A 115,343-nucleotide genomic window follows, 5' to 3' on the forward strand; every position below is an offset into this window, starting at 1 on the left:
GAATGCAGTGCATCTACAGGCAGAAGAAGCGCGTCAGACACTGGCTTCGCTGGGGATAGATGAAGTGCACTATACAGTGGGTAAAGACCTGAGTATGTGCTTCAAGCAACCGACGCTTCAGGCATGTGATTACGATCCCTCCATCTTAACAAAGAGTGTGCCGCTGCCAAAGAATGAATCCTATCTGCTGCTGCTGCGGATGGCCATGGAGCCTGGAGATAAAGGCGGGTGGGCGAAAGGCCAGTTGCAGGCTATACATGCAGGAGGTATCATGCCAGATTTGGCAGATTGGGAGAGTCAGCCGGCCAAAAAGGATTTTATCGATAAATACATGGTGGACCCGCTCATTGAACTATTTACAGGAGAGAAACCGCAGCCCAAGACGCAACTGGAGCAAGTGCTCTCCGCCCAATTCTATGGGATGCAAATCGAGCAGCAATTCGTACTCAGTGATCTCTCCAGCGAGTTCGAGTCCGTCTTGCGTGGAGCAGCGAGTGCAGACCGGATTAGCGAAGTCTTCGGAACGGGAACCGTTAATGTAAAGACCGGAACGCAAAAGAACAGACAAATAGAGCCTGACGCTGGAATAACTGGAAGCTCTTTTGGTAAGATGAAAGCGTTGGATGAGGTAGAGGGCATGGGGCCCGCGAAACCTTTGCTGGAGGATTTCGATCCTGGGGTTAGAGGGGTTGGGGGAACAATTCAAAGCAAGAGATTTACTGGTTCTGGAATAAAGGATTATGATAGTGCAGCAGAAGCTGAGTATGCAGCAATAAGAAATATGAAAATGAAGGACATTGAGAATTTGGCACAAAATACAGGACTAAGTATTGCGGAAATAAAAACTATGAAGAAGCATTTGTTTTTTTGCAAACATCAAATTCCTCAACCAGGTGGAATAGAGTTTAGACTTGAACGATTCGCTGCCGATGATGAGATTGCCTTTGCTTGGAGAATAGCTCAACAAGGGGATTTATCTGCTAAACAAAAAGAATGGTTCCAGCAATTAGCAGCGCACGAGCTTACAGAACGAAATTATATGGCAGCAGGTCAAAAGTATCGAACGCTTGAATCATGGAACGAACTAAAGGGGAGATTTGACGGGTATCCACCCGGTGCGCATGAGAATGCCCCCTCTCAACCAAACTGGACTTTTCCTGGATATGAAGAATACTATTTTAAAAATTTGTTTAAATGAGCGAGGTGACGTTAGGTGGGGGAACTACTCAATAATGCTGTAAACCGTATATCCTTAATCGATTTTGAAAAGGCAGGGAATAAATTTTGTGAATCGCATCACGTATTAATTAGTGAATATTTTAGGAGGATTAATGTAGTGCTGGATACATTATCTATTAGTACTGATAACTACCCATTAATTCGTATTGCTAGCATTCTTCAAAAAAGCATTCATATCGATATAATGAAAGCTTGTCCAATTCTCGAAGACATTAATAATTTGTACATAAAAGCAATATGTTATTACCATTTAGAAATTTGTTCATTAGTAGATGAGGGTGTTGATGAAGCGAACGAATATAGGGATTTGTACGAGCCGATGTTAAATTTTATAGAACGAGGTGGAAGTTTCTACATCCGACAAGGCGAAATGCTGGTTGGTACCTCGGCTTATCCTCTAAATTATTGGCGTGAGTTACAAGTTACGAAGCAAGATATTAGTGAAGCTAATTTGGACAGAGCGGATGGGAAGACAAGGAGGATATAATTAACGTAGGTACAAAAGGTGCTTATGAAACTAACACCACCACACCTGGGCGGGTTTGAATAAAGCTGTAAAAATAAGGTTTGTTACAGAGTTGTTTTATCGTTTTAGGGTATCTTAGATCGAAATAACTATCTTAATAATCTGGAGTTGCAAGAAGGAGTAGCACTTTATGGACGATTGGGAATATGAAGAGCTATTTGAAGCAGTGAATAGAAATTACAATAATTATCTTGAACAAAATTTAAGTGATCAACTTGCCCTTGCAAGAACATCCTATGATTTTGAGACAGTTCGAAAAGAAGGGATATTAGAGGATATTATAGTTTCTACAGCGATGGGTGAAATAATTTTGTCGCACCAAAAAGTTTTTATCGGCAATTTAAATTCTATTGAGGAATTATTAATCAATTATAATCCCAATGAGTTATCAGGACTTATATCAATTGAAGATCTTACTGATTTGACTACAAGAATTAATAATGTGTTAATTTCACTTAAAGAATTACCTGTTGATTATAATTCCTTCATAAGAGATAAGTGATGAAGCTTTAGATAAAATTGACCAAGATAATAGTGGGAATTAGTAAAGTAAGTTGTTATTGTATTGTGAATTTTCTGAGAAACAATTTTGCTATTTCTTTACGCAAAGCAGGTCCTCTATCGATATACAATATCATAATGGACTTGCTTTTTATTTTGTTTATTGAAAAAACCATCCTTAACTTTTAATTGAAAATTTCTGTCTCTAGGTGAATGAAGTAGAGGTGAAGTAAAGTGCTATGGAATTATAAAGAACTTGAACAGTTTATTGCGGAAGATTTTGAAGAATTTTTGAAGGAAGGCTTATCATTATCGCAAGTCACAGAAAAATTGCTTGTTGAATATCATCGTGGAATCTTAAGGAGTAACGTTGAAAAACTAGTTGTTTATTTGACAGTTGCTCTTCTTTCTCTTGAAAAAAATTATATTAGAGAAGATATACAATTTGAATTAAATAGTATTATTGATATTTCCTCCACAACCTTAAAGCAAGAATTAGCAGCCGAGGATGCTAAGAAGGTTTTGCAGGATATTGAAAAATATAATCAAAAGTTGATGAATGGGGAGAAGAGGGGGAACATATGAAAGATTGGAGTTATACAGAATTTAGTAAATACATACGTGAAGTTTTTAATAATTCAATAAGTGATGGACTAAATACTCTCCAAGCAGGAGGAAGATGTTTGTACGAGTTATCCAATGTTATAGAGGAGGGGGAAGTTGAGAATATTATATTTTATGTTTGCCTAGCAGATTTACAAATTGATAAAGGTGTAGTCTCACAACGAATCCTCGATGAAGTGAAAAATATTATTAAGGATTTTAATATTGATAAATTAGCCAATGAGTTAGAGATGGAAGATATTGAGGATTTGAGCAGACTTACTCAAAAAGTGAAGGTTAAGCTATGTATTTAATTGATGCAAAAGAAAGAATCAATAGTATTAACTGGGATTTGGCTGGTGGAAATTCACCAGAAGTACAGGCTGATTTGGCTTGTGAATTTTTACGGAGATTAGCTTGTTTTTTTAAAGAGGAGGGGATTAGGCCGATAAAACCTCTGGCTGCAAATATAGCAAAGCTATTAGGCGACAAAGACGAAATAGATATTTCGGAGTATTGTAGCTTGGAAGTTTTGGATTTTTTAGGAGAGAATACATATGTAAAAAATATTGTTCAGTATTATTTACATCTTGCTATGTATGCTGATAAAAATCCAGATAAATATGAGTATTTAAGAATATATGATCCATTATTTAGAATACTCGAAAGAGGAGGCATGTTCGTGCTTAAAATAAATAGTTTAGATATAGTAAATGGGGCGCATATCCCCTTAAATGGATGGTATGACAATTTTATAACCATGAATCCTATCGAGATAGACGGGTTTGAATGAGTTTGAGGTGTAAATTATGTGAGAATCGAAATATAATAGTAGTATATTTTGAATTTCCCAAAAATAGGAGGACTACCAAATGACTAAGACTGATTTCGCAGCGTACCAATGGATGAATGAGGGGAACATCAGGTTTGAGGATGACAGTATTATAATAGAGGCCACTGCTAACAGTGATTTTTTCTGCAATAACGGGGCGGTTGCGGAAGAAGGGCTGACGCCTGAGAGTCTGACCAACGCGCCTTTCTTCTATACTGAAGTATCCGGGGATTTCGTGCTGCGGGTGAAGGTGAGTCATGACTTCCGGGACACGTACGATTCTTCTTCCATTATGATTATGCAGGATCTGTCGGTCTGGGCGAAGGCTTGCTTCGAGCTGACAGATTTTGATACCCACGCAGTGGTCAGCGTAGTTACGAACCAGACCTCGGATGATGCGAACGGCTGCAATATTGAGGGCAATGAGGTATGGCTGCAGGCCGCCAGATCCGGGAATGCCTTTGCTTTTCATTATTCGACCGACGGCGTACGGTTTGACATGATGCGTTTCTTTAACCTTCCGGTGGGAGACACAGTCAAGGTTGGGTTATTGGCGCAGGCCCCTACTGGCGATGGCGGGGATAGAATCTACAAGCATTTCTCACTGGAACAGCGGACGGTGAAAAATATAAGAGCCGGCATATAAGCCGGCTTTTTTTCGATGAACCAGCTGCTCCTGCCGGAGCTTAGCTCGAACCTTTGGCCTGTCTGGGCCAGATGAAATAGGTAACAGTGATAATCAGGTCAATGCCGACCACCACGGACCATACAGTCAGGATACTTAACAGCGTCTCCGTGCGGGCGGCATCGTCGATCCACAATATCAATCCATACAGAATACCGGCAGCGAGCACAAAAGAGAGCAAGTGCTTCACCCAGCCCTTGAAATAATGCTTGGCATGGTCCATGCCGTAACGCTTGGCCGGCTTCGTCCCTTGCTTGGTAACATAGTAGCGGAAGCGTTCGTCGGCCCAAGCGATCATGCTTTTACCGAATACAAGAGACACAGAAATATACACAGCCGCAAGCGCATGGGCTGTCGTAGCGGTAGCGCCCCGTGCCAAATCCACGCCGGAAATCAGTAACAGTAGGATATCGAGGACCGGAGTCATCGCCAGGAAAATTAGCCCCAGTGTAGGCCGCTTGAAGATATAACGTGCTGTAAAGCCTGCAAGAATGACCACCCAGAACAAGACCTCACAGGTCACAATCGCCCATGCCACCAGATTCATATAGCACCCCTTGTTATTGTTGATAGTAGTTATAGCCTAGTCGAAGTATAACAGCGGTCTTTAAATAGTACAACCGTATTATTTAAATTGTGCTTATTATTTCGGGTATGCTACAATATGGTCATGCCAAAAATTGTAGATCATTCCGAACGAAAATCGAATATTGCTGAAGCCACCTGGCGGGTCATTATCCGGCAGGGAATCAAAGGGGCTACGGTGCGTAATATTGCTGCCGAGGCGGGTGTATCCTTGGGTGCGCTGCGCCATTATTTCTCTACCCAGCAAGAATTGCTGGAGTTCGCTATGAATCTGGTGAAGGAGCGCGTAACAGCGAGGATTGTGGACATTATGCAGTCGGAGCTTCCTCCGCGGGAGCAGATTATGAAGGTGCTGCTGGAGCTGCTCCCTACAGACGACAGCAGCATGGCTGAGATGGAGGTATGGTTCGCATTTACCTTCCATCTCAAGACTGGCGGGGAGAAGCCTGTTGAGCTTAATGATGCGATCTATCCGCTGATTGTGCAGATTATTGACTACCTGGATCAGCACGCACTCTTTAAGCAGGGGCTGGATAAGGGGGATGAAGCTGAACGGCTGTATGCTCTGATTGACGGCCTGGCCCTTCATGCCATGCTGGAGCCTGACAGGATGAATAAACAACGTGTGATCCGGGTGCTGAATGTTCATCTGGAGTCTATCTGCACTCCAAGTACGACATAACAGTCTGGTTCTGTATAATGTTCTATCCCTGTCTCAGAATCACTAATTTCCCCCGAACCTTCCGGGTCTCATAATGATTATGCGCACCTACTATCCCCTGCATTGTAAACGGGAAAATCTCCTCCACATGCACCTTAAGCTTATGCTCGCGGACTTGCTGGATAATGGAAGCCAGATCCTTTGGGTTCGGCTCGATATAGGCAAACTGGGCCTCGATTCCGCGAACCTTGGGGTGGGTGGTGATCATCGGGTCTACCAGGGAGATTAGCCTGCCGTTGTCCCGCAGAATCTGAAGGTTCTTCTGTTCGGTTGCTCCTAATCCAGTGTCCGCATTAATGGAAGTTTCTCTCACCATATCCAATACAATATCTACTGTGCCGGTTGCTTCTGCGAAATCAGTGGTCGTGTAGTCAATAACCTCATCGGCTCCAAGCTGCCGCACAAATTCATGATTATACTCCCGGGCGGTGGCCAGGACATAGGCGCCGTGCTGCTTGGCCATTTGCACCGCAAGATGTCCTACACCTCCAGCGCCAGCGTGAATAAGAATCCGTTGGCCCGGGTGCAGCTTGCCGTACTGGAATAAGGACTGCCAGGCAGACAAGGCAGAGGCGGGCAGGGCGGCAGCTTCCTGAAAGGAAAGCTCAGGCGGAATAACAACCGCTGAGTTCTCTTCCAGAGCTAAGAAGTCTGCGTAACCGCCGCCGGACCTGGAGAGCCCCATGACGCGGTCGCCCACCTTCAGCCGTGACACATTTTTCCCAATCGCCCTCACTATTCCGGCTACTTCTACTCCCAGCACATGGGGGAACTGCAGCTGCATCAACTCCTCGAATGCGCCTGAGCGCACCAGTTGGTCAGCGGAACTGACAGTTGTGGCGTACATTTCAATGCGCATCTGAGTCTCGGTGATAGCGGGAGTAGGGAGTACCTCTTCTGTGAATACTTCGGGATTACCATAATGCTGAATAGCAATTGCATGCATAGCTAAATCCTCCGATCCGTGTATTTTGAGCCTCTGTTGATTTACGGGTAGACGTTCACTATAATGATCCTACCAGTGTGGTATAGCTGCATCAATTGCTAGAATTTCGGAATGTGTTCAGTATTGTACAGAATCTGTAGAAGTGTTCAAATCAATTCGAACGGGGCGAAGAAGGGGTTATTTATGGATAGAAGGATACGTAAATCGCAGGAGGCTATTATTGAAGCCTTTATCCAGCTGATTGCAGAGAAGAACTTCGAACAAATTACGATAAACGAAATAGCCGAGCGGGCCAATGTAAGCCGGGGCACCGTTTATTCGCATTATACCGACAAATACGATCTGCTGGACCAGTGCATCAGGACACATTTTGTCAAGCTGATTGACAGCTGTCTGCCGTGCGGCGAACAGGCGCTGTTTCCTACTGAGGCGGCTCTGCACTATACGTTCCGTTACCTCGATGAGCATGCTTCGTTCTATGCAGCGGCGCTGGCTAACCAAGGGGTTCCCGCGTTCCGAAATCGTCTGCAGGCGGTACTGATACGGGGATTCGACAAACAGATGGATATGGGCGGCATTAACAAGATGATGGACAAGGGAATCCTGGTGCAATTTCTGGCTGTGGCAATGACCGGCATGATCGAACAGCTGGTTACGCGTGCAACGCCGTATTCAGCAACAGAGCTATCCGGGCAATTGTGGGCACTCATGGAGCGTAACCAGATGGTCCCGCCGTCCGCTCCGCTTTCTATTTCTACCAAATTGTTCTAGAATGAATAGGTGCATATAGCAACCGGTTGGTGGGAACTGCCGGATTCAGAGAGGAGCAGAGGATTAATGAAATACCGCAGATTAGGTGGGACCGGACTTAAGGTCAGTGAGATTAGCCTGGGAAGCTGGTTGACCTACGGAGGATATGTGGAGCAGGACAATGCCGTTAAGGCCATTGAAACCGCTTACTCCCTGGGCATTAATTTTTTTGATACCGCGAATGTCTATGAGAAGGGGGCGGCGGAAAAGGTGCTGGGAGCTACCCTGAGCAGCTATCCGCGCGAATCCTACGTGCTGGCGACCAAGGTGTTCGGGGTTATGGGCGACGGTCCCAATGACCGCGGCCTGTCCCGGAAGCATATTACCGAGCAATGCCATGCCAGCCTGAAGCGGCTGGGCGCTGAATACGTGGATCTGCTCTATTGTCACCGGTATGATCCGGAGACCCCGATCGAGGAGACGCTGCGGGCGCTGGATGATCTGGTCCGTCAGGGCAAGGTGCTCTATGTTGGAGTCAGCGAATGGACAGCGGCGCAGATGACCGAAGCCCTTGCGGTTGCCGACCGGTATCTGCTGGATCATATCGTGGTCAATCAGCCGGTCTATAATATGTTCGAACGTTATATCGAGAAGGAGATTATCCCGCTTGGGCAGCGCAAGGGAATCGGACAAGTTGTGTTCTCTCCGCTCGCTCAAGGCCTGCTGACCGGCAAATACAGCTCAGTCTCCGAGATTCCGGCAGACAGCCGGGCTGCCCGGCTCGACTGGATGCGCAAAGGAATTACGGAGGAGAAGCTTACGAAGGTTCAGGAGCTGGGCAAGGTGGCCGCTGAACTGGATATCTCAGTAGGCAATCTGGCACTGGCCTGGATTCTGCGTCAGCCGAATGTATCCAGTGCCCTGGTCGGCGCGAGCCGCCCGGAGCAGGTGGAGGAGAATGTAAAGGCTTCCGGCATTGAGCTGAATGAGGATATACTGGCCCGAATTGAAGAAATTATCGGTTAAGAGAGAGGGAGGATACAGATGAAGGTTCTATTTATCGGAGGTACGGGACTTATCAGTCAGGCGGTTTCCCGGCTGGCAGTGGAACGGGGAATAGAACTGTATCTGTTCAACCGTGGAGAGCGCAGCGGCTTCGTGCCTCAGGGCGCTCAGGTGATTCAGGGCGATATCCGTGACAAAGAGAAGGCAGCCGAGGCGCTGAAGGGGCATGACTTCGATGTTGTTGTGGACTGGATTGCCTTTACGCCGGAGCATGTGCAGACAGATATTGATCTGTTCACAGGCAAGACGCAGCAGTATATCTATATCAGCTCGGCTTCCGCATATCAGAAGCCCCAGCGTAATTATCTGATTACCGAAGAGACTCCGCTGGTGAACCCTTATTGGCAGTATTCCCGGGATAAGATTGCCTCCGAGCAGCTGCTTCTGGAAGCGTATCAGAGCAGCGGCTTCCCGGTGACCATTGTCCGTCCATCCCATACGTACGGAGATACAGCTATTCCGGCGGCGCTGACCAGCTGGAGCCATCCATGGTCTCTGGTGGAACGCATCCGCAAGGGCCAGCCGCTCGTTATCCATGGCGATGGTACCTCTCTATGGACATTGACGCATAATACGGATTTTGCCAAAGGCTTCGTTGGATTGCTGGGACTTCAGGAGGCGATTGGAGAAGCGGTTCATATTACCTCGGATGAGGTACTGAACTGGAATCAGATCTATGCGGCCATCGGGGAGGCAGCCGGCCGTGAGCCGAAGGTTGTACACATGTCTACGGATTTCATCGCTGCGAATACCCCGCCGGGAACAGCGGACGGGCTGATCGGGGATCAGGCGGTCAGCAGTGTGTTCGACAACAGCAAGATCAAGCGTCTCGTTCCTGACTTCGCCGCTACTGTGCCGTTCGCTGAAGGGGTGAAACGGTCGGTTGCCTGGTTCGAAGCCCATTCTGAATTATGCACAGTTGACCAGGATTGGTCCAAGATGCTGGACGGATTGATCGCCAGGCACGGCGTCGATGCAAAGCTGCTTAGCTATTACGTGTAGAGAGAACTAATAGTATCTATCAGAATATTTCTTCATACCGGAACAGGTGCTGTCCATAGAGGATGGTGCCTGTTTGTGTATAAGCAGTGTCAGGTTATAACCCAGGTATAGCATGAAACCCGGATTCGTGAATATACTCTGACTACCGAAATCCCCACGAGTAAAGGAGTCCTGGTCATGCCGACACATCCTTACGTCTCCCGTTTTTTTGTGAATACCGATGCACGCCGTGACAAGCTGATTTATGATTTGCCGAAAGCCTGGTGGAGCCGCCCATATGAATATGAATGGTGTACCCATTTCATCTCACCGCATGATGTCGTGCTGGATGCCGCCTGCGGGATCTCTCATCCGCTCAAATTCTATCTTGCCGAGCATAGCGCTGAGGTCTATGCCTGTGATAAGGATGCCCGGATTCTGTCGCATGAAGCGATTATGCAGAATATCACCGAGGATGTCGGAGCAGCTGCAGCCCGTCAGGTGGAGGCCGGACCTGTGAACAGGCTGCACTTGGCCCAGGCTGATTTGACCTCACTGCCTTATGAGGATGAGAGCTTTGATACGGTTTTTTGTATCTCGGTGCTGGAGCATCTGTCTGTGCAGGAAGCGGTCCTGGCCGTCCGTGAGTTTCATAGAACGCTTAATGGAGAAGGACTGCTGGTGCTGACCTTTGATCATCCGACCGTCAACCTGCCGCGGATGAATGAGATTCTGCTCCAGGCCGGATTTCAGTATTGGGGCGAGACGGATTTCAATCTTCCGGCAGATGCCGTGCGTACAGACCAGTGGGGCGGCCTGAGCTGCTTCCGGGCAGTGCTTAAAAAAGCGCAAATCTAGCAAAATTCACCCATCATTTGGTTGTTTCCTTCCATTGTAGTAGAATAGCTTCAAGGGCAGAAGAAAGAAGGAGACAATCTCATGGGGATGATCGGCAATTACCTGACTGTACATGCTGAATTGCTTCAGCTCTGGAGGGAATAGAAGAAGCCTGGCTGAGGGAACACTACCCTTTCCGGCAGATGATGGAGGAAGGAATCTACCCCCTTATGGAGGATGATGAGGCGAAAGAATTCTTTGATTATATCTATACGTATTTCAAGGCCATCCGGGAGTTCTATCAGCAGGCAAGCGCGAGTGCATCCTGCGTTGTGTTCTATATTTCCTAGTCATAGTCATTATTATATTACATTAGAAAAAGGAGCTAGAGAACGTTGCGCAGATATGCTGTTATATTCATGATTCTGCTTCTGCTGGTCCCCGCTGCGGGGATAAGTGCCCAAGGGACTGCTCCGCAGGAGGAAATCCGTCTTACGTTTGCCGGGGATATTCTGCTGGACGGCTTTGTCGGCGACCAGATTGCCAAGTATGGCGTAGATTTCCCGTTCGCCAAGGTGGCGCCTGTGCTGAAGAAGGCCGATCTTGCTTTTGCCAATCTGGAGACTCCAGTCTCTGTGCGCGGGGCTGCGGCCAGCAAGACGTTCGCCTTCCGTTCCAAGCCGGCGGCACTTGCGGGATTAAGTAAAGCGGGGATCGACGGCGTGAGCGTAGCCAATAATCATATTCTGGATTACGGCCGGACCGCGATGCTGGACACGCTGATTCATCTGGATAAGAACAATATTGGACACACCGGTGCGGGTGCCAATATGGATGAAGCCTTCAAACCGTATGTCAAGACCGTCAAGGGCAAGCGGATCGCCGTTCTGGGTACAAGCCGTGTGCTGTCTGACCCTTCCTGGTATGCAGGCAAGAACAGCCCGGGAGCAGCCTCAGCTTATACGGCAGAGCCGCTGCTAAGTGCGATTAAGAAGTCTGCCAAGGATAATGACTATACGGTTGTCTATATTCACTGGAATCAGGAATTCAAGGATTACCCGGAAGCGTATGCGCGGAAGCTGGCCAAGCAGATGATCGACAGTGGGGCAGATATCATCCTGGGCGCGCACAGTCATTGTCTGATGGGTATTGAATATTACAAGCATAAGCCGATCTATTATTCACTGGGCAACTTTGTGTTCAACCGTTCTACACGGGGCGGAGACAAGACCCTGCATTCCATGCTGGTTAACTTCACCATTAACCCGTCAGGGGTAAACAGCAGCATTACACCGGTCAAAATTATTGGCGGCCAGCCGAATTTCATGGGGGATGCCTACAATAAAGAAACCATCAAGAAGCTGAACCAGCTCTCCTTCAATGCGAAGATTGCAGCGAACGGGGCAGTCAGTGAGAAGCTGTGAAATAAGCCGGCGTAACAGTTCTTATCCATGAATCTGTATGATCCATCTCTTATAGCCCGGGGAGCCGCTTCCTAATCCTCCCCGGGCTGTTTTGCGTTTTCCCGGTATTCTTCATTTTGTGCTATTCATTCTTAGCATTGTGCTAACAGCGCGGAGTGAATCTGCTCTACAATATGAATATTAGTTCTATAGAATAGCTGTAACGAATTCCATGCAGAGGATGTCCAGTGAATGATGCCCAAGCTTAAGAAGTACATGCCTTTCACCTATAAAATGATGATTCCTTATCTGCTGCTGGTTCTCCTCACGGATGTGTTCATCGGCTATATCTCCTATTCCATGCTGACGGATTCCAGGACAGAGATGGCCGAGTCCAACATCCGCACAGGTATGGAGCAGTCGAGGAACAATATCCGCTATCAGATGGATGAAATACAGCGGATGTCGGACAACCTGTTCGGCAGCCAGCCGTTCCAGCGTGCGCTTGAGCTGAAGGGGACGCCGTTTGAGATCTATCTGACGATGCTTGACGAGATTATCCCCCAGATTACCGCGCCGCTGCAGCTGTTCGGGAACAAGATCCGCTTCATGCTCTACACCCCGAACCCAGATCTGAACATTGTGTCCGGGGATAATCTGGATGAGCCGATCATTACCAGCGATTACTACATTCTGCCGCTGGACGATATTACAGGCAGTCCATGGTATCGCTCGCTGAAGGATTCCAAGCGTGATAATTTGTGGCTGCAGATTGATACGGACCAGAAGCTGGGCAACCTCTCGCATGTACGCAGACTCGTCAACTTCAGTGATTACAAATCTCTGATCGGTTATGTGCGGATTACGGTATCGCTGGAGGACCTGTTCGGCGGCTTCGACACCTTCCCGCTGGAGGAAGGGATTACGCTGCGGCTGGTGGAGGAGACCACCGGGGACGTTCTGTTCCAGCGGGGTCCCGCCAATAATAGCAGCCGGGAGGGGAGCTTCCTCAGGCTGCAGGAGCAGATTCCGGGCAGTAACTTCATAATTGAAGCGATGGTTCCGCATAAATATCTCACTCAGGATGCCGGACGCCTGCGCCGTGTGATTATCGCAGTCTGCAGTCTGAGCTTCCTGGTTATGACCTTGATCGGGTATGTGGTAGCACGGATATCGGGACGCAAAATGAGCCGGATCGTAGGCCTGGTACGCTCCTTCCAGGACGGGAACTTCCAGAAGCGCATCCGCTTCTCCGGTAATGATGAATTCGTGCAGATCGCGGATTCCTTCAATGATATGGCCTCCAACATCCAGGGGCTGATCAACAGCGTGTATGTGCAGGGAATCCAGAAGAAGCAGGCGGAGCTGGAAGCCCTGCAGGCACAGATTAATCCGCATTTTCTCTATAATACGCTCTCTACGATCAGTAGCCTTGCTAATCTCGGGGAGATCGGCAAGGTCACGGAGATGGTCCAGGGGCTGTCCCGGTTCTACCGGCTGACGCTCAATCAAGGCAATGTCTATATTGAACTGGAGAAGGAGCTGGACCAGGTGGCTACTTACTTGGAGATCCAGCGGGTCAAATATGCGGATGCCTTCACGCTGCACGTGGATGTGGACGAGGAGATTCTGCACATGCAGGTGATTAAGCTGCTGCTTCAGCCTTTTGTCGAGAATATATTCAAGCACGCCTGGTTCGGTGAGACCATCGCCATCCGGCTGACCGGCAAGCGGGTGGGGGACAATATTGAGCTCAAGGTAATTGATAACGGGATTGGCATGCGTCCTGAAGTGGTTAAGCGTATGATGCAGGGGCCGAGCCAGTCAGGCGGTTACGGTGTGAAAAATGTGGATGAGCGGATCAAGCTCAGATACGGCGATGCTTACGGGGTGAGCATTGCCAGCTTCTACGGAGGCGGGACAACCGTGCGGCTGCTGCTCCCTGCCGGGCTTCAGGGTGATGAGGAGCTGTAAGACTTAGGGTCAGTTACACATACAGGAGGACAAGATTGCGATGAGTATCAATGTATTGCTGGTTGACGATGAAGCGATTGATCTGGAATGGCTGCGGCGCAGAGTACTGGCCAGCCCGCTGGATCTTGCAGTGGTAGGAACGGCGAACAGCGGCTTCAATGCGCTTAAGATTATGGAGCAGGAGCGGGTGGATATCATCCTGTCCGATATACGGATGCCCATTATGACGGGGACAGAATTCGCGCGCCGGGCGAAGGTGATCCATCCAAAGGTCAAAATTGTCTTCATCAGCGGCCATGAGGATTTCAGCTATGCCAAGGAAGCGATTGAGATCAATGCCTCCGGTTATTTATTGAAGCCTGTGGAAGACAAGGATCTCTACGACATGCTCGAATCCCTGTCTGCCGCTCTGGAGCAGGAACGGGAGAAGAACCGTTCATTTACCGAGGCGCTGTCCCTGGTGAACAAGGAGCTGATTCTGCGCTGGTTCGAGGATGCATCGCCTGAGCCGGCGGAGCAGCATCTGCGCAGTGCCCTGAATCCGCTGCTCATGAAGGGGGCGGCTACAGCAATTATTGAGATTGATGATCTGGAATGGAAAATGCGCGACCTGTCCGAGGAGGATGCGCGGGTCAAGACGCGGCAGATGGCCGGACTGATCAGAGCGTTCGTAGAGAGCGCCCAGCTGGGAACACTGATCCCCGTCCATCATCACCGGTTCGTCATTCTGTGCAGCCTTCCGCAGGACAGCTTCCTCAGTCTGCTGGATGAGCTGATTAAGCAGATGGCCGGGAGCTCACCCTGCACCTTAACCATCGGGGTCGGGCGTTACGCCCAGGATGAGGCGGGGCTGCATGAATCCTATCAGCAGGCAACGGCTGCACTCAGTGCGAAGTGGCTGCTGGGCAAGAACCGGCTGATCCGCGACAATCTGGAGTCCTCCCCGCGCGGGACGCCGGGGGCAAGGATTGAACAGACCGTTGTGCAGCTGCTGGAGGCTATCATCCAGTACGATCTGGTGGCGATTGACGATCATCTGCTGGAGCTGTTCACGAATGCGGGCAAGAAGGATGTCTATGAGCTGATTATCCGGATCACCTCCAAGCTGCATGCGGACCTGCAGCAGCAGAATGAGAATCTGTATGAGCTGCTCCAGTGGGAGTCTCATCAGCCGGACATCCTGTTCCAGTTCGAGACGATTCACGATATCCTGTCGTGGATGAGACGGAGATTCTTCGAGCTGTCGGAGCTGCTGTATGTGAAGCGGCAGCGGCAGAAGCGCAAGCTGATTGACGAGATTATGAATTATGTGGAGGAGAATCTGGAGAAGAAAATCACGCTGAAGGAGGTAGCCGCCCACTTCGACTTCACCCCGAATTATCTGGGCTTCCTGTTCAAGGAAGAGTATGGGGTGCCCTTCAGCGAGTATGTTAACGAACGCAAAACAGGCAGAGTGTTCGAGCTGCTCAGTGATCCGACGCTTAAGATCTATGAGATAGCCGAACGGATGGGCTATAAGAATATTATCTATTTCAACCGGCAGTTCAAGCAGATCACCGGCATGACGCCGGGGGAATACCGCAAGAAGCAGAAAATCTAAGCTGATGATTACCAAACGTTGCCAGTCCTGATTTCCAAATCAGAGGCAACGTTTTTTGTTTTTTTGGAAAGTATATATTTAAACGGATCGTTGAAAAAGTATTACTTTTAGTTGATAGCCCTAATCCACACCGGAAGGACGCTTATTTATAATAAGGCTATAGAGAAATGGGAATGGGAAAGGGGATTCAAGATGAAACAGAAACAACACGGATTCTGGGATGACGTCAAGAAATACAGATCCTTGCTTCTTATGCTGACACCGGCAGTATTGTTCTTTCTGCTATTTGCTTATCTGCCCATGTCGGGCATAGTGCTGGCATTCAAGCAATTTGATTATACTGGCGGGGTATTCGGCAGTCCGTGGAACGGACTGGATAACTTCAAATTCTTCATTGATTCCGGTGACGCCTGGCGCGTAACCCGAAATACAGCGTTATATAACATCGCATTCATCGTTGTGAACAACGGGCTTCAGATCTTCGCAGCGATCCTGCTGTTCGAGGTAGCGGGCAAATGGTTCCGCAAGCTGACCCAAACGGTATTGTTCCTGCCTTATTTCATCTCCTGGGTTGTAGTTGGAGCCATTGCGTACAACCTGTTCAACTTCGATGTAGGTACCGTTAACGTATTGCTGAAGGGACTCGGTATGCAGCCGGTGGATATCTATAATACGGCAGCCTACTGGCCGTTTATCCTGGTCATTGTCTCCGCCTGGAAGACACTGGGCTACGGAACGATCATGTATCTGGCCGCCATCACCAGCATAGACACCGAGATGTACGAAGCCGCCGAAATTGACGGGGCGAATATTTTCCAGCGGATTATGAAAATTACGATTCCTAACCTGATGCCGACTGTCATCATTCTGGTGCTGCTGGCGATCGGTAATATCTTCCGCGGAGACTTCGGGATGTTCTACAATATGGTCGGCAACAACGGCCTGCTGTTCTCATCCACAGACGTAATCGACACCTTCGTCTTCCGCTCGCTGACCACATCCAATGAAATCGGGATGTCTGCGGCAGCCGGATTCTACCAATCCCTGCTCGGCTTCGCAACCATCATGCTGGCCAACTATGCAGTACGCCGATACGACAAGGATCGCGCTCTATTCTAGGACAAGGAGGTAATGCCCAATGAGTTCAACCACTGCAAATATTAAATCACCGGAAGTACGCAGAAAGCCTGCTAACCGGGACAAGATGGTGCTATCCATCATCGGATACGTAACCTTAACGGTACTGGCCATATTCTGTATCTTCCCGTTCATTCTGGTCATCTCTTCCTCTCTGAGTGAAGAGAGCGCGATTATCGAGAAAGGGTTCCAGATATTCCCAACCGCCTTCTCGACAGAGGCGTACAGCTTGCTGTTCAAGTATCCGGCTGAGATGCTCAGAGCGTATGGCGTGACGATCTCCGTTACGGCCATCGGTACTATCGTCGGATTATTCCTGACGTCAATGACAGCCTACGTGCTGTCCCGGAGAGATTTCAAATGGCGCAGCCGCTTCTCCTTCTTCTTCTTCTTCACTACATTGTTCAGCGGCGGTCTGGTTCCATGGTATCTGATGATCATCAACTATCTGCATCTGAAGGATACGCTTCTGGTACTGATTCTGCCGATGATGATGAACGTCTTCTATATTATTGTCATGAAGTCCTTCATGAGCAGCATCCCGGATGCGATTACAGAATCCGCCAAAATTGACGGAGCCGGAGATTTCCGGATCTTCATGCAGCTGATCGTGCCGTTGTCCAAGCCGGCGCTGGCGACCATTGGCCTCTTCATTGCCTTGGCCTACTGGAATGACTGGTATAACGCATTGCTCTTCATCTCCAAGTCGGAGCTGATGCCGCTGCAGTATTATCTCTACAAAATGTTAGGCAACATGGATGGAATGCGTAAGGCGATGATGGCTTCCGGTGCGGTGGTCAACACAGACCTGCCAACCGAAAGTCTGAAGATGGCCATGACGATTGTGGCTACAGGACCGATCCTGCTGGCGTATCCGTTCATCCAGAAGTATTTTGTAACAGGACTTACGATTGGCGCAGTCAAAGGATGATTACAGGGCAACCTGGTTATCAATATAAGACTTAAAGCAACTATTATTTAAGGGGGAAATACAGGTCATGATGAACAAGAAAAAGAAACTGACAGTTACGCTTGCAACGATTCTGGCGCTTGGAACGGTCCTCAGTGCCTGCGGCGGCAATAATAATGGTAATACAGGAGCGGAGGCTACGAAGGCTCCGGCGACATCGGAAGGAGCAACAAATTCCGGTGCTCCGGACACTTCCAAGGAAGTGAAGCTCAAGATGATTCTGCTCGGGCCACAGCCCGGGGATTATGACAAGGTCTTCGGAGAGCTGAACACTAAGCTCAAGGAAAAAATCAATGCTACCGTAGAAACCGAATTCCTCGACTGGTCTGACTGGACCCAGAAATACCCGCTGAAATTCGCAGCAAATGAAGACTTCGATCTCGTATATACAGCGAACTGGGCCTTCTATAACGACCAGGCGCTGAAAGGCGGATTCCTGGAGCTAACGGATGATATGCTGACCAAATACATGCCACAGACCTGGGAAGCGATGCCGAAAGTGAACTGGCAGCAAGCCAAGGTGGACGGCAAGCTCTATATGGTTCCTAACAACAATGTTGAAGTAACGGACAAAGTGGTGCTGTACCGTGAGGATCTGCGCAAAAAACACAATCTGCCTGAAATCAACAGTGCTGAATCATATGCTACTTATCTGAAGGCCATTGCCAAAGATGAGAAAGGCATCACCGCATTCGGTGCCAAGCCTGCAGACGGCTGGAAATTCCATGAGCTGGATCAGACGCTGCTGGAGCAGAACAACAACTTCAACCTGGTAGATGCAAGCCTGCTGCCGCTGGCGTACAAGCTGGATGATGCAACCGGTAAAGTCTTCAACATCTATGACACACCGGAATTCACTTCCCTGCTTAAATATTACAAAGACCTGGCCGATAACGGCGCGTGGTCCAAGAACGTAGTCAGCAACAAAAACGATGTATGGCAGGATGTGAAAGCAGGCAAAGTATCCTCTTATGCGCACAATCTGGGTACTGTAGCTGCTAACCTGGCTGAAATGCGCCGTGACAAACCGGATGTAGAGCTGGGCATTGCTGACCTTACCCCGGACAAAAAGAAAATTGCTGCGATCTCAACGCAGAACGGGATGTCGGTGCATGCAACCTCCAAGAATCCTGAGCGCGCACTGATGCTGCTGGATTTACTGCAGAATGACAAGGAAATTCACGACTTGACTATGTACGGTATCGCCGGAAGCAACTACAATCCGGAAGGCGACAAGAAGTTCACCGCCGGTCCTGCTGCCGCTAACTACACAGGCTTCTCGAACTGGGGCTGGAACTCCCCGCTGAACCGTCAGGATGCAGCGTATCCTAAGGAAGCGGACGATATGTTCAACACTTGGCAGTCCAGCATCTATCACTTCCCGCTGGAAACCTTCGTCTTCGACACTACGCCAGTGAAGAACGAAGTGGCTAATATCGGCAACGTGATGCTGCGTTATGCGATTCCGCTTGAATATGGCTTGATCGAAGATCTGGCGAAAGGCCAGGCAGACCTGATCAAGCAGCTGAAATCAGCAGGTCTGGATAAGGTGCAGACTGAAATGCAGACACAGATCGATGCGTTCCTCGCAGCGCAGAAATAACAGAATAAGCTTACGGGCTGCTCCAAAGCAATAGCTTTGGGGCAGTTTTTATGAAAATATAAGAAGGTATAGATTGTACACGGATCATACAATATGGCAAAGGAGCAATTCTCATGAGATATACGATACAGGCTGGGGTGTCTCCCAAAAAAATCTACCCGTCCACACTGAAGCTGGGCGGGAGCAATCCCCAAGGGGATGAGATCCGCTTCACGAATTATTATATGGAGCGCAGCGGCAAGCCTTATTTCGCCATCTGCGGGGAATTCCATTATTCACGGTATCCCGAAGCGGATTGGGGGAGTGAAATCGCCAAGATGAAGCTGTCCGGCATCAATGTGGTGGCGACCTATATCTTCTGGAATCATCATGAAGAGGTGGAAGGAGCATTCGAATGGGCAGGCAACCGCAATCTCCGGAGATTCGTGGAGCTGTGCCGGGATAATGGCCTATACGTCATTCTGCGTGTGGGTCCGTTCTGTCATGGCGAGGTCCGTAACGGCGGACTGCCGGACTGGCTGTTCGGCCGGGAATTCGATGTGCGCTCCAATGACGAGGGCTACCTGAAGTATGTGAACCGCCTGTTCAAGGAGATCGGCAATCAGGCCGATGGACAGATGTTCAAGGATGGCGGCCCGGTGATCGGGATTCAGCTGGAGAATGAGCTGAATGCTGCGGCCGCTCTCTGGGAAGAGACCGCCAAGCAGGGTGACGAATATCTCAGCGGCGGAGCGAGCGGTGAAGCGGGATCTGAGCATATGCGTCTGCTTAAGCAGTATGCGGTGGATTCCGGTCTGATCGCTCCGATCTATACCAGCACCGGCTGGGGCGAGGCGCCGTTCCTGGAGGATGAGGTGCTTCCGCTCTACGGAGGGTATGCCTATACTCCGTGGAGCATCAGTGACCCGAATCAGGTTCAGAAGCCGACGCCGGAATACGTATTCGTGAATTTCCATGATGACAAGGCGCCGGGCGGCGAATTCAATCCGCCGTATGCGCGGACGAAATACCCGTTCGCTTGCTGTGAGATGGGCGGCGGGATGCAGACCTGGTATCTGTCCCGGTTCCAGGTTGAGCCGGAAAGTGTCATCGCCATGACCTTAATGAAGCTTGCCGGAGGCTGCAACTTCATCGGGTATTATATGTTCCATGGCGGAACCAATCCGGTGGGAAGAACGGGATACCTGAATGAGAGCACTACGCCGAAGCTGACCTATGACTTCCAGGCGCCAATCGGGGAATTCGGCCAGATCCGTGAGTCGAATCACCTGCTTCGTCCGCTTCATTATTTCCTGCGCCGGTTCGCAGACCGGCTTGCACCGATGGCAACTGTGCTTCCTGAAGGGGCAGAAGCAGTTACGCCAGAGGATGCGTACACGTTGCGTTATGCAGTCCGCACGGACGGCAAGTCCGGCTTCCTGTTCGTCAATAACTATCAGGACCATGTGGAGATGGATACGCACGAGGAGGTTGTGTTTGCGGTAGAACTGGGAGAGGAGACGCTAAGCTTCCCGCAGCGGAGCAAGCTGACGGTTCAGCCCAAGGCTTCCTTCCTGCTGCCGTTCAACTTCGCGCTGGATGGTCTTAATCTCAAGGCTGCCACGGCCCAGCCTGTTACGGCTATTGAAACGGAGGAAGCAGCCACCTACTTCTTCTCTATGCCGGAGGGCGTCGACGCTGAGTTCCAGATTGACGCGGATGCCGGTATTCTGGAGGTGAGCGCGGAGACCGGAGACGTAGCAGAGAATGGCGGCTATAATGTGCTGATTCCGCATCACCAATCTTCTATGATTGTGATCCGGCGGGACGGAGCCAGAGAAGTCCGTATCTATGCCATGAGCGCTCGTGAAGCTGCGGCTCTGTGGGAGCTTGAGGAGGACGGCCGCAGCCGCATCATCTTCTCACCGGTTCCTCCGGTTCAGACCCCGGGCGGAATTGAATTCATCAGCCAGGGGCATCATGCATTCACATTCCGTGAATACACGGGCGGAACTGAGGCGGCAACGCAGTGGAATACCGCACAAGCGGATGCAACGGTCAGCGGACGACAGGATGGCTGGTTCCAGGCTTACGAGGTACAGGTACCGCAGAAGGAAATCACGATTCCGATGCGCCGGATTCAGGATCACAAGGTTGTCCTCCAGTTGCCCGAAGAAGTCCTGGAGGGTTCGGAAGAAGTCCTGCTGAGCATTGATTATACAGGCAATGTGGGCTATGCCTTCGCTGCCGGGCAGCTGTTCCACGACCATTTCTATAACGGCCTGCCGTGGGAGATCGGCCTATCCCGGTTCCGGGAGGTACTGCGCCGGGGCGAGATCGTTCTGGAAACGACACCTCGCCGGACAGGTGCTGTTAAGCTGGCCGACGATGCAGCCATGGCTGTGGAGAAGGTATTCGAGGGCGAAGCCGTTGCCGTGTTCCATAGTGTGACCGCAACAAAGGTGTACCGGATCGGACTAACAAGATAATGCAAGAAGGAAGCACTGTCCAGGAAGCTCCGCTGGATGGTGCTTTTTTCTGTTTAAGTATTTTGTGAGATTTTTATAAGTGCATTAAGTTAGAATGAGAACATCGATGATTTAAACTGGAGGCTGTTTGTGAGAAAGGTAAATATCCGCAGACTTGCGGGAATCGGCATATTCTTCTGTATTATCTTTTCTTTGATCTTCATGATCTTCTCACTGACCCGGCCTCCTCAAAATGAGGTAAGCGTGGAGAAGGGAGTACTGGATCTGTCCTCATGGAATCTTGAGCAGCAGGGAGTCGTGAATTTGGATGGTGAGTGGGAGTTTTACCAGGATAAGCTGCTGAGCCCTGAGGATTTCCGGCAAGGCCGGTATGATTCTCCGCCTGCCTATTTGAAGGTTCCCGGTACCTGGCGCGGCAAGAATCCCGCTGGCGGGATGAGCAGCAGGGGTTCAGGCACCTACCGTTTACAGGTATTATTGAAGGATACCGATGAAATACTCGGCTTGAAAATAAGAAGCATCCGCATGGCCCACCGTCTGTTTATTGGTGGACAGGAGGAGGGGGCCAGCGGGCTTCCTTCCACGGACAAAGGCGCGTTTCAACCCGGAAACACACCGTATTCGATATTTTTTCATCCGGATGCCCGCAGGCTCGAGATTGTGATCCAAGTCTCTAACTATAATTTTGTCACCGGAGGAATTGTGAACTCCCTCACGCTTGGAGCACAAGAGGACATCACCCGGCGCAACATGATACAGATCGGTGCGGATATCGGAATCATTTTGATCTTGGCCATGTTCGGTGCCTATCACCTCAGCTTCTATTTTATTGGCCGCCATGAGAAGGAGTATTTGCTTAGCGGATTTTTCTTATTGTTTCTGGCCTTGCAGAACTCCTTGTACGGGGAAAAGATGTTTCAGCGTCTCCTGCCGTCGGTCCCCTTTGATTTTTCGTATAAGCTGCTGGATGTCAGCCACTTTCTTAGCGCGATACTGATTATTGTGTTCTTTTGTACCGTAGAGTCGCACCTGATGTCGCTGCGCAGGCTGAAGCTGATTCTTACCCCGTTTATGGCCTATCTTGTTATGGTTGTGCTTTTGCCATATGCGGTGCATATTCGAGTGAAATATTTCTTTATATTCTATCTCTGGATCGTTATGCTCGGCATTGTAGCGAGAATGGTCTATTTGTATATCCGCAGGCAGAGTCAGGTGGCAGACCGTGCGGAGCTGATGCTGTTCATTGGCGGTGCCATCTCGCTGATAATCTATCTGATGAATGACGGCCTTTATTCCGAGAATATTGTCCAGAGCAATTTTACAGGAAGATGCGGAGTTATTGCATTTATTGTGCTCATTAATATCCTGCTGGCCGTAAGGTTCTCGAATGCGTATGCCAAAACAGAGATTCTATCCCGTAAGCTATGGACAGCGAACCAGCTTAAGGATGAATTCCTGATGAACACCTCTCATGAGATTAAGACACCGCTTCATGGAATAATGAATATGACCTCTTTTTTACTGGAGAATCAGGAAGAGAATTTGCATGCAGGCCAGAAGCAGAATCTGTGGCTGATTAAGGATACATCCACGAAGCTGTCGATGCTGATCCAGGATCTGATCGATGTCAGCCGGTTGAGGCACGGAGAGCTGCGATTGCACCAGACCGCTGTTGATCTAAGAGTGGCTGTCCAAATTGTATATGATATTCTCCGGTTCGAGCTGGCGGGCAAAGAGGTGCAGCTGCTAAACCAGGTGGAGGCCGATACATGGGTACTCGCGGATGAGAGCAGACTGCGGCAGGTGATGTATAACCTGGTTCATAACGCGATTAAGCATACCCTTCAGGGATCGATTCAGATTACAGCAAGAGTAGCCGGGAGTGAGGTCTTCATTGAAGTGGAGGACACCGGAACAGGGATATCCGAAGAGAACCATGCGGCGATCTTTGAATATTTTGAGCAGGTGGACAGGCTGCTGCCGCAGGACGGATATACCGGAATGGGGGTAGGGCTGTATATCAGCAGGAAGCTGGTGGAGCGTATGGGCGGTGTGATTCGGGTGGATTGGTCCGAGAAGGGCAAGGGAACCCGCATGGTATTTACGCTGCCCCTAGTAGACCCTATTCCCGAATATCAGCAGGCTGCCGTATCCGAACCTTACGCGCTGCATGCCGAAGTTGATTATACGGTGCTTGATGTACTGGACCGGGAAGGGCAGACCATTCTGATTGTAGACGATGAGGCCTCCAACATCCATACCCTGCTGAATATTCTCCGTCGTCATGATTATAATGTGCTGATAGCCTTCTCCGCCAAGGAAGCATTGACCAAACTGCAGGAATATCAGCAAGTGGATCTTGTCATTCTGGATATCATGATGCCGGGTACATCGGGGATAGAATTATGCCAGTCACTGCGCAGCCGTCATTCTATACTTGATCTGCCGATTCTGTTCGCCACAGTCAAGGATGCACCTTCCGATATCGCGCTGGGCTTCCGGGCCGGGGCGAATGATTTCGTGACCAAGCCCTTTGAGAGCGAGACGCTGATGGCCCGGATTCATAACCTGCTGGCCATGAAATTGTCGATCCAGGAAGCGATCCGGCATGAGCATGCGTTCCATCAAGCCCAGATCAAACCGCATTTCCTGTATAATGCGATGAGCAGTATTATCTCATTCTGTTATACCGATGGCGTCAAGGCAGCTTATCTGTTAACCATGCTCAGCCAATATATGCGCTTTATTCTGGATATGGACCGCTCCACACTTGTCATTCCGTTGTACCGGGAGCTGGAGCTGATTCAAGCCTATGTGGAAATTGAACAAGCCCGCTTCGGGGAGAGGTTCGACTATAACAGCCAGGTGGATAATTCCCTGAAGGCAGTGAATATCCCGTCCCTCTGCATCCAGCCATTTATTGAGAATGCCATCCGTCATGGACTGTTCGAGAAGGAGGGGCAAGGCAAGGTTGCCTTAAGGATTCAGGCTGGTGACGGATACATGAGGATTATAGTCGAAGATGACGGTGTAGGCATTCCCGCTGATCTGTTATATACATTGAACAGTCAGGGAGAGCTGCAAGGAAGCATTGGTATTCAGAATATCCGCAAGCGTCTGGATATGATTCCGGGAGCCAGCTTAAGCATTCATTCTGAAGCAGACAGCGGTACGAAGGTAACGATCTATCTGCCGCTCAGCGGCGGCGGCTCCGGGCAAGGGGCTTCTGAGGAGTAGGAGTAAATATGATTCTGCGTGAAGGAGGGGTCTTCCATGTTTCGGGCGATGATTGTTGAGGATGAACGGCCAATCCTGGATTTAATGAAGGTGCTGGTTGGCCAAAATAGCAATTACAGCATTGTAGGAGCTTTTACGAATCCGGTAGAGGCCTTGGCGAATCTGCAGGAGCTGCAGCCGGATATCGTGTTCATTGATGTGGAGATGCCGAGGATGAACGGGCTGCAGCTTGCAGTGCACATCCATGAACAGCTGGGTCAGGCAGAGATAGTGTTCACTACGGCTTATAAGGATTATGCACTTGAAGCATTCGAAGTAAGTGCACTTGATTATATTCTCAAGCCTGTCACGCCGCAAGCGATTCAGCGGGTCACCGGGCGGCTGTTCAAGCACCGGACAACCCACATTTCCGCAGAGACCGTCAAGTCTAGCTTCTCCATCCGCTGCTTCGGTGAATTTGAAGTCCTTAATCCGGAGGGACTCCCGGTCCACTTCCGAACCCGCCGGACCGAGGAATTATTCGCTTATCTTCTTTGCCACCCTGGACGGTATATCAGCAAGTGGAAGCTCATTGATTTGTTGTGGCAGGATGCGAAGGGAGAGCGGGGATTATCCAATCTGCATAATACCCTGTACCTGTTAAAAAAGGTCCTGAAAGAGAACAAAATTCCGATGAGCATACAGAAGCTTAATGACGGTTACAGGCTGGATACGGCAAATAAACAATATGATCTCCTGCAGTATCATCAACTGCAGCAGGTTCACAGTGAGGGCAGACTGACCACAGAGCAAGCCGAAGAGCTCTGTTCGCTGTATCAGGGGCCGCTGCTGGAGGGCAAGAATTACTTATGGAAGATCCCGTTAGAGGAAGCCTTCTTCAAGCAATATACAGCAATGGTCCGGGAATTGGCGGCGGCTGAGCTTACGGCTGGAAATGGAGCAGCAGCGGAATTACGTCTTGAGCAATACTTGTCGCTGTATCCGTTGGAGGAGGAAATGAACCGCCTCCTGATTAGCATGTATAGAGGACGCGGCGCATTAGAGAATATCAACAGACGGTATGAGCAGTTTGAAGCGGCTTGTAAAAATGAGCTGGGGCTTGAGCTGCCTCCGGAAATCAAGAATGAATGGCTGCAGGCTCATTAGTATATCCCGTGACAAAAAGAAAAGGCGTCCCCTGTAGCCGTTACACGGCTTGTGGGGACGCCTCTTTGCATAGTGAGAACAGGATCAGCCCTTAACCGCCCCCGCGACAACGCCCTTCACAATGTATTTCTGCAGGAAGATGAAGACCACGATCGATGGAAGCACCGCCATTACCATAGCGGTCATGGCATACTGCCAGTCCGAGGTATACTGGCCCACGAAGGTGTAAGCGGCCAGCGTTAACGTCTTCGTCTCCGGTGAACCGTTGACCATCAGCAGCGGGAGCAGGAAGTCATTCCAGATCCACATGACATCGATGATGACGATGGTCGTGGTGACCGATTTCAACAGCGGGAAGATCACGCTGAAGAACAGGCGGAAGCCGGAAGCGCCGTCAATCGTCGCACTCTCGTCAATCTCTGTCGGGATACCCTTCACGAAGCCGTGATAGATGAACACCGCCAGTGGAGCGCCGAAGCCCCAATACAGGAGACCCAGTCCCCAGGTGCTCTCCGACAGGTTGAGGTTCTTGGCGGTCTGGAGGACCGTCAGCATGATCGACTGGAACGGGATCAGCATCGGCATAATGCACAGGAAGTACAGGACACCGCTCCATCTGGTCTTGGTCCGGGCCAGCTTATAGGCGGCGATGGAGGAGATGAATACGATACCGAGCAGGCCGACACCCGTAATGATGAAGTTGTTCAGGAACAGCCGCGGATAGTTGATGAACTCCCAGACATAGGCGTAGTTGCTGAAGGTCAGCTTCTGCGGGAGGGCGATGACATCGGTCATGACCTCGCCGAAGCTTTTTAACGAGTTAATGATTGTCAGCAGCAGTGGATACAGGAACAGCAGAGACAAGAGGACCAGGACAATTTCCAGTATGATCTTGCCCGCCTTGTTGTGGTTTGTTTTCATTAGGCCTCTACCTCTCTCCGTTTGAAGACTGTCAGCTGGATGATCGTCACGACAAGCACAGCCAGGAACAGGATAAGCGCTTTCGCCGTGCCGTAGCCGTACAGATTGTTCTGGAACGTATCCCTGTAGATATCATAAGCAATACTGTAGGTAGTTCCGCCGGGACCGCCGCCGGTCAGCGACAGGATGACATCGAATACCTTGATTGAATTGGTGAGCGCCATGAACACAGAGATCGTGATCGATGGGGCAAGCAGCGGCAGCGTAATGCTGAAGAATCGTCTCAGCGGTCCGGCACCGTCTACTGTAGCGGCTTCCTTGAGATCCTCAGGCACAGATTGCAGACCGGCAATGTAGATAACCAGATAGAACCCGATGGACTGCCAGATGGATACGCCCAGGATGGAGATGAAGGCCAGTCCCGGTGTCCCGAGCCAGCTTAGATCGAAGATTGCCCAGCCGGTGCTCTCACCCAGCGAGTTGAAGCCCTGCATGAAGATGAATTTCCAGATGAAGCCGACAATCACAAGGCTGAGGATATAAGGGATGAAGAAGGCCGCTCTCAGCCAGGAGGTGCTTCTCAGCTTCATGTCCAGCAGCACGGCCAGCAGAATCGCCAGCACGTTGACTATGATAATGTAGAGCACCGCGTATTTAATCGTGAACCAGGCAGCATCCGAGAAGTTGGTATCGCCGGAGAAGATCTGCTTGAAATTATCCAGCCCGACGAACTTGGGGTGCTTGGAGATCCCGTTCCACTTGGTCATCGAATAGCGGATGGTCATGGCGAACGGAATATAGAAGGCTACAGCGATACAGATCAGAACCGGGAGAGTGAAGATTCCGAATTCGAATTTCTCGCGCCATCTTTTGCCGAGTGTTTTTAACATGGATGCACCTCTTCTTGAGTTATAGGGTGGGAGTAGTAGGCCTGGCTTGCCACACTTAACCATTCCGGTTAGTCTATATTGTGTATTATAGAGTAGACCCGTATCGTCAAAAATGGATTTAAGAGTACAGTTAAGGGTAAAAAGGTGAACGGACTGCGGAGGCCGGAAAAGTCCCCAAAACCGGCAGCGGGGAGAGCGGAGAGCATCATGAGAAAAGTGTGGGTTAAGCTGATCGAGCCTTTACTGGCGCGGGTGTCCCGCCGCCTGGCTAACAAGCTGATTCTGTTGTTTACGATTATCATCATCCTGGTGGTCAGTTCACTCACCTACATATCCTATAGCATGCTGCAGCGGGAATCGGTCGATAACAGCATTGCCAGTACTAGCAACAACCTGCTCCTGGTCGGACGGAATCTGGAGAGTTATCTGAGCGGGATTGAGCAATTGTCTCTGCCGCAAATCTCCTACGATGAGTTCAATTATGCGCTTTTGCATGAATCGGAAGACTACAGCTCCCGGATGTACGTGGAGGATTATCTGCGGAATCTGTATTTTTCGCGCAATGATCTGGAGGCTGCCTATCTCTATGTAATCAAGGAGCAGAAGTATTATTATGTCACTAAGGAGAACTATAACATCACCGTCCGGGTATCCGAGCACCCGCCTATTGATGACCTGCCGTGGTATAAGCGGGCGCTTAAGAGTCCGTATAACCGTTCCTATCAGTCGTTCGTGGAGGAGCAGCCGGCCAGCGTGAACAGCGCCGATTACCCCGTCAACCATAATAAGGTGTTCATGGGCTACCACCGGCTGATCCGCTCCATTGTCTCACGCGAGCCGCAGGCGGTATTATCGCTATATTTGAACTCCTCCGTGACGGATGAGATTATGCGGGATATCCCGTTCAGCACCGGAGAGCATCTGATGTATATCAGCCCGGACGGCGAGCCCTTCAAGGTGGATGATAAGGAATTCTACCGGGAGAGCAGAGAGGCGGGACTGTCGAAGCTGCTGACACCGGAGCAGAAGGGGCGCGTAACCTGGTCGGATAAGGGGCAGAAATACCTGGTAATCTACGATATCAGCCAAAAGGAAGGCTGGAAGCTCGTCAAGCCGATTCCCTACACCCAAATCTATGAAGCAGCTACAACGACGCGTACGTTAAGTGTGGCGATTGGCCTGCTGTTCCTGATCGTCTCTGTGGTGCTGGTCAGCTTCACCTCGAACCGGATTACCCATCCGCTGAAGAATCTGTCGCTCCAAATGCAGCGGTTCAGTACCGGGAGCTTCGATGCGCAGGCTGCGGTTGCAGGCAAGGATGAGATCGCCTACCTGTCGCGCCATTTCAACAAGATGGTCGAGAAGACGAATGAGCTGATCAATGAACGCTATAAAATGAAAATCGTTGAAAAAAACGCTGTCCTGAAAGCCCTGGAGGCCGAGATTAATCCCCATTTCCTGTACAATGCGCTCCAGGCGATCTCGACCAAGGCGCTCAAGAACAACAACGACGATATTGTCGAGATGGTGGACAACCTGGCCCTGACCCTGCGATACTGCATTAGCGGCAAGGATGTCGTGCAGGCAAGGGAGGAGCTGCGGCATATTGAACGGTATCTGGCGCTGCAGAAGGCGCGGTTCGGGAACCGGATGCAGGTGGTATACGCCTGGGATGAGAGCCTGATGGAGCTGCGAATTCCCAAGCTGTCGATCCAGACCCTGGTGGAGAACTGCATCAAGCATGCGCTGGAAAAGGTATCGAGTACGGTTACCATCACCATTGAGGCGCGTATCACCGGCACACACAGCGTCATCTCTGTGCTGGACGATGGGCCGGGCATCAGCGGAGAACGGCTGGAGCAGGTGCTCAGCTCCCTTCAGATGCAGTGGGAGGACCGCGTAGCGGACACGGCCGAAGAGGACGGTATGGAGAGTATCGGGCTGAAGAATCTGAATACCCGGCTGAAGCTTTTGTATGGAGAGGAGTCGGGTCTGGTCATTCAGAGCACGGAGCAGGGAACACGAATGGATATGCGGCTGCCGCGGGGAGGAGTAGGACAACATGTATAGAGTGCTGATTATTGATGATGAGGAGCCGCTGCGCGAAGCGATTCATATCCTGGGGGATTGGGAGGGGCTCGGTGTCAGCGAGGTGCGGGAGGCGACAGACGGTAAGGCAGGGCTTGAGCTGCTGCGCCGTGAGCGGTTCGATCTGGTGCTGGTCGATATGAAAATGCCGGAGCTGAGCGGAGCCGAGCTGCTGCAGATTGCCGAGCAGGAATTCCCGGACCTGCTGCTGATTGTGATCAGCGGCTATAATGATTTCGAGTATACGCGCCAGGCCATCCGCTCGAAGGTGGTGGATTACCTGCTGAAGCCGGTGAACCGCACAGATCTTAACCATGCACTGCGCAAGGCGGTGGGGGTGCTGGAGGCCAAGCGGAAGCGGGAGAGCGAGTTCATAAGCCGCAATATTACACTCAATATGTCGCTGCCGAAGCTGAAGGAGAAGATGTATCTGTCCATCATTGACCGGAGCTTCAAGACCCAGTCCAATGAGGCTTTTCTCCCGCTGATCGGGGCGGACGGGGCGGCCAGCCACTTCGCTGTCGGCCTGCTGCGGATGCTGAATCTGGAGAAGGTGCGTAAGGAAAGATTCCATGGGGACCGGGATCTGCTGCATTTCGCCGTAACGAATGTAATGAACGAGAACACGGACGGGCAGTTCGAGTCATTCAGCTTCGCCAGCCCCAAGGGGGAACGCGAATTCATTGCCATCTTCACCATGAAGGGCGGTTATGAAGCGGATGCGGCCTTCCTGTCGCTGCACCATATGAAAAAAGCAGCCTCTACCCTGAAGGAGCTGTTCGGGATCATCTGTGCAGGCGGAATCGGGGAGCCTTGCAGTGATTCGCTCAGCATTGCCGCTTCTTATGAGCAGGCCAAAGCATCACTAGATACGATTGACCTGCTCAGCCTGAGGGGCAGCCTGATTGTGCAGGGCATCGTGATGAATCCCGTAGCGAAGGATATTCCCTCCCTGACCGGGCGGATGCCGCAGATCCGCAGCGCGCTGGAGGGCGGGAATGTGAACCATGCCCGCAGCATCCTCAGCGAATTCATCCGCAAATGCCAGGAGACGGAAGGTTTTACTCTTGGTGAAGCGGACCGGACCCTGCAGGGCTTTCTCCTGCTGCTGGGCGAGATTGCTGCCCAGCTGGGTGCCATGCCGCCGCAGATCCGCAGCGGGAAGGACAGCAGCCTGGCACCTCTGGGCATCCTCAGCGACTTCTCCTCCTTTGAGCAGTTTGCGGGCGTGCTTAATGATATCTTCGACCGTTATGCGGGTGAGATCAGCCGGACAGTGGCCGGAGACCGCAGCAGCGTGCTGGAGAATATCAAGGCATATATTGATAACCATTATTTCGAGGATATTAAAATATCGATGTTCACGGAACAATATTTCCTGAGCAGAGAGTATCTGATGAAGCTGTTCAAGGGACAATACGGCTACGGCATTCACGAGTATGTGCAAAAGGTAAGGATGGACAAGGCTAAAGCATTGCTACGCGACCCTGCCCTCAAAATTCAGGATATCTCTGAAATGCTGGGATACAAGGACAAGAACTATTTCAGCAAGGCTTTTCGCAATTACTATGATTGCTCCCCTTCTGAGTTCCGGCTGCAGCTGCCAGGGGTAGAAAAGTGAAACGGTTACATGGACACTTTTTTACCCTCATCAGTTCACTTATGTACATTCTTATCCTTTTTCTTTTTATTTAGAATGATGAGCAAGACCACAAGATGCATAAGGAAAAAGGGGGCAACATCATGTTAAAACGATTCATGGCATTATCTGCGAGTCTGCTGCTGGTGGGCGGACTGCTGGCCGGCTGCGGCGGAAATAGCACCAATAATACCGCTAACAACACAGGTGGAACGGCCGGGGCAGGCAATACACCTACGGATTCCGCCAAGCCCGTCACGATTAATATGTTCACCGCCTCTCCCGAATACACGGATGCCTTCAATGCTTATATTGCGGAATACAAGAAGGTTAAGCCGAATGTTACGATCAATCTGGAAATCATGCAGGCAGACTACAATACGGTGCTGAAATCCAAAATTGCCGCCGGCAGCACACCGGATGTGTTCCAGACTACGGCGGGCGGGGATATCGATACTTTTGCCGAATACAGTGCCGATCTTACCAATGAACCGCTGGCCGCAGCGATGACTGATGCAGTCCGCTCCAACATGAGCTCTACAGATGGTAAAGTCCTCGGACTGCCGGTGAAGGGCAACCTGTTCGTCCTGATGTACAACAAGAAGCTGCTGGCTGATGCCGGCATCACTGAAGTGCCTAAGACAACTGCTGAAATGGACGATGCAATTACTAAGCTTGAAGCCAAGGGCATCACGCCTTTTGCCAACGCCTATAAAGAGTGGTGGGTATGGAAGCATATCTTCCAGCACTTCGTAGACGCCGCTGCCACAGATGCCGGAACCGATGCCAAGACGCTCGTAGCGGACTTCATCGCCGGGAAGACGACCTTCAAGGATCATCCGGTGCTGAGCGATAACTTCTTCACCTTCATTGATACAACGGTTAAACATGGCACAGACAAGCCGCTTGAACGCGACAGCAATGCTGAGGTCAGTGATTTCGCCTTGGGCAAAACAGCCTTCATGACCGGTAAAGGGGCGTGGGATGAAGAAGCGATTAAGAAAATCACCCCTGACTTTGACCTCGGCATCGCCGGGTATCCTGTCAGTGACAAACCGGAGCAGTCCCAGATTATCACCGGTGCCGATCAGGCACTGCGGATCAACAAGGATTCTGCGGTAGCGGCAGAGACGATTGAGTTCTTCAACTGGCTGTATACCTCCGACTACGGGAAGAGCTGGTTCTCTAACGTAGCCAAGGTCATTCCTCCAATCAAGGATGCTCCGATGCCTGACCTGCAGATGCCTAAGGAAATGGAAGAAATTCTGAAGACGGAGAAATCCGGCGACCTGTCGGTGAACTACTCTCTGGATACGTTCCACCAGAAATTCGGTGAGCTGATGCAGGCTTATATCGGCGGCAGCAAGACGAAAGATCAGGCGATGGATGAAATTCAGAAGGCCTGGATTCAATTCGGGTCTGCGGAATAAAATTTTGATTTGACCTTAACGGCCTCCGAAGTAAGCTTTATTACTGAGGGGGCCTTCTTTTTATGTAACGCAGATTTCAGGGTGGGGGGTGTAAGTGGCTGGACGTAACTGCGTGAGCTTTGGATTTCCGGAGAGGCAGGAAAACAGGAAACCAAGGACACCATCATTTGTAAGGAGGGTAAATCAGATATGCAGAGCAGGCTCATAGAGATAGCCGAGAACGGGCTGTATCTTACGATTGAAATTACTGGGGAGCAGGATGTGCGGCTGCTGCATTTTGGCGCAGCGCCGCTGGAAGCAGGGAGCATAGAAGAGAAGCATAAGGCAAGCTTCCGGCTGCTGGAGCTGCAGCTGTCGGGGGAAGACCGGGCGGAATATCACGGGCGGACGCACCGTGCATCTTATCCGGGATTGCGCATGGTGTATGACGGGCATAGGGACACGGTGAATCCGCTGGGACGGAAGCTGGAGCTTACACTGGCTGACCCGCTGACGGGTGTAAAGGCAGTACAGCATTATCAGTTCTATACCGGTGTGCAGATTGTCCGTTCCTGGACAGTGGTTCGAAATGAAGGCAATGCGGAAGCGGCTGTGGAGTATATCTCTTCATTCGCACTCACTGGAGTGGACAAAGAGGGCAGCGGAGACCGCAATGACAAGATCGAAGTGAGTATTGCTCACAGCGGGTGGCAGAGTGAGCTGCAGTGGAAAAGCTACAGCCTGCCCGAACTGGGCATGTCCCATCTCGCCGATCGTGGATCGAAGCGGGTTGCCGCCAGCAATACCGGCTCCTGGTCGGCGGCTGAGCTGTTGCCAATGGCCGTGCTGCGCAACAAGGAGAGCAGAAGCAGCCTGTTCTGGCAGATTGAACATAACGGCTCCTGGCACTGGGAGCTGACAGATCAGGCAGATCAGCTTACGCTGCTGGTCAGCGGGCCTACGGAGCATGACAATCACTGGTGGCGGAGGCTCGCCCCCGGCGAAGCGTTCACCTCTGTGCCAGTGGCCGCAGGTGTAGTAGAGGGCGGGTTCGGAGAGGCGGCAGAGCAGCTTACCGCATACCGGCGGCTGATCCGCAGACCGAATGAGGATAATGAGCTGCTGCGGGTGATTTTCAATGACTACATGAACTGTCTGTGGGGAAGCCCGACAACGGAGAAGCTGCTGCCGCTGATTGATGCCGCTGCCGAGGTCGGCTGTGAATACTTCTGTATCGACGCGGGCTGGTATGCTCCCGGCGAGTGGTGGGACGGGGTCGGCGAGTGGGAGCCTTCGGCTGAGCGCTTCCCGGAAGGCATCAAGTATGTGCTGGATGTGATCCGCAGCAAGGGGATGATTCCCGGTCTCTGGCTGGAGCTGGAGGTGATGGGCATCAACAGCCCGAAGCTTGCGGAGACCGACGACAGCTGGTTCTTCATGCGCCATGGCAAGAGGGTCAAGGACCGCAGCCGCTATCAGCTCGATTACCGTAATCCGGCGGTCATTAAGCATGCCGACAGCGTGATTGCCCGGCTGGTTGAGGAATACGGCGTCGGATATATCAAGATGGACTATAATATCAATGCAGGCATTGGTACGGAGACGGGGGCGGACAGCTTCGGGGACGGTCTATTGCAGCATAACCGCGCTTATCTGGCCTGGCTGGACAGCATCTTCGCCCGTTATCCGCAGCTCGTCATCGAGAACTGCTCCAGCGGCGGGATGCGGATGGATTACGCCATGCTCAGCCGCCACAGCATCCAGTCCACCAGTGATCAGGAGGATTATGTGAAGTATGCTGCCATTGCCGCAGGCTCTCCGGCTGCACTGACTCCCGAGCAATCGGCGGTCTGGTCGTATCCGCTGCGCGAAGGCGACGATGAAGAGGTCATTTTCAATATGGTTAACTCGCTGCTGCTTCGCGTTCATCAGAGCGGCCATCTGGCCGAGCTAACGCCAAGACGCCGGGCGCTGGTGAAGGAGGCGCTGAATTATTACAAGTCTATCCGCGCCTGCATTCCGCAAGCCTTCGCCTTCTGGCCGCTCGGTATGCCTGACGGTGGAGGGGAATGGGTCAGCTTCGGACTCCGTCATGGAGACATCCGCTATATTGCTGTATGGCGGATTGCCGGAGAAGCGGCTGCGGTCACGCTGCCCATACCTGAGCTAAGGGGCCGCGGGGCGGAGGCCCGGTGTGCGTATCCTGAGGCGCACGGGGCGCAGTGGAGCTGGGACGCCCCGGAAGGCAGCTTGAGCGTTACGCTGCCCGCCGGCAAGACTGCGAGGCTCTTCGAGCTTCGTTCGTAGGGCCAGCTTCATACACCTAGAAGAGGCTGAACAGCTGATACGGGGTGATTTGCATACAAAAAGGGGTATTTCTGCACCGGTGAATGGCTGCTGAAATACCCCTTTTTCTGCTACCTGATGAAGCTTAGGCTTAACAGCAGCAAACGGCGGGTGTAATAAAAGGACAAGAGCAGGAGGAACGCGAGAACTAGGCTGAAGGGCAAGCTGAGAAAGACCGGGACGGAATAGGATGGGGTCAGCCCCATCCCTATGGCACTGACTCCGAAGGTCCGCAGCAAGCCGGCTATCGGAGCGATGATGGCACAGATGAGGCTCCCTGCCACCCAGACGCCCAGTACGGGCAATGCAAATAGGATGACGAATCCTTTTGCCAGATAGTTCAGCAGTATAGGCATTGCACCAGAAGAAGAAGATTTCATGTCGTGTACCTCCATCGTTATGTATTCATCTGAATAATCTTGCCTATCCGGGAATGTGGATGAATCGTCAGCGTCTCCCGGTAACGGATCTCCCGGATGGAGCAACCCGGCCCGAGCGTAACATTCTGTCCGCACACAAGGTCTGCCTGCGTCCGGTATAGGGTGAGGTCAGCCCCTTCAATGATCCCGCAGCGCAGCTTGCGGAAAGGACTCAGCGGAATTGGGAGCAGCCTGGAGGAGGGCGACACGATAATATCACCTGCCGAGGTCATGTGCCTGATCTTGCACAAGGCCCCCAGCTTGATGCGGATGGTGCCGATGCAGGACAAGCGGTCTATACGTACGCAGCCCTCGGCTTTGAATTCTTCTGCGGCAACCTCACCGGTAACAGACAGGTATCCATTGGCCGTGATGCTCACGCCCCTGAGTTCAGGAACGCGCAGACTGCCGAAGCTGCTCAGCTCCTGCGTATTGCAAGATAACCCTATGGAGCATTCTCCTCTAAGCCTCAGGCATGCTGTGGTCAAGCTCCCGCTGACATGCAGGTGGCCCAGCACCTCCACATGGGAGGCATCCATATCCCCCCGGCAGATCCGGGAGCCGTTGATTTTAAGAGGTTTATTGGCCGCAGGTGTCGGGTTCAGTGCAGGCATAGGTTCAATCACCACCGTTTTATACTATTTTAGTAACTATAATATATATTAAATGAAATATTTAATCAATATATGTTCTTTACAAGTGGAAACGGCATTGCCGTCCTTTTAAGGACGGTACCGTTTCAGCGAGAAATAGAAGGATAAGTTATCGTGTGAAACATATAAATTCTATATTTACAAAAAAAACTGCACTCCCCGATGGGAAATGCAGTCTGTGCTTAAAGGATAGCCGTTGATGCTACTGTAACATTCCGCCCATCAGCTCATCAATTCTCTGCAGGGCTGCCGATATTTTGTCAAGGTCAGTCAATGCAAAGGTGTCGAAGAGAGAAAGGATGTGCTGCTTCCCTGATCCGGTGAGAACAATATTGACGACTCTGCGGTCTTCCTTCGTGCGAATTCTCTCGATGTATCCCAGATCCTCCAGCTTATCGCACATGAACGAAGCGGCTCCAGGCGTAATGACCAGCCGCTCTGAGATATCCGTAATATTAAGAGAGCCGGTGAGCTGCAGCAGGAACATCAGCATGATCTGGTTCTGCGAGAGTGACCCTTTTTTCGTAATCCGGTCTATGAACGCCTGTGACTTTTGCTGCACGCTGGCCATATGCTCCATGACGGTATAGACGGCTTGCTCTTTCTCAGCTTCTTTGCTCATGGAAACACTCCAATATAGTATATTACGTAAAATATATAGATTGTATATCTTTCTTGTCAAGTAAAGGAAGAGCATAGTTCCTAAGGAGCAGCCGTAAGCTAAGGGGAAAACCGCTTCAGCCATACCCCTACAGAATTACGGGCAAAAATTGAATGAAAAGAATAAAATGGATATAAAACGGTTTCGATTATAAATTTGTCGAAAAAACTCTAAACTTTGTCGAATTTTTTGTCGATAAATATCAAAAGATGTAGAAATAAAATTGACAGGAAAGAAATAGCACTTTACAATGCAATTATAGAGTAATCATTTCTACTTATTAGAAGCTTTGATAGCTTTTAACACCGAATGATGATCCAAGTGTTATTTCAAGGGAGGATGCATAATGATGAAAGCAACTGGCATAGTAAGAAAAGTAGATGAACTGGGACGTATTGTGATTCCGATTGAGCTGCGCAGAACAATGGGAATTGACATAAAGGATCCGCTCGAAATTTTTGTGGACGGCGAAAAGATCATTCTCAGAAAATATGAACCTACTTGCATCTTCTCCGGAAGTTCCGAGAACCTGATCAACTTCAAAGGTAAAATGGTCAGCAAAGATGTTCTCGATGAACTGATCTCAAGCTTCGACAACGTATAAGTTAAGGTTCTGAGGCAGTATGCAGTATGAACAGAAGGGATCGCAGTGTAAGCACTCCATGTGTTTGCACTGCGGTCCCTTTCTGTAATTAGGGGTTCGTAGACAACATCTGCTGCTTCCTATATCATTAGGGCGTGTGACCGAAGAACAATTGGAAGGGATGATTCACCTCATGAGCAACGAAGAACAGACACAGGCGGGGAACAGACCGCTGCCGAGATTAAACCAGCCGGAAGCCATCGTATTTGATATGGATGGTACGCTGTTTCAGACAGAAAGCCTGTTATTGCCCGCCTATCATAAAATGTTCGATATTCTGCGGGAAGAAGGCCTGCATTCCGGCCCGACTCCGCCGGAGGAGCGCATCCTGGGCAGTCTAGGCATGCTGCTTGCGGATATCTGGAAGAACGTAATGCCGGAAGCGGATGAGGCGGTACACCGCCGGGCGGATGAACTGCTCCTGCAGCTTGAGATTGAGGGGCTGGAGGCCGGAGGTACAGTCCTGTACCCTAAGGTAGTCGAGACGCTGCGTGCGCTGCACGCACGCGGAGTGAAGCTGTTCGTCGCCAGCAACGGGCTGGAGGATTATATCCATAGCATCGTAGTCGTACACGAGCTGAAGGACCTGTTCGAGGGGCTGTACAGCGCGGGCGGCTCGGGCACGGCAACGAAGACCGAGCTGCTCGGCCTTCTGCTGGACAATCACAAGATCGGCAGTGCCTGGATGGTCGGGGACCGTTCCTCCGATGTACAGGCGGGCAAGGGCAACGGACAGACCGTGATCGGCTGCGCCTATGCCGGCTTCGGGCGGCAGGATGAGCTGAAGGGCTCGGATGTCATTATCTCATCATTCGATGAATTGATAGCGCTGTATGATAACAGCACAGCGCAAAGCCTGTAATCAGCCAGGCCAGAAGAGGGCTGTGTATATACAAGCAAGCAGAACCGGATGTCATTTCCGCCTTACTATAGGCGTGAAGGGCATCCGGTTTCATATCTGGCGGAGCGGACGCGGATTCATCTCGAAATTTCATACCTTTTCTCGAATGAGGGCCGTTTCATTGCAGGTGCTCAAATTTTATACTGGTACTGTAAGCGTTTCACCAGGAATGAGCCTCAGAAGCTTGGCGAAGCGCAGCGGCGGCCAGATACTGTATTTGGAGGGATAGGGTTGCACAAGCTGTTTCTGGTTGAGGATGAAGCCCTGATCCGTACGGGCCTCAAGCATTTGATTGAGGAGGTCATCGGCGGCTTTCAGGTGGTGGGTGAGGCAGAGAACGGAAGACTTGCACTGGAGGCACTCAAGAGTGTGAAGCCTGATGTCCTGATCTCGGATATACGGATGAATGAAATGAACGGGCTGGAGATGATCCGGCGGGTCCGTGACCAGTACCCTGAATTGTATATCCTGATTCTGAGCGGGTATGCCGATTTCGAATATGCAAAGCAGGCCATCAAATACGGCATCAGCGATTATCTCCTGAAGCCGGTTGACCGCACGGAGCTGGCCCAGGCCTTAGGGGAGTTCAAGCGCAAGCATGGAGCCCGGAATGCTCTGCCGGGCCAGCCGGAAGAGGGGGAGACCGACCAGAAGGGCAGGCAACTGATCCGCAAAGTGAAAGAACTGGTTGCCCAGCGGCTGGATCAGGAAATTTCGCTGCAATATATGGCGGAGCAGGTGCATCTGAATCATCAGTACCTGTCGGTGCTGTTCAAGACGGAGACCGGACAGAACTTCACGGATTATGTCTCCCGGTGCCGGATGAACCGGGCCAAGCAGCTGCTGAAGGAGACGAATCTCAGAATCTACGAGGTTGCCAAATTATCCGGCTACCTAAGCTCGAAGCATTTCATGGCGGTATTCAAGGACTATACCGGCTGCACCCCAACGCAATACAGGGAGCAGCAGTAATGTAACCGTTCACTTTAGAAGAAGAAGGAGGAGCAAGGATGCGGAAATATGAGGTGGTTGTGGCGGGAGGCGGGGTTTCCGGCTCCATCGCGGCTATCGCGGCAGCAAGAGCAGGCGCCCGGACGCTGATCATCGAGGCGGGGGGGTTCCTGGGCGGGACCCTGACTGCTGCAGGCGTAGGACCGATGATGACTTTTCACGCGGGGGATAAGCAGGCTATCCAGGGAATCACCGATGAGCTGATTCAGCGGCTCCGGGCGCTCGGCAAATCGCCGGGGCATATCCCGGACGCGACGAACTACACCTATTCAGTGACACCGTTCGATGCGGAAGCGATGAAATACGAGCTGGATCTGATGCTGCAGGAGAGCGGAGGCGAGGTGCTGTATCATACGATGCTGGCCGGTGCTGAAGTATCCGGCAGACGCATTACATCGCTTACCTTGTGCAACAAAGGCGGGCTTAGCAGGATCTCGGCGGATGTGTTCATCGATGCTACGGGGGATGGCGATCTGGCGGCCTGGTCCGGCGTCCCGTTCACCAAAGGGCGCGAATCCGACGAGCAGTCGCAGCCGATGACACTGAAGATGAAGATGAGGGGAGTGGACACGGAGAAAATCAAGGCGTACATCCGCGGGCACCGTGAGGACTTTCCGCGCATGAATCTGGATATTACGGTGATGGACTCGGCGGCCAGACTCTCTGTCGTCGGCTTCGACAAGCAATTCCGTGAAGCGAAGGCGCGCGGTGAGATCAGTATTCCGAGAGAGGATGTGCTATTCTTCGAGACGAGCAATCCCGGTGAGATTATTATGAACACGACGCGGATTCTCGGCAAGGACAGCACAGACCCATGGAGCCTCAGCGAGGCCGAGATTGAGGGCCGCAAGCAGTGCCGGGAGCTGGAGGTTTTTCTGAAAAAATATATTCCCGGGTTCGAAGATTCAGTGGTTGTCTCTACAGGCCCGTCCATCGGCGTACGCGGCTCCCGCCAGATCAAAGGTGTGTACACACTGACTGCGCAGGATATCCTGTCGGTGAAGCCCTTCGAGGATGTGATCGCCCATTCCGGCTACCCGATTGATATCCACAGCCCGGACGGCGAGGGAACCGCAACAGATCATCTGGAGTGGGGCGCGATGTACGGCATCCCTTACCGCTGCCTGATCACCAGCGAGATCGACAATCTGATTGTTGTGGGGAGATGCCTCTCGGCTACCTTTGAAGCCCAGGCGGCTGTGCGGACTACACCGACGGTAGGCGCAATCGGGCAGGCGGGCGGTACGGCGGCGGCGCTGGCGGTCCGGGAAGGAGTTCCAGTGCAGCAGGTGGATTATAAGAGCTTGCAGGAGACGCTTGTGGCGCACGGCGCTTATCTGGAAGTGTAACGCGCGGCGCCATAACTGTAATATGTGCAACTAAAGTGGCCAGTTATTAAGCTGTGTGTAGTTTAATTGTAGAAATACATCTAACTGTTGTTGGCTGTTGTTAGCATCTACCCTTGGCTGCAATTAAATAATAATTCTTATAACAACGTATATTCAACAAAACTTTAGGAGGAATTGGTTTGGAAACCGTGCAAATTATCGGAATTCTACTTGTATTCATTGTGTTTGTGGGTCTGATGATGACCCGCAAGCTGACCACACTGCTTGCATTGCCAATGATGGCGATTCTGCTGGCGGCAATTGCGGGCATCCCGCTCCTGTCTGATAACCCGGACACCTTTACCATCACGAAGGGTGTGCTTGCAGGCGGAGCCATGAAGCTGTCTACCGCCATCGCCGGACTGATCTTCGGCGCCTGGTTCGGCCAGATTCTCAGCAAGGTCGGTATCACGAAGACCATTATCCGCAAGGCAGCGGAGCTGGCGGGGGATAAGCCGCTGGCGATTGCCTTTATCTTTTTCCTCGCCGCCTCTGTGATCTTCTCGGCCGCGAACGGACTGGGTATGGTTATTCTGGTCGGGACCATCGCTATCCCTATTATGCTGACAGCCGGACTTAAGCCCTTTGTAAGCGGTCTGGTAGTATTACTGGCCAATGCAGTCGGTGTGGTGTTCAACGTCTCTACCTGGGCGATCTATACCGATGTGCTTAAGGTACCAACGAACACGATTGCTTCTTATTCGCTCGTCTGTGCCGTCCCGCTGATTGTGATTGCCCTGATTATGATCGTCTATTACACCCGCAAAGACGGTAAGGTTCGCCGCGCCTGGGCCATGCCGCTTAAGCCGGAATTCCAGGCTCAGGACAACAAGAATGTAAGAGCGATTGCGCTCATCAGTCCGCTTGTTCCGGTGCTGCTCGTGTTTTTCCTGAAGGTGGATATTGTCTCGGCGGTCTTCATGGGGGCTCTGGTCACCCTGCTGCTGGCCACCCCCAAGCGTCCATTCCATGTGTTGTCGAGTGCGCTGGTGGAAGGCATTCAGGATGTAGCCGGTGCGCTGGGTCTGATGATCGGAATCGGGATGCTGCTTAGTGCGGTAACCGCGCCACAGGTGGCCTCGTTAATCCAGCCGCTGATCGAAGTCATTATTCCGACGAGTCCACTAATGTACATTCTCGTCTTTACGCTGCTCTCTCCGCTGGCAATCTACCGGGGTCCGCTCAATGTATGGGGACTCGGCAGCGGAATTGCGGCACTGATCGTGGCTGGTGGTATGGCCCCTGTGGCAGCGATGCTCGCTCTGCGTATTGTGAGCAATCTGCAGGCTGTCAGTGATCCGACCAACTCGCACAATGTCTGGATCGCCGATTACACGAAGACGGATATTATTGAAACGCTGCGCAAGACGCTGCCATGGATGTTCGTTGCGGTGATGATCTCGATGATTATCGCGGGGATGATTGCCTTTTAGAGACTCTTAGAGACTCTTAGAGACCTAAGCTTCATGGAGAGGAGAACCTGCTATGAGCAATAAACAAATCAGAATCGGCATCGATGTCGGAGGAACCTTCACAGATGCCGTTGCGATAGATAATGAGACCTTTGAGGTGCTGTCCAAGGTCAAAATGCCCACCACGCACCACGATAAACGCGGAGTCGCCAGCGGGATTGTCCAGATCATCCAGCGGATCATGAGCGAGAACGGGATTCTTCCCGGCGATATCAAGTTCATCGCCCACGGGACGACGCAGGCTACTAATGCACTGCTGGAAGGCGATGTTGCCCGTGTAGGCATCGTGGGGATGGGTACGGGGCTGGATGCCCGCAGTGCCCGCTCAGAGACCAATGTAGCGGATATTGAATTGGCTGCGGGCAAGTATCTTACTACGTATCACAAGTTCATTGACTCCCGGGAACTTACAGCGGAAGCCATTGACGATGCGATTGACCAGCTGCTGGCCCAGGGCGCAGAGGTCATTGTAGCCTCGGAAGCTTACAGTGTCGATGATCCGGCCAATGAGCTGAGAGTGATGGAAGCGGCACGCAGCCGGGGAGTGTACGCCACCGGCGGACATGAGATCTCCCAGCTCTACGGGCTGAAGACGCGGACCCGCACAGCGGTGGTCAATGCGAGCCTGATCCCGAAGATGATGGAGACGGCCAATATGACCGAGCAGGCGGTCCAAGAAGCGGGAATTACCTCACAGCTCATGATCATGCGCTGCGACGGCGGGGTCATGAGCATCGACGAGGTGCGCAAGCGCCCGATCCTGACGATGCTGTCGGGGCTGGCGGCCGGCGTGGCCGGTGCCCTGATGTATGAGAAGATATCGGACGGCATTTTCTTCGAGGTCGGCGGCACCAGCGTAGATATTTCCGTGATCAAGAACGGTAAGGTCATGATTGAGAACGCCCAGGTCGGCGGACACAAGACCTATCTGCGCTCGCTGGATGTGCGGACGCTGGCCGTTGCCGGAGGCAGCATGATCCAGATCGGCGGGGGCAAGATCACGGATGTCGGCCCGCGCAGTGCGCATATTGCGGGACTGGAATACGAGTGCTTCACCGGCAAGGAGAACCTGGAGCAGCCTGCGATCGGTCTCGTCAGACCGCGCGAAGGAGACCCGGATTATGTCACGGTTCGTAGTAGGGGAGGACAGGAATATGCGCTGACCCTGGCGGGAGCGGCGAATCTGCTGAACCATGTGCCGGAGACGGATTATGCGCGCGGGAATATGGAGAGCACCCGGATGGCCTGGCAGACGCTGGGTGCCCATCTGGGGATGTCTGCGGAAGAGGCGGCCAGGGCAGCGATGGATATTGCCATCCGTAAGGTGATGGCGGTGGTGAATCAGATGATCAGCGATTATGAGCTGGACACCGGATTCATTACGCTGGTAGGCGGCGGAGGCAGCGGTGCAGTTCTGGTCCCGGCCATGGCTGCGAAGGAAGGCTTCAAGCACCAGATTGCGAACAATGCGCCGTATATCTCCACGATTGGCGTCGGGATGGCGATGGTCCGCGAGCAGATCGAGAAGACGGTCGTGGGTGCCACCGAGCATGATATTAAGCTGATCCGGGCAGAGATTATGGAGAGAATCGTCCAGTCCGGGGCGAACGAATCCACGGTCGATGTCACAATCGAGATCGACTCCCAGCGCAATATTCTGCGTGCAATCGCCACCGGCTCCACGGAGCTGCGCTCGAAGGATCTGGCCAGCCGCGCGGTGCCGGTGAATGAGCTGATGCAGACGGCGGCGGATGCGCTGGGCCAGCCTGCGGAGCAGACGGAGCTGAAGGCAGCCTCCGGCAGATGGTATCTGTTCGAGGCCAGCGAGATCAAGAAGTCGATGTTCGGCCTGGTGAAGAAGAAGCTCAGCCATGTGAGCGTGCTCGACCGTGAGGGGGTGGTGCGCTTCAAGAAGACGAATGCGTATCACCTGGCTTTTCTGAAGAAGAATATGGCTGACCGGTTCGCCTCGTTCCTGGAGGAGAATACGATCTATTCGGATGCAAATGCCACGATCCCGAAGACCTTTGTTTTCTATAAGGAAAAAATGCTCGATTTGACCGGGATGCAGACCAAGGAGCAGCTGTTCTCCATTCTTGAGGTGGAGACAGGGTTGCTCGAGGACAACAGCGAGCTGCTCGCTGTCGTCTACCAGTAGGAGGTGCAGAGGATGATGAAGACAGATGCACGTACACTGCCGGATGATCATGTACTGGGGTATGCCGAACTGAAGAACGACCTGCTGTTCCACCGGATCCCGAGCGGTAAACTTCGTTATTATGTAGAGCGTCCGCTGGCCATCGGGAAGGAGCAGGCTCTGGCGTTCAAAGCCCGCTATGGCACGGATGTCGGAGCCATCTGCAGGGACAGGGGCATCCAGGTGAACCTCAATGAACGGAAAGGCACCATCGGGCAGATCCGCTTCCGCGCCCAGATTGAGCTGTCGGCCAAGGAACGTGTCATTACACTGTACCGGTCCTCCATGGAGGAACTGCGGCAATGTGCCGGTGTGCTGCTTCCCGGCCGTTCCTTCAGCTTCAGGGAGGTTACCGACATTCATCTCGCCCATGAGCTGTTCCATGATCTGGAGTTCACGGAGCTGGGATACACCAATAAGCGGCTGGATGACATCAGCAGCCTCTCCCTAGGGCCGCTGCGCATCCGGGCGGGCGTAACGAAGACCTCGGAGATCGCTGCGCATGCGTTCAGCCGTTATCTGCTGGACCTGCCCTGCTTGCCGAATCTGCTGGATTACGCGTATATGATTCACAGCGGGACACTGACAGCCGCCGAATTCTGGAGGCAGACAGAGGTCTGGTCGGGCGAGCTTGAGAATAGCTGAGCCGGAATCTCTGAGCCTGGGCAGGGCATGGCGGATAGCTCTGACTTCCATCCCGGATTATGCTATGTTGATGTAGAACCAGAGTTCGGGGAGGCTGTCCGCATGTTACGCATGTTATCCGGTAAAAGATTCAACCGATCCGCTTATGTGCCGCTGCGCACGAAGTTTATCATTTTATTCTGCTTGCTGATCACCATTCCGTTCCTGGTCATCGGCACCATCAGCTATAAGAAATATATTGCCGGAGTAGAACGCAGCACGGTAGAACTGTCCAATCAGGTCGTCAGCCAGATTAATATTAATCTGGAGCATTATATTAAGGAGCTGGACCGTCTGACGCTTGCGCCGCTGTATGATGAGGATATGATGCAGATTCTCCGCAAGCACAGGGGGCCGGGTTCGGGCGGCACCTATCTGAGCACGGATGAGACGCTGAAGATGAACCTGTTTATCTCTTCGCTGGCTTTTGACCGGGGGGAAATCGAGAGCATCCTGGTGTTCACCAATGACGGCGGAATCTTCAGTAATCTGGACCAGAGTGTGAGGAAGCGGTGGGACCGCAGCATGGCAGAGTGGATGGAGACCGTAGAGCAGGCGGACGGTGGCCTTGCCATTCTTCCGCCGCACAGCGCAGCTTACTACACAGAGGCGAAGCAGGGGATCATCTCCGTAGCCAGAGTCATCCGTGAACCGTACACCCATGCCATGCTGGGGATTGTCAAGGTAGATCTGATGCCCCGGGGCTTCGGATCAATTGTCTCGACGGTACGCTCAAGCGGGAGCGGCCTGCTGCAGATTACTGGCAAGGATCAGGTGGTTCTGTACTCCGGGGCCGGCAAGCTTCCCGATTCACGCGAATCTTATATTACTGCCTCTGCGGAATCACCGTACACAGGACTTAAGGTCACCTCGCTGATGCCCCGGGCGCAGCTTCGGGAGGATGCCCGTGAGCTGACAAACTCTACACTGATTGTCTCCATAGTGGCCCTTATGGCGGCTTACGTAGCAGCCATACTGCTGTCGAGCCGCCTGATTAAGCCCATTGCCCATCTTCAGTCGAAGATGAGGCAGGTGAAGCGGGGGCTGTTCCTCGAACGCGCGACGGTCACCACCAGCGATGAAATCGGGCAGCTGACCGAAGGATTCAACACGATGATCGGCGAGATTGACCGTCTGGTCAAGGAGGTCTATGAGACACGGCTGAAGGAGCGGGAGGCAGAGCTGCTGGCGCTGCAGAGCCAGATTCATCCGCATTTTCTGTACAACACGCTGGAGATGGTGAACATGCTGGCACTTCAGGGCAATACCCGGGAGCTCTCCGGTGTGGTAACCAGTCTCGGCAAGCTGTTGCGTTATACCGTAGGCCACCGGGAACAGATGGTGTATGTGCTGGATGAGGTGAAATTCGTGGAAGCCTATCTGCGCATTCAAGGCATGCGTCTGGGAGACAAGCTGGAGGCCGTGATCCATATTGATTCTTCCTTTGATTCCTGTGTGGTGCCGAAGCTGATTCTGCAGCCGCTGATCGAGAATGTCATTGAGCATGCCATGGGACCGGACAAGCTGTGCCTTACCTTGACCGCCTCTGTAGAAGAAGAGGATCTGATTCTGTCGGTTAGGGATAATGGCCTCGGCATCACCCGCGCACGGATGCTGGAGCTTGAAGAACAGCTATATAGCCGTCAGCCCCGGGCCGCAGCCGATGCGGAGCAAGGAGGCTTTGGCCGGATACTCAAGGGGTTCGCGCTGCGAAATGTCCATCAGCGGCTGCGGCTTCTCTACGGGGAGCCTTACGGTCTGACACTGGATAATACGGCAGAGCAGGGCGTAACGGTCTCGCTGCGCCTGCCGATGAACTGGGAGGCGATGAATGATGCCGGACCCGCAGGGGACAGGCAAGGAGGAGAGGAATCATGCGGATTAGGCTGTTAGCGCTTATCGCTGCGGTATTGCTGGCTGGGGGCTGTTCTTCGGATGCCGGAAACGGCGCGCCCGGCGGGTTAGCCGGGGAGGGAGAAGTGGAGAGCGGGACGGCTGCTGTGCAGGCACCCCTGAAGCTGAAGTTCAGTATCTGGGGCAATGATGCGCAGAAGGCGATGGTGGAGGAGCTTATAGCTGAATTTGAACAGCTTCATTCCGGGATCGAGGTCGAGATTATGATGATTCCCTTTGCGGATTATCAGCAGAAGCTGTCAATCATGCTGGCCTCCCGCACCGCGCCGGATGCCGGCTGGCTGGCGGAGCGGATGATCCCGCAGCTGCTTGAATCAGGCCAACTGGCTGATATTGCCGCAGCGGTTCAGGATGACTCTGACTACCGGTATGCGGATATTTATCCGTCTACCCTTGATATTTTTAAGCGGGGAGACCAGTTATACGGCATCCCGTTCTCCACGCCCCCGGTGCTGATTTATTACAATAAGGATCTGTTCCAGGCCCGTGGACTGAAGACGCCAACGGAGCTGTATGAGGAAGGACAGTGGAACTACGATGAATTCCTCAAGGCGGCGCGAAGCCTTACCGACCCGCAGCGCGGCATCTACGGCGTGAAGCTGGTCCGCGATTGGAACAACTGGTCGGACGCACTGCTGCCGCTGTTCTGGTCGCATGGAGCGGAGCTGTTCGACAGCGGCGGAGCATCATTTGCACTCAATTCTCCCGCAGGGAAGGAAGCGCTCCAGCTCTACAGTGACATGATGTTCAAGAGCAAGGTGCACCCGCTGCCCGGGGATGAGATTGCCTTCGACAGCGGCCGGATTGGAATGTATACGGACCGTTACAGCTATACTTCCAAGGCCCGCGCGGTTACCGATTTTGCCTGGGACATCGCTCCGATGCCGTCAGGTATTAAGGGGACAGGGACCTCCCTCGGTTATGCGGGAGTATCTGTTTTCGAGACCAGTCATCCGGCAGAGGCTGCAGAATTCCTCAAGTTCATCACCAGTGCAGAGTCTATGAGCATCACCGCGCAATATTTTGTCCCGTCACGCAAGTCTGTTCTGGAATCCGATGTCTTCCTGCGGGCAGCATCCAAGCCTTCACCGGAGAGCATCCAGCGGGCGGTGCTCGATCAGATCGCCACGGCGCGGATCGCGCCAGGACATAAGAACTGGCAGCAGATTGATACGAAGATCCAGCTGCTCATGGACGGTCTCTACACGCAAACGTCCACCGTTGACGAGTTGCTCGGGCAAATGGAACAGGAAGTTACCCCGCTTATGAAATAAGCGGGGTGTTCCTCTGTAATTGTGTTCACCTGCTGAGTCATTTTGCTGAACTGTACATTGAGTCGTCCCCTGAGCCATCTGCTGACCGTCCGCTGACCAACCGCTGACCATCCGCTGAACTGTACATTGAGCCATCCCCTGCTGATTTGGAAGTGGAGGCGGCAGCGCAATTACAATTCCTGCACATAATGCAACATTGCCTTTCATTAAGGGGCCATAATCAGAAAATGTTGCACAAAAAGCAGGAATACTCCGCATTTAAGTAACTTCACGTTAAGATTCCTGCATTTCCTGCAACAATTCTCCCGCACACCCCAGTATGCAAAATCCAGAAATTGCGATTTACGGTTCCACTCGTAGACCTCATACTCCGGATGCAGATCATCCAGATTGCCAAACAGCGGCCACCAGACATTACGCAGCAGCAGCTTCTCTGCATACGGATGCCCCCGTGACAGCCGGCCTCTGCGCTCTCCTGTTCTGATCGACAAATGATGGTCCAAGAGCAGCTGATGCGCTTTTTCAAAATCCATTTCCATTCCCTCCATCTCTCCTTTACGCAAAAAAAGAACGCCCCTCTGCCAGCGATGGCTTGGGACGTTCTTCGTCTGAGTTAATTATACGCTGACACCTGGACGGGAGGCAATAAATGGTTTATCGATGTCCGTAGATTAACCGTTTGTTTGTAATCTATAGCAGCCGCCAAGAGGATATTTCACCGCAGATCGTTTATACTGAGTTTACATATATAACGTAATTTAGTATCTGCACACGCAAGTGCAGAGATGGAGGTTTGTCCGATTGGAATTATTTGAGTATATTTTGTTGATGCTGGCAGCCGTGTCACTGTCTAATCTGGTGAACCGGTTTATCCCCTCGCTCTCCGTGCCGATCATTCAGATCGCGCTGGGTATGGCCTTGACCTGGCTGCCCCTGCATTTCGAGCTGGAGTTGAACCCGGAGCTGTTCCTGCTATTATTCATTGCTCCCTTGCTGTTCAATGACGGCAGGCTTGCCGATAAAGTGGCCTTATGGAAGCTGAAAAAGCCGATATTGCTGCTGGCGCTGGGGCTGGTTTTTCTAACGGTAGGGGTGCTGGGATATTTCCTGCACTGGCTGTTGCCGGTATTGCCCCTGGCGGCTGCGTTTGCGCTGGCTGCGGCACTGGCCCCTACGGATGCGATTGCTGTAGGCGCTTTGGAACAAAAAGTAAAAATCCCCCATCAGACGATGCAAATTCTCGAAGGAGAATCTTTGATTAACGACGCGTCGGGTCTGGTGTCCTTTCAATTTGCAGTCGCAGCTATGGTTACAGGCGCCTTCTCTTTCAAAACGGCCAGTCTGAGCTTTATTGGCATCTCGCTAGGCGGTGTGGTGCTGGGTCTTGTGCTCACGCTCATTAAATACGGGATCGTGCGGTGGCTGCGCAGGCTCGGGATGGAGAATGTCACGCTACATATGCTGATTGAGATTCTGACACCCTTTGCAATTTTCATGGCCGCTGAGGAGCTGGGAGTCAATGGCATTCTGGCAGTGGTCAGTGCAGGGATCGCCCATTCCTTCGGGTACAAGCAGATGAATCCTGAAGTAGCCAAGCTGAGTATCGTGTCCAAAAGCACCTGGTCCGTCATTATCTTCGTCCTGAACGGCCTGGTCTTTCTGTTGCTCGGTACCCAGCTGCCGGAGATTATTCAGACCGTCTGGAACAACCCGGATATAGGGAATGTCCAGGTTATCCTGTATACCCTGCTATTAACCGCTGCTGTCCTCGGTCTGAGGCTGATCTGGATGCTAGTCATGGATATTCCCGAAGGGGAGGAGCCGCGCGGACCCTGGAAGCTGGAATTCAAAAAGGCGCTCATTCTTACACTGTCGGGGGTTCGAGGTACGATTACCCTGGCGAGTACGATGTCACTGCCGTTTTTCCTGGATGACGGCTCCTACTTTCCGGCGAGAGACCTGATTATTTTCCTGGCGGCGGGTGTCATTCTGTGGACCCTGCTGGCGTCTAACTTTCTGCTGCCGCTGCTGCTTGGCTCAGATCATGAAGCAGAGCACAATGCCGAGGAGGCCGAGGCCAAAATCGAAATTCTGCGCAGTGTGGTTGCGGGCTTAAATGAGCAGGCTACAGATCAGTCCCGCCTCGCCCTGAATCATCTAACCGGGATCTATAACGCAAGAATCCGTCTGCTGAAGAAGAATGAAGACGCTGAGGAAATGGAACGGAAGCTTGGGGTGACAGCACTCAAGTGGCAGCGGGAATACACTATGCTTGCGCTCAAGCAGCACGAAGTGAACCCGTATACGGCATACCGCTATCTGAACCGCCTGAACCGGCAGCTGTTCATATACACCCGTGATCCGCAGTACAAGAATGATCTGATTCCGTTCAAAAGCTGGGAAGAAATCACAGGTGTCATTCAGCAGGTCCGCTTAAGCGCGCAGGAGCGGCGTGAGGAATCAAACCGGCTGCAGGCCGGGATTTTCGCTTATGTTCTTGAGCGGCTGAGAGAACTGCAGACTACGGGGGAGATGGAGCCTGAAGTAATCAGCTCCCTGATTCTGCGCTATGAGCGGGGAAGAATGCGGTTAACCCGTCCAGAGTCCATCTCCTCCACGAAACGGGAGTTCGAAGAATCGCTGCAGGAATTGTCGAGAGCAGGCATTCAGCTCGAACGTGACCACATTCAGCTGATGTTCGAGGCCGGACGGATCTCCAGAGCTAGCATGAAGGAAATGAAACGTGATATTCTGTTCATGGAGCATGATCTGCGGGAAGAAATGGGCTGAATGCCATCTACAAGGAGCTGAATTTTAACATGAACAATAAAGTAGTAGCGGGTACTTGCGCGGTTATTGCAGCGCTGGGAATTTACCTGTACGCGGGAAGTGGGGGGACGAAGACAACGGAGGTTGCTACAACTCCGGGCAGCAGTCAGGATATCAAGCAAATGGTGGCTGACTTCAGCTCACGCACCTTGACCGCGGAGTCCGCTTCGATTACCTCGACCCAGCTGATCGTGGACAGCGGCGGTTCTAACGAAGCAGTCTATGGGCTGCCGGAGGATGAGTTCTTCCTGTCGGTTGCCCCTTATGTGCAGAATACACATCCCTGTGCCACCCACAGCCTGACCGGCTGCCAGGGAGAGATGGCCGGCCAATCCTTCGGGGTAACAATCGAAGATGCGGACGGTAAGGAGATCATGAACGAGACCGTCAAGTCCCAGCCGAACGGCTTCATCGACCTATGGCTGCCGCGTGATCAGAACTATAAGATGACCATTACTCATGAAGGTAAGCAGGCCCAGTCTGAGATTTCCACTTTTGAGAGTGATGATACCTGCCTGACTACTATGCAATTAAGTTAAAAGTATAGCAATCCTGATTCTGTCTGTACCATCTCGTTTGTAAGAAGAATAATAAAAATATTGAATGAGTTGGGGCCGTATCTGTATACGGCTCCTTTTTTGATGTTCTTTGATATACATAAATCAAGCGGAGAATCCGATATTCGGTGTAAAAGGAAAATATATATAATCTCGGGGGAGATAAGTTGAGTGAGCGGATGATTATTAGGATTAAAGGACTAGCGCAGGTTGCAGTGGTGGGTATAATTCATTTGCTGATTATTAGCTTTTTGAATTTAAAAAAGGGTGCGTGGGAGGAAGTAGGGGGTCTGCAAATTGCATTGACATATTGCGCTCCGGTTTTTTTGTTGTATGCAACTTGTGTAAGGTCTTTGAAAACGAAGAAGATCAGGTATAATCTGGTTTGGCTATTGACCAGTCTGCTTCCCAGTGCGGCCATACTTTTTAAAATAAAAGAAATTACAGGTGCGGAGCCGAGCGAACCTGTATTTATAGAATTCCATTTTGAACAGGGGTATTTGGAATTGATGTTTTTCTTCCCCATTATCTATTCAGTTATCCAGTTACTCCTTTGGGCCTCAATGTGGTTTATGATATTATCCATAGAATAATCATTTTGCCTCATACAATGTTAGCAAGGAGAAAAGAGAATGGGGAAATTCATAAAGCTAATATACCAAGCCGTTCTTTATATGTTAGCAGCAATTGCAGTACATCTGATTTTAATCTATTTTCTTGAGATAAGAATTGAGGGATGGGCAACAGGAATAATAATATTACTTTGCAAAACCTACTTCCTGCCCTTATGTATGTGTTTTATTAATTCTTTATTGTTTATTAGGGCTAATAAGAGAGAGGAGCAAATCACCTGGTTTTTATTTACGGTCATTCCAAGCAGTTTACTCTTATTTCTTTTCGTGGAATTGCAAGGTATTGAACCCAGAGGCTATGCTGTAGTTTCCTTTGAGCTTTTCCGAAAATATCAGTTTGAAATGCTTTATTTGTTTCCGCTGGGTATATTAATAATCCAATTTCTTATGACTTTATATTATTTAATCAGTGTAAGGGTATGGAAAAGAAATTAATCGTTACATAACGATTAGAAGTTCTGTTAACGTTCCATTCACACTACTCTGATAATCTCTAGAAGTGTTAGGGAGATTGACCCTAACCTTAAATATAGAAGATGATGCGGAGGGTAATCATGTTAACACCTAAGAAAAAATGGCGGGACGCTGCTCTGGCAATATTGGCTGTGATGGGATTAAGTGCGAGCCTTATATTTCCCGGGAAACATGCCAGTGCGGAGACAGGGCAAGCCGCTTCACCGGGTTCCCGGATTGAAGCGCCTGCCAATCTTGAGGATACGGCAAGTCTGACAGCCTTCGTGGATGGAATGATGGAAGAGTATATGAACCGGCTGCAAATTCCGGGAGCGGTGATCTCCATCGTTAAGGATGGCAAAATCATTCTGGGCAAGGGGTATGGCAGTTCCAATCTGGAGCAAGCGGCTCCGGTTGACCCTGCAACCAGCATGTTCCGAATCGCTTCAACGACCAAGCTGTTCACCTGGACAGCAGTGATGCAACTGGTGGAACAGGGCAAGATTGATCTGGACACGGACATTAATACCTACCTGAAATCCGTGAAGATTCCTGCTACTTATCCTGAACCCATCACCATGCGTCATTTGATGACCCATACAGCAGGCTTTGAAGAGGGCGGAGTCGGTTATCAGATCGTCACTGATCCTGCCCGATTGCCCGGTTCCATCTCGGAGACACTCAATAAACATATGCTGGCACGGATCAGACCGCCAGGTGAGATGAGTGCTTATTCTAATTATGGAGCAACGCTTGCAGGTATGATCGTGGAGGATGTCAGCGGTATTCCTTATAATGATTATATTCAGAAGTATATCTTCGATCCGCTGGACATGAAGCATTCAACGGTCGTGGAGCCTTTGCCGGAGTCATTCATCCCTAACCAGGTGGTAGGGTATAATAGCGGGAACGGCAGCTTTATTCCGGGCACACCTACCTTCGAGGGCGGATTTCGTCCTGCCGGTTCGGGTACTGTATCTGCAATAGACATGGCACATTTCATGATCGCGCATCTGCAGAACGGGAAATATGGCACCGGGCAGATTCTGAAGCCTGAGACGGCTGCATTGATGCATTCAACGGCATTCCAGCTCGATAAGCGCCTGCCGGGAGTGGCTCTCGGATTCGCAGAGAAGCGGGTGAACGGGGTGAGAATAATCTCTCATGGCGGCTCCGATCCCATGTTTAATACCGAATTGTATCTCGCACCTGCCAAGCAACTGGGGATTTTTTTATCCTACAATGGCGGTCAAGGCAGCGAAGCTGCGACCCATCTGGTCCAGGCCTTGTTCAACAAGTACTATCCCGCTCCTGAAGTGAAGCAGCCGGAGTTCTCCGCTTCTGCGGAATCCGTACAGAAATATGCCGGCTCCTATCAATTTACACGCCGCAACATAAGTGATATTGACAAGTTCTTTAACTTTTTTGCCCAGCTGAATGTTACGATTGTGGATAACAAGATATCCTTGGGAAGCGGTAGTGAACAACAGCTGTACAGAGCAGTCGCTCCTAACCTGTTCCAGCTGGAGGAAGGGACCGACCAGATCGGCTTCCTGAGGGATGAGTCCGGCGCAGTGACACATATGCTCCTGGACATGGCTCCGGAGATGCCGCTGGAGCGTACGCCGCTTTTGGATCAGAGTAAGTTTTGGCTTATCCTGCTTGGTGTCTTGGGATTCATTTTCCTCACGGCATTGCCCGGACCTATCTTCTTCAGACGCAGGTTCAAGGCGATGACGCTCCCGGAAAAGCGGGCCGTCCGATTATCTGCGGGAACTGCCGTTTGGGCGCTGTTGTCTTTTATTACTCTGTTTATGGTTATTATGTCCATGGACATTATGCAGAAGCTCAGCAGTATCAGCCCTTTACTGTCTGTCAGCTTGGTTATGCCAATCATTATGGCGGGCTTGACCTTAGCAATGCTGGTCTCAGCTATACTGGTATGGAAAAATAAATATTGGACCGCCCTCAGGCGGGTGCATTACACCTTAGTGATGCTGTCGGCTGCCCAACTGACGTTCTTCTTCTACTATTGGAATCTGCTCGGCTGGCAGTTTGGATAACGCTTAAGAGAGAAGGATGATCGTGGCTACTATACTGATCGCGGATGATGATGACAATATCCGGAAGCTGATGTCTCTATATCTGCGCAAAGAAGGGTTCGACCTCGAAGAAGCAGGGGATGGCACCAAGGCGATGTCCATCATTGAGAACTCGCATGTCGATCTTGTGATTCTGGATATTATGATGCCGGGACTGAACGGCTGGGAGCTGTGCCGGGAAATCCGGCGTACGGATGCCAACCTGCCCCTTCTCATGGTGACAGCCAAAGCGGAATCGGCCCACAAAGTGAAAGGATTTCAGCTCGGAACGGACGATTATCTGACCAAGCCCTTTGATCCGGTTGAGCTGGTCATGCGGGTAAAAGCACTGCTCAAACGCTCACTGGTTGTCACTTCCCAGTCCGTACAGCTTGGCAATGTGGTGCTTAACCGCCGGACTTTTCAGGTTACACGCGGTGGAATGCCGGTCACGTTACCTTTGAAGGAATTTGATCTTCTGTTTTTGCTGGTCAGCCACCCCAGGCAGATCTTCACCAGAGAACAGCTGATCCAGCAAATCTGGGGTTTGAATTATGAAGGGGACGGCCGGACTGTGGATGTGCATGTCAGCCGGCTGAGAGAGAAGTTCAGCGGCAATGGCGAGGGTTTTCATATCGAAACTGCCCGCGGTCTGGGCTACCGCCTGATCCCTGAGTCATGATCAAGACACTGTATGTTCGGGTCATTCTCACATTTCTCGGCATTATTGTCTTTAGTCTGATCTGTTCCTTTTTCATCGGCTTGTATGTATTTCAGAAGCAAATAAGCTATGAGGGACAGAACGAGATGATTACAGTGGGCAGGGAGATCATTCACCGCTATGATGATGCCAGGCCTGAAGATACGGATGAGTTCCTGAATAGTATGGTTAAGGTATCGGCGCATCCTATCCATTTGTACGACCAGTCGGGGGAACATACTTTCTATGGGCTCGCGGATAGTCCGGCTGTTACCATCAGTCCCGGGGCTGTCCGGCAAGTGTTGCAGGGGAAGGTCTATCGTTCTTCCACGGAAGATAATGATACGTTCATTGGAATGCCCTTTATGCTCAAGGGGGAGTGGCGTGCGATGTTCCTGCAGTACTCAGCCGAGAACGAACATATCGTCAACCGTCTGGTACTCTTTGTTCTGCTGCTCGTGCTGTTGCTGGGAAGTGCAAGCATTCTTATTGCTGCCAGATACCTGGTGGAGCCGATTAAGGCTTTGACGAATGCCACCCGAAGACTGGCCAAGGGTGACTTTGAGGTAGATCTTAAGATGAACCGTGTAGACGAGATCGGAGAGCTGACACAGAGCTATGTGGAGATGGCGGGAGAACTGAAGCAGCTGGAGCAGATGAGGCAGGATTTCGTCTCTAATGTCTCCCATGAAATCCAGACACCGCTTACCTCCATTTCGGGATTTGCCAAGGCGCTGCAGAACAATGATTTGATTGCGGAAGAGGAGCGTAAGGACTATCTGGATATCATCATTGCGGAGAGTGGACGTCTGTCACGGCTGAGTGATAATCTGCTGAAGCTGGCTTCCCTGGATTCCGAGCATCACCCCTTCTCGGCAGTCTCCTTCCGGCTTGATGAGCAGATTAGAACCATCGTGGTGACCTGTGAGCCGCAATGGTCAGCCCGAAGCATCGTTATCGATCTGGAGCTGCCGGAAGCGGTCTATATCATTGGCGATGAAGATCAGCTGAAGCAGGTGTGGATGAATCTGCTGGGCAACAGCATCAAGTTCACGCCTGAAGGCGGAAAGATCCGCATCCGTATAGACCACAGTGCAGCAGAAGTTGCGGTCACGATCAGCGATAATGGCATCGGGATCTCCCCGGAAGAGTGGGGTGCCGTATTCCAAAGATTCTATACGATAGACAAGTCGCGGAATGGAAGTAATAACGGGAACGGCCTGGGACTGGCAATTGTCTCAAAAATCGTCTCCCTGCATCAGGGCAGTATTGAGCTGGACGGTGCGGCAAAAGAGGGAACAACGATTATCGTCAGGTTGCCCGCACGCCAGCCATAATGAAATCCTTGAACTGCCGGTCCGCTGCCCGGTCTTCCTCCGTAACGGAAGCGCCCCGCTGATGAGACAGAATTACGGATTTTTGTAAATACATGAAATACAGGTGGGTGGACTTCTGCAGAAGATCCAGCCACTTTTTTTGATACTCTGGAGCCACCGCTGCTGTCTCAAGGTTGATGTACCGGGAATACCAGACCTCCATAGCTCTCTTGAAATCAGGCAGCTCCGCCGGATCCTTGGACAGGGTGCTATAATACACTCCAAAAATAGCATCATAATAGATCAGTGCCTCGTGATGATCTTTTAATGCCAGATATTGATCCAGAATCTTCTCCAGGGAGGGAACAGGCCGGGCAAAATCAAAATCAAACAGCAGCCTGCCAAACATCCGTTCCAGATTATCTACATAGAGCTTAGCGGCTAAATCTTCCTTGTTCTTATAATGAAGGTACAACGTGCGGCGGGAGACACCGGCTTGTCCGGCGATCTGTGCCATATCCGTCCGTTCGATCCCCTGAGTACAGAATAGGCCCAGCGCGGCCTCCTTAATGAGCTCTTTGGTCATTTGCATTTGCTTTTCACGTAAATTCAATGATCTTCTCTCCTATCTTCCTGCGAAAATACCGCTGCTGCAAAAGCTACTCCTGAGCAGGTGCTGTTGTCCCCAAGAACTCGCTGCCTACCGAATAGCGCTTCTGCTGATTGACCGCATCCCCCAGCCACTTCACAAGCTTCACACCATCCTGTTCCGCCTGATAGAAGGTCTCCCGGGTGGAAAAAGTGTGCGGGGTTGTCCCGTTCTCAGCGTTCAGCCCGTAATCCGTCAGATAGTAATAATAATTAGGAACCGTTGCAGCTAGAGCAGCTACTGATTGCCGCATTTCCTCTGACCACTCCTTAATGAGTTTCTGGTCCCGTGGCCCGTTGTAATCGTTAATCTTGTTCTGAAAGTGGATTAGGATCTCATCATATACCGAGTAGGCTTGTAAAAGCACCGTACCTGCAGGCAGCAGCCGGCCATTCGCGCGAAAAGCAGCCCCGATGATATCTGCCTCCGGCGCATACCCGAAGGTTGCAGTGAAATCCGAGTCCCATTCCTGCTTCATCACCTGCGGCCACTTGTCTGACTTCAGGAAGGAGCTGTCTGCATATTGGAAAATCTCAGAATCCCGGTAATGTGAAGCAATCTCGGGCGCCCAGAAGGCGGACCCGAATCCGCCGGCGCTCTCGCCTGCAATCAGCAGCTTATCTGGCTTAGCCACGTTCGCATAGATCCAGTCAAGGCTGCTGCGCACATTAGTACGCCCGTTATACCGCATGGTGAAGGTGCTCCCGTCCTCACGCGAATACGTAGCGGCGCGGTTACCAATGTGGAAGTCACCTGTTGAATAAGGGAGGTAGACCACATTCCAGCCGTGAAACGGATTATCCGGGTTGTCTGTATCCATCATCCCGCCCAGCAAAGTCAGCATATAGAACGGAATGTCAGCGAAATAGTTGCCTGTATCTCCGCCTTTAATAAAGTTCATGAGCTTAATAGGATGTGCAGCGCTCCGGGCATCCCAGCTGACCCCGCCGCCGGAAAAGAAGATGATCCAGTTGTTGCTCTCACCGGTCTTAGTCCAAATGAAATACTCCGATCCATCACTGGAAAGAATATTCCCGCCCAGCTTCACCTTATTCCACTCGTAAGGCTTCGCTTCTGCGATTACGGGGGTAGTGGTCACCGGCCGCTGGATTACGAAGGCGTAGACCGCAACAATGGCTATGACAACAACGCTCAACAATCCAATACCTGTAAATATCGTGATTTTCTTCATTCTGCTCATCTCATCGCCCCTTTACTAGAAGTATACGTCTAGTTAACTGATTGCACAAGGTGTATACTTAAATCTGATGAGACAAGCTGAAAATAAGCTTTTGGCGGACTGTTAAATCTATGATTATCAATATAAAAGCTTTAATTTAGATATTCCAAATATAGTATTTTATGATAGTATTATCTACAGTTCTGTCGGCCGATAGATCAATACTCCAAGAGGGATTTGAAAAAGTGAAAAAAATGAAATTGAAATCGCTGTCAATTCTGTTTAGTTCGATAATCTCCGCTTCTCTATTTGCAGGCAGCGTATACGCCGCTTCTGGAGCCCGTATTCATGACGTAACCTCCCAAGTACAACAGGGCAGCTATCTGTGCTGGGCGGCTGTATCCAGCATGGCTGGACAATATCTGGGGAAATCCAGCGCCACCCAGCAAAATATAGTGAAGGCTGCAAAGGGCATATACATGGACACGGCCGGGACGGTCTACGATGCCCAGGCAGGACTTGCCGCCTATGGCGTAAGCTCATCTGCATCACTAAGTGTGCCGTCGTACAATAGTTTAGTCAGCAATATAGATACTTACTCCAATGTTCTTGCGTTCACGAGCAAGGCTGGCTCGAGTATTGGCCATGCCTTTGTAGTTAAAGGGTATTACTACAACACCACTAACAATATTCAGAACTTATATTATATTGATCCGGCAGATGGTTCGAGCAACGTTCAAGGCTATTCTACGTTCAAGAGCAATTCCACTTATAAGTGGGTTAATACAGTAAACAATATTAATTGAAATTAATGATCTAATACAAACAACAATTGGAGGGCTTTTTTTGAAAATTCGTGCGTTGCTATTAACCGCTGTCCTGGCTCTATCACTGGCTGGAAATGCGGCATATGCCGATTCTGGTCTTGAGAAGGCTGGGGCAGAGATCAAAGGGGCCATTGAGCAGGAATATAAAGAGTATTATGCGGATAGCCTTGAAGCCCAGAAGGATAACTTTCATGGTACGGGCAAAACAAGCTTTCATGAGGCCACTCTGGGGGAAGGAATCCCCTATTACCAGTTGAATGTCCATGACAACTCCATTTCACATGAAATGGCAGGTTATAAATTTCCTCTTTATCTGGAAGAGGCCCAGGTTGGAGTGATCGAAGCTACACTGGAGTCAGGGGCATGGACCATCTATAACATCAGTAATCATAATGATTTTGACAACACCGTGAAGCGGCTGGAAGCAGAGTATGCCGGAAAGGGCACTGTAGAGCTTATTGACGACAAACGCTACGAGCTGGATTATCTCTATATAAACAATGAGGTTAACGAGACCTATATTGATTTAACGAATGAGCAGAATATCAGTCCTTCAGAGGTTAGGGATGCGGTTAGCGAATCGGCAGATGCCTTGAATTCTATGAACCGCAATTCCAATGAAGGGGCAATCCTGGTGGGTGGTGGCCATCATGCCGCTTCTTCTGACGGAGGGCATAACTCTTTTATTACAGCTATCGTCCTGTTCGGACTATCTCTTGTCTTTGCTGTCCCGCTTGTAATCTCCGCTGTCCAGAGAAGAAGAGCCTCAGACGTATTGCAATGAGATTGGGACGAAACGAATGAACCGGCTCATAGGATTATTCCTAATGCTTAGCCTGGCACTGCTGGCCATAATGGGATGCAGCAACAAGGGGGGCGCCGCCGAAGGTGAGACTGACGAGCAAATCGCCGCCAGATATGTTGAGACTCTTGGTTACAGGATCGTTGACCCTGCAGGAGAAGTTGCCCAATACACATTGGATCAGACCATGTTTGAGAATCTGGATTACATGCAGCTCTGGTCGGTGCAGAAGCAAGAACCTGATGCCTATTTCGGCAAAAAGATCATAACTTACCGATTCCTCGTAGAGAATCATCCCCTGGAACAGCAATATCCCCCGGACGAATACAGGATTGCCGTAAATGTCATGCTTGCAGATCATGAGGTCATAGGCGGAACCTCGGGTCCGCTAAGCATAATCAAGAATCTCATCGTGGCCGGCGGAGAGTACTCCATCGAAGGGAAGACGCTGAAGGAGATCAAAGGGCTGGATTATTCGCAGTGGCTGGAGCATTGGAAGGAGAGCTATGGGACTGAAGTGAAGTGAAGATAGTAAAAAGGATGTTAATGTATTAACGAGTTCCACCTCAGCAATCTCTTGAACTGTATAGAAATCATTTGATTGAAAAGCTTTACTCAAGGCCGGAGTGAATTTAATATGGCGGTTTTTATGACTTCCTTGTTTAAATTACGATATAATTATCCCTAAGATTACCAATGGAATGATAAGAATTTGGAGGGATTGTATGACACTATCCAAATGCCTCAAGCTTCCAATGATATTGTTATTTGTCTTGATCTTATGTACAGCCTGCCAAAGTCATAAGGAGCCAGGAACGAGCGGCTATATTTCGTTAAATGAATTAGAGAGCTTAGCGGACAAGGGAGCCGCACTGAATTGGAGCGATTTTGACAAGTATCCGTATGAGGATATCGGTTCAGGAGTGTATATCAGAAAGTACGAGATCGAAGGGGAAGGACAGTTGTTAGTTAGGGGGAAAAGCCTGGAAAAACCGCCTGAGCAAATTTCTATTGTGGATCAAAAGGGTGAGGAGCAGGATGTTCTGCTATGTGTTAATCCGATATGACTCATGCGGAGGTACATTTCACGGAAACTACGGATTATCTATCGTGCTGATGACATTCATCATAAGACTTGCGATCATGCCGCTCATTCTCTATTACTGTAATCGCCTCTGACGTTAGGATCTCCGCTTTCAGTTTCAAGTTCGATCCTTATTTAATTAACCATTCTCAGTTTAATAAATTCCCTCAATCGCTTGAACAGCCAGCCTCAAAGCCTTAATTCTCCGCTCCAAAAGCGTTCTCTGTGGACTGCCCGCCCTTGACTTGGCATAACTGTTCTCCACTGAAGGGGTTAAACCAGTGAGAACCTTGCCGGCCTCTGCTAAATCTTCAGGTGTATATGAATGAGGCTTTTGATTCCAGACATTTTCCAGAACCGCTAAACCGATGGATACAGCATGGAGCCGTTTGGTTACCAGGGTAGTATTGGCGCCACTTTGAGTCATTTGGGACAAAGCGCTCTCAAGTTTTTTGACTGTGGATTGCATAGAGATTATGGATTCCAATTGATCTGCACTAGATATATTTTCCATGTACACTATCCTTTCGTTGCTTCTGAATTTATAATTCATGCCAGTTTTTATTTCATAAGCTCATCGGGATAACTCAGACTATTAACCGACTCGCTGTCGCCTACAGGGTGACCGTGGATCATTTGATCGACATCTATTTTTTGTTGTATGTTTTTCCCATTGACCTGCTTGAACGAACATTCCCAAAAGATGGACTTGCGGAGGACGTAACGTCACAGTCTACTATAGACATCATAAGAGGTCTTATTAGAGAAAAGCAAAGGAGGGTATTCGTTGGAGCTTACAATAGGGAAATTCGCCAGCGCTGTCAATACAACGATTAGGACACTTAGACATTATGAGCAACTTGAGCTGCTTGTTCCGGGTAAGCGAAATGAATTCAATCAGAAAATATATACCAGGGATGAATTGAAGAGATTCTACAATATCCAGCTGCTCAAAAGCTTGAACCTGCCTTTAGACGAAATTAAACAAAGGCTTGAAGAGCCGGAGTATTCTTTTAGCGACATGTTAGAGGTTCAAGAAGCAATGCTTCTCGATAAGAGAGATAGAATAAACGAGTCACTCGATATGATAACCAGAATCAAGAACATAAGCAATGAGAACGGTGACTTAACTACTGAAGATCTTATGTTACTTATGAATTCTATCCGGTTAGAAGAAGATCAAAGAGTGATATTAAATCAATATTTCTCTGCAAACACGGTCGATACTATAATGCCAAAAAGTAAAGCTCAACAATCCGAATTAGATAGGTTGAATAGAAGACTGTTATCTTTCTTCCGAGCAGCAATCCAAAATGAACTAACCCCCGAAAGTCACGAAGTACAGAGAGAATTAAAAGGACTGTTAGAAAGGGTACCTGTAGCTATAGATGAGCTGTCTGATTCAAATCAGTACCTGAAACAACAGCTGGACATCTATAAAAGCTTATTGCCTGTTGATGTGGTGGAGTTTGCAGGACAAGCGATCCAAGTGTTTTATAACAAGGGTAATGAATAAAGGGGTGACTTTAGGTATGAGTTCGTTAAATTCGAGACAGCATTATAAGCTATTGCTGCATATCTTGCTGGGATTAACACCGTTTTTAATATTGGGTCTGATCCTTATTGGGATTTTTAGGTGGGGAGAGATCATGCCCTTTATGGTTTCGCTGTTTGTCCCGGATGAGATCTCTTATCTTTCAGTCACCTTACTGGGCTTGATCGTCGGTACGACTATAGTATTAATTAGCATAGGTCTCATCATAAAAACAAACACAGAGCTTCCTCCATCGCAAGGTGCGGAAATGATCAATAAATTATTGAAGACTCCAAGCGGTATTGCCGTTAGTTCACTGGGGGGAAGCTTTTTTGAAGAGTTTTTCTTCAGGGGTGTATTAATAGGGTTGTTTATTGGTTATAGCCCGATCATCGACGGGGTCGTCATTCTTATAAGCTCCTTTCTATTCTGGATCATACACGTACCGCAATATAAAGGCATTTATGTAGCCTACGCTATCGTATTTATTAATGGGCTGGTCTGTGCTTTATTGTTTTATTATACGGGTTCCTTGATTCCTGCCATCCTTGTACATGCGATTTACAATCTTGGAATAGGGATTTATTTTATAAAAAGAAGCTATTAGGTTTACCATTCATTCTCCTCTTCAAATTCCCTTTGATAACAATAAAAGGATGTTTAGTAGGGTTAGAGATTAAATAATCCATTACATAAAAGAAACACATTTATAATTTAGAGGGCAGGTGAATTAATGCGGAACCTCATATGCTCATTGCCGGAAGGAGAGTATGATCTTGAAAGAACGCTTTTTGATCCTATTCTCGAAAGGTGCTGTGCAGATTAATGAACAGGGATGAGTTATTTTCGCATGTCCAAAAATTTTCTGAAGACCAGTATTCCAATGAACATCGCTTGAATGCAAGAATACAACTGTATCAGTGTTGTGAACATAAGAAGGATTGGCATGAATGGGTATTTGAGCATTTGGGACTTACCGAGGGTCTGAAGATTGCAGAGATCGGTTGTGGGACCGGTGTGTTGTGGGAAAAAAACATGAGTAAATTACCATCCAAATCGGAAATTGTCTTGACTGATGCTTCAAGAGGAATGGTAGAGACGGCAAAAGGGAGTATCAATGATCCCCTAAATCGGTTTCACTATGAAGTCGTTGATGCTGAGAAGATGCCTTGGCCGGATCATTCATTTGAAGTTGTGATTGCGAACCACCTGCTGTACCATTTTCAGGACCACAGGAAGATTTTCTCTGAAATCAACCGCGTATTGGTTCCTAATGGAACGGCGTACGCCTCAACTGTAAGCGCGAACAATTATAGAGAACTTTTGCAGCTCATATTAGAGTTTGACGGCAGACTGTCTTTTTTTAATGAAGCCGTTAAGAACTTCAACCTGGAGAATGGCCAGGATATCCTCGGCAAATATTTTAAGGTAACAGCCCAATACGTATTGCAAAATGATATTGTCATACAATCGGCTGCGCCGCTCATTTTATATGTGGCCTCCTATTTTAGCGAAGACCAATTACATATCCTGACCGACAGGTTCAATGAGCTCTGCGATTATTTAGAAGGAACTCTTGAACGTTCGGGAGCACTGCGTATCACCAATCAAAATGTTTTATTTCAATATCAAAGAGTTTCAACAGGATAGTCAGGATCAGGAGTGTTTTTAAGCTCAGCTTCTGTTCCTACAAAAAAGCTCTGCACCGTAGGCCCCTCGATTGTACCGGAACTACTTTTAATACTCCAGATTCAGGAATGGTAAAAATGTTTCTCCCATTAGCCTGTTTGATAGCGGTAAACCCCTCTTGATTATAAATAATCTGAACCCAACCCACATAGTTGTTTGGAATAAGATAAATGTTTGGAATATAACGGACCAGAGAGATCTTATCCTCGCGAAAACGCCACTTTTTGCAGCTCAACGGACTCAGGCGACCTTAGTGTCTCTCTATGAGACGTTACGGAGCCGAAGTGCTAAGGATAAGGCCTTTGAAGTCCGTTACTCGCCCAAATGACGAATCTCTTCCCGAATAAGAGCGCCTCAGTCCGTTACGCCAAGCCAAGCACCTCTCCGCATATCCGGAGGGGCGCTTGTCGTTTATAGATTAATAATAACCCCTACTCCTCAACCACCTTAGAAGAACTAGGCGTGTTCTTATTCTTATACACCCACATCGCGTACTCCAGCGGGCGGACCAGCGCTTTGCGGTAGGTGCTATTGTCGCCGGAGCGGGCGAAGACCTCGCGGGCGGGCTTGGGGTTGACTTCCAGCACGTAGATTTTGCCCTCGCGGTCAATGGCCAGATCCAGGGCCAGCTCGCAGAGGGCGCCGAAGCTGTCTTCGAGATAGGCGGCAGCCTCGATCCCCAGCTTCTCGGCAGCACGCATGGCTTTGTCGGCACGCTCTTCGCTGCCGAGCCACTGCTTCAGCAGCGTCTCGGCCTTCATGGCATGCCCGCCGCCATGCAGGTTCGAGGTGACGCTGCGCGCGGCGCCCACCCGGCCGGCCATGCCGGTGAACTCCCAGTCGCCCTGGCCGTTCTTCTGCACCAGCATCCGGTAGTCGTGGAACCGGCCGCTGGGCAGTCGCAGCGGGATGCCCTGCTGCACGAGGAATTTACCGCTGATGCACCACTGGCGGACGATGGTCTCCAGCCGGTTCAGCGACACCTTGCGCGGGGCGATAATCTGGCGGCTCTGGCGGCGTCCCTGGATATCGAAGAGGGACTTGCCTTCACGCTGGCGTTCGATCCGCAGGATGCCGCGCCCCCCGGTGCCGTTAATCGGCTTGATGTAGACGACGGGGCTGGATTTCAGCATCCGGTGCAGATCGGCAGAGGACTGGTAGAGCAGCGTCTCCGGCATATGGGGCCGGAAGCGGCTCCGCTGGGAGAAGGTCTGATGCACCGTCCATTTATTGCGCAGCGGTCGGTTCAGGAAGGTCAGATGGTCGTACCGCGCACGGAAGCGCAGCAGCTGCTGGAAGCGCTGGCTGCGCTGAATCCGGCAGCGGTCATAGATCATATTCGGGAAGGAGCGCCATTTGCGCGACCATACTCCGCTTTTGACATCATAGACCATGGCATTGATCAGGTCCTTGCTGACATGTACATCTGCCGGGGTGAACACAAAGACATCCAATCCAATCCGGCTGCCTTCAATAATCATCCTCCGGTATACACTCTTCTCTTCGAGCTGCTTGGCGTCGTTCAGATAGAGGGTGAGGATGCCTAGGACGGGTTCTGGCACAGGAGCTCACCTCCTTGCGGGAGAATGGCGGGATCAACTGCGCTCCCCGGGGAACGCAAGAGCAGGGTGGGCTTGCCTGTAGGGCCGGTGACCAGATCAACAGCGGCAAGGCCGATGTTGAAGCACATCTTGAGGCTGGCTGCATTGTCGCAGGCGACATGGCATTCCAGCTGCCCGAGGCGCTCCAGCTGTGCAGCAAGCAGGGCTGTGCCCGTATGCCTGTTCCGGTACAGGGGGTGTACGGCGACTACACAGGCCTCCTTGCCGTAGCCGTAGACGAAGCTGACGCCTGCGAGCTGGCGGCCGTTCTGACCCCGCACCGTGGCAACGAGCAGGGAGACTCCCGGAAGGGCGAGCTGATCCGGTGTCAGCCGGGCCAGCCTCCTGCATCCGCGAAGTGTAATCCGCTGCTCCCCATACTCCCTCAGGAACTCAAGCAATCCGTTTCGCCTGGATTCCCACTGTACGGGATTGCTGTCGTAGAGTGAGGATATCTGCATGGTGTCACTTCCTTTGACGGGTAATGGATTATTTGGATTGGCGGGACAGATGATTGCCGTATTGGAAAATGCGTTCGAGTGACAGCTTGCGGATTGCCGGCTCGTCGAACTTCATCGGGCGGGAATTGGCTTCAAAAAACCATACTCCGCCTTCTTCATCGACCCCAAGGTCCATCGACATCTCGCCCAGCATGCTGGATGAAGCCCGCTCAATCTGCCGGGCCACCAGCAGCGCCGTGGTAGAGACATTCTTCAGGATAACCTCTGCCTGCTCGGGCCCGAAGGTTCCCTCCAGCATGCTGGAGGGGTCTTCAATGCTGCCGCCGCGCGGAACATGGGTGGTGATGCTGCGGGCCCCGGCCAACCGGGCGCCGATACCGGTTACCGCCCAGGCACCCCGGCCGTTCTTCTGCAGCAGCACCCGCAGATCGAAGGGGCGGCCGTGGTGTCCGGCAAGCACGATCGCTTGCTGGACAATATAGCGGGCGGACCCTTTTTCCCGGCCGATTCGGGCCCACAGCCGTTCGACAGACGCTGCTTTGTAGGTGGTGTTTTTTTTGCCGCTCTGAATCTGCAGCCGGTAGGGAAGGAGAGTGTCAGGCCGGTATCCCAGTCGCATGATGCCTTTGCCCGCCTTGCCCTTCTCGGGCTTGAGATAGAGGCTCTCGTGATTCTTCAGCATCGCGGTAAGGGTCGCCGCGCTGCGCAGGCGGCGGGTTTTGGGCACATGCCTCGAGGTGGCCTTGGATTCCTTGAGCCACTCGAAGAGATTCCATTTATTGAAGAAGCTCGGATTGTACAGCGAGATTTCGGGATGCTCCAGACACTCGGCAATTTTGCGCGCGACCGGTGCCTTCTCCTCCTCCTCGCGGTTGGGAATCCGGTTATAGATGACCTGCGGCAGCGGAACAGGAATGGCGTACCAGAGCTTTCCGCTGGCGGAGGGCACGTAGCCGGTCACGGTCTGTTCATTCAGCTTCAGGTCACGGACCGTGATGACATAGACCATATAGCCCATTTCTCTGCCGGTACGGATAATGTCGCGAAAGTTATTGCGGTTACCGCGGAACTGCTTAAGCCGGTCACTGGTGGTCAGAATGGCGATTACGGGCTTGCTGGGATCGGGTATCCGGCTGTTCACAAGTCATCCCTCCTGCGGAATTTGCTGAGATACAGACAATGCTCCAGGATGTGCTCAATGGAAGCTTTGCCCTCAGCGCGCAGGGAGGGGTGGCGGAAGATAGAGCGTCCCGGTTTGGCATTGGCCTCGAACATCCAGATATCCTCATCCTGGTCAATGCCGAGGTCGAACCCGATCTCGCCGAGCAGATGGCGGTGCTGGAGCTCCAGAGATTCTGCTAGCTTGACGGCAGTGGTCTTGGCGCGCTGGAGGACCTCATCTGATCTGGCCCCGAACACACGGCCGAGGGCCTGCTGCGGGGTCAATAGCGCTCCGCCGTTCTTCAGATGGGTGGTGACACTGCCCCGTCCGGCTTTTTTGGCCCCGATTCCGACGACGACCCATTGATTGCTGCCGTTCTTGTGCATGTGGAAGCGGAAATCAATCGGGCAGTTGTCAATCTCAATAAGGCGGATACCCTGCTGGACCACATAGTTCTGCATGCTCTGCCCATGGCGTCCCCGCAGCATACGCATCAGGCTGTCGAAGCTGGTGAAGCGCAGCAGCACATTCTTGCCGCTCCGGCGGTACCGGGCGAAATACCCTTTCTTCGGCAGGTAGGTCAGGCGGTAGATGCCGTGTCCCAGGCTGCCGGCCGAGGGTTTATAATAGACGAAGTGGTGACGGTCGAGCATATCCCGCATTTGTTCGGAGCTAGGGTTACTGTGCGTTTCAGGCACGAAGCGGTTCGCTGCCCCGTCATTCTCCAGCAGCCGGTAGACATCCGATTTGTTGAAAAAGCTCCAGTTGAAGTACGGAATCTTCTTGCGTCCGAAGCGCTCGCGCAGCTGGTTGATGTAAGGGGAGGTCTCAGCTCTGCGGCTGGGCAGGCGGTTATAGACGACATCCGGCAGGGGCACCAGCTTGCGCTCGAAGCGGCCGCTTGCCGTCAGAAAATATCCGTTGACCTGTTCCTGCTGCCAGTCGATATCGCGCGGCATGAAGGCGAAGATGTAGCATTTGTTGCTGCCTTCGCGCAGCAGCTGCTTGATGAAGCCGGTGCGGGAGCCGAAGGGCTGCGCAGCAGAAGCGGGTCCGTCTGAGAGCACACCGACTAGCGGCCCGAGCTGCACCTCGTCATTCTGCAGATTGCGCAGGTAGATGCCGCCGGACTTCGGGACCTTGATGGCGCTTTTGACGCCCGAGGCCAGGAAGAGGTGCTTGCCGGCACGCTTGATCGGCTTGATCGTGGCCGGGATGGCATCTTTCCCGAGGCGCAGGCGGATATTTTTCTTGCCGGATAATTTCAGGCTTCTCATCAGTTCACCCGAGACATATACTACTCGATCAGGCTGCTTGGTGAAATGGACATTGCAAAAAGTGAGACCCATTTATGAATCCTCCTTTGGAACCATAGATATCATTCTCCCGTGTGAACGGAGCTGCCCGGGAGGCAGCTTGTGCTGGCTGCTTGAGCTAAGCAGCAGATGGCGCGCATAGCGCAGCGGGTTCTCGGCGGCGAGTCTAGCAGCCCGGCGGTCGCCCGTCAGCCGGAACACCGTGCGCCCTGGCTTGGAATTGGCTTCCAGCAGATAGATTCTTCCTCCGGCATCGATACCAAAATCCAGACCCAGCTCTCCGAGTCTGCCGCAGGATTCTTCCAGCAGCGGAGGCAGGAGCGCAGACACCAGGGTCAGCTCCTCCAGCAGGTCTCTTCCTGCCGCGCCGTATTCATCCAGCAGGAAGGGGAGAGCAGGAACGGCCGTGCCTCCGCCGTGCAGATTGGAGGTCAGTGATCCCCGGGTGCCGAGCCGGACGGCCATGCCGGTCAGGGTCCAGGCACCAGTGCCGTTCTTCTGCATCAGCACACGTACATCGAACGGCTGTCCTCCGCTGCCGGTGAGATGCAGGTAAGGCTGTATGATATAGCGGTGCTGGCCGATGAAGCGGCCGATCCAGTCCAGACCTTCGTCCAGCGTACCGAAAACATATTGAAAAGGTTTGTTATCCCGGTCTCTGCCCCGCACCTTCACTCCGCCGCCTTCGCTTCTGCCGAGCAGTACAGCGTGCAGGGTGCGCTTGCCGTGGGAGCCGCTCCGGGGCTTCAGAAAGACGCCGTATTCCCTTCCGGCGAGCATATTGCCAAGCGCTTCGCGGCTGCTGTATAGCTCAGTTTCCGGCAGCAGGGGGGCGGCAGCGGGGCTGCGCCGCAGAATCTCGTAGACTCCCCATTTATCAGGAAGCCCGCGTGACCAGGGCAGACAGCGGGTCAATACAGACAGGGCAGCGGAAGCTGCCCTTTTCTCCTCCGGTGTCCGGTAGAAGCAGCGGTTATAAAGAATGTCGGGCGGCGGAGCCTGTGCAGGCTCCCATTGTCCGTTCTGCCATTGATATCCGCGGACATAGGAGCCGTCCGCAGCCACATCCTCCGGATGAAAAACAAGGACCTTCAGCTCATACAGCGGGGCCGCACGGCAGAGATGACTGCAGAACTCCGGCTCTGCGATGGGAGGAATCCCGTGGCGACGGCCTGTCATAATGCCAAGGAACCCCATTGCTGTTGTGGTCATGATGTCCTCCTTATAATCCGGCCAGATAACGGCAGTATAGAATCATTTGTTTGACTGAGGGTCTGATTTTCTGATCATTCAGGGGTGTGTTGTCGTTCTTGGACGGCTTGGAGTTGACCTCCAGCAGCCAGATCCGGCCGGATTGGTCAAGTGCAAGGTCGATGCCGAGCTCCCCGAAATGGGCGGGAATGTAGGTCTCAACCCCTCTTGCAATGGCCAGCGCCGCTCTGGGCAGCTGAATCTGAGTGCTCTCTTTGACACCGGCCGGAAGACTGCTTTTGCCGACGGCTTCCTTGACCGTACTGAGCGTGCCGCCGCGGGCAAGATTGGAGACGAAATGATTGCTTCCGGCGGTCCGGGCCACGATGGAGGTGACGCCCCATTTGCCGGTGCCGTTCTTCTGTACCAGTGCCCGGAAATCGACCGGACGCCGTCCCAGCTCCATCAGGGAGAGACCCTGCTGGATCTGAAAGCGGGTGGTTTTCATCTTGGGGGCAATGGCCTGAAATAGCTTCGCCAGACTGGAATAGCTCTGCTTGCGTGTGCCCATCGGAGTGGTGGACAGCAGCTGGTAGCCGCCGCCTGCCTCTTTGGAAATGCGCAGAATGCCCTTGCCCAGGCTGCCGCGTACCGGCTTGAGGAACACGCTGGGGTAGCTGCTGCACATTTTTTTGAGTATGGCGAGGCCGTTCAGGGCATGCGATTCGGGCAAGTACCGCTGCAGGGCGGGGTCCAGAGCCAGCGCCTCGAATACCTCTGTCTTGTCTAGGAACTTTTCGTTGAAGAAGTGGGTTCCGTAGCGGGATTTTACATCTGCCAAAAAATGCTGTACGCTAGGTTTATTCTCTACCTTTCGCGTGGTCAGCCGATTGTTGATCACATCGGCAACAGGAAGACTCAGCTTCCGCCAGCCCTCATCGTAGACCCAGCCCTGGATGGTAGTGGTGCGTGATTCCAGCGCTTCCGGGGTGAAGAAATAGACATAGGCGCCTTGTGCATGGCAGGCATGAGTCAGCTCCCGGCAGAACATGGTGATCTGGCCGAAGACCCGCTCCGGCTGTTCGGGATGGTCCCGGCTCACCAGGACGCCAATCATCGGCCCCAGACGCAGAATGCGGCTGCCGGTGCTGTAGGAAGCGTTAAGCGTCAAGCGCTGTCTTAAGCCAAGCCGCCGGCCGAGTGCCTCACTTACACGCAGGCTGTCGGATTTGGGGACAGGAATTACGGTAACCTCCTGCCGGAAAGAGCCGAAGTTCAGCTGAATGGTTCCGTGCGCCGGTATTTTGAGCCTCTTCATGGATTTGTCGCCTAGCATTACAGCATTTTCCTGCAGGATGCCCGAGTGGACCGTTTGAACCGGGATCTTTAGCTTAGACATCGTGAATCTCCTTCCGGTAGGCAAGCATGGTGCCGGCAATATGAATCTTGAGGGTTACATATCATTCATCATATGGAGACATCTGACCCTTGGTGATTGACCTATTCCCGAAAAAGCCGTGCCGGGCGGATTAATATCGCCGGCAGCCAGGGGGCTGGCAGGCGCACCCTGGACCGGAGGGCGGGAGCACAGAAGGAAGTAGGCGTGCCCGGGAGGAACTTGCGCGGCTGTCAAATTTGGGCGCGTACAGCCCCCGGGCTGGCTGCTGGACAGGCATAGATCCCTGCCTGCTGAATGAGCGGGGGCTTTTGAAGCGAAGCAGAGACGAACATTATTTGGAGGAGGAAATAGAATGAACGTGATTGACAAGGCGCATGAATTGGCGCGTGCCATTAAAGACAGCAGTGAGGTATCTGATATTACCAGTGCAATGAAGGTGATCGAAGCAGATCCGGAGAGCAAGCAGATGCTCGACAACTTCCGCCAGAGCCAGATTGAGCTGCAGCAGCGGATGATGAGCGGGGACATGCCTCCACAGGAGGACATGGAGAAGATGGAGAAGCTCTTTGAGGTGCTCAACCTGAACCTCGGCATCCGCCGTCTGTTCGACGCAGAACGCCGCCTCAGTGTAGTCATCGAAGATGTGAACAAAATCATCACAGACAGCCTGTCCCAAATGTACGGTGCACAATAAGCACCGGCAGCGCATCGGGGATTCTCTCTGATACAGGAAAAGGGTGATTTCAGGGCCATACGGCTCTGGAATCACCCTTTTAGTCTAGTGCAGCATCCGCTTTAAAACTGTAAGAATGAACCTCAGGGTGTTAAAGGCTGAACATGAACATCGAGCTACTATTAGACTGATCCTGCACCCGTTACCGACTTCTGCTCTTACATTCAAGTAGTTGATTGTATTTCCTGCAATAGAAAATGCATTACTGATCGTAAAATGAGATTCTATTGTATTTCATACAGTGGAATGTTGTATTTTGGGTGAAAAATGGCCTTTTTTCAACATTCAATTGTACCGAATACAATAGATTCTATTTCGAAGCCTTTTTTACAGCATTCCATTGTACAAAATGCAGTTGCTATCGTGCCAACGCCTACTGCATCCTAATGACTGCTGCGGGATTGAGCGCTGCCTCGTTAAGGTCCGATAATGGTCATATTCACAATACTTAATCTGATGCAGTGCTAGTAGTACAGCAGGTTTAAACGTGTGAGAACGCCTATAACCGCTTGCCGAGAGTTGGCTGTGTCCTAGTTAAGGTGTAGTGGGGATGCGTAATTGCAATCTGTACAACTAAATCGTCTAATTTACTCTCGAATATCCATTTAGCTGTATTTCGTGCAATTAAAATGCCTCTATACCTGGATTTTTGCCAATCCGGGCAAATTTAGTTGTACAGACTACACTTAGAAGAGGAAAGTCTTCCTTTTCACAATTTTTAATTGCACAAAATACACCTATCTCTGAACGTTCGCTTCGAACGCAACTTCGCACATTTAGCACGTTTATGAAATGATTTCATTTCTTGCAATCCGCTAATCCTGCTTGCCCTCTACCAGACACAGCAGAATAGTAGCGGCCATCCCGAGACGGCGGTCCAGCTTGCCATGGGTGTCCTTTGAGAAATCGGCAGTGATTTTGGTGACAAACGGGTTGAAGTTGTACCGGAAGGCATGCAGGCTAGAACCTGCATTAATTAAAAACCATCCTGCTGAAAAATTACGCAGCTTGTCTCATATTTCAGGATGCAGGTTCATAGAATAGAGATATAGATTCATTCTAACAATCCTGTAGAGCGAAGGAGCGGTCCTGCAATGAGAAAAAGAAGTAAATTCAAACATTCTGTGTATCTGCTGGTTGCCCTGGCCATGCTGTTATACGCGCTGCCGAAGCTGTCTTTTCAGAATGGTTCCGGCTGGGTGCTGGGCTTCGGTCTTGTCTGGTGTGTCTTCGCGTTCCTGGTTATTGCCTCACATCTGCATTTTATTATCGGAGTGGATGAAGAGAAGCAGAAGCGCCTGGATGCCGTCCGCAAGGCCAAGCTTGCACAGTGGCAGGGCCAGTGGAACGAAGAAGGCCGGGTGTCGCAGAGATCATAGTTCCGGGATTAAGCTAACGGTCCAAAAGTACCCCCTGTTTGCCTGTGCGGCGGACCGGGGGTTACCTGTGCATGCCACTTTTGCCGGGAGTAACGTACGCGGTGTTATATATATATTCCCGGCTGTACTCATTGATGTCATTCCTGGGAAGGCCCGTTCTTTCCGCATACCTCCCATACATTTATAATGGCTTGTCATAGAGCTGTCATAACTTTTGAAAGATACAGTGTAACCTGTTGTACTCCGGTGTGCCCAGCATGTATAATGGGTACAGAATAGTACAGATCGGGGTATGGGGGTGTAACAGTTGGAAGGTCAGGGAGATAATATCACAAAGCATGAACAACTGCTGCAGCACATTGAGAGTCTGAAGGTGGGAACTAAGATCTCCGTCCGCAAGCTGGCGAAGGAGATGGGGGTCAGCGAAGGTACGGCTTACCGTGCAGTGAAGGAAGCGGAGAACCTGGGGATCGTCATTACCAAGGAACGGATTGGCACAGTCCGGGTGGAGAAGAAGCCGCGCAATATTTCCGAACAGCTGACCTTCGGGGATGTCGTAGATATTGTTGAGGGGCATGTGCTTGGCGGGGCAGAGGGTCTGAACAAGCACCTTCATAAATATGTGATCGGTGCGATGAAGGTCGATGCCATGATCCGGTACATTGATGCCGACAGTCTGCTGATCGTAGGGAACCGCGATGATGTGCACTCGCTTGCGCTGGAGCAGGGGGCCGGGGTGCTTGTAACGGGGGGCTTCGGCACCAGCCGAGAGGTAAAGGCACTGGCTGATGAGCTGGATCTGCCGGTGATTTCGTCCAGACATGATACGTTTACGGTGGCTTCGATGATTAACCGTGCGATCTTTGACCGGCTGATCAAGAAGAAGATCATGCTGGTAGAGGATATTGTGGAGGGCAAGCTGCGCCTGAATACACTCAAAATCTCCAGCACTGTAGGCGAGCTGCGTGAACTGTCGCAGGCCAGCGGCGAGCAGCGGTTTCCGGTCACGGATGAGTGGAACCGGGTTATCGGAATTGTAGGCCGGCGTGATGTGGAGGATCTCAGCGAAGGGCAGAGCATCGAGAAGGCGATGGTGCGCAGTCCGGTTACCGCTGCACTTCAGACCTCGCTGGCTTCTGCGGCGCAGATTATGATGTGGGAGGGGATCGATTTTCTGCCCATTGTGGACCGCAACCGCAAGCTGGTAGGGTCGGTCACCCGGCGTGAAGTGCTGCAGAGCCTGCGCGACGCCAGCAATCAGCCGCAGCTTGGAGAGACGTTCGATCATCTGATCTGGAACGGGTTCGCGGACGAGCGGGATGAGGAGGGAAGACTATTTTTCCACGGCTTCATTACCCCGCAGATGGCAACTGATCTGGGGACGATTTCGGAAGGGGTTCTGTCCACCCTGATGACCCTGTCCGCCTTCAAAGCAGCCAAGGACATCACCGGGAACGACTATGTACTGGACAATATGTCCACCTATTTCATCCGTCCGGTACAGATTGAGCATTCTATCACCGTCATGCCGAAGCTGCTGGAGATCAGCCGCCGCACCTGCAAGCTGGAGATCGAGATCAGCTATATGGATACCATTGTAGCCAAGGCCGTTCTGATGCTGCAGTCAATTGACCATGGGTAGCTGGATTAGCGGGTAATGACGGGTGAATAACGATTTTCGCGAAAAAATCTAAATAGACCAGGCTGTCCTGCAGGCGATCAGGAGGGGCAACTGGTCTATTTGTATGGGCGGCGGCTGAACCCTCAGCTTCCGCTGCGCATCCGGCTGTAGTAGCTGAAGCTGCGCAGTCCCGAGAAGATATTGAACAGGCCCAGCAGCAGAAAAGCAGCCTCAATGACCACGTTAAGCGTTGAGCCGCGGAAGATGAACATTGACATTAGTGAAAGCGTGACCAGCATTCCGCCCAGCAGCATATTCATGATTGAGCGCCTAGTGCCTTGTATGAGCGGGTCGGCGGTTCTGCGGGAAGAGATGCTGTACGCGGCGGCGCATACCATGAAGATAACGAGCAGGGCAAACAGCAGATACTTAATGAACATAATCATGAACGGACAGCTCCTTTGTGGAAGACCGGGCAGTCAGCGTAGCCTCAGCCGGGCACTCTGTATCCTTGTGATTGTGATTTGTCCACTATTGTATCATGATTTGCGCCTCAGCTGCGCTTATAAGGGCTGATTTCCACCCAGATTTGCAGCACGCCCTCCATCACCAGCATGGTGCGGATTTTGACGGTGTATTCCTTCTCGCGGGCCAGATAGATTTTGCTGTCCAGCAGCAGACGCGCCAGCTTGCCGTCGGAGTCGATATCGAACATGCTGCGTCCGCGCAGCGGCTCCAGATCGCCCGCCAGCTTGCTGAGTACCTCCTTGGTTGTTACCGGGTCCAGCGCCGCGGCACCATCCTTGATCTTGCTGTCCTCGCTGCGCACCTTAATCTCCCGGATCACGGTGGAGGTATTATTGTACTTTTTGAGCGTGAGAATGTCATTCCGGTACTGTTCAATTTCCAGCCGCAGATCCTGATTGTTGAGCCAGAGTATGTTATAGCCCATGTTATAAATTGCGTTATACAGGGCGGCTCCCACAATCATCCCGAGGACAAATACAGCAGCAATCTGCGAGAAGCGGCGGTAGCGGTCAAACGGCGGAAGTCGCATGTATCTTTTCACCCCTTGATCTATAGACATTTGGTTGGAGGCGTGATGGTTCTACTTGCCGCAGACCCATTTGACCAGCTCACTGCCCATATGAGCGCCCAGGAAGGCGAACACCAGATAGAGAATCTGCTTGATCGCCGGGGAGAGATTGCCTCCCAGCATATTGCTCTCAATGACCCGCATCGGGTCGATCGTTCCGCCTACGGCGGCAGCCAGTGCCCATATCTTAATCCGGTCTGCGATTTCCACCATGGTATCGGTTGGCGGCTGAAGAGAGACGACGGCGCCGATTCCGCCCAGCATCGCTCCGCCCAGCACTATGCCGAACGCGATGAAGAAGTCGAGGACGGCCTTGCTTAAGAAAATATCCATAAAAAGCTCCCTCCTTAGATCAGGCGGCTGCCTGGCTTTTGCCTGTCCATATGCTCTTAATCCATTCTATGGGCGGCTCCCCCTCTAATATGATAAAATAGTTTCATCTTATGTTTTGATTTGGAGCTGAAGGGAAGTGGGGAATATGAGCCCATTCGTGCATTTGCATGTGCACAGCGAATACAGTTTACTGGACGGGGCGGCGCGCATTACAGATCTCGTGCGCCGGGCCGGCGAATACGGCATGACATCGCTGGCGCTGACGGATCATGGTGTGATGTACGGGGCCATCCCTTTCTATAAAGCCTGCCGGGCGCAGGGAATCAAGCCGATTATCGGCTGTGAGGCTTATTTGACCGCAGGCTCGCGCCGTGAGCGGGGGAGCCGTAAGGATCAGCCGATCTATCATCTGATTCTGCTGGCGAAGAATATGACCGGCTACCGGAATCTGATGAAGCTGATCTCCATCGGCCATCTGGAGGGCCAGCATTACAAGCCGCGCATTGATATGGAGGCGCTGGCAGCACATTCCGAAGGCATTATCTGCCTCAGTGCCTGCCTGGGCGGTGAAGTACCGCAGCATCTGCTGCACGGCCGGGAGGATGAGGCGCGTAAGGCGGCGCTGCGGTATAAGGAGATTTTTGGAAGCGACTTCTATCTGGAGCTGCAGGATCACGGGATACCAGAGCAGAAGCGGGTGAATCCGCAACTGATAGCACTTGCTGAAGAGCTCGACATTCCGCTGGTCGCGACCAATGATGTCCACTATATGGACAAGGAGGATGCCGAGGTCCAGGATGTGCTGATCTGCATCGGCACGGGCAAATCCGTAGACGATGAGGACCGGCTGAAGATCGGAACGGACCAGCTGTTCTTCAAAAGCGGAGAGCAGATGGCTGCGCTGTTTACGCATGTGCCGCAGGCGATAGAGAACACGCAGCGGATCGCTGAAGCGTGCAATCTGGAGCTGACGTTCGGCCATCATATTCTTCCGGAATTCTCGCCTCTGCCGGAAGGGCTGGATGCCGCTGCTTATCTGCGCGAGCTGTGCCGCAGCGGACTGGAGCAGCGCTACGCGGATACTCCGCTCTGGGAGTCGCTGGAGCAGAAGGAGACGGCTGAGAAGCGGCTCGACTATGAGTTGGGAGTTATTGAGAGCATGGGGTTCAGCGATTACTTCCTGATCGTGTGGGATTTTATCGCTTTTTGTCACCGCAGCGGTATTGTTACCGGTCCGGGCCGTGGTTCCTCCGCAGGGAGTCTTACCGCGTACACGCTGAAGATTACCGATGTGGACCCGCTGAAATATAATCTGCTCTTCGAGCGCTTCCTGAATCCTGAGCGGATCACGATGCCCGATATTGATATCGACTTCAGCGACGAACGCCGCGATGAGGTCATTGCCTATGTGGTGGACAAGTACGGTAAGGAGCATGTGGCGCAGATCATCACCTTCGGTACGATGGCGGCCAGGGCTGCTGTCCGTGATGTGGGCCGGGCGCTGAATCTGCCGTATAACGAGGTGGACAAGGCGGCGAAGCTGATTCCGGGCCAGCTCGGCATCAGCATCACCCGGGCGCTGGAGAGTACGCCTGAGCTGAAGGCGCTGTATGAGAGTAATCCGAAGACCAGAGCGCTGCTGGATACGGCGATGAAGGTGGAGGGCATGCCGCGCCATGCTTCGACGCATGCGGCTGGCGTGGTCATCTCCAAGGGGCCGCTAACCGATGCTGTTCCGCTCCAGGCGGGCAATGAGAGCACGGCGCTGACCCAGTACTCTATGGAGCATCTGGAGAGCGTTGGGCTGCTCAAGATGGACTTCCTCGGCCTGCGGACCTTGTCGATTATTGAACGCTGCATGAAATGGGTGAAGGAGATGACCGGGAGCGTGCCGGATTTCCGCATTATTCCGGATCATGATCCGCTAACCTATGAGATGCTTGGAGCAGGCGAGACTACCGGCGTATTCCAGCTGGAATCGGCAGGCGTACGGCGGGTGCTGAAGGACTTGAAGCCAAGCGGGTTCGAGGATATTGTCTCGGTGGTGGCGCTGTACCGTCCGGGTCCGATGGAATTCATCCCGAAATTCATCGGGGGCAAGCATGAGGAGTTCGAGGTCGTCTATCCGCATGCGGATTTGCAGCCGATTCTGGCCGATACGTATGGCATTATCGTCTACCAGGAGCAGATCATGCAGATTGCCTCCCTGATGGCCGGCTTCTCGCTTGGCGAAGCAGATCTGCTGCGCCGTGCAGTATCCAAGAAGAAGCGGGAGACGCTGGATCAGGAGCGCAGCCACTTTGTGGAGGGCAGTCTGAAGCAGGGCTACCAGGAAGCGGATGCCCATGCGGTCTATGATATGATCGTGCGGTTCGCCAACTACGGCTTCCCGCGCGCCCATGCGGCTGCTTACGGGGTGCTGGCCTTCCAGACCGCTTATCTTAAGGCGCATTATCCGGTGCAGTTCATGGCCGCGATGCTGACTGCTGTGATGGGGAGCCACCGCAAGGTGGCGGAATATGTTCTGGAATGCCGCCGGTCCGGGATTGGCGTACTGCCGCCGGATGTCAACGAGAGCGGGGTGCTGTTCACTCCGGTGCCCGGTGAAGGCCGCGGGCATATCCGCTTCGGGCTGGCTGCGGTGAAGAATGTCGGCACGCAGGCTGTAGAGAACATCATGGCAGTCCGCAAGGAGCGGCCGTTCGACAGCCTGCTCGATTTCTGCCGCCGGGTCGATCTGCGGGTCTGCAACAAGCGCGTGATCGAATCGCTGCTGCAGACCGGGGCGTTCGATGCGCTGCCCGGACACCGGGCGCAGCTGCTGGCGATGCTGGATGAGACGGTGGACGCGGCGGCCAAATGGCGCAAGGAGCGCGATGAGCTGCAGATCCAGCTGTTCGATGACCTGATCGAGACGCCGAACTGGGAGATCCGCTACCCGGATATTCCGAGGTTCAGCGGAACCCAGCAGCTGGAGCTGGAGCGTGAGCTGCTCGGGCTCTATCTCTCCGGCCATCCGCTGGATGACCATGCGGGGCTGCTGGAGGAGCCGGGGGTGCAGAAGCTGATGGATCTTGGCGAAGCAGCGGATGAGAGTATGACCGTGACGGCCGGTATGGTCGTGTCGCTGAAGGAGATCACGACCAAAGCCGGTAAGGCGATGGCTTTTGTGGAGTGGGAAGATCAGATCGAGCGCTGCGAGGTCGTACTCTTCCCTGAGGTGTGGAAACGCAGCCGCGCCCTGATTGAGAAGGGCGCACTGCTGGCCCTGCGCGCCAAGGTGCAGCAGGAGGACGAGGGTTTCAAGCTGCTGGCCGAGGAGGTAGCTCCACTCACCTCGGACAGCGTGCGCGGCCTGCTGCAGCGCCGCAGCGCCGGGTCCCGGCCCGCCTACGGCGCGGGCCGCAGTGCCCCTGCAGGAGCGCCTGCGGCCGCTCCTGCAGCCCGCACGGGCGCCGGTGGCCCCGGCGCCCGGCCCGGCGGTGCAGCTGGCGCCGCCGCTGCACCGGGCACGCGCACACCGGCGGCACAGCCGCCCGGTGCGCGCGCTTCTGCGGCCGCTGCGCAGGCCGCGCCTAAGGTCCCGGCCGCGTCAGACGCGCGGCCGGACAGCTCTGCCCCGCTGCGCACGGGGCAGGAGCCAGGCGCCCAGCGTGTCTTCATCAAGATCACGCCGGGCGCAGAGCTGAAGGGTCTGCTGCCGCGCCTCCAGGCGCTGCTGCAGACCCATCCGGGACCCGCAGCGACGCTGCTGTTCTATGAGCGCAACCAGAAGGTGCTTGCGTTGAGCGACAGCTACCGGATCGAGCCCTCGGAGGAGCTGTTCGCAGCCATTGAGGAGATGCTGGGTGCCGGAACCGTCCGCCTCAGATAAGAATAGCCAAGCCATCCTAGTGCAGCGTCAGAATTAAATTTATGGATTGAATCAGTAAAACGATACCACCTACAATTGTGTTCGGTTTTTCGATTACATTTGGCCTACGCTAGTCACCCGGTCCAATTGCGTTTGGTTTTATGTTGTAATTTGTTGAAAATACAAACAGACGATGTTCTGGTTTTTAGCCACGCTGCTCATTTTGATGCTGGAGTTGTGCCTTGAAAGACATGTTTGTTTTCGCATACATTTGTCCCAAACACTTTACTTTTTTAGTCGTTCAGGCCTCATCATGCCGACCCGCTTTTTTAATCTGATGCGCTACTAGGAGCATTTTCAAAGCGAACATTCACATAGGTGTATTATGTGCAATTAAAAACCGTGAAAAGGACGGCTTTCCTCTCCTAACTGTAGTCTGTACAACTAAATCTGCCCGAATAGGTGAGAACCCGCATATAGAGGCAGTTTAGTTGTATCGATTACAGCTAAATGGATAGCCGGCAGTAAATCAGACGATTTAGTTGTACAGAATGCACTTGAGCATACCCGTTGCACCATAACCCGGCCATAGATACACTGATCTTTTTAGCACATTTGTCCCCTCTTCCGCATACATTAGGGAACCAATAGAGTGAACTTATGAATCTGTCAGGCTTCACTCTCAAGTTCAGCTAAATCATAGCGGGGCATTGTCCCGTGCGGAAGGGGAATGACATCATGTCCTATCAAATGGCGGAGGATCTGCTGGAGCGCCGGGGAGTATCATTGGATTCGATCGCAGAGATCGTCTATATCCTGCAATCGGTCTATTATCCCAGCTTAACGCAGGAGGAGTGCCTGAGCAGCATCAAGTCGGTCTTGAACAAAAGAGAGGTCCAGTATACGCTCATGACGGGGATTGCGCTGGATGAGCTGGCCGAGAAGAAGCTGCTGCCCCAGCCGTTTCAGGCGGTAATGGAAGCGGATGAGTCGCTCTATGGGGCGGACGAGACTCTGGCGCTGGGCATCACGAGCGTGTATGGAATGATCGGTCTGACCAGCTTCGGCTACCTCGATAAAATAAAGCTTGGAATTATCGGCAAATTGAATGATGATAAGGGGAGCATTCATGTATTTCTGGATGATCTTGTGGCCGGAATTGCGGCTGCAGCTTCAGCCCGGATCGCCCACGGGCATGAGGGTGCGAAGGTCTATCCCCATGTGACCGGGACCGAATAACGGCTGCTCCTGATGCGCTGCGACCGGCCTCCCGGGCCTGAGTCCTTCCTGCCGGGCTTGCTTGCGGGAAAAAAGAAAACTGTGTTATCATAATTTCATTATATTCAGGATACGGCTGGATTCGAGATTAGGGAGGCCTTGCAGGGCATGTGGACGGTAATCTATATAGCGCCGACCGCCAAAGTGGCGGAGATGATTGAGAGGAAGCTTACGGAAGAAGGATTTCTGATTAAATGCCGTCCCATCAATATGTCCAAGCAGCAGTTTGAGATTCTGGTTCCTTCGGGAGAGCTTGAAGAAGTGCAGGAGGTCCTCAATCTGATCCTGCATCCCTGAAGAGTATGGCGTAGAGATTCAAGAACATTCATGACAGCGGCAAGCTGCTATTTACGCAAATAAACGGCTGAAGAGGTGCGACCCTTGTTCAAAGATTTATTTCAGAAAAAACGGAAGTACGCGACTATTCCTTCAGAGCGTCTGGAGCGAAGCGGCGGACCGGCAGAAGGCGAGCGCCCTAAGCGGGAGATTCCCGAAGGTCTAATGAGCAAGTGTGCCAAATGCGGAACAATCCAGTACAGCAAGGAACTGGAGAAGAATTTGAAAGTATGCCCGTCCTGCGGCTATCATATGCGTCTGAATGCGACCGAACGGATTGCGATGATACTTGATCCGGAAGGGTTCATTGAGTTCGACAGCGAGATGGCGTCCATTGATCCGCTGAAGTTCCCCGGCTATGCTTCCAAGCTTGAGCAGCAGCAGTCCAAAACCGGACAGGTTGAGGCTGTAATCACCGGCCAGGGCAGCATCGGCGGACATCCGGTTATTGTAGCCGTGATGAACTTTGAGTTCTTCACAGGCAGCATGGGATCTGTGGTTGGAGAGAAAATTACTAGAGCGGTAGAAGAAGCGACAGAGCGGGGACTGCCGATGCTGATCTTCTCCACCTCCGGAGGAGCCAGGATGCAGGAGAGCATTCTCAGTCTTATGCAGATGGCGAAGACAAGTGCCGCGCTGGCCCGGTTCAGTGAAGCGGGCGGCCTGTATATCTCCGTCATTACTGATCCGACCACCGGCGGGGTATCGGCGAGCTTTGCCAGCCTGGGCGACATTATTATTGCCGAGCCCGGAGCGGTGTTCGGCTTTGCCGGACGGATTGTCATCGAGCAGACGATCCGTCAGAAGCTGCCGGAGGATTTCCAGACGGCCGAGTTCAATCTGCAGCACGGACAGCTGGATCTGGTCGTGCACCGTAAGGAAATGCGCTCCACACTCACGAAGCTGCTGGAGCTGCATGATGTGAAAGGGGGATTTTAGGTTGGCAGGAGAGATGCCTTTTGAAATGCCTCTGGTAGAAATGCGCAAAAAAATCGCCGAGCTCAAGCAGTTCGGCGAAGAGAAGGGCATTGATTTCAGCGATGAGGTAGCCCGGCTTGAGGAGCGCTACAGCGAGCTGGAGAATGAGATCTATTCCAATATATCCCCGGCCCAGAAGATGCATCTGGCCCGGCATCACGTACGCCCGACCTCGCTGGATCTGATCGGGCTTATCTTCACGGACTTTATCGAGCTGCATGGTGACCGCCTGTACGGTGACGATCTTGCTGTAGTCGGCGGAATCGCCAAGCTGAACGGCTGGCCTGTAACTGTCATCGGTCAACAGCGCGGCAAGGATACGAAGGAGAATATTCTGCGCTTCTTCGGCAGCGCCCATCCGGAAGGCTTCCGTAAGTCACTGCGCCTGATGAAGCAGGCGGAGAAGTTCGGCCGTCCGATCATTACCTTTGTGGACACCAAGGGGGCTTACCCGGGCAATACCGCAGAGGAACGCGGACAATCGGAAGCGATTGCCCGCAATTTGTTCGAGATGTCCCAGCTGGCCGTGCCGGTCATCTGCGTGATTATCGGCGAGGGCGGCAGCGGCGGAGCTTTAGCGATGGCTGTCGGCAACCGTGTGCTGATGCTGGAGAATGCGATCTATTCGGCGATCTCCCCTAACGGTGCAGCGTCGATTCTGTGGAAGGATGCCACCAAGGCGGAGCAGGCCGCAGAGGCCATGAAGATTACGGCCACCGATTTGCTGGAGATGGAAGTGATCGAGGAGATTATTCCGGAGCCCAGAGGCGGTGCACACCGGGATTACGAAGCTGCGGCGGAGGCGGTTAAGGACACAGTCTGGCGTCACCTGCAGGAGCTGTCCGGTATGGATGCGGCGGCGCTGAAGGAAGACCGTTACCTGAAATTCCGCAAAATCGGCGAGTTTTCCGAGGCGGTGCTGGAGCAGGATGCCGATCAGGATGAAGCGCAAATTGTAGAGTAAGCAGGAGCTTCTCTCCGGGGAATTAGCGGCAATGCCGGTACCGCCGGTTTGCACTTTTTAACACATTCCAGCTTATTCCAGGCCGCGGACAGGACAAGATCGGTTATACAATTATTCCCATTCTAATCATCCTGTGCTTGCTGCGGGATGATTTTTCTTTTATCGGCCATCCTATATTATTCGACTTTAATTTACAGCAAAAACAGGCACTAACATTGATTTTGTGTTCAACATGCAGTAATATTCATAAGGGCGCAATAAAACGTGCATGTCTTTACATGTGATAAAGTTCCTATACAAAGAGCAAGCCTTATAGTAGATTTTGTAGTTGGAAAAGATGAGACAGAGAGAACGAAAAAACGGAGGAAAACCTAATGCGGAAAAGTAAAATTGTATGTACGATCGGACCTGCAAGTGAATCGTTGGAGAATATCAAAAAATTGATTTTGGCTGGTATGAATGTGGCCCGTCTGAACTTCTCCCACGGCGATTTTGATGAGCATGGAGCCCGGATCAACACGATCCGTCAAGCATCCAAGGAACTTGGCAAGACTGTTGCCATCCTGCTCGACACCAAAGGACCGGAGATTCGTACAGGCAAGCTGGAAGTAGAACCGATTGAACTGGTTCAGGATGAGTATCTGACATTGACTACGGAAGAGATCCTTGGCGACCACAACCGTATCTCCATCACTTACAACAACCTGCCTAACGATGTTCAAGTAGGATCGACGATCCTGATCGACGACGGCCTGATCGGCCTTACAGTTGTCGACATTCAAGGCACCGAAATCAAGACCCGTATTGTTAACGGCGGTACGATCAAGAGCAAGAAGGGTGTTAACGTACCAGGAGTATCCATCTCCCTGCCGGGTATTACGGAAAAAGATACCAATGATATCATTTTTGGGATCGGACAGGACATTGATTTTATTGCCGCTTCTTTCGTACGCAAAGCCAGCGACGTTCTGGAAATCCGTGAACTGCTTGCGAAGCATGATGCTTCCCACATCCAGATCATCTCCAAGATCGAGAACCAGGAAGGTGTCGATAACCTGGATGAAATCCTGGCAGTATCCGACGGCCTGATGGTTGCCCGTGGCGACCTTGGTGTAGAAATCCCTGCTGAAGATGTACCTTTGGCACAGAAGCTGATGATTCAGAAATGTAACATTGCCGGCAAACCGGTAATCACAGCTACCCAAATGCTGGATTCCATGCAGCGCAACCCGCGCCCAACCCGCGCTGAAGCAAGTGACGTAGCGAACGCAATCTTCGACGGAACTGATGCAATCATGCTGTCCGGTGAGACTGCTGCCGGGAAATATCCGGTTGAATCCGTATTGACTATGTCCCGTATTGCTGAGAAAGCAGAGTCTGCTCTGAACCACCGTGAGATCTTCATGAAGCAGCAGATTGCTCAAGAAACTACTGTAACTGAAGCGATCAGCCAATCCGTAGCGATCTCCGCTCTGGATCTGAATGCTAAAGCGATCATTTCTTCAACGGTAACAGGCCACACTGCACGCGTGGTTTCCAAATATCGTCCTAAATCACAAATCATTGCTGTTACCACCCAGGAAAGAACCATGCGTCAGCTGGCGCTGGTATGGGGCGTAACTCCTGTATTCGGTCCTGAAGCTCATTCTACTGACGAATTGCTGGAAACAGCTCTTAACGGCGGTAAAGCTTCCGGTCTGGTTAAAGCTGGCGATCTTGTAGTCATCACTGCAGGTATCCCGCTTGGACGTTCCGGTTCCACTAACCTGGTGAAGGTAGATACGATTCCAGCCGACTAGGATTTGGATGAGCTTCTGCAGCACGAATAAGATATAATGATAAGAGCAGTGGCGCTTGATTGCCGCTGCTCTTTTTTGATATCGATCATGCAAATGGATATATTGGACCTGAGTGTCTGGAGCAGACGGCATGTCAGCCTGTTAGGGAGTCGTATAAATAGGGTTCCTGGAATACACGGCAGAGGGACTTTTATGATAGATTCGTCTGACTGAAAAGGCGCTTCCGCAGGAACGTGGGGGAGAAGGCACAGCCAGCAGCTTCTTATTCTGGAGCATAATGCCGCCATCTGAGACCTTTAGTCTGGGGCTGCGTCCATTGACCTGGCAACAGGTAAAGCAGACTGTGGATAACTTGGACAGCGGAGCGATATCGAACCCCACCTGCGGCGCTTCGACAATCCATTCGGCAGAGCTTTGCGGTCCGTTATAGCGCTGTACGGTACGGAAGACCCAGCATTTGCTGAGATTGCGCAGGGTGATGCACCATTTGCCGGAACTCAGCTTGACGATGGAAGCACGCATATGGTTGCCGGGAGAGACGGGAAGAGGAATGACGGTTTCGGAGGCGGGGAGAATCTCCCACCAGGCATAATACCGGACTTTTCCGTTCACCGACTCATGGCCGGTGCCCGTTTGAATCAGGCTGCTGTTCTTGAAGCCGTCGATGCCGATCCAGGCCGAGGAGAACGTAGCTTTTACCGTAGGCTTTACATAAGGGACGATCCAGTCGGCGGATATCTGCCGGTAGCTGCCTTTTTTGCCGGAAATGGCATAACCGCTCCAGTTGCTTGATGTCCAGCCTAAGCCTGAACTGGCGGCTCTGCCCGTATTAAGTTTATCCTTCAGACAGGGTTTGCTTCGTGTTAATCTATTGACTTGGCCCACTTGTCCACCGCCTCATAATAGGTTGTGCTCTATTTAATGCAGCAGGCGGCTATGAAGGTTGGGTATTCTGTTAAAAAGAATGAGAGAGGACTTGTAATCCCCATGGAAAAAATAACAAAGCTGCGCGGGTTCTATCTATTTTTGGGACTGGCCGGAGGCTCTTTCGGCTCCTACCTCTCGCTGCTGCTGAAATCGAACGGACTTGAAGTCAGCCAGATCGGCGTGCTGATGGCTATAGGTACGCTGATCGCCATCTGTGTCCAGCCCTTATGGGGAATGGTCTCCGACCGGTATAACCAGGCGCGGCTGGTGCTGATTCTGAGCGTGGCGGTTCCGGCGGTGCTTGCGGTCCTGTACCGTTCGGAATATTTTATCGTGCTGATGCTGGTATATACCGTGTCCACGATCTTCTCCTCTACACAGGCGCCTATAGCCGACTCATACGCCATAGCGGCAGCGAACAGGGCCGGAGCCACTTACGGCAGCATTCGCATGATGATGAGCATAGGCGCCGCCGTAGGGGCCATTGCGGGGGGACAGTATGTATCCAAGTTCTCTGTATCGACCATCTGGCTGCCGTTTCTGCTGCTGAATAGCGTCGCTGTAGTGATTGCCTTCACTCTTCCCAAGCAGGCGGAGGAGAATCATATGATGAGCCAGTCCTTCTCCCAGGGGATCAAAAAGCTGCTCGGCAACCGCATATTCCTGGCCTTCCTGGGCGGGAGCTTTCTGGTCAATCAGACCATGACGGCCTTCGGGACCTATTTCGTGATTGCCTTCCAGTCGGTCGGCGGTTCGACCGGCACTGCCGGAATCGCCCTGTTCCTGGCATCGATTACCAATGTGCCTTCAATGTTCTTCGCCTCCAAAGTGATCCGCAGACTGGGGATGGAGCGGACGCTGCTGCTCGGCGCAATGATCTATGTACTGCGCTGGGGCATCCAGGTGGCCTTCCCGTACCCTTCCGTCATGATCGGCGTACAGGTGCTTCACGGCCTCTCGTTCGGGTTCTTTTATATTGCGGCGGTTGAATATGTATCGAAGATTACCTCACCTGAGATGCAGGCGACCGGGCAAAGTGTATTTAACATCGTATTCTCCGGGTTAGCCGGCATTCTGGGCAATCTGCTGAACGGGATGCTGCTAAATCAGGGCGGGGTCGGGCTGATGAACCTCTCCTGCATGCTTAGTGCGGCTGCGGGCGCAGCACTTCTGTTCTATGTCGCCCGAAGCTCTCGCCGCAAGCTGCCGCTGAAGTCTGCATCCGGCGGTGTCGGCGCTTAAGCGTTCTGCTGGCTGCCGGGTAGACTGTATTTTAGAAAGGAGCATGAATATGAATCCGCATCAACCGGGATGGGCCAGCCGCTGGCACAGTACCTCCATCCGTGTACGTTATCAGGAGACCGACCAGATGGGCGTCGTCTATCATGCCAACTATTTGATCTGGTTTGAGTGCGGCCGGACGGAGATGTTCCGTGAGCTGGGCTTCGACTACAAGAGGCTGGAGGGACTCGGTCTGCTGCTGCCGGTAACCTCTGCAGATTTGCAATTTAAAAGCCCCGCGCGATATGATGATCTTATTACCGTGTATGCGCGGTTAACCACCTTCTCGGCTCTTAGGGTTGTGTATGAATATGAAATCCGCCGGATGGCGGCGGGTCAGGAAGGGCAGGAGCGGACCGCAGGCGAGCTTCTGGTCAGCGGCTCGACGAGCCATGTCTGGCTGAACGGGGAATGGAGGCCGGTGCGGATCGACAGGGCACAGCCTGAGCTGTTCCATGCCATCCTGGCTGCGCTGAAGGAAGAAGAATAGCGTTAACGTAAAGAAGAAGGAGGAGCAGTATGATCAGGAACAAATGGCTGTGGGCCGCCCTATTTGCAGTCCCGGCCGTGGAATTATTCGGTTTCATCTATGTCTCAAGCTTTCTTGGAGCGCCCAAGACGCTGCTGATCATGCTGGCTACTTCAGTCATCGGATTGCTAATGATGCGGTTCGAGGGCAAGAAAGTGCTGCAGGACAGCAGAACACATATGCAGGAGGGCCGGGTGCCCGGACGGACCATGCTGGACGGCTTATGTATTTTCTTCGGCGGTCTGCTGCTGATTCTGCCGGGGTTTGTCACGGATCTGATCGGCTTTACTCTGGTATTTCCGCTGACCCGGCCGCTTTACCGGGTTTTTCTGCTGAAATGGATCGAGAAGAAGATGAAGAACGGCACGTTCACCTTCTACCGCAGGTAAGCGGGTAATAAGGAAGTAATCAGGCTTGCCAAAAGGTGTTCAGTTGCAGGATACTGCGGCTGGATGCCTTTTTGGCGTTAGGGAGTGGTGCGGAGCAAAGTTAGTTTCGAACGCGGCCACTAATGCAGCCTGCCGCTGAGGATATAAGTGCGCAGGGCGCGGAATACGCCGGCGCGGGCGAATGCGTCGAGAATAACGAGCAGCACCGGGCCGAGAATCAGGCCGAGCATGCCCATCAGCTGAAGGCCGGCGAACATGCCGATCAGCATGGCGAGCGGATCGACGCCGATGCTGCTGGCGAGTACCTTGGGCTCCAGTACCTGGCGGGTGATCAGGATGATGCCGTAGAGCACCAGCAGCCCGATGGCTAGCGCCATGTTCCCGGTCATGTATGAATACAAGGCCCAGGGCAGAATGACGATACCAACACCCAGATAAGGAACCAGATCGACGATACCGATGGTCAGGCCGATGGCGAAGGCTGATTTGACCCCCAGCAGCAGCAGGCCAATGATCACAATTACCGCCGTTACGGAGATCAGCACCAGCTGGGCGCGGATGTAGCCGAACAGCGCTTTGCGCAGATCCTTCCAGATCTCCGACACCGGTCTTAGTAGCGGGGCTGGGAGCCACGCAGTCAGCTTGGCATTATGCCGTTCCCAGCCGGTGCTGAGGAAGAAGGCGGCCAATACGATGACAATCAGAATGGTGCCAAGGCTCGGCAGCGAGGAGATCAGCTTCAGGATGATATTGAAGAATCCGGTGATCATCTGCGTCACGGCTTGGCCGACCGTTTCAGTGGTCCGGTTGATATTGCTGTCAATGGTGGCATGATAACCCGGGTTGTCGTGGTAAAACTGGTTGATTTGGTTAATAATATTCTGAATGCTGGCATTACGGCTCAGGGACAGCAGCAGTTCCCGCCACTGATCGGTATGAAGATCGAAGGTCTGGAGCAGCCCGATCAGCTCTTTGACCAGCCTTGTGATGAGTGCGGTCAGGACAAGAGCAATGCCTCCGATGTAGAACAGCAGCGAGAGGGATACGGCGAGCCAGCCGGGGAGCTTCATCCCCTTCAGGATCAGGACCAGCGGATGCATAAGATAAGCCAGCATCCAGGCGATCAGCAAGGGGTACAGGAGCGGCAGCAGTACATATACAGCCAGCAGAATCAGGGCGGCGGCAAGCACGACCCAGAGGCCGCGCAGCAATCTTTTCAGCACAAGTGTATCGATCTTAGGTCCCTCCTACTCTGGCGGATTCCAGAAACAACGGCTCGTCTTATATATATTCATAGGGGGTGTGAAAAGACTAGCAACGCTAGAAAAGGGCAGACAGCGGGCATATCCATAACCTGGAAGCGCGTTCATGAAACAGGTTTTGCGTTCGTTTTTTTCTATCCCTCCGATAAAATCATTTGATGTCCTGTAAAGCTTCCACGTTGTTCACATAACCGTCAAAATCCGGTATGATAATTAAAGGTTAAAGAGCAGAAATTTAGTTGCAATCTTCTGAGCCGGTCCTGAAGCTTTTTTTCTGAGAGAGTTGAAATACTTGGAAATGTAAATGTTTACATGAGATTTGAAGCGGCACTATACACTCTTGTTGGCAAAGGAGAGAGATACTATGACAGCTACTAAAGGACTTGAAGGCATTGTTGCAACGACCTCCTCAATCAGCTCTATCGTAGATGGAGTGCTCACTTACCGCGGCTATGATATTGACGATCTTGCGGACCATGCCACATTTGAGGAGACCGCTTATTTGCTGTGGTTCGGCAGTCTGCCGACGGTGCCGGAGCTTGAAGCTCTGCGGCGCGACCTCAGCGCTCACGCTCCGATCCCGGAGCAGGTGCTCACTCAAATGAAGCTGTATCCCAAGGAAGCCAACACCATGGCCGCTTTGCGTTCTGCCGTATCGAGTCTGGCGCTGTACGATGAAGCCGCCGATGATATGAGCAAGGAAGCGAACCAGACCAAGGCGCTGAAGCTGCAGGCGCAGATTCCGACCGTAGTTGCCGCGCTTGCACGCATCCGCAAAGGCCTGGAGCCGGTAGCTCCCAAGGAAGGCTTGACCATCGCTGAGAACTTCCTCTACATGCTGTGGGGAAAAGAGCCGGATGCGGTATCCGTCAAGGCGCTGGATACGGCGCTTGTGCTGCATGCCGACCATGAGCTGAATGCTTCGACTTTTGCCGGACGGGTAACGGTAGCGACCTTGTCCGACATCTATTCCGGTGTGACCTCAGCAATCGGGGCGCTTAAAGGGCCGCTGCACGGCGGGGCGAATGAAGCTGTGATGAAGATGCTTGAGGAGATCGGCAGCCTGGACGCGGTGGAGCCGTATATCCAGGGCAAGCTGGAGCGCCGCGAGAAGATTATGGGCTTCGGACACCGTGTCTACAAGAACGGCGACCCGCGCGCCAAGCACCTGATGAAGATGTCCAGCGAGCTGGGCACGATGAAGAATGACACCAGTCTTTATGACATGTCCGTCAAGGTGGAAGAGCTGATCACCAGCCAAAAGGGGCTGAAACCAAACGTCGACTTCTATTCGGCATCGGTCTACACACAGCTGGGGATTGAACGGGAGCTGTTCACCCCTATCTTCGCAATCAGCCGTACTTCGGGCTGGACGGCGCACATTCTGGAGCAGTACGAAGACAACCGTATCATCCGTCCGCGTGCGGAATATACAGGCATGTCCGACATGAAGTACGTCCCTGTAGACGAGCGATAACAGGCTGGCAGGGAGGGCGGCCCTTGCGGGCTGCTCTACCCCTTTAGTACAATGAATGATATGAATGCTTATACATCATACTTTTAGGAGGAATATCTACCAATGTTGAAACTGGAACAATACGATCTGCCCACAGAAGGCGAACAAATTACAATCGAAGACGGCAAGCTGCTGGTTCCGGATCAGCCGATCATTCCATTCATCGAGGGTGACGGGACAGGCCGTGACATTTGGAAAGCCTCCAAGCGGGTGCTGGATGCAGCTGTAGAGAAAGCCTACGGCGGCAAGAAGAAAATTGCATGGTACGAAGTGTTTGCCGGCGAGAAGGCCTTCAATACATATGGTGAATGGCTGCCGAACGACACGCTGGAAGCGATCCGTGAGTACATTGTGGCCATCAAGGGCCCGCTGACCACTCCGATTGGAGGAGGTATCCGCTCCCTGAACGTAGCGCTGCGCCAGGAGCTTGACCTGTACGTATGTCTGCGCCCGGTGCGCTACTTCGACGGCGTTCCTTCTCCGGTGAAGCATCCTGAGCTGGTGGATATGGTTATTTTCCGTGAGAATACAGAGGATATCTATGCTGGTATCGAATATCAGGAAGGCTCTGCCGAAGTGAAAAAAGTGATCGAATTCCTGCAGAAGGAAATGGGCGTGAACAAAATCCGCTTCCCGGAAACATCCGGTATCGGTATTAAGCCTGTATCCGAGGAAGGCTCGAAACGCCTTGTTCGTTCAGCAGTAGAGTATGCGATCAAGCACGGACGCAAGAGCGTAACCCTGGTACACAAAGGCAACATCATGAAGTTCACTGAAGGCGCCTTTAAGAACTGGGGCTATGAAGTGGCTGAACAAGAGTTCGGCGATAAGGTCTTCACCTGGAACCAGTACGATGTCATCAAGGAACGCGACGGTGAAGCGGCTGCGAATGCTGCCCAGAAGGAAGCCGAAGCTGCAGGCAAGATCATCGTGAAGGATGCCATTGCGGACATTGCGCTTCAGCAGGTATTGACACGCCCGACAGACTTCGATGTCATTGCAACGCTGAACCTGAACGGTGACTATCTCTCCGACGCACTGGCTGCCCAGATTGGCGGCATCGGTATCGCTCCGGGAGCGAATATTAACTATATTACGGGACATGCTATTTTCGAAGCTACACATGGTACGGCACCTAAGTATGCTGACAAGGATGTAGTGAATCCGGGCTCTGTTATTCTCTCCGGCGTTATGCTGCTTGAGCATCTGGGCTGGCAGGAAGCGGCTGACCTGATCTACCAGGGAATGAGTACGGCGATTAACAACAAGACGGTTACTTACGACTTTGCCCGCCAGATGGAAGGCGCGACTGAGCTGAAATGCTCTGCTTTTGCTGACGAGATCATCAACCATCTGTAAGAGGCCGGGCCGGTAAATACTACAGATATAAGCTGCACATCCGTGTAGCTTATATCTATGTAGGCCGCCTTCAGACTATCATCAGGTTAGGAGGGCTACCGTGGCGATCAAACGTTCAAAAATCACTGTCGTAGGTGCCGGATTCACCGGCGCGACCACGGCGCTTATGCTTGCCCAGAAGGAGCTTGGCAATGTAGTGCTGCTTGACATTCCTCAGCTTGAGAATCCTACCAAGGGCAAGGTGCTGGATATGCTCCAAGCGGGACCCGTGCAGAACTTCGATGCTCAAATTACCGGAACTTCGAGCTATGAGGACGCAGCGGACTCTGACATCGTTATTATTACCGCAGGGATTGCCCGTAAGCCCGGCATGAGCCGTGAGGATCTGGTCAATACCAATGCGAACATCGTCAGATCGGTCTGTGAGAATGTGAAGCGCGTGGCTCCAGAGTCCATTGTGATCATACTGACCAATCCGGTGGATGCGATGACATACGTGGCCTATCATGCGCTCGGCTTCCCCAAGAACCGTGTCATCGGGCAATCCGGGGTGCTGGATACGGCCCGCTACTGCACCTTCATCGCTAAGGAGCTTAATGTATCGGTAGAGGATGTACGCGGCTTCGTGCTGGGCGGCCATGGCGACGATATGGTGCCGTTAGTGCGTTATTCCAGCGTAGGCGGTATTCCAATCGAGACGCTTATCCCGGCAGATCGCATTGCAGAGATTGTGCAGCGTACCCGTGTGGGCGGCGGTGAAATTGTCAGCCTGCTTGGGAACGGCAGCGCGTACTTTGCTCCGGCAGCATCCCTGGTTCAGATGGCGGAGGCTATTCTCAAGGACAAGAAACGGATCATACCGGTAATCGCTCTGCTTGAGGGTGAATACGGCTATGAGAACCTGTTCATGGGAGTTCCTGCGCTTTTGGGAGCGGAGGGCATTGAGCGGATTTTTGAACTGGAGCTTACGGCGGAGGAACAGGCGGCACTCGACCAGTCCGCTGATTCGGTCCGCACGGTGACTTCCTCTGTAACTATGTAACCCCGGCAATCTGCCGGAGCCCCTCAAATTGAAATGGAGGAGATTATGATGGGTCATGTTTTCTTTTTTCTGCATATGATCGGGACACTGGCACTCGGTTTCTATCTGGTGCTGCCGTTTATCTTAAGCGGGACGGCTAAGCTGTCCTCCCCGGCGAAGGAAGGCACGCTCAGTGCAATCGGCGGATTCAACCGCTTTGCCCAATACGGGCTGGTGATTCAGCTGCTGACCGGCGGCTACATGATGACTAAGGGCGAGTATTCTGTACCTTGGATGATCATTGTTACGGTGCTTCTGCTGGCTATGTTCGCGTTCGGCGGGATTATGACCAAGCCTCTGCGCCTTGCTGCGGCTGGCATGAGAGAGAACCGCGATGTCTCTGCGGAGACAGCCAAGATACGTACCATGAGTCTGTTGCTGATGGTCTCGCTGGTCGTCATGATCTTTTTCATGGTCTACAACACAATTATCTAAATAACCTGCTGCCGGATGGGCAGTGTGATAACAGCTCTGGAAGCCTCGGCCTCCAGGGCTGTTTCGCATGTCTGGATGCACATGGTTGGATATTGTTCCCAACGGCTATGTATTCCGGTACACTGTGATTAGGTGCTTGGTTCATTTGGCATCACATACATACTTAGGAGTGAGCGCAGTAATGATAGGAAGAAAATTAGTAACGGTCGGGCTGGGTCTGGGCTTGCTGCTGGGTTCAGCCGGGCATATGTCTGCGGCAGCCGATTATGAAGGACACTGGGCGCAGAAGCAGATGAGCCGCTGGCTGGAAAAGGGATGGCTGAAGGGATTCGCGGACGGGTCAGTCCGGCCGGATCAGGCGATCACTAGAGCGGAATTTATCGCGTTAATCAACCAGTTGGCCGGGCTGACGGCTGAGAGCAAGGTGAAGGCTGATTTCAGCGATCTGCCTAAGACAAGCTGGGCATACGAAGAAATCTCGAAAGCGCTGGAAGTGGGCATCATCAAGGGTTACGGAGGCACGATTCGTCCGGGCGATCCCGTTATGCGCCAGGAGGCGGCGATTATGGTGAGCAGAATGATGTATTTTGAGACGGGAAGCACGGAGGTATTATCCATGTTCAGCGATAAGGATCAGATTGCAGGCTGGAGTGAAGCCGATGTCGCTGCACTGATCAATGACGGAGGAATGAAGGGGTACCCGGACGGGCGGTTTGCTCCAGAACAGGCGATGACCCGGGCCGAAGCAATTGCACTGCTGGATTATTACAATGTCACAAGCGGCGGCTTGCAGAGTGTAACTATCAGCCATTCTGAGGGGCTTGGAAGCTTTGAACCGGGAGCCGTCAAATACTATAACAATGTCACTGTATCCGGCTATGATGTGCTGCTGCAGAATCTGAAGATTTTTGGAGACCTGGTCCTGGAGGAAGGAATCGGCAACGGAGAGGTGAACTTGGACAGTGTTGAAGTACTAGGCAAGGTCATCATACAGGGAAGCGGAGATCCCTCAGTGCAGCTCAAGAACACAACCATGAACCAAGTGATTGTGCAGAAAAATAGTGGAACTGCCCGCCTGGTCACCGAAGGTACAGCCTGGGTGAAGGCATTGTCGGTACAGTCCGGTGTAAATCTGGAAGAGGGGGAGGGTACCGGAGACGGGTTCACAGATATTGATCTGCCATCCGGCCTTGCAGCCGGGATCGTAGTGACGCTTAACGGCAATTTCGGAGATGTGAACATTGAAGCCAAAGGACCCGTCCTCCACCTGCAAAAAGGCTCCATACGCACGCTTAAGACCGCTGCCACTGCAACAGGGGTTAAGATAGAGCTGGATGAAGGGACAACGGTGACGCAGGCGATTCTAAATACGTCAACGAAGGTTACGGGTGCGGGTAAGGTTCAGGATGCAATTGTGAAGGAAGATGAATAGAGTTCTGGAAATAAGGCCGCTATCCCAAGGAGTGAGGTCTTGTCATGAGGGGCGATGTACTGCTATGAAGAGATATCGACCCGATTTATGCGAAAACAAACATGTCTTTCAAGGCACAGCTCCAGCATGAAAATGAGCAACGTGCCTAAAAACAGAATACAGCATCGTTCCCCGGTCTATCTCTATATCCCGTTTCGCCCCAGGTACTCCCGGTCCAGTATCGCGTAAAAGTATTGGTTCACCCACTGGTCATTCCAGTGTATTTCTTCCCGGAATACGCCCTCGCGGACCATGCCTAGCCTATCCAGCACCTTGATGGATGCGGTATTGTATTCATTGCACATAGCCACGACTCTATGGGCCTTCCATTCTTCAAAAGCAAGCTTCAAGGCCAGCTGCGCCGCCTCGGTGCCGTAGCCTTGCCCCCGGTATTCAGGGAACAGGCTGTAGCCCAACTCCCAGCTCTCGCGCTCTTTTACATACCAATGTATACTCAGTTCCCCTACAGGGGTTGCTTCGGGAGTGGCTAGCCTGATCAGGAATTGTCTATGCCAGTCGCTCTGGATTCGTTCCGCCACAGTCTTCCGGACTGCCTCCTTGTCGGTTGGAATCATATCCTCGAAGGGCCAGAGTGAAGCGCTCATTTCCAGATCTGTGATGAAATCGATATCGTCCGGGGTGACCGGAGATAAGGTGATTCTTGCATTCATTGTGCGATACCCTCCTGCTAGTATGATTTCGATACGATCTTGCCGTGGTTCCTCACAAAGTATAGGACATTCCCCTTAGCGGATATAGATAATATTCTTTTTGGAAACGTTCGTTCCTTACCGTACTACCGTTCCGATATAGGCACCGTTGAATGAAGATTGGCTGTTTGGGCGGCTGCCAAGTGTGGTAAGTAACATAACGTACAGTCAAGCAGGCACACTGCCTGATGCATAAACACCAGACCTTAAGCCATGCTAACATGATTAATCAACAATACTGTGGACAGCGAAAGGAGAATGGATTATGCCAGACACTAACAAACAACCTGTCAAAACTCTGCCCCCGCAGGTACAGGATCAGCGCCCGGGAATTGAGAGTGAGATGAACCCGCTCCCGGAGTTTGAGACACCGGCGTACAAGGCAGCAGGCAAGCTGCTGGGCAAGGCTGCGCTCATTACCGGAGGCGACAGCGGGATCGGGCGTGCGGTTGCCGTTCATTTTGCCAAGGAGGGCGCGGATGTGGTGATCTCCTACTTGAACGAGCATGAGGATGCGGAAGAGACCAAGCGCCAGGTTGAGCAGGAGGGCAGAACGTGTATTCTGATCGCCGGAGATATCGGGGACGAATGCTTCTGTCAGAGCTTGATACGTCAAACCGTTGAAGGACTCGGCAAGCTTGACATCCTGATTAACAATGCGGCGGAGCAGCATCCGCAGGACCATATTGAGGACATTACAGCGGAGCAGCTGGAGCGTACGTTCCGGACGAATATTTTCTCCATGTTCTACCTGACGAAGGCAGCTATGCCTCATCTTAAAAAAGGCGCTACGATCATTAACACGACCTCCATCACGGCGTATCGCGGCAGCCCGCAGCTGCTGGACTATTCGTCCACCAAAGGAGCCATTCTCAGCTTCACTCGTTCGCTGTCAATGAATCTGGCCGATAAGGGCATCCGCGTGAACGCAGTAGCGCCCGGACCGATCTGGACCCCGCTGATTCCGTCAACCTTTGACGCGAAGAAGGTCAGTGAGTTCGGCGGCACCCAGCCGATGAAGCGCCCGGGGCAGCCTGAAGAGCTGGCACCGGCGTATGTATACCTGGCCTCGGACGATTCCTCCTATGTGAGCGGACAGGTGATGCATGTGAACGGCGGTGAGGTTGTCAACGGATAATGGGTGCAGAATAAGATCTGGATGCAGATTCTTTAATCGGCATCTTCAGAAATCGTGTGCAACATATAAATTCTATTTTTAAAAAGCCTAACCGCTTGCCGGTAGGCTTTTTTTCAGCGCTTGTAACTATTACAATATAATTCCGTCTATTTAGATAATTTGATATGAATAGGGGATTGGGATGCTTAGAAAAAAAGGATTCATTCTATCTGCAGCGGGGATTTTAGTTTTTCTGGTAGTGTTCATTTATTTGACTCCTTTTGCAGGAAGACTTGTGGCAAATACAAGATTGGAAGGAAATGCAAAAAGCATTGGGGTTAGAATTACACAGGAATCGCCGCCGCTACCCCTTGTTACTTCCGGGAAAACCCAAATTCCGGTTACCCAAGGCAGCTATTGCTGGGGAAAATTAGGATGTGCGGATTATGCAGGAGGACAATCCATGGTACAGGGGGTTACTCCCACTGCTATAGCCCCTGAGGGGGGGATCAATGTTGCTTTTACTTATAAACCGGCACCCGGCGGGTTAACCGTTCAGCAATTTGTCGATGATAAAGAAGTGCAAATTCCATTGAAGAACGGCTCTTTTAATGCTCCAAAAGAACAAGGCGTTTATTACTACGGCATATCAGCATTCTGGACATCCGAGGATGGTAAATTTTCAGAAGGGAGTTCATCCGTGGCTTTTGTAATTGAAGTAAAATCTACGAAAGAATAGCTCTAACAGGAATTATATGCTAATATACAAAAAGCAAGGCCAAACAATAGCATAGAACGATCACTAGGGGAGCCGCAAGGCTGAGACGGGCGTATCTGCTCGGACCCTTTGAACCTGATCTGGGTTATACCAGCGTAGGGAAGTGGAGAACGAATATTGCAGCGGGGGTATACGGCTAATACCGGTATTCCTGTTTCTATTCCAGACTGCTTCCTTATGGGGGCGGTCTTTTTTGTGTTTGGAGGTAGGGATCAGCGTAGTGCTGAGGAGAGGAAGGTGGACGTGTTGCACGAAATTCATGTCATCTCAGACGGACGGCTCCACCCTGAGAAGCTTGCGGAGCTGGCTGCGGCGGTACATCCCATGGTGGATTATATCCATCTCCGGGAAAAAGCCATGTCCGCCCGCGAACTGCTGGCGGCGGCGCAGCAGATGCTTCAGGCCGGGGTTCCGCCTTCGAAGCTGGTCATAAATGACCGGATCGATGTTGCCTTGGCCGCTGGGGCAGGCGGTGTACAGTTGGCCTGGCATAGCCTTCCGCCAGCCGCAGCACGCGGGCTTGCACCGGGCCTGCGGATCGGCAGATCGGTACACTCGCAGGAAGAGGCTGCGGAGGCTGGAAGGCAAGGAGCAGACTTCTGCCTCTACGGGCATGTTTTCCCGACAGCTTGCAAGTCGGGGCAGCAGGCACGGGGACTTGCGCAACTGGCCGAGGCTGTCCGCTGGAGCCGCATCCCGCTGATTGCGCTTGGAGGGATTACCCCGGGTAATGCCGGAGCGGTGCTGGCCCAAGGGGCGGCTGGCATTGCTGTCATGTCGGGGATCTGCGGAGCCCCGGACCCGGTGGCAGCGGCCATGGCGTACAGGGAAGCGGTCCACAGGGACAGGGCAGCGGAGCTGGCTGAAGCGCTGGATATGGCTCAAACACAGGGCACAGCAGGAGGTGAACAGGCATGAATGTGACCGTTAACGGAAAGAGGCAAAGAATCGAAGAGAGCTGCCGGACACTGGAGGATCTGCTCTCCCGGCCCGAGTGGGCCGGTAAGCTGGTGATTGTCGAACTGAATGGTGAGCTTGCTGGCAGAGAGGTTTACGGAGAGACACTGCTCAGTGAGGGGGACCGGGTGGAGCTGGTTCATTTTGTAGGCGGAGGCTGAACACGAAGACTTATCCCAGGAGGCGTTAACATGCAAGATCCATTGATGATTGGCGGAGTGACTCTAACCAGCAGACTGTTCATTGGTACCGGAAAATACAGCCGCAACACCCTCATTCCCGAGGTGATTACGCGATCAGGCTCACAGGTCATTACCGTTGCTCTGCGCCGGGTGGACCCGGAGAGCAGTGACAATATTGTCAGCCATATTCCTTCCCATATGACCTTACTGCCTAATACCTCCGGTGCGCGCACCGCAGAGGAAGCAGTACGGATTGCCCGGCTGGCGAGATCGGCGGGGCTGGGGAACTGGGTGAAGATTGAGGTCATCAACGACCAGAAATATTTGCTGCCGGATAATACCGAGACCATCCGGGCGACCGAGATCCTTGCAGCAGAGGGCTTCGTGGTGCTTCCGTATATGAGTCCTGACCTGTCCGCCGCCCTGCGGTTGAAAGCAGCGGGGGCTGCGGCCGTGATGCCGCTGGGAGCGCCGATCGGGTCCAACCGCGGACTGCAGACCAAGGAACTGATCCGGATTCTGATCTCCGAGACGAATCTGCCGGTGATCGTGGATGCCGGAATCGGCAGACCGTCCGAGGCGGCTGAGGCGATGGAGATGGGGGCCGCAGCGGTGCTGCTTAATACAGCGATTGCCACCGCCTCGGATCCGCTGCTGATGGCAGAAGCCTTCCGTGACGCGGTAGCCGCAGGGCGCAAGGCTTATCTCGCCGGACTGGGGCCTGTGGAAGAGACGGCGGCAGCCTCTTCACCGTTGACCGGGTTCTTGGCCTGACAGATGGAATAGGAAGGAGAGAACGGTTATGAGCTTTTATGAGACGATGACCCGGCTGGAGCAGCTTCCTTACGGGACGCTATGGAGCCGGTATACGGCAGAGGATGTGAAGCGTGCGCTTCGTGCAGAGCGGGTGGATGAAGAGGGGCTGATGGCACTGTTGTCACCGGCAGCGGAGCCTTATCTGGAGGAGATGGCGCAGAAGGCGCACCGCTTAACGCGTACGCATTTCGGCCATGTGATGCAACTGTTTACACCGATGTACCTGGCTGATTATTGCGTGAATCACTGCACGTATTGCAGCTTCAGTTCTATTTATGATTTTCCGCGCAAAAAACTGACGCTGGAGCAGGTCGCCCGGGAAGCGGAGACCATCGCAGCCACAGGCCTGCGCCACATTCTGATTCTGACCGGAGAATCCCGCAGGGACAGTCCGGCCGGTTATGTGAGGGACTGCGTGAATGTGCTGCGCCGCTATTTTGCCTCCGTCAGCATTGAAGTGAATCCGCTCTCGACAGCAGAATATGCTGAGCTCAGAGAAGCTGGCGTGGACGGTCTGACGCTCTATCAGGAGGTCTACCATCAGGAAACTTATCGTGCGCTGCATGTAAAAGGACCCAAACGCGTCTACCGCAACCGTCTGGACGCTCCCGAACGGGGCTGTCAAGCCGGGTTCCGTTCGGTGAATATCGGAGCCCTGCTTGGCATGTACGAATGGCGCCAGGAGGCGCTGGCCACTGCGCTGCATGCGAGATATTTGCAGGACAAGTACCCGGAATGCGAAATCGGGCTGTCGACTCCCCGGTTCCGGCCTTACTTAGGCGAATTCAATCCCGCAAGCGATGTAACCGACCGTGCGCTGGTGCAGATTATTCTGGCCTACCGCCTATTTCTGCCGCGCTCCGGCATCTCGCTGTCTACACGCGAGCCTGCGGCCTTGCGCGATCATCTGGTCCAGCTCGGCATCACGAAGATGTCCGCAGGGGTATCCACCGAAGTGGGCGGACATTCCCTGGAAGGGGGAACGCCGCAGTTTGAAATCTCGGACAACCGCAGCGTGAACGAGATGGCCGAGATGCTGCGTTCGCAAGGACTCCAGCCGGTATTCAAGGACTGGGATATCCTGTCCGAGCCGCTTGGGTTTGAGATAGGCAGGCTGAATCTGGTTGAGCCTGATGTGACCAAACCGGATGTAATTTAAACTGATCAGGATAAACGAATGAACTTAACTTGACTAGACTAAGCGAATCAACTTAAACTGACCAGACTAACCGTGCCTAACTTAACTTGACCAGACTAATCGTGCCTAACTTAACTTGACTAGACTAACCGTGTCTAACTTAACTTGACCATATGCAAATAACCCGCTTCATGGCGGGTTATTTGCATTGTATAAGGGTTATAAGTTGCATGTGGGCCAAACGTGTGCGAAAAACCGAACACAATTGGTGCGGATGGAGAAAATGCGGGCCGTTTAAGAGCGGCATTCGCATAGCATTGTTAACACGTAAGTATATCAGCCAACGCTAGGAGCCAACACATGCGAATGTGTACTCTATCTACTCTATAGATTCAGGCTCTCCGGCAGACTGTCCCTGACTCGCACTGGAAGACAGCTCGTCCAGCGACATTTCGAAGCCCGGAGCCATGTGTTTAAGGAAATACTCCATCTCAGGCATCTCCAGCACATGCAGCTTCGCGGCAGTCTGCTCCCTGGCAGCGGCGAATTCGCGGTTGCCTGCGGCGACCTCCCAGACGCATTTCAGGTAAGCGTCCAGCACATCCGCTGCCTTGACGTAGCGGAGCAGTCCGGCATCCTCGGAGCCGGGAGGGCTGGTGTGCGGCTGCAGGAGCGGCGCATAGACTGCGCTCAGCTCCGGCGGGATCATGGCCGCCAGCCGGTCGGCGGCCACCTGCTCCATCTCGCGGAAGCTGGACAGCAGACGCGAGTTGTCATGCTTCACCGGCGTAGCGATGTCGCCGGTGAAGACCTCGGTGGCGTCGTGGAACAGCGCCATCGTGGATGCGCGGTCGGCGTTCAGCGAGCGGCCGAAATGGGCATTGCCGATGGTGCACAGCATGTGCGCCAGCAGGGCGACCTGGAATGAATGCTGCGCCACGTTCTCCGGGGCGGTGCTGCGCATGAGGCTCCAGCGCTGGATATATTGCAGCCGGTAGAGATAGGCGGAGAAATGGTAGTTCAATTTTGAAGTAACCCCTTTCATGAGCAGCTTAATGTGCTATTATAGTAACTAATTGTACCAGAGTTAGGGCCGCTTGAACCAGATGGAGAGGAGACTGAATGAAGATGCAGCATTTTGAAGAGAGCATTTATAATTTGATTGTAGAGACCTCCACGAACCTGCCGGGAGATGTGCGCCGGGCAGTGGCCAGAGGGCGGGCGCTGGAAGACCGGGCGACACGCTCCGGACTGGCACTAACCACGATAGCGCAGAATATCGGGATGGCGGAGCAGCAAATATCGCCGATCTGCCAGGATACGGGGATGCCGACTTTTATCATTCATACGCCGGTGGGCGTGAATCAGATAGAGATGAAGAAGGATATTCACAGCGCAATTATCCGCGCTACGAAGAACGGGAAGCTGCGGCCCAATTCCGTGGATTCACTAACCGGCGAGAACAGCGGGGATAATCTGGGGGCAGGGACTCCGGTGATTCACTTCGAGCAGTGGGAGGAAGAGAGCATTGACGTACGGCTGATTCTGAAGGGCGGCGGCTGCGAGAATAAGAACATCCAGTACAGCCTTCCGGCAGAGCTGGAGGGACTCGGCAAAGCCGGACGCGACCTCGACGGTATCCGCAAGTGCATCCTGCATTCCGTATACCAGGCGCAGGGCCAAGGCTGTAGCGCAGGATTCATTGGTGTAGGCATCGGCGGCGACCGTACCACGGGCTATGAGCTGGCGAAGAAGCAGCTGTTCCGCAAGGTTGAGGATGTGAATCCTAATGAAGATTTGGGCAAGCTGGAGAATTACATTATGGAGAATGCCAACAAGCTCGGAATCGGCACGATGGGCTTCGGCGGTGAAGTGACGCTGCTGGGCTGCAAAATCGGGGTAATGAACCGGCTGCCTGCCAGCTTCTTTGTCTCTGTAGCCTATAACTGCTGGGCCTTCCGCCGCCAGGGCATTCTGGTTCATCCGGCTACTGGTGACATTCAGGATTGGCTGTATGAGAGCGGCACCGGGATATCTGTTGAGGGGGAAGCTGCACCGCAGCCGGTTGCTGAACCTGTGGGTGTAGCTGCGGCAGAACGGACAACTTCCGGCGTGGTGCCAGAGGATGCTACGATTCCTGCGGCACCGGCTATTGTATCCGGGACGGGTGAAGCAGCTTCGGATGCAGCCGTTTCAGGGAATGGGGCAGGATCTGAACCGGCTGCGGCAGCTTCCGCTGGCTCAGGCGGCTCGCGCGAGATCCGTCTGACCACACCGATCAGCGAGGAGGATATCCGCAGCCTGCGTGTCGGCGATGTGGTGATCCTCTCCGGCGAGATGCACACCGGCCGCGATGCCCTGCACAAATACCTCATGGATCATGACACCCCTGTCGATCTGAACGGTGCCGTCATCTATCACTGTGGCCCGGTCATGCTGAAGGATGATGAAGGCTGGCATGTGAAGGCGGCTGGCCCGACGACCAGTATCCGCGAGGAGCCGTATCAGGGCGATATTATTAAGAAGTTCGGCATCCGCGCTGTAATCGGCAAAGGCGGTATGGGACCCAAGACCCTCAAGGCCTTAGGGGAGCACGGCGCGGTCTACCTCAATGCAATCGGCGGTGCGGCGCAGTATTACGCAGAATGTATCAAGAAGGTCAACGCCGTAGACTTCATGGAATTCGGTATTCCTGAAGCGATGTGGCATCTGCAGGTGGACGGCTTCGCAGCGATCGTGACCATGGATGCGCACGGCAACAGCCTCCATGCGGATGTCGAAAAGGATTCCGCCGCCAAGCTGGCCCAGTTCCGCGAGCCGGTGTTTAAGTAACAGGACTTCAAACAAAGAAACAGCGTCAGCCATGGACGAGCGTAATGTCCATAGACTGACGCTGTTTTATTGAATTAGCGTATACCGGAATTTTTCAATATACGACTCTTTCTTGTGCTCTACACGCTGCAAATGGTCATAGAAGCTATGGGTGAATTTAAACACGTGACCATAATCCCAATCCTGCCCGCTATAGTCCTTTTGCCAAAACTTAATGTCGGTCGGCAATACGTCCGCACGCTCAGCCGGCTTCAGGGGCAAATGATCGACAGGTGAAACCAGCTTGATGGGTTCTCCAGGTACAAGGTTACGGCTGTGGCGCAGAACTGTAATCAATTTCATTAAAGGCGGTAACCCTCTTTGGAAAAAGGAGACATGGCCAAGGTCATATAGGATGTTTAGCGCGTGGGAGAAAGTCAGCATATGACCGATCAGATCATGATGTGCTTCTGCCCGGTAAATGACAGGGAAATGAGCTAATTCTTCCAGCACAAGCGAAGAAAGCTCGCCGGGCGTCGAGATGACCGGAAAGCCGTCCTCGTCTGTAACCTCCATCCTCTTCACCTCGGAAGCAGAGAAGCCAATCCATGACCGCCCCGGAATTGTCCGCTCAAACGAGCGGATAAGATCGGTTATTCCTGCAAGATCCTCCGTACTTCCCCAGCCTTTAAGTTCGTGGATGGAGAGCAGACACGATGCGCTGTAAATCACATTATGACCGACCCAGTGTAACTCATCAATCGTTGCATCGAGGGCCTCAAGTATGGCAGTTACAGCCAGCTGCTCGTCACAGCCGGTACGATGTTGTATGCCGTTCTCCCCAATTTTCCTTTGGATCATCGCTTCGGTCTGCAAAGCTACAAGTCGGGCAAGCTCTGGTGCCGGATTATTCGTTTTAATAAAAAAATAACTGCCAATAGCGGCAGCACCAAAGTGAGCCTGCCAGATATCCCCTGTGTCTTTTTTACATGAAGAGATGATTCGTAATCCGTCCCGCAGAATGGATGGGCTCATTATAATATCGCTCCCCTTATATTGCAGCATTTTTATTTATCAGTCTAACATTATATTTTTTGGAGGCAACCGCTTCCTGAAAAGCACCTGCAGTTATTCAACTGTGCCGAATAATATTTTTTTCATGTTTTGCAGAGTCGGCAGCCCCTATAGGATGCGGCTTGTGGAAGTTATAAATTATATGTCTTGACAGCGCATACATGGACATGTTAATTTTTAGTGGGGAAACCGGTTTCCCTATGTTAAAAAGATTGGAGTTATTGACGGCAGCTTATTCGTTACTGAAAGTGTATTGCATTCGGTTTACATGAGAGGGAGATGAGGAATGAAAAGTAAACGTACACGCCTACTTGTTCCCGTTCTAATCACATCCATTGTATTGTCGATCATGATGAATCTGTTTGTCCTGCCGCCAGCCAAGGTGGAAGCAGCCAGTATTGGCACCGTAACCGAGAATGACACGATTTATCAGATTATGGTTGACCGCTTCCATGACGGGGATTCTTCCAATAATGCAACAGGCGCGGCTATCCGCTACGGGGAGAACTCCGAGGAGGACTTCCGGTATATGAAGGGCGGGGACTGGCAGGGGGTCATTGACAAGCTCCCGTATATTCACAATATGGGCTATACCGCGATCTGGATCTCACCGGTAGCCGAGCCCCAGATGACTAACCGTGAGAACAACGGTACCGGCAAGAACACTGCCTACCACGGATACAATGTCAAGGACCCCAACAAGGCCAACCCTTACTTCGGCACCAAAGAAAAGCTGAAAGAACTTGTAGACTCCGCACATGCGCTCGGGATTAAGGTGATCATTGATGTCGTGCCTAATCACATCGGCGATTATATGCTGGGCACACAGGCGTATTATGATATCCCGACATTGCAGCCTGCGGCCCCGTTCAATAATCCGGCCTGGTATCACCATAACGGTGACATTAACTGGTCGCTTGCCGATGGACGCTACGATCAGTGGGCCCAGGATTATCTGGAGAATCATGATCTGGGCGGTCTGGATGATATCGACTTCGATGTTCCTGCCGCCAAGCAGGCCATCTTCAGCTCAATTAAGGGCTGGTTTGATTATACGGGGGCAGACGGCGCCCGGGTCGATGCGGCCAAGCTGATGAAGCCGACCGATATCGGCGAGCTGCAGAATTTACTGGGCGTGAATACTTTTGGGGAGAATTTCGACGGCAATGCCGAATTCGTCTCCCGCTGGGTCGGTACCAATAAGGAGTGGGGGATGCTCGACTTCCCGTTGTTCTTCTCCGTGCTGAACAGCTTCGCGTACGGGCAGTCTTTTGACGCAAATATTAAAGGCACCCTGGCTCAAGATTCCTACTACGGCGGCAACGCTAACCATATGGTAACCTTCATCGACAATCATGACCGCAACCGCTTCCTGACCGAGGCCGGGGGCAGTGTAGAGAAGCTGCAGAATGCTTTGTCCTTTATCTTCACCGTGCGCGGAACGCCTGTGGTCTTCCAGGGAACCGAGCAGAACAAGGGCAACGGCAACGGGCAGATTATGACGGGCGGAATCGCGGATACGTGGAACCGCTGGTCGATGGTGAAGCGGGATGCAAACGGCAATGTACTGGAGAATTATTTCAATGAGAATGCCAGTACCTTCAAGCATGTAGCCAAGCTGAACGAGATCCGTAAAAACAACCCGGCCCTGCGCACCGGCACCCAGCGCGAAATGTGGTCCGCACAGAATCTGTACGCCTTCTCCCGGCGGATTGACACCGGCACGAATGTCGGCCAGGAAGTGATCTCCGCATTCAGTAATGCGTCTGGGGGATCACAGACAGTGACGCTGCCGCTGCGCGCCGAAAGCACGCTTACCGCAGGTACGGTTCTGGTGAACCAGTTGAACCCATCTGATACTGTGACCGTGCAGGCAGGCGGTGTCACTGGTAAGCAAATTACAGTTACCCTGGGCGCCAATTCGGCCAAAATCTACTCCAAAACCCAGCCGGTAACCGATACGCAGGCACCAAGTGTTCCGGGGAATGTAACAGCAACTGTACAGAATGCCTCCAGCGCGCTGGTATCCTGGTCAGCTTCCACTGATAATGTCGGGGTTACCGGCTACGAGATTTACCGCAACGGGGTGAAGATCGGGACTTCGGCAACGACCTCTTTTACAGATAACGGACTTGTAGGCAGCACTAATTATTCTTATACGGTAAAAGCGTATGACGCCGCCATGAATCTGTCGGCCTTCAGCGCAGCCGCGCTGATCGTTACCCCTGCCGGTAACAGTGTGACGATCTACTACAAGCAGGGTTACACCAATCCATATATTCATTACCGCCCGGTGGGCGGGACTTGGACGACATCTCCGGGGGTAGCCATTCCAGCCGCCGAAGTAGCAGGCTATAACAAAATCACGATTAACATTGGCGCAGCCACCCAGCTCGAAGCCTGCTTCAATAACGGCAGCGGCACTTGGGACAGCAACGGCGGCAGCAATTACCTGTTCGGCACAGGCACTTGGACCTATACGCCTACAGGCAATATCCAGGCAGGTGGTCCAGTGACGCCAACGGCTACGCCGACCGCGACACCGACCGCGACACCGACGGTAGCACCTACAGCGACACCAACCGTAGCACCAACAGCGACACCAACTGTAGCGCCGACCGCAACACCTACACCGACTGTAGCGCCAACGGCGACACCTGTGCCAACCGCTACTCCGGCAGGCAACACGGCGACGATCTATTACAAGAATACGGCCTTCAGCAATTCGTATATCCATTACAAGCTGGACGGGGCAACCACCTGGACGACTTCACCGGGAGTGCCTATGCAGGCCTCAACCTTCAGCGGCTACAAGTCCATTACCATTCCGCTCGGCACTGCCACAGGACTAACCGCAGCCTTCAATAACGGCAGCGGCACCTGGGATAACAATGGCGGGAATAACTATCATTTTGGTACCGGCAGCTCCAGTCTGGTTGGGGGAAGCTTGACCTCCGGGGAACCGCAGGCGGACAGCGTCACCTTCCGGGTGAGCGTTCCGGGCTCGACTCCAGCGAATGCTCCGGTCTATCTGACGGGTTCGTTCAACAGCTGGAATGCGGCAGATCCGGCCTACCTGCTGACCCGTGGCAGTGATGGCATCTATTCCATCACCTTGAGCCTTCCGGCAGGCAGCGCCGTGACGTATAAACTGACACGCGGAAGCTGGGCCACGGTAGAGACCGCGTCCAACGGTACAGATATTGCGAACCGTTCGCTTACGCCGGCAGGCGGAGCACAGACAGTGACGCTAAGTGTGCAGCGCTGGAAGGATCAGTAAGCAGCTTGAGGGGGTGAAGGATGGATATCCGCCGCCCCCGTTTTTTTTGACGAAGAAGAATGAACCCGATCAGAAGGAGTTGACCAATGACCAAGCAATCCAGGTACCTGCGCAAAATTACAGCCCTGCTCCTGGGCGGGCTTCTAGCCGTTCCGGCATTAGTGTCCCCTGTCTCGGCAGATATTGCCGCTACGCATGTCTATCATAATCATATGCCGAATTTCTGGGCTTACTATGACCTGAACACTTATAATTCCACGCCTGTAGGCAGCCCGATCCGTTATACCTACGATGGTGAAGTCATCCAGCTGAAGCAGAATCCGCCCGTGGGATATCCCTATTATCTGCCGAATGGATCTCCCATGCCCCACGATGATCTGGTGTCTTATTATTCCCATCACGCCAAGACAGGCGCGTATTTAACCTGGCCCTGGAGTGTGGCGAACACGCTGCACAGCAATCATCCCCAGGCACAGATGCATGTCACCATGTCGGGGTCAGTAGTGAACAATGTGAACAGTATTATTCAACAAGCAAATGTAAGCGGATACAACAATCCGGCCTGGGGAACCCCTTGGAAGAACGCTGTGAATCAGCTTCGGACCACAGGCGGCGACAACATGCTCGACCTGATTCATTTCTCCGGACACCATTCTATGGGACCTCTGGTCGGAAACGATTATTTGCTCAAGGATATGATCTATCATGGAGCTACGATGGCTCAGCCTTATTTCCTGGGCAGCAGCTATAAGTCATCGAAGGGATTTTTTCCGACAGAGCTGGGGTTCTCAGAGCGGATCATCCCGGTGCTGAACAAGCTTGGCATCCAGTGGTCCGTGATCGGCAACAACCATTTCTCCCGCACACTTAAGGATTATCCGCTGCTGGACAGTCCAGGCACAGATACGATGATCTCACCGCCCAACCGCAGCGATCTGCAGAATGTAAGCACGGCCGGGGCCTGGGTGAGTGAACCGATGTTCAATGAACAGCAGGTGGTTCACAATAAATATCCTTTTGCCTCAACGGCCCATTGGGTCCGTTATGTGGACCCGGCAACCGGGGTTGAATCGAGAGTGGTTGGTGTGCCTGTCGCCCAGGCGCAGTCTTGGGAAGAGGGGTATCTCGGCCAGGTAAAAGCAGATGTGCTAAAGCCGTATGAGAATCTGGTTGCGCAGAAGCAGATTTTTGTCGTGGCCCATGACGGGGATAATTCTTCGGGCCGGGCCGGCTCCGAGGAGACCTGGCGCAATGCCGGGAGTGTCACCTATGCCAGCAGCGGTGTGACCGGAATGGGGATCGATGAGTATCTGCGCAGCAATACACCGGCCGCTTCCGATGTGGTCCATGTGCAGGACGGCTCCTGGATCGATACCCGGGATTCGTCCTCCGATCCAACCTGGTACCACTGGCATCTGCCGTTTGGGATCTGGAAAGGCCAGTTCGCGGCCTTCAATCAGGTGAACGGGACTGCTTACGCCCCGAAGAAGAATCTGGCGGGTGCCGAGGAAGGCATGACGGTATCCTTCGAGAAGGGCTATCATTATCTGGAGCGTAATTTCGCGTTATTACAAGCTTCCCTGAACTATGCCAAGACCGCCGAGCAGATCTGGCTGGAGGAGCATCCGAATTACTGGAAGCCGGCGAACCCGCTGGACCGGGAAGTGACCTACGAAGGCAACCAATTGAATCCGTGGATGCTCTCTTATCCTGTGAAGGGCAATGCTGCGAATGATTACGCCGGAGGTGCCAATCCCGCTGAGCTGGCCTGGTATTTCCTGCTGCCTGCGATGGACTCGGGCTTCGGCTATTACGATGAGAATGTGGATGACAGTGTGAAGCCGGCGTTGTCCTTCAATCAATCGCTGTATTTCTCGAAGCCCTATGTGTCGCAAAAGCTGGCCAAAGACAAAACCGGCCCCTCCGTCTGGTGGCCCCAGCGCTACCCGTACAATCCGGGCAGCGCCAATGTCAGTAAGGCAGAGGGCTGGACCCTGCAGCATTACAATAATGCTTTTGCCATCTATACGTATGCCTTCGACACCAGCGGAATCAGCGAGATCAAGGTAAAGGTCCGGGCACACCGCGATAAGACGGCAGACGCAGCAGATAATTCGTTCAAAGTATATGATCCCGCAGGTCTGGCCGCAGCAGGAGTACCTGATATTGATCCCGCCAAGGTTGGTGCGTGGACAGAATACCCGATGAATGTCCGTGACCTGAGCGCCGATATTAACGGTGTCGACTGGCAGCCGAGCAGCAAGACGATTATGCAGAAGGTTGCGGCCACGGATATCGGGAACCTGTATTTCTCCTACATCTCCGATTACCGGGATCAGCTGTTAGACTACTATATTGAAGCCAAGGATGCTAAAGGCAATGTGACCAAAAGCGATATCCAGCAGGTCTATGTCGGCGCCGGCAAATATAAGCTGGAGAACGGCAAATATAAGGAGAGCATGCAAGGTTCGATTGAAGGAACGCATCCGTTCATCACAGATGTGCCCGCTGTCCCGGATACTGAAGCTCCGGCTGTTCCAGGCAATTTTCAGGCCACGGTAATTAATGCTTCTTCTATCGGGCTGACCTGGAATGCTGCTACGGATAACGTCCGTGTCACCGGCTATGAGATCTACCGCAATGGCGTCCGAATCGGAACAACAACTTCCACCTCATATACAGACAGCGGCTTGTCAGCCAGTACAGCATATGAATACAGAGTTAAAGCCTATGATGCCTCCGGCAATCTCTCCGGCTTCAGTGCGGCAGCAACTGCAACCACACCGGCGGGCAATAATGTAACGCTCTATTATAAGCAGGGTTATTCGACTCCGTACATCCATTACCGCCCGGCTGGGGGGACCTGGACGACAGCCCCTGGCGTAGCGATTCCGGCGGCGCAAGTGGCAGGCTATCACAAAATCACCATTAATATCGGCGCAGCCACCCAGCTCGAAGCCTGCTTCAACAACGGCAGCGGCACCTGGGACAGTAACGGCGGCAGCAATTATCTGTTCGGCACCGGTACCTGGACCTACACGCCTACAGGCAATATTCAGTCGGGTGGTCCCGCTGCGCCAACCGTTACGCCGACAGTTACGCCCACTGTAGCTCCGACAGCTACACCAACCGTAGCACCAACAGCGACAGTTAAGCCAAGTGCAACACCTGTTGTAACACCGACCGCAACACCGACCATGGCGCCTACTCCAACACCAACGGCAACGCCAACGGTGGCACCGACAGTTAAACCAAGTGCAACGCCTATTGCAACGCCAACAGCTACACCAACTGTATCGCCGACCGCCACACCGACTGTAGCACCAACGGTAGCACCGAGCGCAACACCAACCATAGCACCAACACCGACCCCTGTGCCAACCGCCACTCCGGCGGGCAACACCGCGACGATCTATTACAAGAATACGGCATTCAGTAACTCATACATTCATTACAAGCTGGATGGAGTGACAACCTGGACTACTTCACCAGGTGTGCAGATGCAGGCCTCAACCTTCAGCGGCTATAAGTCCATTACCATTCCACTCGGCACTGCCACCGGATTGACCGCAGCTTTCAATAATGGCAGCGGGACCTGGGATAACAATGGCGGGAATAACTATCATTTTGGTACCGGCAGCTCCAGTCTGACGGGAGGCCACCTGATTACCAGCGAACCGCAGGCGGATAGCGTAACCTTCCGGGTCAGCGTTCCCGGGTCCACTCCGGCGAATGCTCCGGTCTATCTGACGGGTTCATTCAATAGCTGGAATGCGGCAGATCCGGCCTACCTGCTGACCCGTGGCAGTGACGGCGTCTATTCCGTCACCTTGAGCCTTCCGGCAGGCAGCGCCGTGACGTATAAGCTGACGCGCGGAAGCTGGGGCACGGTAGAGACCGCATCCAGCGGTGCAGATATTGCGAACCGGACGCTCACGACGTCAGGCGGGTCGCAGACGGTCACACTGACCGTGCAGCGCTGGAAGGATCAGTAGCGCTTGTAAGTAACAAAACGGGGCCGCCCTTACTAAGTGGTGTAGTATGCCAATTAGGAAGGGCGTTTTCTGGTTGGAGAGGTGTGCGTGCCAAATGTAATCGAAAAACCGATCACAATGCGCAGGTTGGGAGTGCACGTGCCAAATGTAATCGGAAAACCGATCACAATGCGAAGGTTGGGGTAGCGTCAAGAAGTTTGTGTAAAAGAGTAGAAGTGCCTCCCCCGGGTTACGGGTTGGGATGTAGTGTTTCTGGGGGGAGGGGGAACCCCGACTCCCAGAAACTGGATTTCTCTGTTACGCCTCTTCCGGTGTGGGCAAAGAGGGGTAGCGTGTTTCGAATAGCTCTTTTAGCTTCTTTTTAACGGCATCCACTCCAAAGCCTTGGGCGACCCGCCCTGCATGACGTTCATTGTATTCCAGCATCTCCAGGTACACGATTTTCTCTGCGGCATCCATGTTTGTCAGACTGTTCATCGGTTTCAGACGCTTGCGGATTTCCTTGTTCATCCGCTCGATGGGGTTCGACGTGTAGATCGCTTTACGGATCGACAGCGGATAGTTGTAGAACGTCAGGAGTGTGGATAACTGTTCCTCCCAGGACCTCATTTCCTTCGGATACAGCTTGTTCCACTTCGCTTTGACCGTATCAAAGTTAGCCCGGGCGACCACTTCATCCGGTGCCGTATATACGGTTTTCAACGCCTCCATGACATCGGTTTTGTGCTCCACCCGAATTTTATGAAACGTGGCCCGCACTTTGTGCACTACGCAATGCTGTACATCCGCCTGAGGATAGGTCTCTTTAAACGCCGCATCCAGTCCCGGTAGCCCGTCAAACACACCCAGCAGGACTTCCTGCGCTCCGCGGTCGTACAGGTCTTTGAGTACCTCCCGCCAGCCATTCGAACTCTCTTGGCCACCCACGTAGAACCCGAGAATTTGACGCTGGCCCTCCTCGTCAATTCCCATCGCAAAGTAGACCACTTCACCACGAACCGTGCCCCGTTTCAGCTTCACGTACAGCCCATCTAAATAGATGACGGAGTACCGTTTGCTCAGTGGCCGTTTCTGCCACTGGTGGATATCGTCTAGCACCGTAGCCGTAATATTGCTGACCGTGGTGGGGGAGTAGTGGCTGCCAAACATACTTTCAATGAACCGGGCCACATCCCGCGTACCCATGCCCGATTTATACATTTGGATGACGGCCTCTTCTAACCATCCGTCCCGCCGCTGGTACGGCTCAAACAACTGCGTCTGGAAAAGGCTTTGGCGGTCCCGGGGCACCTGAAGATCCTCGATATGGCCGTATTTCGTGTGTAAGTCTCGCGTATAGTAGCCATTGCGACTATTGCTGGCGCCGGCTTCTTCACTCTCCATAAACCCCTGGATTTCGGCGCGCAACAGGCGTTCCATGTTGTCTTTCACAAAATCTTTAACAAGTTTTTCAAATAGATTATTCAGCGAACTTTCGGGTAAAATATTCATTGGTAGGGTTCCTCCTTGGTGGTTTCGCAATCCCGAGGATACCCTACTTTTTTGGTGCCTGACTAGGCTCCAAATCTTGGTACACAACTTACTTTACGCCATCAAGGTTGGGAGTGCACGTGCCAAATGTAATCGGAAAACCGAACATAATGCGCACGTGCAAGGTATGCAGACTAAATGTGTGTGAAAAACCGAACACAATGCGCATGTGCGAGGTATGCGGGCCAAATGTAGGCGAAAAACCGAACATAATGGGCAGTGGCGAGGTGTGCGGGCCGAATGTATGCGGAAAACCGAATACAATACACGCGTGCGAGGACACGTTCGAGGTATGCAGGGCGACTGTATGCGAAAAACAGGCATGACAAGAAAGAGGCCTTGTCACCCCCAGGAATGAAAATAAGTCGGGTGCATCAGTCGCATCCCGACTTTTATTTTCGTATTAAACCGAACACAATGTGCACGTGCGAGGTGCGTGGAGCTAAATGTATACGGAAAAACAAATACAATATGTAGGCGCAGGGTGAGCGTGCTGGATGTGTGCGAGGGTCTGAGGTTTACAGGATTCCCCTGTAACTTCCACCACTTAAAC

General features: G+C 52.4%; 100 protein-coding genes, 1 pseudogene and 1 riboswitch (1 of these 102 running past the window's edge). Of the genes and pseudogenes, 75 read left to right on the plus strand and 26 right to left on the minus strand.

Annotated features, from left to right (window positions below):
* From NYE26_RS08090 to NYE26_RS08120, 7 genes are all read left to right on the plus strand, one after another.
* Positions 1-1,198, plus strand: partial view of a hypothetical protein gene (locus NYE26_RS08090; protein WP_339255071.1) — the 3' portion only. It extends 599 nt beyond the left edge of the window; only the last 1,198 of its 1,797 coding nucleotides appear in the window; its start codon lies off the left edge, out of view; the stop codon is at positions 1,196-1,198.
* Positions 1,199-1,336: 138 nt separating this feature from the next.
* Positions 1,337-1,726, plus strand: coding sequence for a hypothetical protein (locus NYE26_RS08095; RefSeq protein WP_339255072.1), 390 nt, complete (start codon positions 1,337-1,339; stop codon positions 1,724-1,726).
* A 169-nt stretch (positions 1,727-1,895) separates the two neighbouring features.
* Positions 1,896-2,267 carry an Imm3 family immunity protein gene (locus NYE26_RS08100; protein WP_339255073.1) on the plus strand — a complete coding sequence of 124 codons (372 nt, stop codon included), beginning with the start codon at positions 1,896-1,898 and terminating at the stop codon, positions 2,265-2,267.
* Between the two features lie 233 nt (positions 2,268-2,500).
* Positions 2,501-2,851, plus strand: coding sequence for an Imm3 family immunity protein (locus NYE26_RS08105; protein ID WP_339255074.1), 351 nt, complete (start codon positions 2,501-2,503; stop codon positions 2,849-2,851).
* Positions 2,848-3,183, plus strand: coding sequence for an Imm3 family immunity protein (locus NYE26_RS08110; protein WP_339255075.1), 336 nt, complete (start codon positions 2,848-2,850; stop codon positions 3,181-3,183). Before NYE26_RS08105 ends, NYE26_RS08110 begins: the two co-directional genes overlap by 4 nt.
* Positions 3,174-3,662 carry a hypothetical protein gene (locus NYE26_RS08115; RefSeq protein WP_339255076.1) on the plus strand — a complete coding sequence of 163 codons (489 nt, stop codon included), beginning with the start codon at positions 3,174-3,176 and terminating at the stop codon, positions 3,660-3,662. Before NYE26_RS08110 ends, NYE26_RS08115 begins: the two co-directional genes overlap by 10 nt.
* 79 nt (positions 3,663-3,741) lie before the next feature.
* Positions 3,742-4,347, plus strand: a complete 606-nt coding sequence (locus NYE26_RS08120; protein ID WP_036721478.1) for a DUF1349 domain-containing protein — start codon at positions 3,742-3,744, stop codon at positions 4,345-4,347.
* Between the two features lie 40 nt (positions 4,348-4,387).
* On the opposite strand, the gene NYE26_RS08125 is transcribed toward NYE26_RS08120, so the two are convergent.
* Positions 4,388-4,933 carry a hypothetical protein gene (locus NYE26_RS08125; protein ID WP_339255077.1) on the minus strand — a complete coding sequence of 182 codons (546 nt, stop codon included), beginning with the start codon at positions 4,931-4,933 and terminating at the stop codon, positions 4,388-4,390.
* Positions 4,934-5,056: 123 nt separating this feature from the next.
* On the opposite strand from NYE26_RS08125, the gene NYE26_RS08130 reads away from it, so the two are divergent.
* Positions 5,057-5,653, plus strand: a complete 597-nt coding sequence (locus tag NYE26_RS08130) for a TetR family transcriptional regulator C-terminal domain-containing protein (RefSeq protein ID WP_339255078.1) — start codon at positions 5,057-5,059, stop codon at positions 5,651-5,653.
* A gap of 22 nt (positions 5,654-5,675) precedes the next feature.
* On the opposite strand, the gene NYE26_RS08135 is transcribed toward NYE26_RS08130, so the two are convergent.
* Positions 5,676-6,638, minus strand: coding sequence for an NADP-dependent oxidoreductase (locus NYE26_RS08135; RefSeq protein ID WP_339255079.1), 963 nt, complete (start codon positions 6,636-6,638; stop codon positions 5,676-5,678).
* Between the two features lie 183 nt (positions 6,639-6,821).
* Between NYE26_RS08135 and NYE26_RS08140 the strand changes: the two genes are divergently transcribed.
* From NYE26_RS08140 to NYE26_RS08205, 14 genes are all read left to right on the plus strand, one after another.
* Positions 6,822-7,409, plus strand: a complete 588-nt coding sequence (locus NYE26_RS08140; RefSeq protein WP_209872679.1) for a TetR/AcrR family transcriptional regulator — start codon at positions 6,822-6,824, stop codon at positions 7,407-7,409.
* 66 nt (positions 7,410-7,475) lie between these two features.
* Positions 7,476-8,414 carry an aldo/keto reductase family protein gene (locus tag NYE26_RS08145; RefSeq protein WP_209872675.1) on the plus strand — a complete coding sequence of 313 codons (939 nt, stop codon included), beginning with the start codon at positions 7,476-7,478 and terminating at the stop codon, positions 8,412-8,414.
* Positions 8,415-8,432: 18 nt separating this feature from the next.
* Positions 8,433-9,455, plus strand: a complete 1,023-nt coding sequence (locus NYE26_RS08150; RefSeq protein WP_339255080.1) for an SDR family oxidoreductase — start codon at positions 8,433-8,435, stop codon at positions 9,453-9,455.
* A gap of 177 nt (positions 9,456-9,632) precedes the next feature.
* On the plus strand, positions 9,633-10,292 hold the full coding sequence (locus tag NYE26_RS08155; RefSeq protein WP_339255081.1) for a class I SAM-dependent methyltransferase: 660 nt from the start codon (positions 9,633-9,635) through the stop codon (positions 10,290-10,292).
* A 131-nt stretch (positions 10,293-10,423) separates the two neighbouring features.
* The gene (locus NYE26_RS08160; protein WP_339257397.1) at positions 10,424-10,621 is read left to right on the plus strand and encodes a DUF1877 family protein; all 198 of its coding nucleotides are present in this window, start codon (positions 10,424-10,426) and stop codon (positions 10,619-10,621) included.
* Positions 10,622-10,666: 45 nt separating this feature from the next.
* Entirely contained in the window at positions 10,667-11,695 is a 1,029-nt protein-coding gene (locus NYE26_RS08165) for a CapA family protein (protein WP_339255082.1), read from the plus strand.
* A 231-nt stretch (positions 11,696-11,926) separates the two neighbouring features.
* The gene (locus tag NYE26_RS08170; RefSeq protein ID WP_339255083.1) at positions 11,927-13,648 is read left to right on the plus strand and encodes a histidine kinase; all 1,722 of its coding nucleotides are present in this window, start codon (positions 11,927-11,929) and stop codon (positions 13,646-13,648) included.
* A gap of 40 nt (positions 13,649-13,688) precedes the next feature.
* The gene (locus NYE26_RS08175) at positions 13,689-15,248 is read left to right on the plus strand and encodes a response regulator (protein WP_339255084.1); all 1,560 of its coding nucleotides are present in this window, start codon (positions 13,689-13,691) and stop codon (positions 15,246-15,248) included.
* 192 nt (positions 15,249-15,440) lie between these two features.
* Complete coding sequence (locus NYE26_RS08180) at positions 15,441-16,367, plus strand: ABC transporter permease subunit (protein WP_036721498.1); 927 nt, start codon at positions 15,441-15,443, stop codon at positions 16,365-16,367.
* Positions 16,368-16,386: 19 nt separating this feature from the next.
* Positions 16,387-17,316, plus strand: coding sequence for a carbohydrate ABC transporter permease (locus tag NYE26_RS08185; protein WP_036721501.1), 930 nt, complete (start codon positions 16,387-16,389; stop codon positions 17,314-17,316).
* A 67-nt stretch (positions 17,317-17,383) separates the two neighbouring features.
* A complete protein-coding gene (locus NYE26_RS08190) occupies positions 17,384-18,958 on the plus strand; it encodes a DUF3502 domain-containing protein (RefSeq protein WP_339255085.1) in 1,575 nt (524 codons plus the stop codon).
* A 113-nt stretch (positions 18,959-19,071) separates the two neighbouring features.
* On the plus strand, positions 19,072-21,426 hold the full coding sequence (locus NYE26_RS08195) for a beta-galactosidase (protein ID WP_339255086.1): 2,355 nt from the start codon (positions 19,072-19,074) through the stop codon (positions 21,424-21,426).
* A gap of 129 nt (positions 21,427-21,555) precedes the next feature.
* Entirely contained in the window at positions 21,556-24,663 is a 3,108-nt protein-coding gene (locus NYE26_RS08200) for an ATP-binding protein (RefSeq protein WP_339255087.1), read from the plus strand.
* Positions 24,664-24,699: 36 nt separating this feature from the next.
* On the plus strand, positions 24,700-25,809 hold the full coding sequence (locus NYE26_RS08205) for a response regulator (protein ID WP_339255088.1): 1,110 nt from the start codon (positions 24,700-24,702) through the stop codon (positions 25,807-25,809).
* An 84-nt stretch (positions 25,810-25,893) separates the two neighbouring features.
* On the opposite strand, the gene NYE26_RS08210 is transcribed toward NYE26_RS08205, so the two are convergent.
* Both NYE26_RS08210 and NYE26_RS08215 read right to left on the minus strand, forming a co-directional pair.
* Positions 25,894-26,730 (minus strand): carbohydrate ABC transporter permease, encoded by an 837-nt coding sequence (locus NYE26_RS08210; protein WP_339255089.1) that lies wholly within the window; start codon positions 26,728-26,730, stop codon positions 25,894-25,896.
* Positions 26,730-27,620: a sugar ABC transporter permease gene (locus NYE26_RS08215; RefSeq protein WP_036721513.1), complete on the minus strand. Its 891-nt coding sequence runs from the start codon at positions 27,618-27,620 to the stop codon at positions 26,730-26,732. Before NYE26_RS08215 ends, NYE26_RS08210 begins: the two co-directional genes overlap by 1 nt.
* A 207-nt stretch (positions 27,621-27,827) precedes the next feature.
* On the opposite strand from NYE26_RS08215, the gene NYE26_RS08220 reads away from it, so the two are divergent.
* From NYE26_RS08220 to NYE26_RS08235, 4 genes are all read left to right on the plus strand, one after another.
* A complete protein-coding gene (locus NYE26_RS08220) occupies positions 27,828-29,690 on the plus strand; it encodes a sensor histidine kinase (protein ID WP_339255090.1) in 1,863 nt (620 codons plus the stop codon).
* Positions 29,683-31,329 (plus strand): response regulator, encoded by a 1,647-nt coding sequence (locus tag NYE26_RS08225; protein ID WP_339255091.1) that lies wholly within the window; start codon positions 29,683-29,685, stop codon positions 31,327-31,329. Before NYE26_RS08220 ends, NYE26_RS08225 begins: the two co-directional genes overlap by 8 nt.
* Positions 31,330-31,451: 122 nt before the next feature.
* Positions 31,452-32,777 carry an extracellular solute-binding protein gene (locus tag NYE26_RS08230; protein ID WP_209872641.1) on the plus strand — a complete coding sequence of 442 codons (1,326 nt, stop codon included), beginning with the start codon at positions 31,452-31,454 and terminating at the stop codon, positions 32,775-32,777.
* Positions 32,778-32,966: 189 nt separating this feature from the next.
* On the plus strand, positions 32,967-35,063 hold the full coding sequence (locus NYE26_RS08235) for an alpha-galactosidase (protein ID WP_339255092.1): 2,097 nt from the start codon (positions 32,967-32,969) through the stop codon (positions 35,061-35,063).
* 110 nt (positions 35,064-35,173) lie between these two features.
* Here the strand turns inward: NYE26_RS08235 and NYE26_RS08240 are convergent, their stop codons facing one another.
* The 3 genes from NYE26_RS08240 to NYE26_RS08250 form a co-directional block, all read right to left on the minus strand.
* Complete coding sequence (locus NYE26_RS08240; RefSeq protein ID WP_339255093.1) at positions 35,174-35,482, minus strand: hypothetical protein; 309 nt, start codon at positions 35,480-35,482, stop codon at positions 35,174-35,176.
* Positions 35,483-35,499: 17 nt separating this feature from the next.
* On the minus strand, positions 35,500-36,135 hold the full coding sequence (locus tag NYE26_RS08245; protein WP_339255094.1) for a hypothetical protein: 636 nt from the start codon (positions 36,133-36,135) through the stop codon (positions 35,500-35,502).
* A 241-nt stretch (positions 36,136-36,376) separates the two neighbouring features.
* The gene (locus tag NYE26_RS08250; protein ID WP_209872629.1) at positions 36,377-36,796 is read right to left on the minus strand and encodes a MarR family transcriptional regulator; all 420 of its coding nucleotides are present in this window, start codon (positions 36,794-36,796) and stop codon (positions 36,377-36,379) included.
* Positions 36,797-37,181: 385 nt separating this feature from the next.
* On the opposite strand from NYE26_RS08250, the gene NYE26_RS08255 reads away from it, so the two are divergent.
* The 9 genes from NYE26_RS08255 (at position 37,182) to NYE26_RS08295 (ending at position 48,319) form a co-directional block, all read left to right on the plus strand.
* Positions 37,182-37,439, plus strand: a complete 258-nt coding sequence (locus tag NYE26_RS08255; RefSeq protein ID WP_036721536.1) for an AbrB/MazE/SpoVT family DNA-binding domain-containing protein — start codon at positions 37,182-37,184, stop codon at positions 37,437-37,439.
* A gap of 172 nt (positions 37,440-37,611) precedes the next feature.
* Positions 37,612-38,340 carry an HAD family hydrolase gene (locus NYE26_RS08260; RefSeq protein ID WP_339255095.1) on the plus strand — a complete coding sequence of 243 codons (729 nt, stop codon included), beginning with the start codon at positions 37,612-37,614 and terminating at the stop codon, positions 38,338-38,340.
* A gap of 270 nt (positions 38,341-38,610) precedes the next feature.
* A complete protein-coding gene (locus tag NYE26_RS08265; protein ID WP_209872623.1) occupies positions 38,611-39,351 on the plus strand; it encodes a response regulator in 741 nt (246 codons plus the stop codon).
* 38 nt (positions 39,352-39,389) lie between these two features.
* Positions 39,390-40,739, plus strand: a complete 1,350-nt coding sequence (locus NYE26_RS08270) for an FAD-dependent oxidoreductase (protein WP_339255096.1) — start codon at positions 39,390-39,392, stop codon at positions 40,737-40,739.
* A gap of 188 nt (positions 40,740-40,927) precedes the next feature.
* Positions 40,928-42,211 (plus strand): citrate transporter, encoded by a 1,284-nt coding sequence (locus NYE26_RS08275; protein ID WP_339257399.1) that lies wholly within the window; start codon positions 40,928-40,930, stop codon positions 42,209-42,211.
* Positions 42,212-42,263: 52 nt separating this feature from the next.
* Entirely contained in the window at positions 42,264-44,408 is a 2,145-nt protein-coding gene (locus NYE26_RS08280; RefSeq protein ID WP_339255097.1) for a hydantoinase/oxoprolinase family protein, read from the plus strand.
* Between the two features lie 12 nt (positions 44,409-44,420).
* Positions 44,421-45,092, plus strand: a complete 672-nt coding sequence (locus NYE26_RS08285) for a hypothetical protein (protein ID WP_339255098.1) — start codon at positions 44,421-44,423, stop codon at positions 45,090-45,092.
* A gap of 102 nt (positions 45,093-45,194) precedes the next feature.
* Complete coding sequence (locus tag NYE26_RS08290; protein WP_339255099.1) at positions 45,195-47,024, plus strand: histidine kinase; 1,830 nt, start codon at positions 45,195-45,197, stop codon at positions 47,022-47,024.
* The gene (locus NYE26_RS08295) at positions 47,006-48,319 is read left to right on the plus strand and encodes a sugar ABC transporter substrate-binding protein (RefSeq protein WP_339255100.1); all 1,314 of its coding nucleotides are present in this window, start codon (positions 47,006-47,008) and stop codon (positions 48,317-48,319) included. The genes NYE26_RS08290 and NYE26_RS08295 overlap by 19 nt, the downstream gene beginning before the upstream one ends.
* 317 nt (positions 48,320-48,636) lie before the next feature.
* On the opposite strand, the pseudogene NYE26_RS08300 reads toward NYE26_RS08295, so the two are convergent.
* Positions 48,637-48,852, minus strand: a pseudogene (locus tag NYE26_RS08300) (hypothetical protein); the annotation flags it as partial.
* A 268-nt stretch (positions 48,853-49,120) separates the two neighbouring features.
* On the opposite strand from NYE26_RS08300, the gene NYE26_RS08305 reads away from it, so the two are divergent.
* The 7 genes from NYE26_RS08305 (at position 49,121) to NYE26_RS08335 (ending at position 56,908) form a co-directional block, all read left to right on the plus strand.
* Positions 49,121-51,109, plus strand: a complete 1,989-nt coding sequence (locus NYE26_RS08305; protein WP_339255101.1) for a Na+/H+ antiporter — start codon at positions 49,121-49,123, stop codon at positions 51,107-51,109.
* Between the two features lie 29 nt (positions 51,110-51,138).
* Positions 51,139-51,687, plus strand: a complete 549-nt coding sequence (locus tag NYE26_RS08310; protein WP_339255102.1) for a CueP family metal-binding protein — start codon at positions 51,139-51,141, stop codon at positions 51,685-51,687.
* Positions 51,688-51,872: 185 nt separating this feature from the next.
* On the plus strand, positions 51,873-52,298 hold the full coding sequence (locus NYE26_RS08315; protein ID WP_339255103.1) for a hypothetical protein: 426 nt from the start codon (positions 51,873-51,875) through the stop codon (positions 52,296-52,298).
* A 39-nt stretch (positions 52,299-52,337) separates the two neighbouring features.
* A complete protein-coding gene (locus NYE26_RS08320; RefSeq protein WP_339255104.1) occupies positions 52,338-52,772 on the plus strand; it encodes a hypothetical protein in 435 nt (144 codons plus the stop codon).
* 119 nt (positions 52,773-52,891) lie between these two features.
* On the plus strand, positions 52,892-54,853 hold the full coding sequence (locus tag NYE26_RS08325; RefSeq protein WP_339255105.1) for a serine hydrolase domain-containing protein: 1,962 nt from the start codon (positions 52,892-52,894) through the stop codon (positions 54,851-54,853).
* 22 nt (positions 54,854-54,875) lie between these two features.
* Positions 54,876-55,553: a response regulator transcription factor gene (locus tag NYE26_RS08330; protein ID WP_036721658.1), complete on the plus strand. Its 678-nt coding sequence runs from the start codon at positions 54,876-54,878 to the stop codon at positions 55,551-55,553.
* The gene (locus tag NYE26_RS08335) at positions 55,550-56,908 is read left to right on the plus strand and encodes a HAMP domain-containing sensor histidine kinase (protein WP_339255106.1); all 1,359 of its coding nucleotides are present in this window, start codon (positions 55,550-55,552) and stop codon (positions 56,906-56,908) included. Before NYE26_RS08330 ends, NYE26_RS08335 begins: the two co-directional genes overlap by 4 nt.
* On the opposite strand, the gene NYE26_RS08340 is transcribed toward NYE26_RS08335, so the two are convergent.
* Both NYE26_RS08340 and NYE26_RS08345 read right to left on the minus strand, forming a co-directional pair.
* Positions 56,883-57,500: a TetR family transcriptional regulator gene (locus NYE26_RS08340; RefSeq protein ID WP_339255107.1), complete on the minus strand. Its 618-nt coding sequence runs from the start codon at positions 57,498-57,500 to the stop codon at positions 56,883-56,885. The two genes, NYE26_RS08335 and NYE26_RS08340, sit on opposite strands and share 26 nt — an antisense overlap.
* 46 nt (positions 57,501-57,546) lie before the next feature.
* Positions 57,547-58,737 (minus strand): pectin acetylesterase-family hydrolase, encoded by a 1,191-nt coding sequence (locus NYE26_RS08345; RefSeq protein WP_339255108.1) that lies wholly within the window; start codon positions 58,735-58,737, stop codon positions 57,547-57,549.
* 233 nt (positions 58,738-58,970) lie between these two features.
* Here NYE26_RS08345 and NYE26_RS08350 point away from each other — a divergent pair, with 233 nt between their 5' ends.
* From NYE26_RS08350 to NYE26_RS08365, 4 genes are all read left to right on the plus strand, one after another.
* Positions 58,971-59,522, plus strand: a complete 552-nt coding sequence (locus NYE26_RS08350) for a papain-like cysteine protease family protein (protein ID WP_235191728.1) — start codon at positions 58,971-58,973, stop codon at positions 59,520-59,522.
* A gap of 40 nt (positions 59,523-59,562) precedes the next feature.
* Positions 59,563-60,327 carry a hypothetical protein gene (locus tag NYE26_RS08355; protein WP_339255109.1) on the plus strand — a complete coding sequence of 255 codons (765 nt, stop codon included), beginning with the start codon at positions 59,563-59,565 and terminating at the stop codon, positions 60,325-60,327.
* Between the two features lie 43 nt (positions 60,328-60,370).
* The gene (locus NYE26_RS08360) at positions 60,371-60,871 is read left to right on the plus strand and encodes a hypothetical protein (protein ID WP_209872585.1); all 501 of its coding nucleotides are present in this window, start codon (positions 60,371-60,373) and stop codon (positions 60,869-60,871) included.
* Positions 60,872-61,070: 199 nt separating this feature from the next.
* On the plus strand, positions 61,071-61,412 hold the full coding sequence (locus tag NYE26_RS08365; RefSeq protein WP_339255110.1) for a hypothetical protein: 342 nt from the start codon (positions 61,071-61,073) through the stop codon (positions 61,410-61,412).
* A 171-nt stretch (positions 61,413-61,583) separates the two neighbouring features.
* On the opposite strand, the gene NYE26_RS08370 is transcribed toward NYE26_RS08365, so the two are convergent.
* The gene (locus NYE26_RS08370) at positions 61,584-61,943 is read right to left on the minus strand and encodes a hypothetical protein (protein WP_339255111.1); all 360 of its coding nucleotides are present in this window, start codon (positions 61,941-61,943) and stop codon (positions 61,584-61,586) included.
* Between the two features lie 273 nt (positions 61,944-62,216).
* Here NYE26_RS08370 and NYE26_RS08375 point away from each other — a divergent pair, with 273 nt between their 5' ends.
* From NYE26_RS08375 to NYE26_RS08385, 3 genes are all read left to right on the plus strand, one after another.
* Entirely contained in the window at positions 62,217-62,945 is a 729-nt protein-coding gene (locus NYE26_RS08375; RefSeq protein WP_339255112.1) for a MerR family transcriptional regulator, read from the plus strand.
* The gene (locus tag NYE26_RS08380) at positions 62,938-63,570 is read left to right on the plus strand and encodes a CPBP family intramembrane glutamic endopeptidase (RefSeq protein ID WP_339255113.1); all 633 of its coding nucleotides are present in this window, start codon (positions 62,938-62,940) and stop codon (positions 63,568-63,570) included. Before NYE26_RS08375 ends, NYE26_RS08380 begins: the two co-directional genes overlap by 8 nt.
* A gap of 218 nt (positions 63,571-63,788) precedes the next feature.
* Complete coding sequence (locus NYE26_RS08385; protein WP_339255114.1) at positions 63,789-64,613, plus strand: class I SAM-dependent methyltransferase; 825 nt, start codon at positions 63,789-63,791, stop codon at positions 64,611-64,613.
* Positions 64,614-65,083: 470 nt separating this feature from the next.
* On the opposite strand, the gene NYE26_RS08390 is transcribed toward NYE26_RS08385, so the two are convergent.
* Genes NYE26_RS08390 through NYE26_RS08415 form a run of 6 tightly spaced genes read right to left on the minus strand, consistent with a single transcriptional unit; the run spans position 65,084 to position 71,782 of the window.
* Positions 65,084-66,214, minus strand: coding sequence for a YheC/YheD family protein (locus tag NYE26_RS08390; RefSeq protein WP_339255115.1), 1,131 nt, complete (start codon positions 66,212-66,214; stop codon positions 65,084-65,086).
* Positions 66,196-66,714: an N-acetyltransferase gene (locus NYE26_RS08395; RefSeq protein ID WP_339255116.1), complete on the minus strand. Its 519-nt coding sequence runs from the start codon at positions 66,712-66,714 to the stop codon at positions 66,196-66,198. Before NYE26_RS08395 ends, NYE26_RS08390 begins: the two co-directional genes overlap by 19 nt.
* Before the next feature lie 28 nt (positions 66,715-66,742).
* Positions 66,743-67,855 carry a YheC/YheD family protein gene (locus NYE26_RS08400; RefSeq protein ID WP_036721597.1) on the minus strand — a complete coding sequence of 371 codons (1,113 nt, stop codon included), beginning with the start codon at positions 67,853-67,855 and terminating at the stop codon, positions 66,743-66,745.
* Positions 67,852-69,225 carry a YheC/YheD family protein gene (locus NYE26_RS08405; protein WP_339255117.1) on the minus strand — a complete coding sequence of 458 codons (1,374 nt, stop codon included), beginning with the start codon at positions 69,223-69,225 and terminating at the stop codon, positions 67,852-67,854. The genes NYE26_RS08400 and NYE26_RS08405 overlap by 4 nt, the downstream gene beginning before the upstream one ends.
* Positions 69,226-70,404, minus strand: a complete 1,179-nt coding sequence (locus tag NYE26_RS08410) for a YheC/YheD family protein (protein ID WP_339255118.1) — start codon at positions 70,402-70,404, stop codon at positions 69,226-69,228. It abuts the gene before it with no gap.
* 10 nt (positions 70,405-70,414) lie between these two features.
* On the minus strand, positions 70,415-71,782 hold the full coding sequence (locus tag NYE26_RS08415; protein WP_036721601.1) for a YheC/YheD family protein: 1,368 nt from the start codon (positions 71,780-71,782) through the stop codon (positions 70,415-70,417).
* Positions 71,783-72,134: 352 nt separating this feature from the next.
* Here NYE26_RS08415 and NYE26_RS08420 point away from each other — a divergent pair, with 352 nt between their 5' ends.
* From NYE26_RS08420 to NYE26_RS08430, 3 genes are all read left to right on the plus strand, one after another.
* Positions 72,135-72,476, plus strand: a complete 342-nt coding sequence (locus NYE26_RS08420) for a YlbF family regulator (protein ID WP_036691219.1) — start codon at positions 72,135-72,137, stop codon at positions 72,474-72,476.
* Between the two features lie 1,133 nt (positions 72,477-73,609).
* Positions 73,610-73,894, plus strand: coding sequence for a hypothetical protein (locus NYE26_RS08425; RefSeq protein WP_036721603.1), 285 nt, complete (start codon positions 73,610-73,612; stop codon positions 73,892-73,894).
* A gap of 307 nt (positions 73,895-74,201) precedes the next feature.
* Positions 74,202-75,536, plus strand: a complete 1,335-nt coding sequence (locus NYE26_RS08430) for a DRTGG domain-containing protein (protein ID WP_036721605.1) — start codon at positions 74,202-74,204, stop codon at positions 75,534-75,536.
* A 122-nt stretch (positions 75,537-75,658) separates the two neighbouring features.
* Here the strand turns inward: NYE26_RS08430 and NYE26_RS08435 are convergent, their stop codons facing one another.
* The 3 genes from NYE26_RS08435 to NYE26_RS08445 all read right to left on the minus strand — a co-directional run bounded on the left by NYE26_RS08435 (position 75,659) and on the right by NYE26_RS08445 (position 76,944).
* A complete protein-coding gene (locus tag NYE26_RS08435) occupies positions 75,659-75,961 on the minus strand; it encodes a YtpI family protein (protein ID WP_076082940.1) in 303 nt (100 codons plus the stop codon).
* 107 nt (positions 75,962-76,068) lie between these two features.
* The gene (locus NYE26_RS08440; RefSeq protein ID WP_209872545.1) at positions 76,069-76,572 is read right to left on the minus strand and encodes a hypothetical protein; all 504 of its coding nucleotides are present in this window, start codon (positions 76,570-76,572) and stop codon (positions 76,069-76,071) included.
* Between the two features lie 51 nt (positions 76,573-76,623).
* Complete coding sequence (locus NYE26_RS08445) at positions 76,624-76,944, minus strand: YtrH family sporulation protein (RefSeq protein WP_036721610.1); 321 nt, start codon at positions 76,942-76,944, stop codon at positions 76,624-76,626.
* 145 nt (positions 76,945-77,089) lie between these two features.
* Here NYE26_RS08445 and NYE26_RS08450 point away from each other — a divergent pair, with 145 nt between their 5' ends.
* From NYE26_RS08450 to pyk, 6 genes are all read left to right on the plus strand, one after another.
* Positions 77,090-80,818, plus strand: coding sequence for a DNA polymerase III subunit alpha (locus NYE26_RS08450; RefSeq protein ID WP_339255119.1), 3,729 nt, complete (start codon positions 77,090-77,092; stop codon positions 80,816-80,818).
* A 717-nt stretch (positions 80,819-81,535) separates the two neighbouring features.
* On the plus strand, positions 81,536-82,036 hold the full coding sequence (locus NYE26_RS08455; RefSeq protein ID WP_339255120.1) for a phosphatidylglycerophosphatase A: 501 nt from the start codon (positions 81,536-81,538) through the stop codon (positions 82,034-82,036).
* A gap of 147 nt (positions 82,037-82,183) precedes the next feature.
* Positions 82,184-82,372 (plus strand): hypothetical protein, encoded by a 189-nt coding sequence (locus NYE26_RS08460; RefSeq protein WP_036725605.1) that lies wholly within the window; start codon positions 82,184-82,186, stop codon positions 82,370-82,372.
* Positions 82,373-82,456: 84 nt separating this feature from the next.
* Complete coding sequence (accD, locus tag NYE26_RS08465) at positions 82,457-83,350, plus strand: acetyl-CoA carboxylase, carboxyltransferase subunit beta (protein ID WP_076082930.1); 894 nt, start codon at positions 82,457-82,459, stop codon at positions 83,348-83,350.
* Position 83,351: 1 nt separating this feature from the next.
* A complete protein-coding gene (locus NYE26_RS08470) occupies positions 83,352-84,353 on the plus strand; it encodes an acetyl-CoA carboxylase carboxyltransferase subunit alpha (RefSeq protein ID WP_339255121.1) in 1,002 nt (333 codons plus the stop codon).
* A gap of 374 nt (positions 84,354-84,727) precedes the next feature.
* Positions 84,728-86,152, plus strand: a complete 1,425-nt coding sequence (gene pyk / locus NYE26_RS08475; protein WP_036725599.1) for a pyruvate kinase — start codon at positions 84,728-84,730, stop codon at positions 86,150-86,152.
* A gap of 141 nt (positions 86,153-86,293) precedes the next feature.
* On the opposite strand, the gene NYE26_RS08480 is transcribed toward pyk, so the two are convergent.
* Positions 86,294-87,037, minus strand: a complete 744-nt coding sequence (locus tag NYE26_RS08480) for a G1 family glutamic endopeptidase (RefSeq protein ID WP_339255122.1) — start codon at positions 87,035-87,037, stop codon at positions 86,294-86,296.
* A 102-nt stretch (positions 87,038-87,139) separates the two neighbouring features.
* Between NYE26_RS08480 and NYE26_RS08485 the strand changes: the two genes are divergently transcribed.
* Genes NYE26_RS08485 through NYE26_RS08495 form a run of 3 tightly spaced genes read left to right on the plus strand, consistent with a single transcriptional unit; the run spans position 87,140 to position 89,278 of the window.
* Positions 87,140-88,321 (plus strand): MFS transporter, encoded by a 1,182-nt coding sequence (locus NYE26_RS08485; protein ID WP_339255123.1) that lies wholly within the window; start codon positions 87,140-87,142, stop codon positions 88,319-88,321.
* 49 nt (positions 88,322-88,370) lie between these two features.
* Positions 88,371-88,850 carry a thioesterase family protein gene (locus NYE26_RS08490; RefSeq protein ID WP_339255124.1) on the plus strand — a complete coding sequence of 160 codons (480 nt, stop codon included), beginning with the start codon at positions 88,371-88,373 and terminating at the stop codon, positions 88,848-88,850.
* A gap of 29 nt (positions 88,851-88,879) precedes the next feature.
* Positions 88,880-89,278 carry an FxsA family protein gene (locus tag NYE26_RS08495; protein WP_036695825.1) on the plus strand — a complete coding sequence of 133 codons (399 nt, stop codon included), beginning with the start codon at positions 88,880-88,882 and terminating at the stop codon, positions 89,276-89,278.
* Between the two features lie 119 nt (positions 89,279-89,397).
* On the opposite strand, the gene ytvI is transcribed toward NYE26_RS08495, so the two are convergent.
* Entirely contained in the window at positions 89,398-90,513 is a 1,116-nt protein-coding gene (ytvI, locus tag NYE26_RS08500) for a sporulation integral membrane protein YtvI (RefSeq protein ID WP_339257401.1), read from the minus strand.
* 391 nt (positions 90,514-90,904) lie between these two features.
* Between ytvI and citZ the strand changes: the two genes are divergently transcribed.
* The 5 genes from citZ to NYE26_RS08525 all read left to right on the plus strand — a co-directional run bounded on the left by citZ (position 90,905) and on the right by NYE26_RS08525 (position 96,363).
* Complete coding sequence (gene citZ, locus NYE26_RS08505; protein ID WP_036725592.1) at positions 90,905-92,017, plus strand: citrate synthase; 1,113 nt, start codon at positions 90,905-90,907, stop codon at positions 92,015-92,017.
* A 102-nt stretch (positions 92,018-92,119) separates the two neighbouring features.
* Positions 92,120-93,415 (plus strand): NADP-dependent isocitrate dehydrogenase, encoded by a 1,296-nt coding sequence (gene icd / locus NYE26_RS08510; RefSeq protein WP_036725590.1) that lies wholly within the window; start codon positions 92,120-92,122, stop codon positions 93,413-93,415.
* A 100-nt stretch (positions 93,416-93,515) separates the two neighbouring features.
* A complete protein-coding gene (gene mdh / locus NYE26_RS08515; RefSeq protein ID WP_339255125.1) occupies positions 93,516-94,457 on the plus strand; it encodes a malate dehydrogenase in 942 nt (313 codons plus the stop codon).
* A 48-nt stretch (positions 94,458-94,505) separates the two neighbouring features.
* Positions 94,506-94,931 carry a hypothetical protein gene (locus NYE26_RS08520; RefSeq protein ID WP_036695834.1) on the plus strand — a complete coding sequence of 142 codons (426 nt, stop codon included), beginning with the start codon at positions 94,506-94,508 and terminating at the stop codon, positions 94,929-94,931.
* A 181-nt stretch (positions 94,932-95,112) separates the two neighbouring features.
* Positions 95,113-96,363, plus strand: a complete 1,251-nt coding sequence (locus NYE26_RS08525) for an S-layer homology domain-containing protein (RefSeq protein WP_339255126.1) — start codon at positions 95,113-95,115, stop codon at positions 96,361-96,363.
* Between the two features lie 182 nt (positions 96,364-96,545).
* Here the strand turns inward: NYE26_RS08525 and NYE26_RS08530 are convergent, their stop codons facing one another.
* Positions 96,546-97,073, minus strand: coding sequence for a GNAT family protein (locus tag NYE26_RS08530; RefSeq protein ID WP_339255127.1), 528 nt, complete (start codon positions 97,071-97,073; stop codon positions 96,546-96,548).
* Between the two features lie 304 nt (positions 97,074-97,377).
* On the opposite strand from NYE26_RS08530, the gene NYE26_RS08535 reads away from it, so the two are divergent.
* The 6 genes from NYE26_RS08535 (at position 97,378) to thiH (ending at position 102,121) form a co-directional block, all read left to right on the plus strand.
* Entirely contained in the window at positions 97,378-98,250 is an 873-nt protein-coding gene (locus NYE26_RS08535) for an SDR family oxidoreductase (RefSeq protein WP_209872520.1), read from the plus strand.
* Between the two features lie 181 nt (positions 98,251-98,431).
* Complete coding sequence (locus NYE26_RS08540; protein WP_339255128.1) at positions 98,432-98,968, plus strand: hypothetical protein; 537 nt, start codon at positions 98,432-98,434, stop codon at positions 98,966-98,968.
* Positions 98,969-99,023: 55 nt separating this feature from the next.
* A riboswitch (TPP riboswitch) is annotated at positions 99,024-99,126 on the plus strand.
* A 118-nt stretch (positions 99,127-99,244) separates the two neighbouring features.
* Entirely contained in the window at positions 99,245-99,925 is a 681-nt protein-coding gene (locus tag NYE26_RS08545) for a thiamine phosphate synthase (protein ID WP_339255129.1), read from the plus strand.
* A complete protein-coding gene (gene thiS, locus NYE26_RS08550) occupies positions 99,922-100,125 on the plus strand; it encodes a sulfur carrier protein ThiS (RefSeq protein WP_036725578.1) in 204 nt (67 codons plus the stop codon). Before NYE26_RS08545 ends, thiS begins: the two co-directional genes overlap by 4 nt.
* A 30-nt stretch (positions 100,126-100,155) precedes the next feature.
* On the plus strand, positions 100,156-100,920 hold the full coding sequence (locus NYE26_RS08555; protein ID WP_209872516.1) for a thiazole synthase: 765 nt from the start codon (positions 100,156-100,158) through the stop codon (positions 100,918-100,920).
* Positions 100,921-100,948: 28 nt separating this feature from the next.
* Positions 100,949-102,121 carry a 2-iminoacetate synthase ThiH gene (gene thiH, locus NYE26_RS08560; protein WP_339255130.1) on the plus strand — a complete coding sequence of 391 codons (1,173 nt, stop codon included), beginning with the start codon at positions 100,949-100,951 and terminating at the stop codon, positions 102,119-102,121.
* Positions 102,122-102,479: 358 nt separating this feature from the next.
* On the opposite strand, the gene yfbR is transcribed toward thiH, so the two are convergent.
* Entirely contained in the window at positions 102,480-103,124 is a 645-nt protein-coding gene (gene yfbR, locus NYE26_RS08565) for a 5'-deoxynucleotidase (protein WP_155991445.1), read from the minus strand.
* A gap of 104 nt (positions 103,125-103,228) precedes the next feature.
* On the opposite strand from yfbR, the gene NYE26_RS08570 reads away from it, so the two are divergent.
* Positions 103,229-104,932, plus strand: a complete 1,704-nt coding sequence (locus NYE26_RS08570) for a fumarate hydratase (RefSeq protein ID WP_209873009.1) — start codon at positions 103,229-103,231, stop codon at positions 104,930-104,932.
* 66 nt (positions 104,933-104,998) lie between these two features.
* Here NYE26_RS08570 and NYE26_RS08575 read toward each other — a convergent pair whose 3' ends face one another.
* Positions 104,999-105,949, minus strand: coding sequence for a hypothetical protein (locus NYE26_RS08575; protein WP_339257404.1), 951 nt, complete (start codon positions 105,947-105,949; stop codon positions 104,999-105,001).
* 322 nt (positions 105,950-106,271) lie between these two features.
* On the opposite strand from NYE26_RS08575, the gene NYE26_RS08580 reads away from it, so the two are divergent.
* Entirely contained in the window at positions 106,272-109,265 is a 2,994-nt protein-coding gene (locus NYE26_RS08580; protein ID WP_339255131.1) for a carbohydrate binding domain-containing protein, read from the plus strand.
* Between the two features lie 86 nt (positions 109,266-109,351).
* Positions 109,352-113,260, plus strand: coding sequence for a carbohydrate binding domain-containing protein (locus NYE26_RS08585; protein WP_339255132.1), 3,909 nt, complete (start codon positions 109,352-109,354; stop codon positions 113,258-113,260).
* Between the two features lie 297 nt (positions 113,261-113,557).
* Here the strand turns inward: NYE26_RS08585 and NYE26_RS08590 are convergent, their stop codons facing one another.
* Entirely contained in the window at positions 113,558-114,751 is a 1,194-nt protein-coding gene (locus tag NYE26_RS08590) for an IS256 family transposase (protein WP_339249823.1), read from the minus strand.
* Positions 114,752-115,343 lie beyond the last annotated feature (592 nt).

Source organism: Paenibacillus sp. FSL P2-0136, assembly GCF_037975325.1.
Lineage (GTDB): Bacteria > Bacillota > Bacilli > Paenibacillales > Paenibacillaceae > Paenibacillus_AQ > Paenibacillus_AQ silagei.

Excerpts from the sequence above, each read along its gene's own strand:
- NYE26_RS08555 (WP_209872516.1), top strand. The coding sequence starts at position 100,156 with ATGCAAGATCCATTGATGATTGGCGGAGTGACTCTAACCAGCAGACTG.
- NYE26_RS08295 (WP_339255100.1), top strand. The coding sequence starts at position 47,006 with ATGCGGATTAGGCTGTTAGCGCTTATCGCTGCGGTATTGCTGGCTGGG.
- NYE26_RS08110 (WP_339255075.1), top strand. The coding sequence starts at position 2,848 with ATGAAAGATTGGAGTTATACAGAATTTAGTAAATACATACGTGAAGTT.
- NYE26_RS08255 (WP_036721536.1), top strand. The coding sequence starts at position 37,182 with ATGATGAAAGCAACTGGCATAGTAAGAAAAGTAGATGAACTGGGACGT.
- icd (WP_036725590.1), top strand. The coding sequence starts at position 92,120 with ATGTTGAAACTGGAACAATACGATCTGCCCACAGAAGGCGAACAAATT.
- NYE26_RS08485 (WP_339255123.1), top strand. The coding sequence starts at position 87,140 with ATGGAAAAAATAACAAAGCTGCGCGGGTTCTATCTATTTTTGGGACTG.
- NYE26_RS08150 (WP_339255080.1), top strand. The coding sequence starts at position 8,433 with ATGAAGGTTCTATTTATCGGAGGTACGGGACTTATCAGTCAGGCGGTT.
- NYE26_RS08520 (WP_036695834.1), top strand. The coding sequence starts at position 94,506 with ATGGGTCATGTTTTCTTTTTTCTGCATATGATCGGGACACTGGCACTC.
- NYE26_RS08285 (WP_339255098.1), top strand. The coding sequence starts at position 44,421 with ATGATGAAGACAGATGCACGTACACTGCCGGATGATCATGTACTGGGG.
- NYE26_RS08435 (WP_076082940.1), bottom strand. The coding sequence starts at position 75,961 with ATGATTATGTTCATTAAGTATCTGCTGTTTGCCCTGCTCGTTATCTTC.
- NYE26_RS08260 (WP_339255095.1), top strand. The coding sequence starts at position 37,612 with ATGAGCAACGAAGAACAGACACAGGCGGGGAACAGACCGCTGCCGAGA.
- NYE26_RS08460 (WP_036725605.1), top strand. The coding sequence starts at position 82,184 with ATGTGGACGGTAATCTATATAGCGCCGACCGCCAAAGTGGCGGAGATG.
- NYE26_RS08280 (WP_339255097.1), top strand. The coding sequence starts at position 42,264 with ATGAGCAATAAACAAATCAGAATCGGCATCGATGTCGGAGGAACCTTC.
- NYE26_RS08450 (WP_339255119.1), top strand. The coding sequence starts at position 77,090 with ATGAGCCCATTCGTGCATTTGCATGTGCACAGCGAATACAGTTTACTG.
- NYE26_RS08350 (WP_235191728.1), top strand. The coding sequence starts at position 58,971 with ATGAAATTGAAATCGCTGTCAATTCTGTTTAGTTCGATAATCTCCGCT.
- NYE26_RS08170 (WP_339255083.1), top strand. The coding sequence starts at position 11,927 with ATGATGCCCAAGCTTAAGAAGTACATGCCTTTCACCTATAAAATGATG.
- NYE26_RS08395 (WP_339255116.1), bottom strand. The coding sequence starts at position 66,714 with ATGCAGATATCCTCACTCTACGACAGCAATCCCGTACAGTGGGAATCC.
- NYE26_RS08380 (WP_339255113.1), top strand. The coding sequence starts at position 62,938 with ATGAATAAAGGGGTGACTTTAGGTATGAGTTCGTTAAATTCGAGACAG.
- NYE26_RS08135 (WP_339255079.1), bottom strand. The coding sequence starts at position 6,638 with ATGCATGCAATTGCTATTCAGCATTATGGTAATCCCGAAGTATTCACA.
- NYE26_RS08185 (WP_036721501.1), top strand. The coding sequence starts at position 16,387 with ATGAGTTCAACCACTGCAAATATTAAATCACCGGAAGTACGCAGAAAG.
- NYE26_RS08140 (WP_209872679.1), top strand. The coding sequence starts at position 6,822 with ATGGATAGAAGGATACGTAAATCGCAGGAGGCTATTATTGAAGCCTTT.
- citZ (WP_036725592.1), top strand. The coding sequence starts at position 90,905 with ATGACAGCTACTAAAGGACTTGAAGGCATTGTTGCAACGACCTCCTCA.
- NYE26_RS08445 (WP_036721610.1), bottom strand. The coding sequence starts at position 76,944 with ATGGATATTTTCTTAAGCAAGGCCGTCCTCGACTTCTTCATCGCGTTC.
- NYE26_RS08310 (WP_339255102.1), top strand. The coding sequence starts at position 51,139 with ATGAACAATAAAGTAGTAGCGGGTACTTGCGCGGTTATTGCAGCGCTG.
- NYE26_RS08100 (WP_339255073.1), top strand. The coding sequence starts at position 1,896 with ATGGACGATTGGGAATATGAAGAGCTATTTGAAGCAGTGAATAGAAAT.
- NYE26_RS08570 (WP_209873009.1), top strand. The coding sequence starts at position 103,229 with ATGCAGCATTTTGAAGAGAGCATTTATAATTTGATTGTAGAGACCTCC.
- NYE26_RS08370 (WP_339255111.1), bottom strand. The coding sequence starts at position 61,943 with ATGGAAAATATATCTAGTGCAGATCAATTGGAATCCATAATCTCTATG.
- NYE26_RS08245 (WP_339255094.1), bottom strand. The coding sequence starts at position 36,135 with ATGCCTGCACTGAACCCGACACCTGCGGCCAATAAACCTCTTAAAATC.
- NYE26_RS08385 (WP_339255114.1), top strand. The coding sequence starts at position 63,789 with ATGAACAGGGATGAGTTATTTTCGCATGTCCAAAAATTTTCTGAAGAC.
- NYE26_RS08360 (WP_209872585.1), top strand. The coding sequence starts at position 60,371 with ATGCTTAGCCTGGCACTGCTGGCCATAATGGGATGCAGCAACAAGGGG.
- NYE26_RS08215 (WP_036721513.1), bottom strand. The coding sequence starts at position 27,620 with ATGTTAAAAACACTCGGCAAAAGATGGCGCGAGAAATTCGAATTCGGA.
- NYE26_RS08175 (WP_339255084.1), top strand. The coding sequence starts at position 13,689 with ATGAGTATCAATGTATTGCTGGTTGACGATGAAGCGATTGATCTGGAA.
- NYE26_RS08195 (WP_339255086.1), top strand. The coding sequence starts at position 19,072 with ATGAGATATACGATACAGGCTGGGGTGTCTCCCAAAAAAATCTACCCG.
- NYE26_RS08525 (WP_339255126.1), top strand. The coding sequence starts at position 95,113 with ATGATAGGAAGAAAATTAGTAACGGTCGGGCTGGGTCTGGGCTTGCTG.
- NYE26_RS08410 (WP_339255118.1), bottom strand. The coding sequence starts at position 70,404 with ATGACCACAACAGCAATGGGGTTCCTTGGCATTATGACAGGCCGTCGC.
- NYE26_RS08590 (WP_339249823.1), bottom strand. The coding sequence starts at position 114,751 with ATGAATATTTTACCCGAAAGTTCGCTGAATAATCTATTTGAAAAACTT.
- NYE26_RS08115 (WP_339255076.1), top strand. The coding sequence starts at position 3,174 with ATGTATTTAATTGATGCAAAAGAAAGAATCAATAGTATTAACTGGGAT.
- NYE26_RS08210 (WP_339255089.1), bottom strand. The coding sequence starts at position 26,730 with ATGAAAACAAACCACAACAAGGCGGGCAAGATCATACTGGAAATTGTC.
- NYE26_RS08495 (WP_036695825.1), top strand. The coding sequence starts at position 88,880 with ATGATCAGGAACAAATGGCTGTGGGCCGCCCTATTTGCAGTCCCGGCC.
- NYE26_RS08320 (WP_339255104.1), top strand. The coding sequence starts at position 52,338 with ATGGGGAAATTCATAAAGCTAATATACCAAGCCGTTCTTTATATGTTA.
- NYE26_RS08155 (WP_339255081.1), top strand. The coding sequence starts at position 9,633 with ATGCCGACACATCCTTACGTCTCCCGTTTTTTTGTGAATACCGATGCA.
- NYE26_RS08345 (WP_339255108.1), bottom strand. The coding sequence starts at position 58,737 with ATGAGCAGAATGAAGAAAATCACGATATTTACAGGTATTGGATTGTTG.
- NYE26_RS08585 (WP_339255132.1), top strand. The coding sequence starts at position 109,352 with ATGACCAAGCAATCCAGGTACCTGCGCAAAATTACAGCCCTGCTCCTG.
- NYE26_RS08290 (WP_339255099.1), top strand. The coding sequence starts at position 45,195 with ATGTTACGCATGTTATCCGGTAAAAGATTCAACCGATCCGCTTATGTG.
- thiH (WP_339255130.1), top strand. The coding sequence starts at position 100,949 with ATGAGCTTTTATGAGACGATGACCCGGCTGGAGCAGCTTCCTTACGGG.
- NYE26_RS08235 (WP_339255092.1), top strand. The coding sequence starts at position 32,967 with ATGCAGAGCAGGCTCATAGAGATAGCCGAGAACGGGCTGTATCTTACG.
- NYE26_RS08425 (WP_036721603.1), top strand. The coding sequence starts at position 73,610 with ATGAGAAAAAGAAGTAAATTCAAACATTCTGTGTATCTGCTGGTTGCC.
- NYE26_RS08250 (WP_209872629.1), bottom strand. The coding sequence starts at position 36,796 with ATGAGCAAAGAAGCTGAGAAAGAGCAAGCCGTCTATACCGTCATGGAG.
- NYE26_RS08415 (WP_036721601.1), bottom strand. The coding sequence starts at position 71,782 with ATGTCTAAGCTAAAGATCCCGGTTCAAACGGTCCACTCGGGCATCCTG.
- NYE26_RS08335 (WP_339255106.1), top strand. The coding sequence starts at position 55,550 with ATGATCAAGACACTGTATGTTCGGGTCATTCTCACATTTCTCGGCATT.
- NYE26_RS08580 (WP_339255131.1), top strand. The coding sequence starts at position 106,272 with ATGAAAAGTAAACGTACACGCCTACTTGTTCCCGTTCTAATCACATCC.
- NYE26_RS08455 (WP_339255120.1), top strand. The coding sequence starts at position 81,536 with ATGTCCTATCAAATGGCGGAGGATCTGCTGGAGCGCCGGGGAGTATCA.
- thiS (WP_036725578.1), top strand. The coding sequence starts at position 99,922 with ATGAATGTGACCGTTAACGGAAAGAGGCAAAGAATCGAAGAGAGCTGC.
- NYE26_RS08420 (WP_036691219.1), top strand. The coding sequence starts at position 72,135 with ATGAACGTGATTGACAAGGCGCATGAATTGGCGCGTGCCATTAAAGAC.
- NYE26_RS08270 (WP_339255096.1), top strand. The coding sequence starts at position 39,390 with ATGCGGAAATATGAGGTGGTTGTGGCGGGAGGCGGGGTTTCCGGCTCC.
- NYE26_RS08325 (WP_339255105.1), top strand. The coding sequence starts at position 52,892 with ATGTTAACACCTAAGAAAAAATGGCGGGACGCTGCTCTGGCAATATTG.
- NYE26_RS08180 (WP_036721498.1), top strand. The coding sequence starts at position 15,441 with ATGAAACAGAAACAACACGGATTCTGGGATGACGTCAAGAAATACAGA.
- NYE26_RS08205 (WP_339255088.1), top strand. The coding sequence starts at position 24,700 with ATGTTTCGGGCGATGATTGTTGAGGATGAACGGCCAATCCTGGATTTA.
- NYE26_RS08240 (WP_339255093.1), bottom strand. The coding sequence starts at position 35,482 with ATGAAATCTTCTTCTTCTGGTGCAATGCCTATACTGCTGAACTATCTG.
- NYE26_RS08530 (WP_339255127.1), bottom strand. The coding sequence starts at position 97,073 with ATGAATGCAAGAATCACCTTATCTCCGGTCACCCCGGACGATATCGAT.
- NYE26_RS08535 (WP_209872520.1), top strand. The coding sequence starts at position 97,378 with ATGCCAGACACTAACAAACAACCTGTCAAAACTCTGCCCCCGCAGGTA.
- NYE26_RS08125 (WP_339255077.1), bottom strand. The coding sequence starts at position 4,933 with ATGAATCTGGTGGCATGGGCGATTGTGACCTGTGAGGTCTTGTTCTGG.
- NYE26_RS08225 (WP_339255091.1), top strand. The coding sequence starts at position 29,683 with ATGTATAGAGTGCTGATTATTGATGATGAGGAGCCGCTGCGCGAAGCG.
- NYE26_RS08130 (WP_339255078.1), top strand. The coding sequence starts at position 5,057 with ATGCCAAAAATTGTAGATCATTCCGAACGAAAATCGAATATTGCTGAA.
- NYE26_RS08220 (WP_339255090.1), top strand. The coding sequence starts at position 27,828 with ATGAGAAAAGTGTGGGTTAAGCTGATCGAGCCTTTACTGGCGCGGGTG.
- NYE26_RS08145 (WP_209872675.1), top strand. The coding sequence starts at position 7,476 with ATGAAATACCGCAGATTAGGTGGGACCGGACTTAAGGTCAGTGAGATT.
- NYE26_RS08490 (WP_339255124.1), top strand. The coding sequence starts at position 88,371 with ATGAATCCGCATCAACCGGGATGGGCCAGCCGCTGGCACAGTACCTCC.
- NYE26_RS08120 (WP_036721478.1), top strand. The coding sequence starts at position 3,742 with ATGACTAAGACTGATTTCGCAGCGTACCAATGGATGAATGAGGGGAAC.
- NYE26_RS08230 (WP_209872641.1), top strand. The coding sequence starts at position 31,452 with ATGTTAAAACGATTCATGGCATTATCTGCGAGTCTGCTGCTGGTGGGC.
- NYE26_RS08190 (WP_339255085.1), top strand. The coding sequence starts at position 17,384 with ATGATGAACAAGAAAAAGAAACTGACAGTTACGCTTGCAACGATTCTG.
- NYE26_RS08365 (WP_339255110.1), top strand. The coding sequence starts at position 61,071 with ATGACACTATCCAAATGCCTCAAGCTTCCAATGATATTGTTATTTGTC.
- NYE26_RS08405 (WP_339255117.1), bottom strand. The coding sequence starts at position 69,225 with ATGGGTCTCACTTTTTGCAATGTCCATTTCACCAAGCAGCCTGATCGA.
- NYE26_RS08440 (WP_209872545.1), bottom strand. The coding sequence starts at position 76,572 with ATGCGACTTCCGCCGTTTGACCGCTACCGCCGCTTCTCGCAGATTGCT.
- NYE26_RS08540 (WP_339255128.1), top strand. The coding sequence starts at position 98,432 with ATGCTTAGAAAAAAAGGATTCATTCTATCTGCAGCGGGGATTTTAGTT.
- pyk (WP_036725599.1), top strand. The coding sequence starts at position 84,728 with ATGCGGAAAAGTAAAATTGTATGTACGATCGGACCTGCAAGTGAATCG.